Below are 113,315 nucleotides of genomic sequence, written 5' to 3'. Positions count from 1 at the left end.
ATGGGTTCGGTGGTCTCGCGGGTCAGGTCGATCTGGCCGTGCACCGGATCGGTGGCCGCCGACCCGCCGGTGGGATCGGTGAGCCCGCACAGGAGGTTGACGCGGCGCCAGGTCCGCTCCATCGTCGGATGGTCCTCGCGGGTGTGGCCGCCGCGCGACTCCGTGCGTTCCAGGGCGGCGCGGGCGACGCATTCGCTGACCAGGAGCATGTTGCGCAGGTCGAGCGCGAGGTGCCAGCCGGGGTTGAACTGCCGGTGGCCCTCGACTCCCGCCCGCAGCGCCCGTACCCGCAGCTCGCCGAGCTTCTCCAGGGCCTTTTCCATCTCGGCCTCGCGCCGGATGATGCCGACCAGGTCGTTCATGGCCTGTTGGAGTTCCTGGTGGAGGGTGTACGGGTTCTCGGGCGGCCGCCCGTTCTCCGCACCGGGTCGCGGACCCTCGGCCGAGAAGGGCCGCAGCGCCTCGGCCGCCGCCGTGTCGATCTGGATGTCGTCCACGGGCGGGCGGTCCCCGGCCAGGTCGGCGGCGTACTCGGCGGCGTGCCCGCCCGCCCGCCGTCCGAAGACCAGCAGGTCGGAGAGCGAGTTCCCGCCGAGCCGGTTGGAGCCGTGCATACCGCCCGCGACCTCACCGGCGGCGAACAGCCCCGGTACGCCGCGTGCGGCCGCCGAGTCCGAGTCGACCGCGATGCCGCCCATCACGTAGTGACAGGTCGGCCCGACCTCCATCGCCTCCGCCGTGATGTCGACGTCCGCGAGTTCCTTGAACTGGTGGTACATGGAGGGCAGCCGGCGCCGGATCACGTCGGCGGGCATACGGGTCGACACATCGAGGAAGACCCCGCCGTGCGGCGACCCGCGACCCGCCTTCACCTCGGAGTTGATGGCGCGGGCGACCTCGTCGCGGGGCAGCAGCTCCGGGGGACGCCGGTTGTGGTCCGGGTCCTCGTACCAGCGGTCGCCCTCCTCCTCGGACTGCGCGTACTTCTCCTTGAAGACGTCCGGGATGTAGTCGAACATGAACCGCTTGCCGTCGGAGTTTTTGAGCACCCCGCCGTCGCCGCGCACCGACTCGGTGACCAGGATCCCCTTCACCGACGGCGGCCAGACCATGCCCGTCGGATGGAACTGCACGAACTCCATGTTGAGCAGCGGCGCCCCGGCGAGCAGCGCGAGGGCGTGTCCGTCGCCCGTGTACTCCCACGAGTTCGACGTCACCTTGAAGGACTTGCCGATGCCGCCGGTGGCGATGACGACGGAGGGGGCTTCGAGCACGAAGAAACGCCCGGACTCGCGCTCGTAGCAGAACACCCCGGAGACACGGCCGCCGTCCTTCAGCACCCGGGTGACGGTGCACTCCTGGTACACCTTCAGCCGGCTCTCGTAGTCCCCGGTCTCCTTCATGTCCTCCTGCTGGAGCGACACGATCTTCTGCTGGAGGGTCCGGATGAGTTCGAGCCCGGTCCGGTCGCCGACATGGGCGAGCCGCGGGTACTCGTGCCCGCCGAAGTTGCGCTGCGAGATCCGCCCGTCCTTCGTACGGTCGAAGAGGGCGCCCCAGGTCTCCAGCTCCCACACCCGGTCCGGGGCTTCCTTCGCGTGCAGCTCGGCCATCCGCCACTGGTTGAGGAACTTCCCGCCGCGCATGGTGTCGCGGAAGTGGACCTGCCAGTTGTCGCCGGAGTTGACGTTGCCCATGGCGGCCGCGATGCCGCCCTCGGCCATCACCGTGTGTGCCTTGCCGAACAGCGACTTGCAGATCACGGCCGTACGGGCGCCACGCTCGCGCGCCTCGATGGCGGCGCGCAGTCCGGCGCCGCCGGCGCCGACCACGACAACGTCCCACTCCTGCCTGTCAACCACGGACATCAGAGGGCCCCACTCAGCTAGAAGAAGCGCGGATCGTCGAAGGCACCGGACGCGACGAGATAGACGTAGAAGTCGGCGAGCGCCACGCTCACCAGCGACGCCCAGGCGAGCTGCATGTGGCGGGCGTTCAGCTTTCCGACCCACTGCCACATCCGGTAGCGCACGGGATGCTTGGAGAAGTGCTTGAGCTTGCCGCCGACGATGTGCCGGCAGGAGTGGCAGGAGAGGGTGTACGCCCAGATCAGCGTGATGTTGAGCAGGAAGACCAGGGTGCCCAGGCCCATGTGGCCCCAGTGGTAGTGCTCGTCGCGGAAGGAGAGCACGGTGTCGTAGGTCAGGATCCCGGCGACGACGAGCGCGGCGTAGAAGAAGTACCGGTGGACGTTCTGCAGGATGAGCGGGAAGCGGGTCTCGCCGGTGTACTTCTTGTGCGGCTCGGCGACCGCGCAGGCCGGCGGCGACGCCCAGAAGCCGCGGTAGTAGGCCTTGCGGTAGTAGTAGCAGGTCAGCCGGAAACCGAGCGGGAAGATCAGGATGATGATGGCGGGGGAGATGCCCCACCAGCTCCCGAAGAGGTCCGCGTTGGGGCCCGCGTGCATCGTCCGGCACCGCTCGGCCAGACAGGGCGAGTAGAACGGCGAGACGTACGGCGCCGCGTAGTAGTCCGTGTCCGCGAAGGCCCGCCAGGTCGAGTACACGACGAAGGCCAGCAGCCCGGCGGCGGTGACGGCGGGCGCCAGCCACCAGCGGTCGGTGCGCAGATGCGGGGCGGTGATCGCGGCGCGCGTACCGGTTCGTACGCCGCCGCTGTTCGGATGAGGTTCCGTACCAGTGGCCAACTCATGACTCCGGTCGGGTTCAGGGGGCGTGGCGGTCGCGGGCGCCGAGTCCCTCGTCGTCCGTGTCCCCGAGGTCTGTCCACATGGAGCGGTCGTACGGGGTGTCGGGGATCGGGACGAGATCGGGGCGCCGGGGTGGGGCGAGGCCCGGGGCGGTCTCGCGCAGGAGCGCGACGCTTTCGCGCAGGTGGTCGGTGTCGGCCCGGACGCGACGCATCTCCAGACCACCGCCACCGATCTGCTGCTCCAGGCGGCCCACGGACCTCACGAGGTCGTCGATGCAGCGCTGGACTGACGTCAGGTCGTCGTGCACGGACATGACTTGCCCTCACTTCCACGGGCTCTGTGGCCCAAGGCGGCAACGTTCATGCGCCTGCGAGTGTTGCGCGTCACACCGAGCTCTGGGAAGAGATTTGCACGGATTGAGGGCTCACGCCCTCCGGAACGCGCCCCCCGTGGATGGGCGGCGGGGGTGGGGGCGGAGCCCCCGGGGACGGGTTTTGTTGCGCCGTGCGGGTGGGGTTCCGGGTGTCCTTCGTCGTGTCGCCGTGCCCACACGGTCCGCCTCCCCTTCAGTGGGTGCATAGATCTGATCAGCCGCAAATACCGCCAAACGTGATCAGATCCGGCCTCGTTCCCCCCACCGGAGGTTGCAGTGATGTCCCACGACGGCGTCGGACTGCGCGCGGTGATGCGCTCGGTCGCGTTTCTCACCGCGGGCGCGCTCGCGGTACCCGCCCTCGCCGCGTGCAGCGCGCGGGACGACGCGGACAAGCCCGTCGCCACGCAGGACATCGCGCCCGCGACCCGCGACCTGATCGCGGACGGCGGCACCCTGCGCTGGGCCGTGGACGCCGTACCGGAAACCCTCAACACCTTCCAGGCCGACGCCGACGCCGCGACCTCCCGGGTGGCCGGCGCCGTACTGCCCTCCCTGTACCGCCTCGACCGCAACGGCCACCCCCAGCTCAACCCCGACTATCTCGAATCGGCCAAGATCATCGAGAGTGAGCCCAAGCAGGTCGTGCTCTACAAGCTCAACCAGCAGGCGGTCTGGAGCGACGGCCGCGAGATCGGCGCCACCGACTTCGCCGCCCAGTGGCGCGCCCTGTCCGGCAAGGACAGCGCGTACTGGACGGCCCGCAACGCCGGCTACGACCGCATCGAGAAGATCGAGCGCGGCAGGAGCAACCTTGAGGTCCGCGTCACCTTCAGCCGCCCGTACGCCGACTGGAAGTCGCTGTTCTCACCGCTGTACCCGAAGGACGTGATGGGAACCGCGGACGCCTTCAACGACGGCGCGCGGCGCAAGCTGCAGGTCACGGCGGGGCCCTTCGCCCTGCAGAAGGTCGACGTGCAGACCGGCGAGGTCCGCCTCGCCCGCAACCCGCGCTGGTGGGGCCGCCCCGCCAAGCTGGCCGAGATCTCACTGGTCGCCGTCGCCCGCGACCAGCGCGCCACCGCACTGGCCACCGACAAGATCGACATGGCCGAGGTCGACCCCGAGGAGGCCAACCGGATCACGCTCGCCGCCCGCGACAAGGGCGGCGTGCCGCTCCAGGGGCCGGGCGTCGCGCTCACCCCCGCGAAGGCGCTGCGCTCCTGGGCCCTCGCGCACGGCTCCGACGAGGACGCCGCGCACGACGAGATCCAGGCGCGCGACAAGCAGCGCAAGGCGATCGCGCAGTACACCCGCCAGCAGCAGGCCCTGCGCGACTTCGTGATCCGCAAGTCCCTCGAACCCGCCTACACCCAGCTCGCCCTGAACGGCTCCGAGGGCCCGCTCGCCGACGAGCGCGTCCGCCGCGCCGTCGCCCGCGCCCTCAACCGCGACGAACTCGCCCAGGCCGTCCTGGGACCGCTGGGCCTGCCCGCCGTGCCGGTCGGCAGCCACCTCGCGCTCTCCGGCCAGCCGGCCTACGCCGACAACAGCGGCGCGCTCGGCGGCCAGGACACCAAGGAGGCGCAGGCACTGCTGGCGGACGCCGGGTGGGTGCTCGGAGGGCCGGTGAAGGAACAGAAGGAGAAGAACAAGGAGAAGGACAAGGACAAGGACAAGGACAAGGACAAGGACAAGGACAAGGACAAGGACAAGGACAAGGACAAGGACAAGGACAAGGTGGCGGGGCCCGAGGGCAAGAAGGCCGACTCGGACGCCGATACCGGCAGCGATTCCGATTCCGATCCTGATTCCGATTCCGACGACGGGACGTACATCGTCGGTGAGGACAACAAGCCCGCCGACACCGACCGGGAGAAGCGCGAGAAGAAGGACCCGAAGGACCACTCCGAGAAGCGCACGGGGCACCAGGACCGGAACGCGGACGATCGGGCGGGCAAGCACCTCGACGACAGGCAGTACGCCCACAAGGACGCCCACAAGGACGCCCCCAAGGACGCCCCCAAGGACGCCCCCAAGGACACCCGCCGGGGCGGGGCGCCGGGTGCGTACGCGCCCAAGGGCACGGCCGCCCCGGCGGGCGCCGCGGCCGGTGCGCTCGCCAAGGACGGCAACCCGCTGACGCTGCGCTTCGTACTGCCCTCGGGCCCCGGCTCGGACTCCCTGCGCGCCGTCGCCGACCGCATCTCGCGGATGCTGGAGCGCATCGGCATCCGTACGGAGACCTCCAAGGTCTCGGACGACAGCTACTTCAAGGATCACATCGCCTCGGGCCAGTACGACCTGGCGCTGTACTCCTGGCCCGCCTCCGCCTTCCCGGCCACCGACGCCCGCCCGATCTACGCCAAGCCGGTCCCGGCCGCCGACGGCTCCCTCAGCGTCGAGCAGAACTACACCCGGGTCGGCACCGACCAGGTCGACCAGCTCTTCGACCAGGCCATCGCCACGCTGGACGAGGACGAGTCGCGCTCCCTGGTCCGCAAGGCCGACGCCCGTATCTGGGCCACCGCCGGATCGATTCCCCTCTACCAGCGCCCCCAGCTCACGGCCGTCCGTTCGGATCTCGCCAACGCCGGCGCCTTCGGCTTCCAGACCCCGTTGTACGAAGACATGGGCTTCTTGAAGAAGGGCGCGAAGCCCTCGGCGAGCCCGTCGGGGAAGTAGGGCCGAGGGACCTGCGGAGGTCGCCTCTCTCAGGGACACGTACCATGGGGTAAGGCCGTGGCGTGTCCCGCCCGGCAGGGTCCGCGTAGCACTGACGTACGCGCAGGCCGTCCACTCACTCCGGGAGAAGCGCCTCAATATGGCCACGCGCCACGACATCCGCAACGTCGCCATCGTCGCCCACGTCGACCATGGCAAGACCACCCTGGTCGACGCCATGCTCAAGCAGGCCGGTGCCTTCGCCGCGCACGCCGCCGAGTCGCTTGACGACCGCATGATGGACTCGAACGACCTGGAGCGTGAGAAGGGCATCACGATCCTGGCCAAGAACACGGCCGTCAAGTACCACCCGAAGGATGGCGGCGACGTCATCACCATCAACATCATCGACACCCCGGGCCACGCCGACTTCGGTGGCGAGGTCGAGCGCGGTCTGTCGATGGTGGACGCGGTGGTGCTGCTCGTCGACGCCTCCGAGGGCCCGCTGCCGCAGACCCGCTTCGTGCTCCGCAAGGCGCTTCAGCAGCGCCTGCCGGTCATCCTGTGCATCAACAAGACGGACCGCCCGGACTCCCGGATCGACGAGGTCGTCAACGAGACCTACGACCTCTTCCTGGACCTGGACGCGGACGAGGAGCAGATCGAGTTCCCGATCGTCTACGCGTGTGCGCGCGACGGTGTGGCCTCGCTGACCAAGCCCGAGAACGGCACCGTCCCGCAGGACAGCGACAACCTGGAGCCCTTCTTCTCCACGATCCTGTCGCACGTCCCGGCCCCCCAGTTCGACGAGGCCGCCCCGCTCCAGGCGCACGTCACCAACCTGGACGCGGACAACTTCCTCGGCCGTATCGCGCTGCTCCGCGTCGAGCAGGGCGAGCTGCGCAAGGGCCAGACCGTCACGTGGATCAAGCGCGACGGCACGATGTCCAACGTGCGCATCACCGAGCTGCTGATGACCGAGGCGCTCACCCGCAAGCCGGCCGAGATGGCGGGCCCCGGTGACATCTGTGCCGTGGCCGGTATCCCGGACATCATGATCGGCGAGACCCTCGCCGACCCCGAGAACCCGATCGCGCTGCCGCTGATCACGGTCGACGAGCCGGCGATCTCCATGACCATCGGTACGAACACCTCGCCGCTGGTCGGCCGTGGCGGCACCGGCAAGGGCGCCACCGCGAAGGCCGCCGTCAAGGACCGCAAGGTCACCGCCCGCCAGGTCAAGGACCGCCTCGACCGCGAGCTGGTCGGTAACGTCTCGCTCCGTGTGCTCGACACCGAGCGCCCGGACGCCTGGGAGGTCCAGGGCCGTGGTGAGCTGGCGCTCGCCATCCTGGTCGAGCAGATGCGCCGCGAGGGCTTCGAGCTGACCATCGGCAAGCCGCAGGTCGTCACCCAGCAGGTCGAGGGCAAGACGTACGAGCCGGTCGAGCGCATGACGATCGACGTGCCCGAGGAGCACATGGGCGCGGTCACGCAGCTCATGGGCGTCCGCAAGGGCCGCATGGACAACATGTCGAACCACGGCTCGGGCTGGGTCCGTCTGGAGTTCGTCGTGCCGTCCCGCGGTCTCATCGGCTTCCGGACCGAGTTCCTGACCGGCACGCGTGGCACGGGCATCGCCCACTCCATCCACGAGGGCCACGAGCCGTGGTTCGGCACCCTGACGACCCGCAACAACGGTTCGCTGGTCGCCGACCGCGCCGGTGCCGTCACCGCGTTCGCGATGACGAACCTCCAGGAGCGCGGCGTGCTGTTCACCGACCCCGGCACCGAGGTGTACGAGGGCATGATCGTCGGCGAGAACTCCCGCGCCGACGACATGGACGTGAACATCACCAAGGAGAAGAAGCTCACCAACATGCGCTCCGCCGCCGCCGACTCGTTCGAGGCGATCGTCCCGCCGCGCAAGCTCTCCCTGGAGCAGTCCCTGGAGTTCTGCCGCGACGACGAGTGCGTCGAGGTGACCCCGGAGGCCGTTCGCATCCGCAAGGTCGTCCTCGACCAGAAGGAGCGCGGTCGCTCCGCCAGCCGCGCCAAGCACGGCTGATCCGCTCGTCCGGTACGGCTGATCCGTTCGTTCCGTACGGCTGACCGCTCGTTCCGTACGGCTGATCCACCGGCCGACTGAGCCCGGGCGCCCCCATCTTGGGGGCGCCCGGGCTTTTTGCAACTCATTTTCCAGCTGCCGTGTCCGAAATGCGGAACCCTTCGCCCGATAGGCATGTAACACGTCCGTTTCATGGGCTTCTCCCTAGGATCCCTTTGTCCAGATTTTGGAAGATGTAGACGTCAGCTGTGATTGAACCGAGACCTAAAGGCAGTGGTCGGTATCTGGCTCATGTCAGATAGTTAGCCGCGTAACGCTCGGGTCAATGGGTCATGCGCTGCGGAGCAGCGCCGACTCACGAGCACAGTGGGGTGTTTGACCCTCCGTCAGGGGTGTCGGAGGCCAGTCGAAGGCCCCTTCTGTCCGTGCACCGGTTGAGTCATGAGGAGGCACCAGATGCCAACTACGCGTGTTCATCTGCGAGTTGTCGCACGCCGCGCACCCGCGCGCCGCGACCGATAGGCATACGTCTCTCCTGATCCGCATGGTCCGAACCGTGGTCGCCCACGCCCTGTGGCGGCCGCGGGCTCGGCGTATCCATGAAATGGACGAATCATGACGAGTCCGATCGAGATCGAGGGTGCGGAAGCCTCCCCCGAGGTGGGCGAAAAGGTCGAAGAGAAGAACTCCGGGCAGCCGGAGAAGCTGACGGGCAGATCGCCCGGACAGCTGATGTGGCGCCGGTTCAAGCGTGATCGCAGCGGTGTGATCTCGGCGTACGTCGTGCTGTTCTTCTTCCTGGTCGCCGCCCTCGCCCCGTTGATCGCGAAGCTGTACGGCAAGAATCCGTACACGCTCTACGGGCAGGACGATCCCACGCTCCTGAACGACTTCAACATGCCCGCCGGCCCCAACGGCGGCATCACGTCGGAGTTCTGGTTCGGGATCGAACCCACCCTCGGGCGCGATGTGTTCACCCAGTTGCTGTACGGCATGCGCACCTCGCTGTACACAGCACTCGTGGCGACGCTCGCGATGGTGTTCATGGGCATTGTGATCGGCCTGGTCGGCGGGTACTTCGGCGGCAAGGTCGACTACTGGCTCGGCCGGCTCACGGACTTCCTGCTCGCCTTTCCGCAGCAGTTGTTCATGATCGCGTCGATGCCCGTGATCACCGCGGTGTTCGTCGCCCCGGACGAGGAGACCCCCACCTACATCCACGCACTCGCGATCATCGGCGTGCTCTGGTTCCTCGGCTGGATGGGCCTGGCCCGGCTGATCAGGGCGGTCACCCTCTCGCTGCGCGAGCGGGAGTTCGTCGAGGCGGCGAGGGTCGCGGGTGCCTCGCCGTGGCGGATCATCCGCAAGGAACTGCTGCCCAACCTCGTCACACCGATCCTGGTGCAGGGCACGTACATGCTGCCCAACACCATTCTCTCGGTCGCGTTCCTCTCCTTCGTCGGCGTCGGCTACACCGAACCGACCCCCGACTGGGGCCGGATGTTCGCCATCGGGGCGGACATCTACGAGCAGGACCCCGTCTACATGTTCTTCCCGGGCATCGCGATGGTCGTCTTCGTCGTGGCCTTCAACCTCCTGGGCGACTCGGTCCGGGACGCCTTCGACCCCAAGACGGGCCGCTGATCCGACCTCGCACGGTCCGGTTGCACATGGCCCGGTCGCGCATGGACCGGTTCCACATGGCCCGGCCCGCATGGACGAACTCCACACGGCCCGATCCACACGGCCCGATCCACACGGCCCGATCCGTACGGTCCGCTCCACCCACAGTCCGGCTCGACACGGTTCGGCTCCACACGGTCCCCTTCCGGACCGCCCTCTTCCGCACGGTTGCACGGTTGCACGGTTCCACTGCGTACCACCACGTCCCACCCGGCACAGCCAGTCCCACTACTCACAGGCAGGTGGACTCGACTCGATGAGCATCCTCAGTTCCCGCAGAGCGCGGACCGCCGTCGTCGCGGTCGCGGCAGGCGCCCTGGCGCTGGCCGGCTGCAGCAGCAGTGACAGCGGCAGCACCAAGGGCAAGAGCAAGGGCAAGGACGCGGCCGCCGCGCAGGCCGCCGCGGTGAAGATGGGCACCGCCCAGGACTCCACGGGGCCCGCCGAGGAGGTCACGGGCGCCAAGCCCGGCGGGACGATCAAGGTCTACGAGGAGGACGACTTCTCGCACCTCGACCCCGCACAGATCTACGTCAGCGACGCCGGCCTGCTCTCCAAGCTCATCTTCCGCGGCCTGACCACCTACAAGGAGGACGCCAAGGGCAACCTGACCGTGGTCGGCGACCTCGCCACCGACCCCGGGAAGCTGTCGGACGGCGGCAGGACCTGGACGTACACGCTGAAGGACGGGATCAAGGACGAGACCGGTCATGTGATCGACTCGGCCGACATCCGCCACACCTTCGAGCGGCTCTACGACCCGTTCATCACGGACGGCCCGTCCTACATCCAGCAGTGGCTCTCCGGCACCGGCACCGCCTACCGCGACGCGTACGGGGGCCCGTTCAAGGGCCAGCACCTGCCGGACACGGTGCTGGCGACCCCCGACCCCAAGACGGTCGTCTTCCACTTCACCGATCCGCAGCCCGACCTGCCGCAGGCCCTCGCCATGGCCGGCTACTCCGTCGTCCCCGAGAAGACGGACACCAAGGCCAAGTACGACACCAAGCCGGTTGCCATCGGCCCGTACAAGATCTCGGAGTTCAAGGCCGGCAAGAGCGTGAAGCTGGTCAAGAACACGAACTGGGACCCGGCCTCGGACGCCATGCGCCACCAGTACGTCGACGGCTTCGACATCGAGATCAACCACGACGACGAGGACCAGACCAAGACGATCCTCGCCGACCGCGGTGACGCCAAGAACACCATCATGATGACCGGCCAGGTCGCCACCACCCAGGTGCAGAAGGTCGTCTCCGACGCCGCCGCGATGAAGCGTTCGATCCAGGGCTACGCGCCGTACGTGTGGCAGATGAACTTCAACATGGACCGCATCAAGGACAAGAAGCTCCGCGACGCGATCACCTACGCCATACCGTCCACCGCGGTCTTCAAGGCCGACGGCGGCGCGTACGGCGGTGAGGTCGCCAACAGCCTGATGTCACCGACCACTCCGGGCTACCAGAAGGAGTACGACCCCTTCGACCGGGCCAAGCACGCCAACGGTGACATCGAGAAGGCCAAGAAGCTGGTCGAGGAGGCGGGCGCCAAGGGCAAGAAGATCGTCTACGCCTACTCCAACATCCCGGTCCGCCAGCAGCAGGCCGTGCTGATCGAGAACGCCCTCACGAAGATCGGCCTCGACGTCCAGAAGAAGGAGGTCGACGCCGCCACCTGGTACGAGCAGGTCGGCAAGGTCGACAACGGCTTCGACATCTACATGACCGGCTGGGGCCAGGACTGGTCGTCCGCCTCCACCGTCTTCCCGCCGCTGTACGACGGCACCCAGATCCAGGACGGCGCGTCCAACTACGCGCACATCAACGACGACCACGTGAACTCCGAGATCAAGCGGATCCTGAAGATCACGGACACCGCCGAGGCCACCAAGGCGTGGGCCACCCTCAACCAGTACATCAGCGAGAAGGTCAACCCGGCGTCGCCGATCTACTACACCAAGACGTTCCAGATCGCCGGCTCCAACGTGGGTGGCCTGCGCTACTCCACGGTGACCAGCTACACCGACCCGACCCGGGTCTTCCTGAAGAGCTGAACACGGCCCGGGGGCGCACTCGGCCCCACGCACCTCGCGGTGTGCCGAGTGCGCCCCGGGCGCCGTCCCTGTCCCCGGTCGCCGTCCTGAGAGCAGCGTTCCGCCATGCTTCGATTTCTCCTTCGCCGGACGTTCGGCGCGATGCTCATCCTCCTGCTGATCAGCGCCTTCACCTTCTTCATGTACTACGCGATCCCCCAGGACCCGGCGACGCTCGCGTGCGGCAAGAACTGCACCCCGGACGCGCTCGCGATCATCCACAAGAACCTGGGGCTGGACGATCCGGTGCCGGTGCAGTACTGGAAGTTCCTCGTCGGTATCTTCGCCGGCCGGGACTTCGCGGTGGGCCACTGCCCGGCCCCCTGCTTCGGGGTCTCCTTCCGCGACCAGCAGATGGTCTGGTCGACGATCATGGACCGCTTCCCGCTGACGCTGTCCCTCACCGTCGGCGGACTGCTCGTCTTCCTCGTCGTCGGCCTCGGCACCGGCATGATCGCCGCCCGCTTCCGCGGGACCTGGCTCGACAAGGTGTTCAGCAGCGTCTCGCTGGTGCTCAGCTCGATGCAGATCTACTTCCTGGGTCCGGTCGTTCTCGGCATCTTCGTGTACAGCACCGGCTGGCTGGACAAACCCAGCTACGTGCCCCTCACGGAGAATCCGGCGCGGTGGTTCATGGGCCTGCTGATCCCCTGGCTCGTCATGTCCGTGATCTTCACCGCCAACTACACCCGTATGGCGCGCTCGACGATGATCGAGCAGCTCCAGGAGGAACATGTCCGCGCGGCCCGCGCGAAGGGCATGACCGGCAGATACGTCTTCTTCCGGTACGCCTGGCGCGGTTCGCTCATCCCCGTCCTCACCATCCTCGGCATGGACCTGTCCGCGCTGCTCGGCGGCGCCGTCGTCACCGAGTTCACCTTCGGACTCGCGGGCATCGGGCGGCTCGCCGTGGATTCCGTCGTCGGCAAGGACCTGCCGAAGCTCATGGGCGTGATGATCTTCAGCGCCGCGTTCATTCTTCTGCTCAATGTCATCGTGGACGCCTTGTACGCGGTGATCGACCCGCGTGTGCGGCTGTCCTGATGGCGGTCCTAGTGCTTGAGGAGACCTCCCAGTGACCACACTCGCCAAGCCCGAGGACGCCCCGGCGCCCACCGGATCCGGCGCGTTCCTCTCGGTCCGCGACCTGCATGTGCGGTTCTCCACGGAGGACGGCACCGTCAAGGCGGTCGACGGGCTCTCCTTCGACCTGGAGCGGGGGACGACCCTCGGCATCGTCGGCGAGTCCGGATCCGGCAAGTCCGTCACCAACCTGACCGTCCTCGGTCTGCACAACCCGGCGACGACCACCGTCGAGGGCGAGATCGTCCTCGACGGCAAGGAGTTGCTCACCGCCACGGAGGCCGAGTTCGAGCGGCTCCGCGGCAACAAGATGGCGATGATCTTCCAGGACGCGCTGACCGCGCTGTCGCCGTACCACACGGTGGGGCGGCAGATCGGCGAGCCGTTCCGCAAGCACACCGGTGCGTCCAAGAAGGAGGCGCGCCGGCGGGCGATCGAGATGCTGGAGAAGGTCGGCATCCCGCACGCCAAGCAGCGCGTGGACGACTATCCGCACCAGTTCTCCGGCGGTATGCGCCAGCGCGCGATGATCGCGATGGCGCTGGTCTGCGACCCGGAGCTGCTGATCGCCGACGAGCCGACGACGGCCCTCGACGTGACGGTCCAGGCGCAGATCCTGGACCTGCTGAAGGACCTCCAGCAGGAGTTCGGCTCCGCGATCATCTTCATCACCCACGATCTCGGGGTGGTCGCCAACATGGCGGACCATCTGCTCGTGATGTACGCGGGGCGGGCGGTCGAGCGCGGCACGGTCCGCGAGGTGCTCAAGTCCCCCCAACACCCGTACACCTGGGGTCTGTTGGCATCCATGCCGCGGCTGTCGGCGGATGTGGACGAACCGCTCACACCGATTCCGGGCGCGCCTCCGTCCCTGCTGAACCCACCCTCGGGGTGCCCGTTCCACCCGCGGTGCGCCTTCCGGGACGAGGTCGAGGGATCCGACCGCTGTGTAGATGTCCGGCCGGAGCTGCCGGAGCTGTCGGAGCGGGGGCGGGGGTCCGCATGTCACTTGACGATGGATCAGAAGACCACGATCTTCACCGAGACGATCCGGCCCCGGCTGGGCTGAGGGGATTGACTGTGAGCGACGAGAAGACGGCGGTCGCGGGTGACGGGGACACCGCGGCGGTCGGTGACGCGGTCCCCGCGCAACGGGACGGGGGCCCCGGCGAACCGCTGATGCGGGTGCGCGACCTGAAGAAGTACTTCCCGGTGAAGGGCGGCTTCCCGATCCGGCGCACGATCGGTGCCGTCCAGGCCGTGGACGGCGTCTCCTTCGACGTCCTGGCCGGCGAGAGTCTGGGCCTGGTGGGTGAGTCGGGCTGCGGGAAGTCCACGACGGGACGGCTGCTGACCCGTCTCCTGGAGCCGACGGACGGCACGATCTCGTACCAGGGGAAGGACATCAGCCGCTCCACCCGCCGCCAGCTGGCCCCGATCCGCTCCGAGATCCAGATGATCTTCCAGGATCCGTACGCCTCCCTCAACCCCCGCCAGACGGTCGGCACGATCATCTCCTCGCCGATGGAGATCAACGACATCCGTCCGCCCGGCGGCCGCGAGAAGCGCGTGCGCGAGCTGCTGGAGACCGTGGGCCTCAACCCCGAGCACTACAACCGCTTCCCGCACGAGTTCTCCGGCGGTCAGCGTCAACGCATCGGCGTGGCACGGGCGTTGGCGCTGTCACCCAAGCTGATCGTGGCGGACGAACCGGTCTCGGCCCTGGACGTCTCCATCCAGGCGCAGGTGGTGAACCTGCTCCAGGAGGTCCAGCGCGAGATGGGTATCGCGTTCGTCTTCATCGCCCACGACCTGGCGATCGTGCGCCACTTCTCGCAGCGGGTGGCGGTGATGTACCTCGGCAAGATCGTGGAGATCGCGGACCGTACGTCGCTGTACACCGGCCCCCGCCACCCCTACACCCACGCCCTGATGTCGGCCGTCCCGGACGCGGACATCGACGCGGAGAAGAAGGAGCGGATCCGGCTGGAGGGCGATGTCCCTTCCCCCATCTCACCGCCCTCCGGCTGCCGCTTCCGGACCCGCTGCTGGAAGGCGCAGGCGAAGTGCGCGAGCGAGGAGCCGCCGCTGGTGCGGTTGTCGGGCAACGCGGAGGGCCATCTGACGGCCTGCCACTTCCCCGAGGACCCCACGATCGAGGCCCGCGCCGAGGACATCGTCCTGGACCCGGCACTGGCGGCGCTGGAGGAGGAGAAGCCCCCTGGTTCCGCTTAGGGCAACGGCTGGTTCCGCTTCGGGTGGGCGACGGTGATGATCTCGGGGGCGGCGGGGGTGCACGGCCCCCGCTCCCAGTCGCCGTACCGCTCGGCCACGGCGAACCCGGCCTCCGCGAGGAACCCGTCGAGGGCATCCGCCCCCAGGAACCGCAGCGTGCTGCGACTGACCCGCGGTTCCTGCCACGCCGGGTGCTCGAACGTCTCGGTGAACGTCACCCGTTCCCCGGCGACCGGATTCTCCACCTCCTGCCACACGCGTACGACATCGCCGTGGGCGTCGGTCACCTTCCGCGGGTGCGCGGGGGTCCACCGCTGCCAGGCGCGGGCGGCGGGGTTGCGGGTCTCGAAGACGAACCGCCCGCCGCCCGTGAGGGCCTCCCGCACGGCAGCCAGGGCGATACGCAACTCCCCGTCGCCCAGCAGCACTTGAAAGGCGTGCCCGGTCATGACGACGAGGTCGAACTCCCGCTGCCACCGTGCGCAGGACAGATCCCCGAGCATCCACGCGCAGTCGGCCCGCCGTCGCGCCTGCACCAGCATGGCCGCGGCGGGATCGAGCCCGCACAGCCGCCCCCGGTGTCCGGCCTCCCGGGCCCGCGCGAGCAGCCGCCCGGTCCCGCACCCGACGTCGAGCACGGACCGCGCGGACATCACCAGGTCCAGGTAGAAGTCGTCACTCGGTCCCCACGGATTGAGGTGGTCGTACACGGCCGCGAGGGAGACATCACTGAACGAACGATCAGCCATCGCAGCAGTCTCCCAGCCCTCGACCCCGCTCGAAGCCCCGATCGGCACACTCCTGGCCCGGCGGGCGAACTGTCCGGCCGGTCAGCGCACGACACGTCCTCGTTCTTATTCGCTCGACAGCGAGCGGGCGGGCGGGGATGCTTCACCCCCATGACTTCGACGAACCCGGTGACTCGTACCGACACGCCACCCGCCTGGGACGAACGCACCCAGCTGGCCACCTTCCTCGACTACGTCCGCGCCACCGCGCGCGCCAAGTGCGAGGGCGTCTCCGCGGAGGACGCCCGCAAGGCCCCGCTGCCCGGCTCCCCACTGATGACGCTGTGCGGACTGATCAGCCATCTGCGCTGGGCGGAGTACGCCTGGTTCCAGGTGGTGTTCCTCGGCGAGGAGGACGAAGGCCCCTGGACGGACGAGGACCCCGACCGGGAGATGCGGATCGCCGTCGACGTACCGCTGGCCGACCTTCTGGCGGAGTACGAACAACAAGCGGACCGTTACCGGAAGTTGGTGGCCGAGCACTCCCTCGACGACAGGGCGGAGCGCCCCATCCGCGACGGCCGCCATGTCGACCTGCGCTGGATCCTCCTCCATCTGATCGAGGAGACCGCCCGCCACAACGGCCACCTCGACATCCTGCGCGAACTGGCCGACGGCCGGACGGGAGCCTGAACTCATGACAGAGTCCACGGGGTTGAACTCCCTGAACCCCACCATCCGCACGATCGCCTTCGACTGCACCGGCGACCCGTACGACCTCGGGCTGTTCTGGAGCGAGTTGCTCGGCCGCCCGCTGGCCGACGACGACAAGCCGGGGGACCCGGAGGCGTTGCTGCGGGATCCGTCCGGCGGCCCGACCCTCCTCTTCGTGCAGGTCCCCGAGGGCAAGTCGGCCAAGAACCGCATCCACCTCGACCTCCAGCCGCACGGCCGCACCCGCGCGGAGGAGGTCGCCCGGGCGATCGCGCTCGGCGCCCGGCAGCTCGCGGACCACACCCGCCCCGACGGCGGCGGCTGGGTCCTCCTGGCGGACCCCGAGGGCAACGAATTCTGCGTGGAGCGCGGGGAGCTGGGCTGAGAACCTAGTCGTTGCCCAGCTTTCCGTAACGCCGGAAGCGGTCGGTCTCCACCGTCCACGGGCCGAACGGCACGGCGTCACCGAAGATGTAGGGGTCCTTCTGCCTGTAGCGGTCCCCGCAGGGGTCCGAGTGCACCTGGATGGTGCCGGTGCGCGGGTCGACGATCAGGTAATGGGGGATGCCCATGGCCGGGTATTCGGCAAGCTTTGCGCCGTAGACGTTGCACGGGTGGGAGGGGGAGGCGACCTCGACGGCCGCCAGTACCCGCGTCGCGTCGACGGCGAGGCCCTCTTCGTCGAGCACTTCCTCGGGGATGACGACCGCGTCCGGACGCCTCATACGGCCGATCGACGGGTGCTCGATCTCGGGGCCGTTGGCGCAGACGTATCCGGGATGGGTGGTGGGAAGCTGCTCGCTGAGCTGGTTCCGGATGCGGCGGACGGTTCCCTCGTGGCGCTTCGAGGGGCTCGTCATGGCGAGGAAGGGTCCGGAGGGGCCGATCTCGACGATCCAGGACCCCTCAAGGTGCTCGGCGTACTCCGTGAGCTCCTCGGCGATCGCGCGCATCTTCGCGTACTCCATGCCCTCAGGGTAGTGAGATCGCTGCCCTGTGCTGTGCTGTGCTGTGCTGTGCCGTGCCGTGCCGTGCGAAGAGAAGGCGCCGACGCACCCCGTACGAAAGTCATCTGTAACGTCCCTCGCCTCCCAGGCGTGTTCAAGTCAGCGGGAACGACGGGGACGGTGATCGCACCCGCCGTGACGCGATGACGCGGATGACGCGGATGACGAGGATGACGAGGATGACGACGAACGGGGAGAGATGGCGACGCAGTCGGAGGACTTCGACGCGTTCTACACCGCCACGGCCAAGCGCTTGGTCGCCACGGTCTACGCGATGACCGGCGACGTGGCGGAGGCCGAGGACGCGGTGCAGGAGGCGTACATACGCGCCTGGCAGAGATGGGACCGGCTGACGAGGGAGGGCGAGGACCCGCTGCCGTGGGTGCGCACCGTCGCGATGCGGCTGGCGATCGGCACCTGGCGCCGGACGAGGGGCCGGCTCCGCGCGCACTTCCGGCACGGCCCGCAGGCCGATGTGCCCGAACTGTCGGCGGACCGGGTGGCCCTGCTGGACGCCCTGCGTGAGCTGAGGCCGGAGCAGCGCCAAGTGGTGGTCCTCCACCATCTCCTCGACCTTCCCGTGGAGCAGGTCGCACGCGAGGCCGGTGTGTCCAACGGCGCGGTCCGCACCCGGCTGAGCCGGGCCCGCAAGACCCTCGGCGAGCGGCTGGTCGAGCCCACCGTTTTCCTGCCCGAGGGGGTGGCCCAGCATGGCTGAGGTCGAGGAACTGCTGGACGACGTCGTACTGGCACTGCCCGCGGCCGAAGAGGTGCGGGCCCGGGGGAACCAGCGGCGCAGGCGGCGCCGGGCGGGTGCGGTCGGGGTTCTCGTCGCGGCGGTCGTGGCGGGGGTGTCCTGGGCGGTGCTGCCGGGGGACGGGGCACGGCCGGCCCGACCGGTGGGCGTGCCGACGGCGCTGCCCTCGCCCTCGACCGGGTCCCCCATGGGTGGGCAGGGACTCACCCCGTACAAGAGGCTGGACAAGGACGGCGACTATGTCGTCGTGTTGCCGAGCGGCAAAGAGCTGCCGGAGTACGGGAAGTGGCACTGGCAGACGGCCTCCGTGCCCTCCAGCACCAACGTCAGGCTGCCGAAACTGGTGACCTGTGCGGGGTGGTACACGGGCGAGAAGCAGTACGGGATTCTTCAGTACACCACCCTGAACAAGGGCCTCCAGGGTGCGCAGGCCTGGCAGCGGTACGCGGATTTCGACGATCCCGCCGACGCCGGTGTCATGGCCGGAGTCCTGCGCGAAACGTTGGCGGACTGCGGATTCAAGGTCTCGGGAAAGAACCCGGACACGCCCTACACGCGTACCGATCGGGACGGCCGGAAAATTCGTGTCACGGTCGAGCACGGCAAGTGGTGGATCTACGTGTCGGAGATACGGGAAGGCGGGTCCGTCGGGGGCGCCGCGGTCACCGGCGATTGACAGGTGGGGGATATGTTCCGAGAGATGTCGGGGAACCGATTCGGAGGGTCGCTGGGGAATGCGGTACGCACTCGCCAGTCTGGCCATGGGAATGACACAGACGCAGTTGGCGACGACACCACGTTCTCCGAGACCTTCACGAGGAAGGGCCACTACTTCTTCTTCCACGGCACGGTCAAGGCCACCGGCACCTGGCAGGGCTTCCGCTGCGACCGCGGCACCAAGTGGGTCGAGCAGGCCTACGGGAAGGCGAAGACCTTCAGCGCCGAGGTGCAGGGAACCGTGCGCTGCGGCGATACGGTCAACAAGAACAGCCTCGGCCGGCTGGTGCAGCAGAAGTACTGCTGAACGGGCGCCGGGACAGGCCGCCGGGGACACCCTCCTCGGAAACCGTGAACACTTATACGTGTAAGTGTTCACGGTTTCCGGCAGGCATGGGGTGGGACCGACATCACTGAACGGATTCGCCAACAGCGTCTCAAGAGAGTGCGGGCCTTCGTCTCCCCGGGTAACCGGAAGGACTCAGTGGCGCGAAGTCGCGGAAGACGTACGGGCCTCAACGATTCAGGTCCACTACGCGGGCAAAACGCTTCTCATAGAGACCGGGGTGGACGGTCGCGATAAACGGTTGCTCGTACTCCTTGCCCACGCGGAGTGCCGCCTCGACAGCTGCGGCAGATTCGAACGGCAGTCCGACCTGGTGCAGGTGGCAACAGGTCAGAGTCGCGGGGTAGTCGAGGTCGACCGTCGCGATGCCGAGCCGGCCGATGTGGACGGCGATACCGGGCCGTTCGCGCTCGGCCTCGATGACGGAGAGCACGGGCGCATGCAGGAAGACGTCCGGCTCAAGCCGGGCAGCATGGACAAGGCCGGAAACCTGGCGATTGCCTCCCAGCGCCAGCAGCGTGTCGGCGTCGGACGAGATCCCGCGGGCGGGACCGGGCTTGAACCTGTGGGCGACTCACGCTTCTCCCTTCGGAGCGATGCTGAACCAGACCGCCTTGCCGTGCGGGTAGTCCCGTACGCCCCATTCATCGGCGCACGCTTCGACGATGCCGAGCCCTCGCCCGCCCTCGTCACTGTCGGCGGGGGTCCGCGACTTCGGGGTGCCGGGGCCGTGATCCCAGACCGTCACCCGGAAGTCTTCCGGGGTGCGCTGCATGCTGACGTAGGTCTCCGTGGGGGAGTGGCGGTAGGCGTTGGTGACGACCTCGGAGACCAGCAACTCCACCGTGTCGACCATGCAGTTGAGTCTCGCGGCGGCGAGGATGCTGCGGATCGTGGCACGAACCACGCTGACGGCGCGGGGGTCGTGGGGAATGGACAGGCCGTAGGTCCAGAGGGGGGTGGGGGGTTCGGGCGTGCGCATGTGACAGCCTCCAGTTGTGTACCTGTTGTCACTGGTTCCCTACGTAAGGTAGCGACTCATGTTGTGTGTTTACAACCTCCTTGTCGAGATGGATGGTTGAGGAATACTGCTGAGTCGGAGAGCAAGGAGGAGCGTGTGGGGCTGAGGGCGAATCCGACGTACCGGCAGCGCCGGTTCGGTGCGGAGGTGCGGGCCATCCGCGAGAGCGCCGGGCTGACCGCTGGTGAGGCGGCCGCGGTCATGAAGATGCGGGCATCACACATCAGTAACGTGGAGTCGGGGCGCACGCCCCTGTCTCTGGAGCGGTTGCACTCACTCGTCGAAGCTTCAAGTCGAAAAGACACAACCCATATTGCCGGGCTCATGGAGCTTACTCAGGCTTCGGGCAAGGGCTGGTGGACCGAATACCGGGATCGCCTGCGTCCGTCCTTGCTGGACCTGGCGGAACTGGAGGACGGTGCATGCGACATCGTCTGCTACGAGCCCATGTTTGTTCCAGGGCTGCTGCAGACCGAGGAGTACGCGACCGCCGGCTATCGCGGCGGCTACACCGGGGCGTCGCGTCCGGATCAGGACCGGGAAGTCGAGTTCCGGATGCGCCGTCAGGCCGTGCTCACCAGAGAGGGGGCACCGCGCCTGCACGCCGTGATCCATGAGGCGGCCCTCCGCGTGTCGTTCGGGGACCCGGCGATCAGACGCGGCCAGCTCATGCGGCTGCTGGAGGCTTCTGAACTCCCCAACGTCACGCTCCAGATCCTTCCCTTCGACGGAGCGGTTGCGTTCGGTACGTCCTTCACGGTACTGAGGCCCCCTGTAAGGAAGTTGAGCACGGTGATCGTTGCTCACATTGAGCGGTCCCTGTACTTGGGGGATGAGGACTCCCTCGGCAGGTACGACGGCTGGTTCGCTAAGCTGTGCGAAGTGGCGCTGCCGCCGACGGGCGAGGACCGCCGGAACGGCTCGTACACAGTCAAGGACTCACGCGGGCTCATCCAGCGCCTTCTGTACCCCTTGCTCTAGAGAAGGCGAGCATGTCGCAACTCGTGTGGCAGAAGTCGACGTTCAGCGAGCCCGGCTCCGACACCTGTGTCGAGGTGGCCCTCGACCGCACCGGCACCCCCCACCTCCGCGAGAGCGACACGCCCGGCGCCGTCATCACCGCGAGCCCATACGCCCTGGCCGCACTGCTCGGCAGGGTCAAGTCCGGGCTGCTGTCGGGCAACTGACCCAGGCCCGCCAAACCCCATCGCGGACGTGCTTACCTCCGAGGCTGAGTTCCCACCTTCCCACAGGTGCGGTGTTGTCCCTGAAGCCGTCCACGCTCAACTCAGGCTCGCGCGGCACAACATGCCCGCCCAGCTGCAATACGTCGAACTGAGCGCCCGAAGATGTAGGCCGCTGCATAGCCAGGCGTTCGCCCGTCAGGTTGCCCGACGGCATCGCAGTCCCGCACTCGAACAGTCCGGAAGCGCGCTCGGCCCCAATGGTCAGGTCGGCGCCACCAGCGTGTCGGGCGAATGTCCGGGCGAGCGGCCCCAGTTCGAGTCGCCCTTCGACCCGGCAGATGCAACAACCAAGCTCACGCCACCTACAAGGAGCTGCTGTGATCGTTCAGATAGCTCGCGCGCCCGTCGTCGTCGAGTTCGAACGGCCCCGGAGGGATGATGCAGAACTCGTTCCCTTCAGGGTCGGCCATGACCAGGAACCCTCCCGCCGCGTACTGCTGGAGCAGCCGACCGCCCAATGCCTCGACCCGCTGCTGCTCGGCGGCGGGGTCCGGTGAAGCGACGTCGAAGTGGATACGGTTCTTGCCGGCCCTGGGCTCGGCGACCTTCTGGAAACCCACTCCCGGGCCCTTGCCACGCGTGAGCCAGACGTACGGGCCCGTCCTCGCCGCGATCGGTCTTCCGAGAAGTCGGGCCCAGAACGAGGCCAGCAGTTCCGGGTCGGCGCAGTCGATGATGAGGTCTTTGATCTCCAGATGGGTGTCCGTCATTCCCTGATGCTCTCAGATCGCGATCACCCGGTCCGGCCAGACCAGATGCCCTGGACGGGAGTGGACTGGCGGACGCCGCGATCAACGCCGCCATCGGCACCGCCGCGGCGCGCGCAGTGGCCGCGCTGCGCGCGGAAGGCGCCTGAGAGTCCTCCCGCCGGCGCGTCGGCCGGTGGGGACGGCTGCGACCGACGCGGTTCGTTCGATCGGCCAGGTATACCGACGATCGGCCAGGTATACCGACGATCGGGCAGGTGTACCGACGATCGGGCAGGTGCACCGACGATCGTCCAGGCGTACCGAGCACTCAGCATGAAGGCCCGTACTCATCATCATGAGCACGGGCCTTCGTCCCGCGGAGCGGACGTTCATGGGCTCGGGTCAATGGGCCGGCGAAAGTCCGTTCCGAAAAGGGGGCGGCTGACGAAAAGGGGTGTGTCAGGCCGCCGCCTCGGGATCCTTGGCGAGGCGCGGAGCCGGGACGGTCTCCTTGACCTCGGGGTAGTGGCACGCCGTCAGATGGCCCTCGGAGTTGCCCTCGACGTGCACCAGCGGCGGGGCCTCCGCCGCGCACTTGTCGGTCGCCTTCCAGCAGCGGGTGCGGAAGCGGCAGCCGGACGGCGGGTTGATCGGCGAGGGCACGTCGCCCACCAGGCGGATGCGCTCGCGGGCCGGGGTGTCGTCGGCCGTGGCCTCCGGGACGGCGGAGAGCAGCGCGCGCGTGTAGGGGTGGCGCGGGTTCTCGTACAGGTCCACGCGGTCCGCGATCTCGACGATCTTGCCGAGGTACATGACCGCGACGCGCTGCGAGAAGTGCCGGACGATGGCGAGGTCGTGGGCGATGAAGACGAACGCGATGCCCAGATCCTTCTGGAGCTCCTGGAGCAGGTTGACGACCTGCGCCTGGATCGACACGTCGAGGGCCGAGACCGGCTCGTCCGCGACGATCAGCTTCGGCTCCAGGGCCAGCGCGCGGGCCACGCCGATGCGCTGGCGCTGACCGCCGGAGAACTCGTGCGGGAAGCGGTTGAAGTGCTCCGGGCTGAGGCCCACCGTCTCCAGCAGCTCGCGCACGCGCTTCTCGCGGCCACCCGCCGGGTTGATGTTGTTGATCTCCATCGGACCCGAGATGATCTTGCCGACCGTCTGCCGCGGGTTGAGCGACGCGTACGGGTCCTGGAAGATCATCTGGATCTCGGAACGGACCGGAGCGAGCTGTTTGCGGCCCGCGTGCGTGATGTCCTGGCCGCGGTAGCTGATCGTGCCGCCGGTGGGCTCCAGAAGGCGCGTGATCAGCCGCCCCGTCGTCGACTTGCCACAGCCGGACTCACCGACCAGACCCAGACTCTCGCCTTCGGCGACCTGGAAGTCGAGTCCGTCCACGGCCTGGACCGCGCCGATCTTCCGCTTGAAGGGGAAGCCTCCCATCACCGGGAAGTGCTTGGTCAGACCGGTGACGTCCAGGAGGGGGTTCGTGTTGCTCATGATCGTGAAATCCCGTCTCAGTTACGTCAGTTGGCGCGAGTCGCGGCGTAGTCGGTGAAGTACTCCCGGCGTTGCTCGGGGGTGAGGTGGCAGGCGGCACCGCGCCCGTCCGTGACCTGCAGGGGCGGCTGCTCGGTGGAGCAGAGGTTGTCCGCGACCTTCTCCTTGAAGGTGCACCGCGGGTGGAAGCGGCAGCCGGTCGGAGGGTTCAGCAGCGAGGGCGGAGAGCCGGGGATCGGGGACAGCGGCACATCGACCGGTCCTTCGAGGCTCGGCATGGAACTCAGCAGACCCCAGGTGTACGGGTGCTGCGGCGCCCGCAGCACCTCCTTCTTGGTGCCGCGCTCCACGCACCGCCCGCCGTACATCACCAGCACGTCGTCCGCGATGTCGGCGATGACACCCAGGTCGTGGGTGATGAAGATGATCGCCGTGCCGAACTCCTGCTGGAGGTCCTTCAGCAGGTCCATGATCTGCGCCTGGACCGTCACGTCGAGGGCCGTCGTCGGCTCGTCGGCGATCAGCAGCTCCGGGTCGCAGACCAGCGCCATCGCGATCATCGCGCGCTGGCGCATACCGCCGGAGAACTTGTGCGGGTACTCGTCCACCCGGATTTCCGGCTGCGGGATCCCGACCCGCTTCAGCATCTCGATCGCCCGTTCCCGGGCCTCCTTCTTGGAGGCGCCGGTGTGCTTCCGGTACGTCTCGGCGATCTGCTTGCCCACCGTGTGGTACGGCGACAGCGAGGCCAGCGCGTCCTGGAAGATCATGGACATCTTGTTGCCGCGCAGCTGCTCCAGCTCCCGCTCGGAGGCGGTCAGCAGCTCCTTGTCGTCGAGCAGGATCTCGCCGTCGATGGCGGTGCGGTCGCGGTCGTGCAGACCGAGGATCGTCAGGTTCGTGACGGACTTGCCCGAACCCGACTCGCCCACGATGCCGAGCGTCTTGCCCTTGGCCAGGTCGAAGGAGAGACCGTCGACGGCCTTGACGACGCCGTCTTCGGTGGAGAAGTGAACCTTCAGATCCCTGACGGACAGGAAGGGCTGCTGATCGGTGCTCGTCACGGGGACGCTCCTGAGGGGGTGATGCCGGGGGGTAGCTGTCGGGGGCGGGGTGCCCGGGGTCAGGCGAGCCGGATCCGCGGGTCGATGAGGGCGTAGACGGCGTCCACGATGATGTTGAAGAACACGATCGCGCCGGCCGACAGGACGGTGACGCCGAGCAGCATGGGCAGGTCGCTCTTGTTCACGGAGTCCACCGCGAGGCGCCCGATGCCCTGGATGCTGAAGGTCGACTCGGTGATGATCGCGCCGCCGATCAGTGTGCCCAGGTCGATGCCGAAGACCGTGACGATCGGACCCATCGCACCGCGCCAGGCGAACCGGAAGAAGACGTTCGCACGGGACAGGCCCTTGGCGCGGGCGGTGCGGACGTAGTCCTCGCTGAGCTGCTCGACCAGCTGGGAGCGGGTCATACGGGTGTAGTTGGCGGTGAAGATGATCGCCAGGGTGAGCCAGGGCAGCAGCAGCCCGGAGAACCAGGCGCCCGGGTCGTCGGTGAGGGGCGTGTACGACGGCTGCGCGAACAGGCCCAGCTTCGTGACCAGGAAGAACATCGCGACGTAGCCGACGAAGTAGATCTGCAGCGAGGAGCCGAACAGCGAGGCCGAGCTGGCGAACTTGTCCAGGAACTTGCCCTGCTTGAGGGCGGCCAGCATGCCCGCGCCGACACCGAAGACCAGGAAGACGACGGCCGCGCCGAAGGCGAGCGAGAGGGTCGTCGGCAGACGGTCCATGATCGTGCCGAGGACGGGCTCGCGGTTGGCGAAGGAGTAGCCGAGGCAGGGGGCGTTGCAGTTCCCGAAGCCGGCGTAGTCGCGCCCGACGAAGACGCCCTTGAGCCAATCCCAGTACTGCACCGGGATCGGGTGGTCGATGCCCAGGTTGTGCCGGATCTGCGCGAGCAAGTCGGGCGTGCAGTTCTTGCCGCAGGACATCATCGCCGGGTCACGCGGGATGGCGTAGAAGAGGCCGAAGGTGATGGCGCTGATGATCAGCAGGATGACCAGCGCGCCGAGGAATCGGCGGATGAGGAAGCGGGACATGGGGGCGTGACTTTCCGGACGGGGCGCCGTCGCCGGGGGCGTGAAGGGAGGGGGGCCGGAGGGGGCGGCCGGGCGAACGGCCGCCCCCTGGGGTCGTACGGCTTAGCTCATCGCGTACAGCTTGCAGAGCGCGACGCAGGTGTTGCCGCTGTCGTAGATGACGTTTCCGACCTTGGAACCGTGCATCCAGTTGCGGATCTTGTGGTAGTCGGGGACGACCGCCGCCAGTTCCATGATCTGGCGGTCGACGGCGCCCCAGGCCTTGTTCGCAGCCTCGGTGTCCGTGATCTTGGCCGCCGCGTCGATGGCCTTGTTGACGCTCGGGTCGTTGAGCTGCGCGTAGTTGCTGCGGCCGTCGCCGATGTTCTTGCCGCTCCAGCACGGGAAGAAGACCGAGTAGCCGTTCGGCCAGTCCGGGCTCCAGCCGGCGGCGAACAGGTCGAAGTCGTTGTCGATCTTGCCGATCTGGGTGTAGAAGGTCGACTTGTCGACCTGCTTGTTGACGACCGTGAAGCCGGCCGCCTCCAGCGCGTTCTTGATCGCGACGGCCGACTTCACCGCGGTGTCCGAGGCCTGGTAGGCGATGACCAGCTTCTGGCCCTCCTTGCCGGCTTCCTTCAGCAGGGCCTTGGCCTTGGCCGGGTCGCCACCGGGCTTCGCCTTGACGCCGTAGAGGTCGAACTGCTCGTAACCCGGGGTCACCGGAGCGAGGATCGTGGTGGCGATCTCGCTGGTGGAGGCGCCACCGCCGATGGTCTGCAGCTGCTGGTGCGGCCACGCGTAGTTGATGGCCTGACGGACCTTGAGGTCCTTGATACGGGTCATGTTGATCGGCCAGTAGTAGGTGACCGTGTCGACCTCGGTGAGGACGCGCTGCTTGAGCTTGGCGTTGGTGAGGACCTGGGCGATGCGCTCCGGGGCGACCTCGTTGAAGATCGACATCGCGTACTGGTCGTTGCCCGAGTCCGCGATGTAGCGGTCGGTCGAGGCCACCAGCTCGAAGCCGAACTGGAAGACGTACTTGTCCGGGTAGTTGTTGCGGATCGAGTCCGTCGCCGGGTCCCAGTGCTCGTTGCGCACGTAGGTCAGCGACTTGCCGACGCTGCGGCTGCCGATCTTGTACGGGCCGCAGGAGAACGGCTGCTTGTCGTACTTCTCCTTGGTGTCGTGCTTCTTGTTCACCAGGGAGTAGGCGCGCATGGCCAGCGTGAAGTTGAAGTCGGTGCGCGCCTCGGTGAGGCTGAACGTGATGGTCTTGCCGTCGACCTCGATGGAGTCGAGCTTCTTGCCCTCGTACGGGCCCTTGTACTTGTCGCCACCGACCAGCCACTGCTGGACGTAGCGGGGGCCCTCGGTGATGAAGGAGGCGAAGGTGCGCTCGAAGGTGTGGCGCAGGTCGTCCGCGGAGATGTCCGAGCCGTCCTCCCACTTCAGACCGTCCTTCAGCGTGAAGGTCCAGGTCTTGCCGCCGTCCTTCATGGTGCCCGCGTCCGTGGCCGCGTCGCCGACCAGCGTGGCGCCGCCCTTGTCGTCGATCTTGTAGCCGGTGAGGCCACGCAGGATCGGGACGGTGATGGCGCCCTCGGTGGAGACGTAGATCTGCGCCGGGTCCAGGTGGTCCATGTCGAACTGGTCGAGCGAATAGATCGTCCCGCCCTTGACCGCTCCCTTGACCTCCGGCGCCGGGCCGGTCGAGTCGGCCTTGGTGCCGACCGGGATCTCCTGGGTCTTGGAACCGCTGACCGAGGGGGCCTTGCTCTTCGACTTGCTGTCGCTGCCGCTGCCACCGCAGGCGGTCAGAACGGACGACGAGGCCGCGACCACGCCGGTGGCGATCAGGAAGTTTCTACGGGAGAAAGACATGGATGAGCCTGCCTTATAGGGACGATCGGGACGGATGAAGGCCGGCCGCACGACACTGAACGGGCCGGGTGGAACGGGTGGCTACCGCTTGGACTTCGGGTCGAGAGCGTCGCGCACCGAGTCGCCGAGCAGGTTGAAGGCGAGGACGAAGATCACCATCGACAGGCCCGGGAAGAGCATGAAGGTGAGGTCCTCGGTGTAGAACTGGGCGCCGCGCTGGATCATGACGCCCCAGTCCGGGGTCGGGTCGATGATGCCGACGCCGAGGAAGGCCAGGCCGGCCTCCGCGGTCACGAAGGCCGGGAGCATCAGCGTGGACTGGATGATGATCGGCGTCCACAGGTTGGGCAGAAGTTCCTTGAACACGATGCGCCGCGGCGAAGCGCCGGTGACCTTGGCCGCCTCGATGTACTCCCGCTCGCGCAGACCGAGTACCTGGCCGCGCAGCAGTCGGGCGATGGAGGCCCAGCCGAAGCCGGAGAGGACCAGGATCAGGGAGACGGCCCGCAGAGAGGTGGGGATGTTCTCGTCGGGAGCGACGAACAGCCCGTACACCACCGGCATGAAGGCGATGAAGAACAGAGTGGACGGGAACGACAGCAGGATGTCGATGACCCGGCCGACGAAGTAGTCGGTCTTGCCGCCCAGGTAGCCCGCCGTCACACCGACGACCACGCCGACCACTGTGGTCAGCAGGGTGGCGGCCACAGCGATGCCCAGCGAGGTGCGGATGCCGTACAGCAGGAAGGTGAAGACGTCGCGGCCCAGCTGAGGTTCGATGCCGAACCAGAATTCCGAGCTCATACCGCCGTTCGGCCCCGACGGGTAGGCGAAGGCGTCGAGGAGCTCCGGGCGCTGGCTGGCGTAGGTCGTGTACGGGTTCTTGCCGTACAGCTTCGCTATCAGCGGGGCGCAGATCGCGATCACGAAGAAGAAGATCACGATATAGGCCGAAATGACGCCCGTACGGTCGCGTTTGAATCGCTTCCAGGCGAGCCGGCCCGGGGAGCGACTCTCGGAGCCCTTGGTGGCGGGAGAGGAGGTCGATGTCTCGACGCTCTCGTCGGTCACCTCAAGCGGGGCGGCCGCGGAAGGAGTAGGGGGGGTCATGTTGCTCCAGGCCCGAGGGGGTCAACGACTCCGCAGGGCGCTCCCTACGCAGCTACGCCGGACTTTTTCAACGCAATTCATGCAAGGTCAATAAAATCTCGACCGCCTTGGTCTTCTCTTTACTTTCTTTACCTTTACTTGGCTTGACCGTAACTACGCGTGTAGCGCTCTGTGGCCGTTCTGTGTCCGGAATCGGGCCAACTACTCTTTTCGGGCAAGGGGTTCGATATACGGACGCGTGAGTATCGGAATGCGTACATCCGGTGCACTCAATCCAACGGTTGCGCATCGAACGGTAAAGATCCATTGCGTCGGGCTTCCGGAGTGCCCGCTTCCGGATGCCCCCGCCACCCAGAAGGGTGGAGTGAATGTGCGATACGCCCCATGTGGCCTGATATTGGGCCCTAAAGGCATAGTGCACCGGAGTCGTCGTCCACCGCCCCGGAGCCCTCGCCACAGCGCACTCTTGAGGAGGCACTCCATGCGTGGAGCGACGCACGCCAGATGGGCCGCGGCTGCGGCGGCGGCAGCCCTTGTGGCGACCGGCTGCGGGGGCGGAGGCGGAGGTGGGGGCGGAGGTGGTGCCGGCGGTGGCTCCGGGGTCCTGAGTTCCTCCTGGGGAGACCCGCAGAACCCGCTGGAGCCGGCCAACACCAACGAGGTGCAGGGCGGCAAGGTGCTCGACATGATCTTCCGGGGCCTGAAGCGGTACGACGCGAAGACCGGCGCGGCCCAGGACATGCTGGCGCAGAAGATCGACACCTCGGACTCGCGGAACTTCACGATCACCGTCAAGGACGGCTGGACGTTCAGCAACGGGGAGGCCGTCACCGCCCAGTCCTTCGTGGACGCCTGGAACTACGGGGCCAGCCTCAAGAACAACCAGAAGAACGCGTACTTCTTCGGGTACATCGAGGGCTACGACAAGGTCCACCCCGACACCGGGAAGCAGAGCGCGAGCAAACTGTCCGGTCTGAAGGTCACCGACGCCCACACCTTCACCGTCAAGCTCAACCAGAAGTTCTCGACGTTCCCCGACACCCTCGGCTACGTGGCCTTCGCGCCGCTGCCCAAGGCGTTCTTCGACGACCACGCCGGCTGGCTGCAGAAGCCGGTCGGCAACGGGCCCTACACCATCGACTCCTACACCAAGGGCTCGACGATGTCCCTGCGGAAGTGGGACGCGTACCCCGGGACGGACAAGGCGCGCAACGACGGGGTGGACCTGAAGGTCTACACCGACAACAACACCGCTTACACCGACGTGCTGGCCGGCAACCTCGATCTCGTCGACGACGTGCCCGCCTCTCAGCTCAAGAACGTGAAAAGCGACCTGGGGGGCCGGTACATCAATACACCGGCCGGCATCATCCAGACGCTCGCTTTCCCTTTCTATGACAAGAACTGGGACAGGAGCGGGATGGAGAAGGTCCGCAAGGGCCTGTCCATGGCGATCAACCGGGACCAGATCACCAGCACGATCTTCCAGAAGACCCGCACCCCCGCCACCGACTGGACCTCACCGGTGCTCGGCGCCAAAGGCGGCTTCCAGGACGGACTGTGCGGCGACTCCTGTACATACGACCCGTCCGCGGCCAAGAAGCTGATCCAGGAGGGCGGCGGTCTGCCCGGCGGGCAGCTCAAGATCTCGTACAACGCGGACACCGGCTCCCACAAGGAGTGGGTGGACGCCGTCTGCAACTCCGTCAACAAAGCGATGGGCGACGACAAGGCCTGCGTCGGCAACCCCGTCGGCACCTTCGCCGACTTCCGCAACCAGATCGGGCAGCACAAGATGCAGGGTCCGTTCCGGGCCGGCTGGCAGATGGACTACCCGCTGATCCAGAACTTCCTGCAGCCCCTCTACTACACGAACGCCTCCTCCAACGACGGCAAGTGGTCCAACAAGGACTTCGACAAGCTCGTCGACCGGGCGAACGCCGAGACCGACCGGGCCAAGGCCATCAAACTCTTCCAGCAGGCCGAAGAGGTCGTACGCGACAACATGGCCGCCATCCCGCTCTGGTACCAGAACGGCAGCGCCGGCTACTCGGACAAGATCTCCAACGTGGCGCTCAACCAGTTCAGCGTGCCCGTCTACAACGAGATCACCGTCAGCTGAGCCGTCCACGGGGCGGGCCGCCGGGGTCGGTGAACGGAACCCGGGGGCTCGCCCCGTCCTACCTCCGGAGCCCTCATGGGACGGTATGTGATCCGGCGTCTGCTGCAGATGATCCCGGTCTTCATCGGCGCGACGCTCCTGATCTTCCTGATGGTGAACGTGATGGGCGACCCCATCGCGGGCCTGTGCGGCGAGCGGCAGTGCGACCCCGCCACCGCCGCCCAACTGCGCAAGGAGTTCGGCCTCGACAAGCCCCTGTGGCAGCAATACCTGACGTACATGGGCAATGTCTTCACCGGCGACTTCGGCACCGCCTTCAACGGGCAGCCGGTCACCGAGCTGATGGGCGCCGCCTTCCCGGTCACCATCCGGCTGACGATCGTCGCGATCCTCTTCGAGATCGTCATCGGCATCCTGCTGGGCGTCGTCACCGGGCTGCGCCGCGGCCGGCCCGTCGACACCGGCGTCCTGCTGCTGACCCTCGTCGTCATCTCGGTGCCGACCTTCGTCACCGGTCTGCTGCTGCAACTGCTGTTCGGCGTCGAGTGGGGCTGGATCAAACCGTCCGTCTCCACGGACGCCACGTTCGGCGAGCTGATCGTGCCCGGACTGGTCCTCGCCTCCGTCTCGCTCGCCTATGTGACCCGGCTGACCCGGACCTCCATCGCGGAGAACAAACGGTCCGACTACGTCCGTACGGCCGTCGCCAAGGGGCTCCCCAGAAGACGCGTCATCGTCCGGCACCTGCTGCGCAACTCGCTGATCCCCGTCGTCACCTTCATCGGCACGGACATCGGCGCGCTCATGGGCGGCGCGATCGTCACCGAGCGGATCTTCAACATCCACGGCGTCGGCTACCAGCTCTACCAGGGGATCGTGCGGCAGAACACCCAGACCGTGGTCGGGTTCGTGACGGTCCTCGTCCTTGTCTTCCTGGTCGCCAACCTGCTCGTCGACCTCCTCTACGCCGTACTCGACCCGAGGATCCGCTATGCCTGAGCAGCCGCCGCCGTACGAGCCGCCGCCGCCGTACCAGCCGTCGCCGTACCAACCGGAGGGCGCCATCGCCGCGACCGGCGCGGGCGGCGCCATGGACCTCGCCACCAGCGAGGCGGCGACACTGGAGAAGACTCCCGGCGGACCGGAAGGCACGGGTCCGCAGGAGAGACCCAGGAGTCTGTGGTCCGACGCCTGGCGCGATCTGCGGCGCAACCCCGTCTTCCTCATCTCCGGGCTCGTCATCCTCTTCCTGGTCGTCATCTCCCTGTGGCCCTCGCTGATCGCCTCCCGCAACCCCCTCGACTGCGACCTCGCCAAGGCCCAGCAGGGCTCGCGGCCGGGTCACCCCTTCGGTTTCGACGGCCAGGGCTGCGACGTCTACACGCGAGTGGTGTACGGGACGCGCGTCTCGATCACCGTCGGCGTCTGCGCCACGCTGGGCGTCTCGATCCTCGGGTCGGTGCTGGGCGGGCTCGCCGGGTTCTTCGGCGGGGTGGGGGACTCGTTCCTCTCCCGGATCACGGACATCTTCTTCGCCATCCCCGTCGTGCTCGGCGGTCTGGTCCTCCTCTCCGTGGTGACCAGTAATACGGTCTGGCCGGTCATCGGGTTCATGGTGCTGCTGGGCTGGCCACAGATCTCCCGGATCGCCCGCGGCTCCGTCATCACCACCAAACAGAACGACTACGTCCAGGCCGCCCGCGCCCTCGGCGCCTCGAACACGCGGCTGCTGCTGCGGCACATCACCCCCAACGCCGTGGCACCGGTGATCGTCGTCGCCACCATCGCGCTCGGCACCTACATCTCGCTGGAGGCGACACTCTCCTACCTCGGCGTCGGCCTGAAGCCCCCCACGGTCAGCTGGGGCATCGACATCTCCTCGGCGTCCGCGTACATCCGTAACGCCCCGCACATGCTGCTGTGGCCCGCCGGCGCCCTCGCGATCACCGTGCTCGCCTTCATCATGCTCGGCGACGCGGTGCGCGACGCCCTCGACCCGAAGCTGAGGTGACGGCCGTGCTGCTCGAAGTGCGCGATCTGCACGTGGAGTTCAGGACCCGGGACGGGGTCGCCAAGGCCGTCAACGGGGTGAACTACGGCGTGGACGAAGGAGAGACGCTCGCCGTCCTCGGCGAGTCCGGCTCCGGCAAGTCGGTGACCGCCCAGGCCGTGATGGGCATCCTCGACATGCCGCCCGGGAGGATCACCGGCGGCGAGATCTTCTTCCAGGGCAGGGACCTGCTCAAACTCAAGGAGGACGAGCGGCGCAAGGTACGCGGCGCCGAGATGGCGATGATCTTCCAGGACGCGCTGTCCTCCCTCAACCCCGTCCTGTCGGTCGGTGAACAACTCGGCGAGATGTTCACCGTGCACCGCGGGATGTCCCGCAAGAACGCCCGGGCCAAGGCGATCGAGCTGATGGAACGGGTACGGATCCCGGCCGCCGCGGAGCGGGTGCGCGACTATCCGCACCAGTTCTCCGGCGGTATGCGCCAGCGCATCATGATCGCCATGGCGCTGGCCCTCGAACCCGCGCTGATCATCGCCGACGAACCCACCACCGCCCTCGACGTCACCGTCCAGGCCCAGGTCATGGACCTGCTCGCCGAACTGCAGCGCGAGCTCGACATGGGGCTCGTCCTCATCACCCACGACCTGGGCGTGGTCGCGGACGTCGCCGACCGCATCGCCGTCATGTACGCGGGCCGGATCGTCGAGTCGGCCCCCGTCCACGACATCTACAAGGCGCCCGCGCACCCGTACACCAAGGGCCTGCTCGCCTCGATCCCGCGGCTCGACCAGAAGGGCCAGGAGCTGTACGCCATCAAGGGCCTGCCGCCCAACCTCATGCACATCCCGCCCGGCTGCGCCTTCCACCCGCGCTGCCCGATGGCCCAGGACATCTGCCGTACCGATGTGCCGCCGCTCGCCGAGGTGGACGGGACGGGCGGGGAGCGCGCCAGCGCCTGCTTCTTCTGGAGGGAGTGCCTCGATGGCAGAGACAGCGACTGAGCGAGCAGCGACCGAGCCGCTCCTGGAGGTCCGCGGGCTGGTCAAGCACTACCCGCTCACCCGGGGCATCCTCTTCAAGAAGCAGATCGGCGCCGTCAGGGCCGTCGACGGAGTCGACCTCCACCTCGGCCGCGGCGAGACCCTCGGCATCGTCGGCGAGTCCGGCTGCGGCAAGTCGACGGTCGCGAGAATGCTGGTCAACCTGGAGAAGCCGACCGCCGGGACGATCCTGTACAAGGGCGAGGACATCACCCGGCTGACCGGCAAGGCGCTCAAGGCCGTACGCCGCAACATCCAGATGGTCTTCCAGGACCCGTACACCTCGCTCAACCCGCGCATGACCGTGGGCGACATCATCGGGGAACCGTACGAGATCCACCCCGAGGTCGCGCCCAGGGGCGACCGCAGGAAGCGGGTCCAGGACCTGCTGGACGTGGTCGGACTCAACCCCGAGTACATCAACCGCTACCCGCACCAGTTCTCCGGCGGCCAGCGCCAACGCATCGGCATCGCCCGAGGGTTGGCGCTGCGCCCCGAGATCATCGTCGCCGACGAACCGGTCTCCGCGCTCGACGTCTCGGTGCAGGCCCAGGTGATCAACCTGATGGAGAGGCTCCAGGACGAGTTCGACCTGAGTTACGTCTTCATCGCGCACGACCTGTCCATCGTGCGGCACATCTCCGACCGGGTCGGCGTGATGTACCTCGGGCGGATCGTGGAGACCGGCCGGGACGCCGAGATCTACGACCACCCGACCCACCCGTACACCCAGGCACTGCTCTCCGCCGTGCCCGTCCCCGACCCGGGGGCCCGGGAGCGCCGGGAGCGGATCATCCTCGCCGGGGACGTGCCCTCCCCGGCGAACATCCCCTCCGGCTGCCGCTTCCGCACCCGCTGCTGGAAGGCCCAGGAGCGCTGCGCGCTTGAGGTGCCGCTGCTCGCGGTGCCCGCGGAGTTCCGCTTCGCCGAGAGCCCCGCCGCCCATGACTCGGCCTGTCACTTCGCGGAGGAGAAGCAGGTCGTCCCCCCGGAGGAGCCGTCCGACGAGGTGCCATAAGCACCCAAATGCGAACGAACTTCGTTAACATGCAGGCAACTTGACGGAAGCGGTACCGATATACGGACGCGCCAAGGTAATCAGCGTACGGCCGTGCGGGTGCCGTAGATGGGCCGGGGCGCGCCATGTCGCCCCGGCCCGTCGCACGTGGTCAGCCGGTGAGCCCCAGCGAGCGCTTCAGGAAGTCCACCTGGAGCAGCAGCAGGTTCTCGGCGACCTGCTCCTGCGGGGTCATGTGGGTGACGCCGGACAGGGGCAGCACCTCGTGCGGCCGGCCCGCGGCCAGCAGCGCCGAGGACAGCTTCAGCGCATGGGCGACCACCACGTTGTCGTCCGCGAGACCGTGCACGATCATCAGCGGCCGGTGCGGCTCGGCGGGCGCGGACAGCCCCTCGTCGGTGATCAGCGAGCTCTTCGCGTACGCCTCCGCAGCCGTGGCGGGGGCGCCGAGGTACCGCTCCGTGTAGTGGGTGTCGTACAGCCGCCAGTCGGTGACCGGGGCGCCCGCGATGCCCGCGTGGAAGACGTCGGGGCGGCGCAGTACGGCGAGCCCCGCGAGCCAGCCGCCGAACGACCAGCCGCGGATCGCGACCCGGGTCAGGTCCAGCGGGAACCGCTCCGCGAGCCCGTGCAGCGCTTCGATCTGGTCGTCGAGGGTGAGCGTGAAGTCGTCGCGGACGGCTTTCTCCCAGGCGGGGGAGCGGCCGGGGGTGCCGCGGCCGTCGGCCACGACCACCGCGAAGCCCTGGTCGGCGAACCACTGCGAGGTGAGGTGCGCGTTGTGCGCGGCCAGCACCCGGGGGCCGTGCGGACCGCCGTAGGGGTCCATCAGGACCGGTAGGGGATTGTCGCCGTCGTAGTCAGTAGGCATAAGCAGGGCGCATGGGATTTTCTGTGCGCCCCCCTCGGTGAGCGTCACGCGCGGGGACAGACCGGGATGTTCGGCGTACGAGGTGACAGTCGCCGCCCGCTTCCCGTCCCGCAGCACCTGTACCTGGGCGCCCGGCTGGTCCGGCACCGCGGAGACGAGCACGGTCACGCCTCCGGCGCGGACCGCCGAGTGCACCCCGGGTTCCTGGGACAGACGCTCGACACCGAGCTCGTTGACGCGGTAGACATGCACCTCGCCGGTCTCCGGGGCGGCCGCCGCCTCGCCCGCCGACGCCGAGATCAGCACATCGCTGTCCGAGACATCCAGCACCGCACGCACATGCAACTGCGGCCCCGTCAGGGGGCGTTCACCGAAGGCCAGTACCCGTGCCCCGCCCTCGTCGGCGATTCGTACGAGTTGTCCGGAGGGGCTCCAGCATGGCACACCAGGGAAAAGATCCAGCCATTGTCGATCTTCATCCGCGTGCACCATCCGAGTCACCCCGCTGTCCGGGTCGACAGCGAGGAACAGCTGGCTGCGCTGGTCCCGCGCCTGCACCAGAATCAGCGGCGCACCCGCCGCTGACCAGTGCACATGCGCCAGATACGGGTAGTGCGCCCGGTTCCAGACGACCTCCGTGCGCACCCCGTCGAGGCTGATCACGAAGAGCCGTACGTCCGCATTGTCCGTTCCCGCGGCCGGGTACGCGATCTGTTGAGGAGCCTGTTCCGGTTGTGCGGGATCGGAAATCCACCAGCGTCGCACGGGTGCGTCGTCCACCCGGGCGACAAGCAGCCGGTCCCCCTCCGGCGACCACCAGAAGCCGCGCGAACGCCCCATTTCCTCGGCCGCGATGAACTCGGCCAATCCATAGGAAACCGTCCCCGACTCCGCCGCGGACTCCGGCTCCGCGAGCGCCCGGTCGTCCTCCCCCTCGGCGCCGACGACCCGCAGGGCGCCCCCGGCGACGTACGCGACGAGCCGTCCGTCGGGTGACGGACGCGGGTCGATCACCGGCCCCGGGACCCGCAGTTCACGTGCCGTGCCGGCCCGCAGCTCCGCTGTGAAAAGCCGCCCTGACAAGGCGAAAGAGGCCAACTCGACCGCCGTGTCGGTGGCATAGCCGACCACCCCGGCGCCGCCCTCACGGCTGCGCTCACGGCGCGCCCGCTCCGCCGCCGACAGACGTTCGGTGGCGCCGCCGAGCAGCGTCCGGGGATCCGCCGCGACGCGCTCCTCGCCCTCCGCGACATCGAGGACCCACAACCGGTTCGCCCGGTCCGTACCGGAACCGGACCGCAGGAACACGACACGGGAACCGTCGGGGGACACGGTGAAAGCGCGGGGCGCGCCGAGGGTGAACCGCTGCGTCCGGGCGTACCGGCGCGGGAAGGAGAGAGGCTCGGTCGTCATGCCTTGACCATATTGGCCATGCGCCCCCTTGTGCGGCCGTGCGCCGATCAATGCGCGCGTGCACATAGTTATGATCACTAGCGGCGTGTGGGTATGAACCTGCTGGCCGCTGTATGGAATGACCGACCCCCATGTCCGACCCCCCGTGTCCCTGGGATCTTTGGAGGTGAGCCGCCGTGGCACTCTCGATTTCGGCGGTGGTGCTGCTGGCGATCATCGTCGTCATCCTGGTCAGGAAGTCCGGGTTGAAGGGCGGGCACGCCGTCGTGTGTGTTCTCCTGGGCTTCTATCTCGCCTCTTCGACGATGGCCCCGACCATCAGCGATCTCACTACGAACGTGGCGGACATGATCGGCAGCTTCAAGTTCTGAGGCGTACCGGGTTCGGTACGCGGCTCCGGTACTCGGCTCCGGGTACGGAACCCGGCCCGCTGCCTGTCCTGCGCCCGTCCTGAGCCTGTCCGGTGTCGCTGCTTCGCGCTGCCCGGCTCCGAGAACTTGGCGGATCAAGCGCGGCACGGAGACGTACGGTCTGCACAGGGCTCACGTCGGCGCCGTCACGGGCCTGGAGGGGCTCCCTGGCGGCCGACCGCCGCGCTCGATGGGTTCACGGTCACCGCCCGCTCCCTGGGCGGCGAGGTCGAGTAACCGGCTGGTCAGCCCTTGGACGCGTGCTGTACGAAGTCGGCCCACGCCCCCGGCGTAAGCGTGAGCTGGGGGCCGGCGGTGTTCTTGGAATCGCGGACGTGCACCGTGCGGGGGGTGGTGGCGATCTCGACGCAGGAGTCGCCTTCGTTGCCATCGCTGTAGCTGCTTTTGAACCATGCCAGTTCGGAGGCGTCCCCGGCGGAGGCCTTGCAGTTCATGTTTCTCCCAGCAGTTGCTCGATGAAGGCCAGCGACTCCCGTGGCGGGAGGGCCTGCGCCCGGATGGTGCCATACCGCAGCTCAAGGATGCGGAGGTGCCTCGGATCGGAAGTCGGTCGACTGTTGAATGCACCGTCGGAGCGCCCCACCGCCGTGCCGTCCTCAAACTTCAGCAACTCGATCTTGCCGTCCAGACCTGGATGGACCTCACAGCGCGTCGGCATGACCTGAAGCGTGACATTGCGCAACCGGCCCACCTCCAGCAGACGTTCGAGCTGCTGTCGCCACACCATTGTGCCTCCGAGTGGACGCCGCAGCGGCGCCTCCTCAAGTACGAAGCTGAGCGAAGGCGCAGGTTTCCTCGCGAAGATGGACTGCCGGGCCACACGAGCGGCCACCATCCGCTCCACCTCATCCTCCGAGTAGGGAGGCTGCCGTGACTCGAACGCGACCCTGGCATGCCCCGCCGTTTGCAACAGCCCGCTGATGCTGTGGCAGACGTATACCCCGAGTTCGACTGCCCGCCCCTCCATCTTCGCCAGATCCCGCACCTTCTTCGGGTAACTGACCTTCTTCACGTCTTCCTTCATCGCCGAGAGCAACCCACCCGCCCCCAACACCTCGTCCGCCTTGTCCAGATACTCGGGCTGGGGAATCCTCTTCCCACCTTCGATTTTGTAGACCATGTCCTCGCCGTACCCGACGGCCCTCCCGAACTCGGCGGCCCGCATCCCCACGGCCTCCCGCCGCAGCTTCAGCTGTCGCCCGACGGTCGCGACGACCGCCACACCCCAGTCGTCGTCCGGGTCCACCTCCCAACCCGGCTCGTCCGCCTCGCCCTTGAGCCGTACCGCGTCACCGTCCACCTGCTGCATCCCGCACCCCTCCGTCGTACGACCGTGCTGCGACGCCCCTACCCGTACGACCGTTCCGGACCGGCCGGACACCACCGGACAACACCCGGACAGTCACCGTACGCATCGGCGTCGTCACTGGTCACGGTATGCGCGCGCAGCCACGCTGAGTGACGTGAATCAAGAAACCGTCACTCCCGAGGCCCAGACCGGCACCCCCATCCGCAACTTCTGCGTGCTCCTGTCGCCGACGCCACGTGGTGCCCGCCTCGGCCGCCTCCTGGCCACTGAGCAACTCCGCGCCTGGGGACTCCCCATGGACCCGGCAGCGCACATCGTCGCCGAACTGGCGGCCAACGCGGCGACGCACGGGCGCGTCCCGGGCCGCGACTTCCGGCTCACGCTCTACGTCGCCGCAGACACGCTCCGGATCGAGGTCACCGACACCCGCGGTGACCGTCTTCCGTACGTCAGGCGCTCCGCCCCCGATGCCGAGTCCGGCCATGGTCTCGTCCTCGTCGACGCCTTCGCCGACCGCTGGGGCTGGGCACCGGGGCCGCCCCCGCGCAAGACGGTATGGGCCGAGCTGGACCTCGCACCGGAACCCGTCCGCCCGTGTTCCGGTGCGACGGGCGACCTTTTCCAAGAAACACCAGGGTGAAAGAACCCGACCAAGCCCCACCTCCCGCTGAGTGTCCCCGCTGGACCTCCGATCCGACCTGCATGGCCGAAACCCGTACGCACCGTTGAACGCGCATGTGAAGCCTCGGAAGATGGTCATGAGCGGATGACGCGATGCCGGTCTTTCGAGGCCGGTGGAACGGGGGTTGAGCGGTGCTGGTGGGTGGCGGCGCGGTCGTGAGTGGTGTCCGATGAGGAACCGTGTGCAGGTCGCCATCCAGATCATGCTGGCGCTGGTCGCCTGCTTACTCGGGATCGCCACCAACTACGCGACCAGCACCGACAAGGTTCCCTGGGCACTGGAGGCTATTCAGCGGTTCTCCGTTCCGGCCATCGGCGTGTTGATCGTGGCGCTTGTGGCTGGGCAAGTCGTCGTCTACCGGCTGGAGCATCCCGCGCCGCCCCGGAGCGAGTGGCCGAGGGAGCGGGTTCCGTACCCGGGTCTCGACGCGTTCGACGAGGACGAGGCAGCTGTCTACTTCGGCCGGGAGGCACAGGCCGCCGAAATGACGCGCAGGCTGCACACCACCGCGACCCGTCCCGCGGAACGGTTCCTGGTGCTGGTCGGGGCGTCCGGCAGCGGAAAGTCCTCGCTGGTCAGAGCCGGGGTGATGCCCAGGCTTCGGGAACGCCGCTGGACTGTCGTGCCGGCCTTCGTCCCCGGCTCCAATCCGCTGGGTGCCCTTGCAGCAGCGCTGGCGGCCGCCGCCGACGGGCAGGAACCGGCGAGCACCGTACTGCGCAGGCTGCGCCAGGGGCCGGACGCCCTGCGAGCCGAGCTGTCGCGGCTGCGTGGCGGCCGGTTCCGGCGGATACTCCTCGTGGTCGACCAGTTCGAGGAGGTCGTCACCCTGGCGGGGGAGCGTGAACGCGCCCAGTTCCTCGAAGCACTGCGTACCTGCGTGGAACACGACTCGGCGGTCCGGGTACTGGTCACCCTCCGGGTGGACCTGCTCGGCAGGCTTCTCGGCACGGGGCAGGCGGATCTCCTCCAACATCCCATCGCCATCGGCACCTTGAGCAGAGCGCAGCTCGTCGAAGTCGTGGAGCGTCCCGGGGCCCTCGTCAGCCTCGGCTTCGAGCCCGGAGTCGTCGACTCCATCGTGAGTGAGACCGGTACGGACGACGCGTTACCGCTGCTTGCCTATCTCCTCCAGGAGCTGTACTTCGCCTCCGGCCCTGGTGGGACGGTGACCGAGGAGCTGTACCGGCGGCTCGGCGGAGTACCCGGCGCGCTCGCGCGCCAGGCGGACAACACCGTGACCGAGCTCGGTGCGGGCGTGGGCATCGACGCCGTCCTCCGCGTCCTGCTCAGGTTTGTCACCGTCGAGGGGCAGGAGGTGGCCCGCCGTCATGTGCCGCTGTCCGAACTCGGCGAACGGGACCGCCATGTCGTCGATGCCTTCGTCGAGGCACGGCTGCTGCGCACTGACGTCACGGGCGACGGCTCCGTAGCCGGCGGTGAGCCGTTTGCGCAGGTGACGCACGAGGCGCTGTTCCGCCAGTGGGCCCCACTGCGGCAGGAGGTCGAGGCGCGGGCCGAACGACTCCGCGAGCGCGCCGAACTGGAGCGATGGGCGGCCGACTGGGAGCGGGCCGGACGCAGCGACGACTATCTCCTTACCGGCGAACGCCTCACGGCGGCCCGGCGCTGGTTGGAAGCCCTGGAAGAATCCGGGCAGGCGTCCACACCTGCCCGCGCGCTCGTCGAGTCCTCGCAGCGCCACGACCTGACCTTCCTGAGCCAGGTCTCCGACAGTATCGGCCGTCAGGTTCTGCTGAGCGCGGAGAGCGAACCGGAGCGTTCCCTGCTGCTCTCGCTCGCCGCGCTGGGCGAGTGCGCGCCCACGCCCTCGGCCCGGCGCGGACTGATGGCGGCGCTGGCGGCGAGTCACCTCCGCTCCCGGCTCGACGGACACACGGACACTGTCCGGCACATCGCCTGGTCCCCGGACGGGCGCATGCTGGCCACGGCGTCCAGGGACGGCACGGGCCGCGTCTACGACGCGCCGTCCGGACGTCCCTTGCTGGTGCTGCCGTGCGACGGCGTCATGGTGGAGTCCGTTGCCTGGTCACCGGACTCGGCGAGGCTCGCGACCGTCGGCCGTGACCGTGTCGTACGGATCTGGGATGCCGTCTCGGGAGAGCCGGTCCATCTGCTGGCTGGGGCCGGAGATCTCAACAGACAGGTGGCCTGGTCGCCGGACGGCCGACATGTCGCCGCAAGCTCCAAGGACCGGATCGTACGGGTCTGGGAGGCCGACACCGGGCGGCTTGTACACGAACTGCACGGACACGGCGAAGATGTGTGGGGCGTGGCGTGGTCGCCGGACAGCAGCCGCCTCGCCTCCGCGTCCCACGATCAGACCGCGATCGTCTGGGACCTGACGACAGGGACGGCGGCCACCACGCTCACCGGGCACTCGGACTTCGTGGAGGGCATCGCCTGGTCGCCGGACGGACGACACATCGCCACCGGCTCCGGGGACCATACCGCCCGCATCTGGGACGCCGGGACCGGTGATCTGCGCCTGTTGCTGCGAGGGCACACCGACTACGTGTGGAACCTGGCCTGGTCGCCGGACGGACGGATGCTGGCCAGCGCCTCCTCCGACCGCACAGTGCGCATCGTCGACACCGAGAACGCCAAGGTCCTGGCCGTGTTGCGCGGCCATGCGGACACCGTGTGGGGTGTTTGCTGGTCACCCTGCGGGACGATGCTTGCCACCAGTTCCACCGACGGCGCCGGCATGGTGTGGGACCTGCGTCCGCGTGGCGCCGAGGTCGTCATGGCCGAGGGACACCGAGGCCCGGTGAACCAGGCCACGTGGTCCGGCGACGGCAGCCGTTTCGCCACGGCCTCGGACGACGGCACCGTAGGGGTTTGGGACGCGGTAACCGGCGTTCCTGCCGGACCGGTGACCGAGGTGGAGGACCGGGTCTGGGCCGTCGCCTGGGCTCCCCAAGGGGAACGGCTCGCGTTCGGCGCCAACGACGGCCTGTTCCGGATCGTCGACGGGCACGGAGGCACGCTGTTCGAACGACAGGGTGAGGTCGTCGAGGGGTGCGCGTGGTCTTCGAACGGCGGCCGGATCGCCACTGGTGGCCATGACGGTGCGGTGCGTGTCCTGTCCGCGTCGGACGGGACCGAGGTGTTGAAACTGACGGAGCATCAGGACTGGGTGGGGCGTGTGGCCTGGTCGCCGAGCGGACGGCGGCTCGCCAGTTGTTCCGACGACCGTACGTGCCGACTGTGGGACATCGGGGAGGGGCGGCAGTTCACAGTGCTACGCGGCCACGACAACTACGTGGAGGACGTGGCCTGGTCCCCGGATGAGGCGAGGATCGCCACCGCTTCCGGCGACTGGACGGCTGGCGTGTGGGACATCCTCACCGGACGGCGCATCGAGGTGCTGAGGGGGCACGAAGGACGGCTTCGCGCGGTGGCCTGGTCACCGGACGGACGGCACATCGCCACGGGCGCCGACGACCGCACCGTACGGGTCTGGTCCGCCACCACCTTTGAGGAGATCGCCGTTGTCGGTGTGCACCAGGACAAGGTGACATCCGTTGCCTGGTCCCCCGACGGCACACGGCTGCTCACGGGATCGGCCGACGGGACGGCGCGGGTATGGAGGGCGGAGCCCGACCACGACCGGCTGGAGGCGACCGCCCGCGGAAGGGTCTTCCGTACCCTCACTCACGAGGAACGGCGGCAGCATCTGCTGCCGCTCGACCCCGTGTGACCGTGTGATCAGTAGGCCGGTTCGACCGTGAGCTCTTCGGTGCGGATCAGGTAGTCGTCCGGGTTCAGGCTCATGGCCTCGCGTTCGGGCGACGACCAGTACAGCGCGTTGCGCTCGGCGAAGCTCTCCGGGCCGTCGTACGAGATCAGCCAGACGAACTGGTTGCTCTCGCGGTCCACCCAAGCTCCTCCGATCCTGAACCCCAACTCCAGCCGCAGCGGAACGATTTCGTCCCGCCACCGCTTCACCCACTCGTCGAGCAGGCCGTCCCGGACGGTGTACGTACGCAGTTGTGTGGTCTTCGGCATGGCAGACATCCTCTCCGAGCGGCGCTGCCCGTGCACCACCGGAACCCGTCCGCCTGTGTTCCGGCGCGACGGGCGGTCTTTCCCAAGAAACACGAGGGTGAAAGAACCCGACCAAGCCCCACCCCTCCCGCCCGCCGCGCAAACTCACCCGCGCGGGTGAACATCACCAACTCGGCTGGATTCGGGACCGGTTGCCTGCCTTACGCTCGGCGCAACACAACCGCAGACATGCGACGGCCCCCGCCGGGACGGCAATCCCAGTGCGAGGGCCTGACCACCGAGGAAGTAGGAGCTTCCCGATGGATACGCAGAACCCTAGCGCGCCCCCGCATGCCCAGTCCCGGATTGCGGGAGACAAACACCCGGTGCGGCACCCCGGTTCCGGCGGCGGCCTCACCCACGACAACACCCGCCACACCACCCGTTTCACGGTGATCGGCAACCACCTCGCCCAGCACCCCGAGCTCTCGCTCCTCGCGATCGGGCTGGCCGTGCACCTCCAGTCGCTGCCGAACGGCGCCCGTGTCGACATCAAGACCCTCACCGCCCGCTTCCCCGAGGGCGCGACCCGTATCGCCGCCGCCCTGCGCGAGCTCGAAGCCCACGGCTACCTGCGCCGCGCCCGCGAGCGCATCCCCGGCGGCCGTATCGTCACCCGCACGGTCTCCTGCAACCAGCCCGGACGCCGTACGGACCACGGGGCCGCCCCCGAACCCGCACGGCCGACCCCGGGGCATCCCAGGACGCGTGCACCCCGCAAACCCCTTCCCGCGGTGCCGCACCCCGTCTGCCCCGCCCCCGCCCTCCTCCAGGCCGCCGCCGACCTCCTCGCGGACCTGCGCCGTGACGACCCCCGGCTGCTCCTCTCCGCCTGCGACAGCGCCCACCTCGCCCCCGGCGTCGCCACCTGGCTGGAACGCGACGTCAGCCCCACCGCCGTACGCCACGCACTCACCACCGACCTGCCGCCCGAAGGGCCGCGACGCCCGGCCGCCCTTCTGGCCCACCGCCTCACCGCGCAGCTGCCACCACCGCCCCCGTTCCGCGCGCCCACCCCGCCATCGGCCGCCCGGCACCCGCTCCAGACCTGCGACGGCTGTGACCGTGCCTTCCGGGCGCCCGAGCCCGGCCGCTGCCGAGACTGTCGGGTCGCCGTCCCCGCGGCTACCTGACACCCGCTTGTTCAGGTATTCGGACGTTCAGAGCATTGGCTTTGCGACACGAAAGGCTCCGGGCCCATCATGGCCGGCTCTCTCCCTGTGGACAGACTCTCCGCCGACGGGCTTCTAACCTCCTCGCGTGGGCGGCTCGGCCACCGGCCCGGCTCGCTACCCTGGCGGGGGCATCCCCAGGAGGACACGATGAGCACCCAGTCTGATCACGGACACGAGCTGATCCCCCGTCCCGAGCGCACCCCTGACGCCCTGCGTGCGGCCCTTGCCGTCGTCGACCCGGGCCGTCTGGAGGAGATGCAGGCCAAGAAGGACGAGGCGTTCGCCAAGGCGGTCGAGTGGCAGTCACTCAGCCCCGTGCGGAGTTGGGTACTGACCTGGGCCAGGGACATCGAAATCGCGCGCCGCCCCGATCTGTCCGCCCGGTACTCGCACGCGAAGAGTCATCTGGAACACGAAGATCCGGCGACCGCTCAGGAAGCCCTGCGAGAACTGGCCTCTGTCCTCGACGAGGCCATGAAGGCAGTCCGCGCGTGAGCTGGAAGTGGGAGTACGCCTTCGGGGCGGAGGAAGCCGCTCGTACCGCGCCGGCCGACTTTCTCGCCAAGGTGGAAGCAAAGGCGGACGAACTGGTCAGGGCGGCCGAAGCCTTCCACGTCCACGGCAGGGCCCACGAAGGAGGTGACCCAAAAGGCGGCGACATCATCGTCCCCGGTGGGATGTTCACCTATCAGGTCGTCGTGCGGAGTGAGCGTGTTTACATCGTCCAGATCACGTATCTGGGCTTCTAAGCGTCGACTTATCGGCCCCCGGAGACGGCGCTGCGACTGCCGATCGGCCGGGTAGGGGCCTAGAGAGGCGAGGTCATGGCCTGTCCGGAGGAGTGCGATCCGGAAACACACGGGCCGGAATCGGCCACCTTTGTCCGAGGCTCGCATTCCGGCTTGACTGCCTCCCGTCCGGCTCGGGAATCGTGATCGTAGCGATAGCTACGAAGAGTTAATACGGGGGTCTACGCATGGCCATTCACAGACCGCAGACGCACCAGTTCGAGGCGTTCATGACGAACCTCTCGTACGCCCGGCGCATGGTCGAAGCGGGCCGGATGCTCACCCCGTTCCGGTCGCCCACGATCGACATTGACGACTTCTACCGGGCGGCCTGGGTGCAGGCGGTCGGGGCGATCGATCACTGGCTGCACGAGGAAGTACTGCGCCGTGTCGCGGAGCTGGCGGGCAAGGACAGCCCCGACATGCCGTACCAGCTGCGTACCTACGAACTTCCGCTGTACCGGGTCGAGGCTGTGCGCCGGGGCGACGTGACGCTGGCCGAAGCTGTCGTCGAGCACCTGCGCGACAAGCTCGCAGGCCAGGCGCTTCAGCACCCCGGAAAGATCTCCGAGGTACTCAAGCTCGTGACGGAGAAGAAGGTCTGGTACGAGGCGGCGGGACGGATCAACGACTGGTTCCAGGGCCGCACCACCCTGAACGAGAAGAAGCTTCGCAGTCGCTATTTGGAGATCACTCAGCGGCGCAACAGGATCGCCCACGACGCCGACCTGATCGACGGCGATCTCAAGCAGCGTCGTCCGATCGACGAGGCCGAGGTCACCGACGCGATCGACTGGATCGAGCGGATCGCGCTGGCCATCGCCCACGTACTCGACGACGAGGGGCGGCAGACGAGGACGGACGAGGGGTGAGAGGCGGCCGGGGGAGGGCGGGACGGAGGGTGGGCGCCTCGTAGGGTGGGTTCCATGACGGAACTGCCCGACCGGCGTCTGCTCCTGGTGCACGCGCACCCGGACGACGAATCGATCAACAATGGCGCGACCATGGCCAGGTATACGGCCGAGGGCGCCCATGTGACGCTGGTGACCTGCACTCTCGGCGAGGAGGGCGAGGTCATTCCACCCGGGCTCGCCCATCTCGCGCCCGACCGCGAGGGCGGACTCGGCCCGCACCGGATCGGCGAGCTGGCCGCCGCCATGAAGGAACTCGGGGTCACCGACCACCGCTTCCTCGGCGGCCCCGGCCGCTTTCGCGACTCCGGGATGATGGGCGTCGAGCAGAACCACCGCGCGGGCGCCTTCTGGTCCGCCGACACCGACGAGGCCGCCGTCCACCTCGTCGAGGTGATCCGCGAGGTACGCCCCCAGGTGCTCGTCACCTACGACCCAGACGGGGGCTACGGACACCCGGACCACATCCAGGCCCACCGCGTCGCCGTGCGCGCCGCCGAGCTGGCCGCGGACCCCGCCTTCCGCCCGGACCTCGGCGCGCCCTGGGAGATCGCCAAGGTCTACTGGAACCGCGTACCGCGCACGGTCGCCGAGGAGGGCTTCCGGCGGCTGCGCGAGGCCCTTCCCGGGCTGCCGTTCGAGGAGTCCGCCGCCGTGGACGACGTGCCCGGCGTGGTCGACGACCCGGTGGTCACCACCGCGATCGACGGCGCCGCGTACGCCACCGCGAAGGCCGCCGCCCTGCGGGCGCACGTCACCCAGATCGAGGTCGCCGAGCCCTGGTTCGCGCTCTCGAACCGACTGGCGCAGCCGCTGTTCAGCACGGAGTACTACGAGTTGGTGCGCGGGGAGCGCACGGGACCCGATCGTGAGACGGACCTCTTCGCGGGGATCGAACAGGGATCCACGGGGACCGGGCAGGGATCCACGGGGACCGGGCAGGGATCCACGGGGACCGGGCAGGGAAAGGCGGACGTGTGATGAGTATGTCGGGACAGCGGGGGAGCGCGCTCGCCCAGCCGCTGCCGCGCCCCTCCGTCGGACGGATCGTGGCCCATCTGGGCCTGTTCGTGCTCGGAGCCGTGGTCGGGGCCGCCGGAGCGCTGCTGCAAGCCGCCTGGTTCCCGGGCGGATTGCTGCTCGCCCTGGCCGGCGCGGCCGGGCTCTTCCTGGGCGGATCGCGGGCGAGCGGCTCCCGGGCCGGGGCCGTCGCGCCCGCGGTGGGCTGGATGATCGCCGTCGTCCTGCTCACCTCCACCCGCCCGGAAGGCGATTTCCTCTTCGGCGCGGGGATCGGCTCCTACCTCTTCCTGCTCGGCGGGATGGCTGTGGCTGTGATGTGCGCCACCCTTGGCCAGGGGCGGCAACCGGACGGCTCCGTCGTCCGACTTGGGAAGTGACGTACCACTTCGCGCTATCGGACAGGTGCGGGTCCCGTGTGATTTTCCTGGGCGGGCGAGGTTTGCGCGCCGAATACGGCCAGTATGGTGGTGCGCGCCGCCGAGCTGCCCGAGATGAGGTCGAGTAAACGGGCGGCGGAGCCAACCGGGAGAACCTGCCTTGAGTCGTGAAACTGACAGTTCGTCCTCCGGGCCCAACGGGCGCGGTGGAGCCGCGTACCCGTCGGGGACGCCCCCGTACGGGACCCCCATGGTTTCCGAAAACGGTGCCGACGCGGGGCGTTCGGCCGCCGGCACCCCGCCGGAGGAGCGCAAGACCGAGACCACACTGACGACACGGATCCGGATCAACATCCCCGGATCGCGGCCCATTCCGCCGGTCGTCATGCGCACACCGGTCGGGGACGCCGACGCGTCCGCCGAGTCGGTGAGTTCCGCGGGAGCGCCCGCGGAGGCGCAGCGTGCCATGAGTCCGCCGAGTGCGCCCGTGGCCACGGCCATGGACGCGTCGGCCGAGGCCGCCGCTCCGGGCGGCGCTCCGGCCCAGGAGAAGACCAGCGACTGGTTCGCACCCCGTAAGTCCGGTGCGCCGGGCGGCGGCTCGGGCGGCGGGGCCAGCAATGGCGCGGGCCTGCCCGGCGGTTCGGGTCCCGCGGCGCCGCAGGGCGCGGGCGCGCCGGGCGGTCCCGGTGCCGGCGGTGTGCGTCCCGGCGCTCCGGGTGCTCCGGCCGCTTCGGGCGGGGGCCCCGGTGCTCCCGGTGGCGCGAACGGCACGGGTCCGCTGGGTGCCGCGGGCGGTGCCCGGCCCGGCGGGGCGAACGCGCCCCGGCCCGGGAGCGGCGGCACCAACGGTGCCGGGCTGCCCGGCGCCACCGGCGCCGGACCCGTGGCGCCCGGCCACGGCGGCGGCACCGGTTCCTTCGACGTCTCCGCGGCGCTGGGCAACACGGCCGCCTTCCCGGCCATAGGAAACGACGGTCCGGGTGGCCCGGGCGGTCCCGGTGGCCAGAGTGGCCCTGGTGGTCAGGGTGGCCCTGGTGGTCAGGGTGGCCCTGGTGGTCCCGGTGGCGAACCGCGCCGCGACGACCTCCCGTACTTCGTGGAGAACTTCTCGGAGAACCCTTCGGGCAACGGCCTGGGCGGTCCCTCGGGCCCGACCGGCGGTCCGGTCACCGGGGACGGCCCGCTGGCGCCGCCGACCGGTCCGGGCGCGGCGCCGGGCAGTCTGGCCGCGGGCCCCGGTGGTCATGGCGGCCCCGGTGGTCATGGTGTTCCCGGCGGTCATGGTGTTCCCGGCGGTCACGGCGCCGTGGGCCAGGGACCGGGGTACCCCGGTGGCGGCCTCAGCGACGACACCGCGATCCTCACCCCGCAGAAGCACGCGCCCGAGCCGGGCGGCCAGGGCTACGGCGGCCCCGGGGACAATGTCTCCGGGCACACTCTGACCAGCGGCATCCCCGTTGTGCCGCCTGCCCAGAACTCGCCGTTCGGGCCGGGCGCGCACACCGACGGACCCCTGCCGCACACCCCGCCGAAGGCGCCCGAGCCGGCCCCGAAGCCCGCCGCCTCCTCCAAGAAGCCGGCCAAGAAGAAGGGCCGCAGCAAGCTGACGCTGCTGGTCGTCGCCGTGGTGTTCATCGGCGGTGGCGTCTACGGCGCGGGGCTGCTCATGAACCGCTCGGACGTGCCCAAGGGCACCACCGTGCTCGGCGTCGACATCGGCGGCGGCACCCGGGACGAGGCCGTCAAGAAGCTCGACGACGCCTTCGGAGCCCGTACGAACCAGGCGCTGAAGCTGTCCGTGGACGGCACCACGGTCTCGCTCAAGCCGGACCAGGCCGGGCTCCAGCTCGACACCCAGGCCACGGTCCGTGCCGCGGCGGGCAGTGACTACAACCCGGTCTCCGTGATCGGCTCGCTGTTCGGCCAGGAGCGCGTCGTCGAGCCGACGATGCCCGTCGACGAGGAGAAGCTGCAGGCCGCGCTGCAGGACACCGCGGGCGGCTCCGGTTCGGCGAGCGACGGCACCATCAAGTTCGAGGCGGGCAAGGCCGTCGCCGCGTACGGCAAGGCGGGCAAGGGCATCGACGTCGCGGCCTCGACCCAGGCCGTCGAGGACGCGTACCGCGCCCAGGTCGAGACCGGCACCAGCACCCCGGTGAAGGTCGCCACCACGACCCGTCAGCCGACGGTCTCGAACGCCGAGGTCGACCGGATGATGAAGAGCTTCGCGGAGCCCGCGATGTCGGCCCAGGTGACCGTGCAGACGGACGCGGCGCACTCGATCCCGATGAGTCCGCAGAAGTCGCTGTGGAAGTTCCTCGGGGTGACGGCCGCCAACGGCAAGCTGGTCGACAAGCCCGACCTGGCCGCCCTGAAGGAGCTCTACGGCCAGACGTTCGACGGTGTGCTCATCACCCGGGCCGACGGCAAGAAGACGTCCGTGACACCCGAGGACGTCTACCTCGCTCTGCGCAAGGCACTGATGAGCAAGACCGACCGGGTCGCGGTCATCGACACGAACCCGAGCTAGTCGCGCACGACCGAGAGAGGGCACCCGGTACCCGCCGGGTGCCCTCCGTCGTCGTATGACATCTGTCATCCGGCACTCGGGACTGCCGACACTGCCGGGCCCCCGGCCCCCGCCGCCAGCATGGATGCCATGACAACGACAGCGGCACGGCCCACCACCACCCCGGTGGTCGGGTTCGCATCGGTGACCAAGAGCTATGGCGGCGTGCGGGCCGTGGACGGGCTGACACTCGACCTGCACCCGGGCGAGACCGTCGCCCTCCTGGGGCCGAACGGCGCGGGCAAGTCGACCACACTGGACCTGCTCCTCGGCCTCAAGCACGCCGACAGCGGCGCGGTCCGGGTGTTCGGCACCAGCCCCCGCGAGGCGATCGTCGGCGGCCGGGTGGGCGCCATGCTGCAGAGCGGCGGACTGATGGACGAGGTGACGGTCGGCGAACTGGTGAAGCTCGCCTGCGATCTGCACCCCAAGCCGTTCCGCGTCACCGAGGTGCTGGCCCGCGCGGGCATCTCGCAGCTGGCCGACCGCAAGGTCAACAAGCTCTCCGGCGGCCAGGAACAGCGCGTCCGCTTCGCGCTCGCCACCGCCGGGGCCAACGACCTGATCGTCCTCGACGAACCCACCACCGGCATGGACGTCTCCGCCCGCCAGGCCTTCTGGGCCACCATGCGCGAGCAGGCCGACCAGGGCCGTACCGTCCTGTTCGCCACGCACTACCTGGAGGAGGCCGACGCCATCGCGGACCGCGTCCTGGTGCTGCACCGCGGGCGCCTGCTGGCCGACGGCACCGCCGCCGAGATCAAGGCGAAGGCCGGCGCCCGCCGGGTCGCCTTCGACCTGGAAGGCCCCATCGACGAGGCTCCACTGCGTGCCCTGCCCTTCCTGACCTCGATCGACGTGTCCGGACACACCGTCCGCATCCAGTCCTCCGACGCCGACGCGACCGTCCACGCGCTGTACGGTCTCGGCCACTACCCCCGTAATCTCGAAGTCGCCGGGCTCGGCCTCGAACAGGCTTTCGTCGCCATCACGGCCGCCGAGGAGGCGAAGGAGCGATGATGAACGCATTCGTTTCCCGGAGCCTCATCAGGCTGGAGATCGTCCGCGCCCTGCGCAACAAGAAGTTCCTGTTCTTCTCGGTGATCTACCCCTCGGCCCTGTTCCTGCTGATCGCGGGCAGCGCCGACAGCACCACCGAGGTGGACGGCACCGGACTCACCCTGCCGACCTTCTTCATGGTCTCCATGGCCTCCTTCGGCGCTCTGACCGCCGTCCTGATGGGCAACAGCGAGCGCATCGCGAAGGAGCGCGAGAGCGGCTGGGTACGGCAGCTGAGGCTCACCACGCTCCCGGGCCACGGCTATGTGCTGGCGAAGACCGCCAGCGCCGCCGTGATCAGCCTGCCGTCGATCGTGGTCGTCTTCGTGGTCGCCGCCGCGGTGAAGCACGTACGGCTGGACGCCTGGCAGTGGCTCGCGCTCACCGGCGCGATCTGGGCGGGCAGCCTCGTCTTCGCCGCGCTCGGCGTGGCCATCGGCTATCTCGCGAGCGGCGACGCGGTCCGCCCGATCACCATGATCCTCTACTTCGGGCTCTCGGTGCTCGGCGGCCTGTGGATGCCCACGACCACCTTCCCCGACTGGCTGCAGAAGATCGCGGCCTGGCTGCCCACGCACGCGTACGCTGCCCTCGGGCGCTCCATCGAGCTGGGCGACGCCCCGCACGCGAAGGACCTCGCCATCCTCGCCGTCTCCTTCCTCCTCTTCGCGGGTGGCGCGGCATGGCTGTACCGGAAGGACACGCTGAAGGCGTGAGCAGCGTCCGCATCGGGCAGCGCCCGCAGAACCGCAGGCAGAGGGCGATCAAGGCCATCTGGACCGGTATCTGGCTCGTCTATCTGAGTGCGCCCGTCAGCGATCTGGTGCACGGCGGGCACAGCACGGGTGTCGTCGTCCTCGGCTGGTTCGGCCTCGTGGCCTTCGTCGGGTGGTACGGGGCACTGGTCTTCCGCACCGGCCGCGGCGAGACCACCCCCTTCGTGCTGGGCTCGCTGGTGGTCCTCGCGGCCGAGGCCGGCCTGCTGTCCTTCACCCTGGGCCGGGAGTGGCTCGTCCTGTTCGTGTACGTCTCGGTCGCGTCCGGCGCAGTGCTCCCGCTGCGGCTGGCCCGCTGGGCCATCCCGGCCGTGGCCGTCCTGCTGACGGGGATCGCGCTGGTGATCCCGGGCGGCAAGGAGTTCCTGGCGGGGCTCCTCATCCCGGCGTTCCTCGGCGGGTTCGCCATGACCGGCGTACGCGAACTGGTCCGCACGACGATCGCGCTGCGCGAGGCCCGTGCGACGGTCGCCCAACTGGCCGCGAACGAGGAGCGGTTGCGCCTCGCCCGGGATCTGCACGACCTGCTGGGCCACTCGCTCTCCCTGATCACGCTCAAGAGCGAGCTGGCCGGACGGATGCTCCCCGACCACCCCGAGAAGGCGGCCCAGCAGGTCGCCGACATCGAACAGGTCAGCCGCCAGGCCCTCGTCGACGTGCGCGAGGCGGTCACCGGCTACCGGCGGCCCCGGCTGTCCGGCGAACTCGCCGGCGCACAGGTCGCGTTGACCGCGGCGGGCGTCACCGCGGAGCTGCCCGCCGAGCCGGACCTCACCGACGTCGCCGAGGAGAGCGAGTCCGCGCTCGCCTGGTCCCTGCGCGAGGCGGTCACCAATGTCGTACGGCACAGCGGGGCCCGGCGCTGCACCGTGGAGCTCGTCCGCCGCCAGACCCTGGACGGCCCGGTGCTCGAACTGAGCGTGGAGGACGACGGCTCGGGCGGCTCGGGCAAGGGCCCCGGCAACGGTCTGACGGGCCTGACCGAGCGTCTGGAGAAGGCGGGCGGGATCCTGGAGGCGGGCCGTGCGAAGCGCGGCTTCCGGCTGGTCGCGCGGGTGCCGGTACGCGCCCCGTTCGAGGAGGCCGACGACCCCGTAGGATCCGGTGCATGAGCCGCACGATCAAGGTCCTGCTCGCCGAGGACCAGTCGATGGTCCGCGAGGCGCTGGCCGCGCTGCTGGGTCTGGAACCGGACATCGAGGTGGTCGCCCAGGTGGCGCGCGGCGACGAGGTACTGGCCGCGGCCCGCGCGCACGACATCGACGTGGCGCTCCTGGACATCGAGATGCCGGGCAAGACGGGCATCGAGGCGGCGGCCGAGGTCCACAAGGAACTGCCCGGCATCAAACTGCTCATCCTCACGACCTTCGGCCGCCCCGGCTATCTGCGCAGCGCCATGGAGTCCGGCGCCGACGCCTTCCTGGTCAAGGACGCCCCCGCGGCCCAACTCGCCGCCGCGGTACGGAAGGTGCTGGCCGGGGAGCGGGTCATCGACCCCACTCTCGCGGCCGCCGCCCTCGCCGAGGGAGCCAACCCCCTCACCGACCGCGAGCGCGAGGTCCTCCGCGCGGCCGCCGACGGCTCCACCAACGCCGAACTCGCCACCGCCCTCCACCTCTCCCAGGGCACGGTCCGCAACTACCTGTCGACAGCGATCCAGAAGTTGGCGGCCCGCAACAGGGCAGAGGCAGTCCGGATAGCACGGGAAAAGGGCTGGCTGTAAAAACCCGGGGCAGGGGAGCGCCCCAAAGGGGCGCGGGGCTGTGACATGCTGCGGCTCCGCCGCGTGGGCGCGACCAGCCACACCACACCCGCAGCCGCGAAAATTCAGTCCCTCTCACGGCGCATGGGCGAACCGCGGTCTCAGTTCAACATCGCCCGCGCGGCCCGAGCCTGCCCCCGAACCCGTTCCGCCGTCGGCGGATCCACCGCGGCGACCACATCGGCGTAGGCGTCCAGCTCCGAGGCCCCGCCCAGGAAATCCCCACGCTGCACAAGAAGCTGAGCCCGTTCATATCGCAACCGCGCGGGATGCGAGGGCATCAGCAACGACAACTCCACGCCCCACAGGGCGACGTCCGACCGCTCCGGCCGCGCGGCCGCCCACGCCCGGACGTTGTTGAGGATCCGCACGACCACGTCGAGCGGAGGGGCGGGGACGAGCATCGAGGGCTGGAGGGGCGCACCTGTGGCCCCCTGTACGAGCAGCTCGGTATCGGAGCCGCTCAGCACCCGCCCCCCGTCGAAGGGATCGGCGAGCACCTGTTGCTCGGTCGGCCCGAAGCCCACCACGAAATGCCCGGGCAGAGCGACCCCGTACACCGGCGCGCCGGCCCGTCTGGCCACCTCCATCCACACCACGGAGAGCAGGATGGGCAGCCCGCGCCGCCGCCGCAGCACCGTGTGCAGCAGTGACGACTCCAGCCGTTGATAGTCCCCGGGCGATCCGCGGAACCCACAGCGGCCGCCGAGCAGCTCGGCGAGCGCGGTCGCCCAGGCGAGCGGGCTGCCGGGCCGGAACGGCAGCTGCCCGGCCAGCCGGTCCAGTTCGATCTGCGCCGCGTCCGTCCCCGCCTCGTCCAGGGTCCCGTCCGCCGCCGCTCCCACCAGCAGACACAGCACCGCCAGATCGGGCCGCTCGGACCGCGCCTCCTCGGCGAACCGCCGCCGTACCTCGGCGGCCCGCTCCGGCTCCGGGGGATGAGGGGAACGCATGGTGGCCTCGTACCCCTTCACGCCGGTCGGCGGCGGCTGCCGCCGACCGGGTGAGATTCCTGTGACGGCTGGGACGGGCGGTAGTAGTGGTACGCGTGATGCGCCGCGAAGCCCATCCCGGCGTACAGCGCCCGCGCTCCCGCGTTGTCCGTGGCCACCTGGAGCCAGGCCGCCGAGGCACCTTCGTCCAGGGCGCGCCGGGCCAGTGCGGCCACGACGGCGGTGGCGAGGCCCCGGCGGCGCCGGGCCGGGTCGACCTCGACGGCCGCGAAACCGGCCCACCGCCCGTCGACCACACACCGCCCGATCGCGGCCGGGGGCTCCCCCGCCGCGCCCGGCACCGTCGCGAACCACAGCGAGGGCCCGCTGCCCAGTACGCGCAGCGCGACCTCGCTCGCTCCCTTGCGCTGGTAGCGGCCGAGCCACCCCTCGTCCGCCGCGCGGGAGAGGACCACCTCGGCCGCCTCGGGAGCCTCCGGATCCTTGGGGTCCCCGGGGCCCTCGGGGACCTCGCGGTCGGCGAGGGGCGCGAGGGCGCCGATCCACAGCTCCGCGCTCACCTCACGCACCCAGCCGCGCGCCTCCAGCTCCGCGCACAGCGGCTCCTGCGTGCCCTCGGCCCCGGTCGCGGCCTGGACGTAGGCGGGCAGGTCACGGGCCGCGTACCAGCCGCGTACGTAGGTCAGTGCCTCGTCCGGCGGCACGCCCGGGTCGCCGAGCGGCAGCACGGAGTTCGCGCGCCGGGTGAACCCGGACGCCGCCCGCAGCTCCCAGCCGCCGAGCCGCTCGCTCTCCACCGGCTGCCAGGCCCGCGCCGCGACCCGGGCCAGCTCCTCGTACGAGGCCGCGGGGCCCCGTCGGCGTGCCGGGGCGGCCGGTACGACCTTGCCCGCCACCAGCGAGGATTCCGGAATCCGGACACTCTCTCCGTTGCGCCGTGTGATCAGCAGCACACCCTCGTCCCATGATGTGAGAACACCGACCGCGTCGGTGAATCTCCCACCCCCGGCGGCATCTTCGATATCGTCGATCATCCGCCGAACAGAGACACGTTTGCCCACGTCAGCAGCGGTGATTCGGACCTCAAGACGTCCGGCCGCAGAGATTTCCACAGGTCAGTTCACCCCTCCTGTATGGATCACGCCCCGGAACGGAGATACTAGGTGCGGGCATCGACGACGCCGCGCTCCCGCGCGCCAGGCGGCGGAGCCTACGGAGGCCCGCCAGCGCCCTATCGAGGAGGAACGACAGCGTGACCTACGTCATCGCGCAGCCTTGTGTCGACGTCAAGGACAAGGCGTGCATCGAGGAGTGCCCGGTCGACTGCATCTACGAGGGCTCCCGGTCCTTGTACATCCATCCGGACGAATGCGTCGACTGCGGAGCCTGTGAGCCGGTGTGCCCGGTCGAGGCGATCTTCTACGAGGACGACACTCCCGAAGAGTGGAAGGACTACTACAAGGCGAACGTCGAGTTCTTCGACGAGCTCGGCTCGCCCGGCGGCGCCAGCAAGCTCGGCCTGATCGAGCGCGACCACCCCTTCGTCGCAGCGCTTCCGCCGCAGAACCAGTAAGCGGCCGCACCCACGCATCGCCTCGGTCCCGTACAGCCTGATCGCGTCGATCGCCGTACGGGACCGAGGCGTTTGCCGTATCAGCCCGTTCCGGCCGGGGTCGCACCGGCCGCGCGTACGGGTCGTACGAACGAGTACGAACGAGAAAGTGAGCCCGATCCCGTGTCCGCAGTCTCCGACCGGCTTCCCGTCTTCCCCTGGGACAAGCTGGAGCCCTACAAGGCGACGGCCGCCGCTCATCCGGGCGGCATGGTCGATCTGTCCGTCGGCACCCCGGTCGACCCGGTGCCCGAGCTGATCCAGAAAGCTCTGGTCGCGGCCGCGGACTCGCCGGGCTACCCCACGGTGTGGGGCACGCCCGAACTGCGGGACGCGCTCACGGGCTGGGTCGAGCGGCGGCTCGGCGCGCGGGACGTCACGCATCACCACGTGCTCCCGATCATCGGCTCCAAGGAACTCGTCGCCTGGCTCCCCACCCAGCTGGGCCTCGGCCCCGGCGACAAGGTGGCCCACCCGCGCCTCGCGTACCCGACGTACGAGGTGGGCGCGCGGCTGGCCCGCGCGGAACACGTGGCCTACGACGACCCCACGGAGCTGGACCCGACGGATCTGAAGCTCCTGTGGCTGAACTCCCCGTCGAACCCGACGGGCCGGGTCCTGTCCGCCGCGGAACTCACCCGGATCGTCGCCTGGGCCCGCGAGCACGACGTGCTGGTCTTCTCCGACGAGTGCTACCTCGAACTGGGCTGGGAGGCCGACCCGGTCTCGGTCCTGCACCCGGACGTGTGCGGCGGCTCCTACGAGGGGATCGTCTCGGTCCACTCGCTCTCGAAGCGCTCGAACCTGGCCGGCTACCGCGCCGCGTTCCTCGCCGGTGACCCGGCCGTCCTCGGCGAGCTCCTCCAGATCCGCAAGCACGGCGGGATGATGACGTCCGCGCCGACCCAGGCCGCGGTGGTCGCCGCCCTGTCGGACGACACCCACGTCCGGGAACAGCGCGAGCGCTACGCGGCCCGCCGCACCGCCCTGCGCGAGGCCCTGCTGCGGCGCGGCTTCCGCATCGAACACAGCGAGGCGAGCCTGTACCTGTGGGCCACCCGCGACGAGTCCTGCTGGGAGACGGTCGCCCGGCTGGCGGAACTGGGCATCCTCGTCGCTCCGGGCGACTTCTACGGCCCGGCGGGCGAGAAGTTCGTCCGCGTGGCCCTGACGGCGACGGACGAGCGGGTGGCGGCGGCGGTGGAGCGCCTGGCGCCCCTTTAAGGGTGCGGGGCGGTGACATCGTGCGGCTCCGCCGCGTGGGCGCGACCAGCCGTCGACGGCCCGCACGTCACGACCGACCTGCGCGTCACGACCGACATGCGCGAGGGGTCCAGGGAAGCTCCCTGGACCCCTCGTCCGTGCAGTCCCGGCGGCTAGCCGAGCGGCAGCCCCTTCAGCGGCAGCTGGCCGGTCGGCAGACCACCCTTGGTGGCCGCGTCCGTCGGCAGACCACCCTTGGTGGCCGTCTTCGCGGTCTCGCCGAGCAGACCCCCGGCCTGGCCCGCCGCGTCCCCGGCCACCTTCTGTGCGGCCGGCGTCGCCGTCCTGGCGACACTGCCACCGGTCTTGCCCGCGGCCGGCACGGCCTTCTTGAGGGCGTTGCCGCCGGTCGTGCCCGCGAGCCCGGTGACGTTCTGCGTCGCACCGTCGACCGTGTTGCCGACGTGCGCCCCGTCCAGGGCGGTCAGCCCGCCGAGGTTGGGGGTGGCCGGGAGTTCGGCCGCCGCGCTGGCGGAGCCGGCCGCACCGACCACGGGCGCCGCTCCCGCCGCGATCAGCAGCGCGGCACGGGCGATCCGGCGGGTCAGGGGGAGGGACATGATGCTCCTTAGACGGAAGAGAACAGTGAAGTGTCCATCCGTGCCCGGGAGTTGACCGACCGGCCGCCGACCGACCGTCGGCCGGATGGTGATCGTTCCGGGCTCGGACGCAGTGACTACCGCTCGAAGCCCGCGAAGGTTGCGGTGATCCAATGTAAAGAATTGGCAATGCGTCGCATTATCGATTGTGGATAAAAACGGGCAAAAGGCGCCCGGTCGGAAAGTCTGCCGAATCCGTACGGCCCTTTGTTTTCAAGGGATTCGACGGATTTTGAAGCGAGCACGCGAAAAGCTCGGCACGGCGTCGACACGAGGGCACCGCGCGTCCCCCGCAGGGGTGAGGGCCCGTACTACTGAGCGGTGACGATGCGGACCTCGGCCGTGGAGCCCTTCGCCGCCGAGTCCTTCTTGGCCTCGGGCGTGAGCCACTCGCCCTCCCTGCGCCCGGCCGTCCACTCCCGCCCCGCGTAGGAGACCCGCTCGATGTGCAGCGCGGAGGAGTTGGCCACGGCCCAGTGCGCCAGCTCCCAGCCACGCTGCCGCACATCGGCCCCGCCGCCCGCCTCCTTGCGCACGGGCACGGTCACCGTCCGTCCGGAGACGGTCGGCGAGGGGGAGAGCGTCGGTGCGGCCGTCGGGGAGGCCGACGCCGAAGCGGAGCTGCCGGCGGCGCCCACGACGGCCCCCGCCTCCTGCACCACCTCGCGCCCGAAGTCCCGTACGAGCGCGGCGCGCACCGAGTCCGGGCCGCCCGCCGGGGTCGTCCCGGGGCTGCCCTCACAGGTCAGCGTGGCCGCCGCGTGGCCGGTCAGGGCCGCGGCCAGCAGCGTGGCGTCCGGCTCGTGCTTCGCGTACGCCTGCGGAAAGCCACTGCGCTGCACGCGCTGCGCGGCGACCGTGAGGGGCAGCCGCTCATAGCCCGACACCTTGACCAGATGTTCGTAGAACACACCGGCCGCGTACGTCGGGTCCATGATCTGCTTCGTCGTCCCCCAGCCCTGCGAGGGCCGCTGCTGGAACAGGCCGAGCGAGTCCCGGTCGCCGTGCTGGATGTTGCGCAGCCCCGACTCCTGCAGCGCGGTCGCGAGGGCGATCGCCACCGCGCGCTCGGGCAGGCCGCGGGTGGTGCCGACCGCCGAGATCGTCGCCGCGTTCACCGCCTGCTCCGGCGTGAACTCGTACGACGCGCTGTCGCCCGCACCGGAGACGACCGTGCAGCGTGGGGCACCCGTCCCTCCCGTGAGGTACTGCACCGCGAGATACCCCGCGAGCGCGAGCAGGACTACGACGGCCGCCCCGAAACGAAAGAGGCGGCCGCGCCGGACGGGAGTGGGGGACGGCTCTGGCACGCGTACAAGGTACTGGAGGTGACTGTCGGTGGTGTGTGAGCTTGTGGACAACCGGCGGGCGACCCGGGACAACCGGTGTGCGACTCGGGACATCCCGTCACGGACCGGACCGGCCGCCCCGGGGCGCTAGGGTCGAGGGCATGGCCGACACCCCTCTTGACCTCACGCTGGACGCCGCCGAGCTCACCGCCCGGCTCGTCGACTTTCCCTCGGAGAGCGGCAACGAGAAGCCGCTCGCGGACGCCGTCGAGGCCGCGCTGCGCGCCCTGCCGCATCTGACGGTCGACCGGTACGGCAACAACGTCGTGGCGCGGACGAACCTGGGGCGGGCCGAGCGTGTGGTCCTCGCCGGCCACATCGACACGGTCCCCATCGCCGGCAACGTGCCCTCCCGCCTCGACGAGGACGGGGTGCTGTGGGGCTGCGGCACCTGCGACATGAAGTCGGGCGTGGCCGTGCAGCTGCGCGTCGCGGCCACGGTCCCCGCCCCCAACCGCGACCTCACCTTCGTCTTCTACGACAACGAAGAGGTCGCGGCCCACCTGAACGGCCTGAAGCACGTGGCCGAGGCCCACCCCGACTGGCTGGAGGGCGACTTCGCGATCCTCCTGGAGCCGACCGACGGCCAGGTGGAGGGCGGCTGCCAGGGCACGCTCAGGGTGCACCTCAGGATGAAGGGGGAGCGCGCCCACTCCGCGCGCGCGTGGATGGGCTCCAACGCGATCCACGCGGCGGCCCCCATCCTGGCCAAGCTGGCCGCCTACGAGCCCCGCACACCGGTCGTGGACGGCCTCCGGTTCCACGAGGGCCTCAACGCCGTCCGCATCGAGGGCGGCGTGGCCACCAACGTCATCCCCGACGCCTGCACCGTCGTCGTCAACTTCCGCTACGCGCCCGACCGCAGCGAGGAGGAGGCGGAGGCCTTCGTACGCGACTTCTTCGCGGACTGCGACGTGGACGAGTTCATCGTCGACGACCACTCCGGCGGGGCCCGGCCCGGTCTGACCCACCCGGCCGCGGCGGCCTTCATGGCGGCCGTCGGCGGTGAGGCCCGCCCCAAGTTCGGCTGGACGGACGTCGCCCGCTTCAGCGCGCTCGGGGTGCCCGCGGTGAACTACGGGCCCGGCGCCCAGCTCCTCGCGCACAAGGCCGACGAGCGGGTACGGGCCTCGGCGGTCCCGGAGGCGGAGGAGCGTCTGCGCGCCTGGCTGACGTCCTGAGCCACGCCCGAACTTTTGCGGTGTACGGCGGACATGCGCATGTCCCCCCTCCGTAACCAGCCTGGATCTACGCTGGGCCTGAACCACTGCAAGCGGAGGGAGCGCACATGGCTACTGGCAACCCCGAGGGCAAGAAGCAGCCACCGGAGGAGCAGCGGTTGGGGCCGGTGCTGCGCAGGAGGGGCCAGGTGCAGGCGAGCACCACGGACCAGCGCCTGCTGGACGCGGGCGGTCCCTCCGACTGGGTGCACACCGACCCCTGGCGGGTCCTGCGCATCCAGTCGGAGTTCATCGAAGGCTTCGGCACCCTCGCCGAACTCCCGCCCGCGATCAGCGTCTTCGGCTCCGCCCGGACGCCGGTGGACTCGCCCGAGTACGACGCGGGAGTCGCCCTCGGCCGCGGCCTGGTCGAAGCCGGTTTCGCCGTCATCACAGGGGGCGGCCCCGGGGCCATGGAGGCCGCCAACAAGGGAGCCTGCGAGGCCAAGGGCATCTCCGTCGGCCTGGGCATCGAGCTCCCCTTCGAACAGGGCCTCAACCCCTACGTCGACATCGGCCTCAACTTCCGGTACTTCTTCGTCCGCAAGATGATGTTCGTCAAGTACGCCCAGGGCTTCGTGGTGCTGCCCGGCGGCCTGGGCACCCTCGACGAATTCTTCGAGGCCCTCACCCTCGTCCAGACGCAGAAGGTGACCCGCTTCCCGATCGTCCTCTTCGGCACGGCGTACTGGGGCGGTCTCGTCGACTGGCTCAAGAACACCCTCATCGCCCAGGGCAAGGCCTCCGAGAAGGACCTCCTCCTGTTCCACCTCACCGACGAGGTGGACGAAGCGGTCGCCCTGGTCTCAAAGGAGGCAGGCCGCTAATCCGGCCCCTAGGCCCTCGGCCGAAGAACGGGCGGCCGGGGGATGCGGGGCGGAGCCCCGCCCTGAGGGGCGCGGGGAACTGCGCGCCCAGCTCCCACCGCCCGCAGTCGAAGAACCCCCGGGGGTCCGGTGGCGGAGCCCTCAGGGTCGGGATGGGACCGGTGGGGGCGGCGGGGGCGGGGGCGAAGAAAACTACGCCAGCCCCCGCCGGGCCACCGCCGGAGGCCGACGTCCCGCGATCGACGCCACCATGTCCACAACCTGCCGCGTCTCCGCGACCTCATGCACGCGATACACCTGCGCCCCCAACCACGCCGAAACAGCCGTCGTCGCCAGCGTCCCCACCACCCGCTCCTTCACCGGCTTGTCCAGCGTCTCCCCGACGAAGTCCTTGTTGGAGAGGGAGACAAGCACGGGCCACCCCGTCTCGACCATCTCGCCCAGCCGCCGCGTCGCCTCCAGGCTGTGCCGCGTGTTCTTCCCGAAGTCGTGCCCGGGATCGATCAGCACGGACTCCCGCGGCACCCCCAGGGACACCGCCCGCTCGGCCAGCCCCACGGTCACCCGCAAAATATCGGCCATGACATCGTCGTACGCGATCCGATGCGGACGCGTACGCGGCTCGGCGCCCCCGGCATGGGTGCACACCAGCCCCACCCCGTACCGCGCCGCCACCTCCGCGAGCCGCGGATCGACCCCGCCCCACGCGTCGTTGAGCAGATCCGCCCCGGCCTCGCACACCGCTTCCGCGACCTCGTGCCGCCAGGTGTCGACGCTGATGATCACGTCCGGGAACCGGCGCCGCACCTCGGCGACGAAACCGACCGTACGGCGCGCCTCCTCCTCGGCGGTCACCTCTTCCCCAGGCCCGGCCTTGACCCCGCCGATGTCGACGATGGCGGCGCCCTCCGCCACCGCGTGTTCCACACGGGCGAGCGCGGGCTCGTCGCGGAAGGTGGCCCCCTGGTCGTAGAAGGAGTCCGGGGTCCGGTTCACGATGGCCATGATCACCGGCTCGTAGGGGTCGAATTCGTGCCTGCCCAGCCTGAGCATCCCCTGTGACCTCTCCTAGTAAGTCCCGCTGCTTAGCCGCCTGCGACCTTAACTGTCAGACTCGCATGGCACGATCGGACCCTGACACTTTCGGCGTCGGACACCTTCCGGTCGTACTTGGTCGGACAGCTTCAGTGGTTATCGATAACTTTTCAGTAACTTCAGTACTCGCGCCGACGCGACCGCGTCGGCACCAGAGCGTGGGGACCTCAGCGATGTTCATGTTCTTGTTCCTGGTCGTCGCGCTCGCCGTCGTGGTCGCCGCGGTGACACTGTCCGTGGTGGGCGGCGGCGAGAGCGCCCCCCTTCCCGAGGCCGAGCCCGAGCGGCTCGTCGACCCGCTGCCCCTGGACCGGCCGGTGAACCGCACGGACGTCGAGTCCCTGCGCTTCCCGCTCGCCGCCCGCGGCTACCGCATGGCGGACGTGGACGACGCGCTCGGCCGCCTCGGCGCCGAGCTCGCCGAACGGGACGCCCGGATCGCCGACCTGGAGGACGCACTGGCCGGCGCCAGGGCCACCGCCACCACCTCCCTGCGGAAGCCGGTCGAGGGTGAGCGGGACCAGTGAGCGAGGCGAGCGGAACGAGTGAGATGAGCGAGGTGAGCGAGGTGAGCGACGCGCTCGCCGGGCCCGACGGGGCGCTGCGCTGCCCCTGGGCGCTGTCCACCGAGGACTACGTCTCGTACCACGACGAGGAGTGGGGCCGCCCGGTCCACGGCGACGACGCACTGTACGAGCGGCTCTGCCTGGAGGCCTTCCAGTCGGGGCTGTCCTGGATCACCATCCTGCGCCGCCGGCCGGGTTTCCGGTCCGCCTTCGCCGACTTCAAGATCGCCTCGGTGGCCGCCTTCACGGACGCCGACAAGGAGCGCCTCCTCGGCGACCCGGGCATCATCCGCAACCGCGCCAAGATCGAGGCGACGGTCGCCAACGCGCGCGTGTTCGCCGACTGGGCGCCGGGCGAACTGGACGAGCTGATCTGGTCCTTCGCCCCCGACCCGGCCACCCGCCCGGCGCCGAAGCGACTGGCCGACGTCCCGGCCGTCACCGACGAGTCGACCGCCCTCTCCAAGACCCTCAAGAAGCGAGGAATCCGCTTCGTGGGCCCGACCACGGCGTACGCCCTGATGCAGGCCTGCGGCCTGGTCGACGACCACTTGGCAGACTGCACGGCGCGCCGTTCTTAGGGGTCTTCAGGGGCGCGGGTGCGGGAACTGCGTGGCCGACCCCGGGCGGGCCGGCCCGCCCGGGGTGCCCCACACCTGTCGGTGCACCCCCGTCGGCGCATCCCGTCAACCCACCCCGTCAGCGCCCCAAGTACTTCGGCTTCTCCTTGTTGACGAACGCCTGCACCGCGATCATGTGGTCCTCCGACGCGCCCGCCCGAGCCTGCAGCTCGTCCTCCTTCTCCAGCGTCTCGTCCAGAGAGTGGGAGAGCCCGTACGTGAGCGACTCCTTCAGCGCGGCGTACGCGACGGTCGGGCCCGTGGCGAGCGCCCGGGCCACCTTCACGGCCTCGGCGGCCAGCTCCGCGGAGGGCACCAGCCGGTTCGCGATCCCCAGCTCGTACGCCTCCTGTGCGGTGATGCTGCGGGGAAAGAGCAGCAGGTCGGCGGCGCGGCCGGGGCCGACCAGCCGCGGCAGGGTCCACGAGATGCCCGAGTCGGCGGTCAGCGCGACCCTGGCGAAGGAGGTGTTGAAGGCGGCGGTGTCGGCGACGATCCGGTAGTCAGCGCAGAGCGCGAAGCCGAAGCCGGCCCCGGCGGCGACGCCGTTCACCGCGGCCACCACCGGCTTCGCGGCGCCGGTCAGGGCGCGCACGATCGGGTTGTAGTGCTCGCGCACGGTGCTCATCGTGTGCCCCGACCCCGACTCCTTGTCGGCGGCCAGCAGCCCGATGTGTTCCTTGAGGTCCTGTCCGACGCAGAAAGCCCGCTCACCGGCGGCGGTGAGCAGGATCGCCCGTACGCCCTCGTCCGCGGCGGCGGACCGCGCCGCGTCCCGGAAGGCGACCTTGGTCTCGGTGTTCATCGCGTTCATCGCCTCGGGGCGGTTCAGCGTGATCGTCGCGAGTCCGTCGCTCACCTCGTAGAGCACGGTGTCGGCCATGGTGGGTCCCCTCCGGTGTCGCGGCTCCGTCGTACCCGTCGGTACGTCCTGCGTCCGAGGACAGCATGTCAGGACAGCATGGCGGAGATCACGGTCCGGGGCGTGGGCGGGACATGTGACCTGCGTCAAAGAATTCCGAGCGGTGGAAGTCCATGCGGCGGCGCAGTATCGCAGTCACATCGCCGAATTGAGTGGTTTTGCTCAAGCGCGTTGCGCAAGCGATGCCGACTGATGTTGGTCATCGGGTCCTGAGATGCGGGATAATGGCCTGGAAGCAATGTGTTCGATGCCGGTGACGTATGTCCTATGAGGGGACGTGCGTGCCCTTCAAGGGGCCGTCGGCGACGATGAGCTGGTTTCAGGAAGGGGAACGAGCATGGCGGCCATGAAGCCGCGGACGGGCGATGGCCCGCTCGAGGTGACCAAGGAGGGGCGGGGCATCGTCATGCGCGTTCCGCTCGAAGGCGGCGGTCGGCTCGTCGTCGAGCTGACCCCTGACGAGGCCGACGCGCTGGGCGACGCCCTCAAGAAGGTCGTCGGCTGAAGCGGAAGCGACCATACCTTTTCAGCTGCCCCGGCATCGTAATCGGTGCCGGGGCGCTGGTATTCCAGGGGTGCGTCATCGACGTACCCCTGGGGTATCGGTGCAGCTCAGGCTAAGGAAAGAGGGGTGCGAGCCGAGCGCCGGTCAGCGCTTGACCGCGCACAGCAGGCCGTCGCCCACCGGCAGCAGCGACGGCACCAGCTCCTGGCTCTCGCGCACCGCGCGCAGTAGCTCACGCAGCCGGCCGACCTCCGCGGGCTGCGGGCCCGAGTCCACCGTGCGGCCGTCCGCGAAGACGCCCTCGAAAACGACCAGCCCGCCCGGCCGCAGCAGGCGCAACGATTCAGCGAGATAGTCCAGGCACTCCAGGCGGTCGCCGTCGCAGAACACGAGGTCGTAGCCGGCGTCCGCGAGCCGGGGCAGCACGTCCAGCGCGTGGCCCGGGATGAAGCGGGCGCGGTTGCTGGCGAAGCCGGCCGCGCGGAAGGCCTGACGGGCGAACTGCTGGTGGTCCGGCTCCCGGTCCACGGTGGTCAGTACTCCGTCCGGCCGCATGCCGTGCAGCAGATGAATTCCGGAGATGCCGGTCCCGGTGCCGATCTCCGCGACCGCTTTCGCGTCCACGGTGGCGGCGAGCAGTCGCAGCGCGGCGCCCGTGCCGGGCGACACCGAGCGCAGCCCTGCCTCGTGGGCCCGGTCACGGGCCCAGCGCAGTGCTTCGTCCTCGGCGACAAAGGCGTCGGCGAACGCCCAGCTCGTCTGCCGGTTGCCGGTAATGACCCTCTCCCGTCCCCGTGGTTGCCTGGGCGTGACTGTATCCGTTGGCGCCGGGAACCCGCAGATGGGACCGGGCGTTTAGAGGGGTGGGGAAACAGAGCGGGGGGGAAGCGGATGGAGCAGGATGCTGAGCAGGGCGGCGAGCAAGTGCTGACGCAGCCATATGAGCGCGTATCAAATTCTCGTAAAACCGCTTATCCGGAGCTAACGGGCGAGGTGGCTATGGTAGGGGCTCCGCTGGACACCACCAGAGCCGACAGGGGAGGTGCGGCTGCGCCTGTGGATCGAGGAGGGGTGCTGAGGCGCCTGCTCAGATCGGCGGGTGAGCCGAAATCCGTGACCGACATCGCTGACACGTTCCATGCTGCTGCCCCGGCGCAGACCGCGACGTTCACCACCGACGCGGAGTCGCAGGCGTGGACTCCGCCCACCTGGGAGGAGATCGTCAGCACGCACAGCGGCCGGGTCTACCGGCTCGCCTACCGTCTGACGGGCAACCAGCACGATGCCGAGGACCTCACGCAGGAGGTCTTCGTCCGCGTCTTCCGCTCCCTGTCGACCTACACGCCCGGCACCTTCGAGGGCTGGCTGCACCGCATCACCACGAACCTCTTCCTGGACATGGTGCGCCGCAAGCAGCGCATCCGCTTCGACGCCCTCGGTGACGACGCGGCCGAGCGCCTGCCCAGCCGCGAGCCGTCCCCGCAGCAGGTCTTCAACGATGCGCACTTCGACGCGGACGTCCAGCAGGCGCTGGACACCCTCGCGCCCGAGTTCCGCGCCGCGGTCGTCCTCTGCGACATCGAGGGACTCTCGTACGAGGAGATCGCCGCGACCCTCGGCGTCAAGCTCGGTACGGTCCGCAGCCGGATCCACCGTGGCCGCTCGCAGCTGCGCAAGGCCCTTGCGCACCGGTCTCCCGAGGCCCGTGCCGAGCGCCGTGGCTTCGCGATGCCGCGAGTCCCCGCGCTGGGAGGAGGGGGCGCGACCGCGTGAGTGGATCCCGGCCCGACTCTACGGAGCGGCGTGTTGCCGACCAGCATCTTGGGGATCGACTCTCCGCCCTCGTGGACGGAGAGCTCGGTCATGAGTCGCGTGAGCGCGTCCTGGCCCACCTCGCCACCTGTGCGAAGTGCAAGGCCGAGGCGGACGCCCAGCGCCGACTGAAGAACGTATTCGCGGAAGTTGCCCCTCCACCTCCCTCCGAGAGCTTCCTGGCCCGTCTCCAGGGACTACCGGGAGGAGGTGACTTCGACGGCGGTGGTGGCTCACCGTTCGGCGGGGGAGGATTCGGCGGCAGAGTTCCCACCCGCTCCGGAGGACTGCCCTCCGGCGGACTGCCCTCCGGCTCCGGTGTGACCGGAGTCTTCGGAGTGCGCGGCGAGCCCTTCGGGTACGTGCCCGCCGGGCCGCACGCCGATGTGCTGCCGCCCTCCCCCGGACGCGGATTCCGCATCCATGACGTCAGCCGTCACGAGGCCGACAGATCGGCCTCGCGCGGGCTGCGCTTCGCCTTCGTCGCCGCCGGCGCGGTGTCGCTGGCCGCGGTCGCGCTCGGCGGGATGTCGACCGGGGTGCCGGGCGACACCGCGGACGCGCGCGGCGGCTCCGGCGGAAGCAATGTGACACCGATGCGCACCCCGGGCTCGGGGGCCGCGACGGCTCCCGAGACACAGCGCCGCCGTACCGACGGGCCGCTGCTCGCCCAGGGCGAGCGTTCGCTCGGCGTGGCGCCCATGGCGCCGACCTCGGTGTCCGCACCTCTGCTGCCCGGAGTCCCCGCTCCGGCGTCCCAGAGCGAGGACGTCATGCACACACTGACGACACCCGTGGTGGCCGGCGCCGCCGCGATGTCCCCGCTCATACATCCGCTCACCGAGGCCCATCCGGTCGCGCTGACCTCCTGGTCGACGCCGCCCGGGATCGTGGCTCCGGGCCTGCTCGTCGCACCCGCCCCCACCTCGTCCCCCTCTTCCTCCCCGCCCCCCTCCTCCCGCACCGCTCACTGACCCGCCCTCTGACCCGCCCTCTGCGCCCCGGCTCCGGAACCTGGTTGAATCCAGGGTGGGTCGCGTCCGCCGGAGGGACTGTCGGACGCGGAGTCGACAAACTGCGGTGACCGTCGGCGAGTTGTGCCGCGGGCCAGGTGTGGGGAGAGCATGAACGAGGGGAAGCCCACGAAGGCGAAGTGGTGGAGCCGGCCCCGACCGGTCCGCCCGGAGACCGGCGAGGTGGGTCCGGTCGAGGGCATCTCCGAATCCGCGGGGGACCGTGCGTCCGAGGGGCACTACGCCTCCGAGGGACACCAGACGTCCGAGGGCGGCTACGCGTCCGATCGTGACTACGCGTCCGAGAGCGGCTACACGCCCGACCGTGGCTATGCGCCCGACGGTGACTATGAGTTGGACCGGCCGTCGGTGGGCGACGCCTCCCCGGGCGACGCCCCCTCCGGGTTCGGCATCGGTGCCGACAGGGGTGTCGACAGGGGTGCCGACACCGACGGCGACTTCGAGCTGGCTCGTCCCGCGGCGGCTCGGCGGGGCGATCCGCCGGACACCGGGGCGTTCGGAGAGCCGACGTCCGACGCCGTGCCCGCGGGCGAGGCCCAGGACGGTGCCGTGCCCGCCGAGGGACAGGTTCCCTCCGACCGTCCTCAGCCCCTGCACGACCCCGACCCCTACAGCACCCCGCCGTACGGCGAGCCGGGCCCCTGGGCGCCCGCCCCGCCGGTCCAGCACCCGGCCGCCACCACCGCCACGTCCGCGAACGGCACGCCCGCGCACGCCACGCCCGCTCCTGGGCCCGCTTTCCCGCCCGGGGCGCCCCTCCCGGCCGGAACCCCGGCGCACGGCACCTCCATGCCCCCAGGCCCGCTCCCGGCCCCGTACACGAGCACCCCGCGCCCCACACCCACCCCCTGGCAGCACTACGACCCCTGGGCCGCACCCGGACCCCTCCAGCAGAACGGCGCGGCGGCCGTCGAGACGAAGGCACAGCGGCGCAGGAGGGCGAGGAAGACGCTCGTCCTCGGGGCCGTGCTGCTCGCGGTCGTCTCCGGGGGCGTCGGCGGCGCCGTGGGGGCCTATCTGGAGCGCAACGGCGGCGTGGACGACGTGACGCTGCCGCAGGCCGCGAAGGAGGCACCGGGGCGGGCTCCGGACAGCGTGGCCGGGATAGCGGCCCGTGCGCTGCCCGGCGTCGTCACCCTGCATGTGCGCGGCTCCGACGAGGAGGACACCGGCACCGGGTTCGTACTCGACACCCAGGGTCACATCCTCACCAACAACCACGTGGTCGCGCCGGCCGGCACCGGCGGCGGGATAACCGTGACGTTCAGCGGTGGCGAGAGCGCCGAGGCCACGGTCGTCGGGCACGACAGCGGGTACGACCTCGCGGTGGTCAAGGTGTCCGGGGTCGGCGGGCTCCGGCCCGTGCCGCTGGGCAACTCCGACAACGTCCAGGTGGGCGACCCCGTCGTCGCCATCGGCGCGCCCTTCGATCTCGCCAACACCGTCACCTCCGGGATCATCAGCGCCAAGGAGCGGCCCATCACGGCGGGCGGCGAGAAGGGCGACGGGAGCGATGTGTCGTACGTCGACGCCCTGCAGACCGACGCACCCATCAACCCCGGCAACTCCGGCGGCCCTCTCCTGGACTCCCAGGCCCGCGTGATCGGCATCAACAGCGCCATCCGCTCCGCCGACAGCGGCACCGATCTGCAGGGCGCCCAGGCCGGTTCCATCGGCCTCGGTTTCGCCATCCCGGTCAACCAGGCCAAGCGCGTCGCCGAGGAACTGATCAACACGGGCAGGGCCACCCATCCGGTGATCGGTGTGATGCTCGACATGAACTACACGGGTGACGGCGCCCGGGTCGGGACGAAGAGCGGCGGTGGCGCGCCGGTCACCGCGGGCGGCCCCGGCGCCAGGGCGGGCATCAAGGCCGGGGACGTCATCACCGAGGTCGACGGCACGCGCGTCCACTCCGGCGAGGAGCTGATAGTGAAGACCCGCGCCCACCGCCCCGGCGACCGGCTCCGGCTGACCCTCCGGCGGGACGGCGCGGAGAAGCGGGTGACCCTGGTGCTCGGCGCGGCCGACAGCAACTGACACGAACTTCACAGAAGAGGCCACCAGCACCTCCCTGAGCGGCAAACATCCGGGAAAACTCATCGTGTACACGAACCCGGAAGCCCCGGGACAGTTCCGGACGGACGGGATCGGCGGGTACCGTGGACCCGGCCCGGACCACGGAAGACCTGCCGAGGGCCGAGGACCGAGGACATCGCAAGGAGTTTCAGGTGTTCAATGACGTAGGACCCCTTGAGCTGGTGACGCTCATAGTCCTTGCCGTGCTCGTCTTCGGTCCGGAGAAGCTCCCGAAGATGATCCAGGACGTCACGCGCACCATTCGCAAGATCCGTGAGTTCTCGGAGAGCGCCAAGGCGGACATCCGTGAGGAGCTCGGACCGGAGTTCAAGGACTTCGAGTTCGAGGACCTCAACCCCAAGACGTTCATCCGCAAACAGCTGGACAACGACGAGCTGGGGCTCAAGGAGATCCGTAACGGCTTCGACCTGAAGAAGGAGATGGCCGAGGTCACGGACGCGGTCCACAGCCGCGACGCCGACGCGTCGTCCTCCTCCTCGACCCCGGCGACGCCCTCCTCATCCTCTTCGCCTTCTTCTTCCGGTTCTTCCGGCGGTGTGGTCGACATGACCAAGAAGCCCGAGAAGAGCGACCCGGACGACCGCCCGCCCTTCGACGCGGACGCCACCTGAGCCGTACCCGTAGTCGCGTGACACGGCCTGGGAACGGCGCGTGCGCGACCCACGCGCCGGGTGCATTCCCTGCTGCTCGGAGCGGTGTGGCTATGCTGCCCAGTTGTTGTGCGGACTGTTGAGGACGCCCGAGGGGGGCGGGCCCGCCCGGTCCGACGAGAACAAGGAGGCGTCCGGGCAGATGGAGACGACAAGTCGGGTAGGCGCGCAGGCGCCGGCTGCGGAGGGCGGACAACAGGTCCCCTTCGCCCGGCGCACGGTCGACGGCTACCTGCTGGCGCCCTTCCCGTGGTACGGCCTCGACGAGGCCTTCACGGGGCCGCGCTGGCTGATGCAGGTCGGTACGTCGGCGGACGGTGCCGTCGAGCACGGTTCGATCGGGCACGGGGAGGAACCCTCGGTGCGCGGTGAGTCGACGGAGGACAAGGAACGCTTCGCGGTCGTGGTGACCGTCGCGGCCAGCCCCTCGCGCCGCAGCGCGGACGGTACGGGCCTCCTGGAGGCCACCTCGGTGTCCTCCGCGGCCTGGCTGGCCGGTGTGGGGCTGTTGTCCTTCACCTGGCCCGGCCAGATGGACCACACCCTGCGGGACGACTGGCTGGACCAGCAGACCGAGACGGCGTGGGTCCTCGCGGACGACCTCGACGGGTCCCACTGGTCCTCGCTGTCCCTGCCGGTGGACGGCGTTCCGACGCCCTTCCACTACCGCGAGTCCGAGTTCGGCTGGGTCCTCGCGGGTTCCACCCAGGAGGGCGTCCATGTGGGCGCGTACGGGCGGGGCATGAGTGCGTACGGGCTGGGCTTCGCCGTGATCAAGGACATCTCGGCGTACGCGTGACGGTGCCCTCTGGGAGGGGGACGGGAACGCGGGCCGATGTGGGACTGTCGGGTCGTTCGGCGGCTGCGCGTCGTTCGTGGCTGGTCGCGCAGTTCCCCGCGCCCCTTTGGGGCGCGGGGGCAACTGTCTAGAACTTGTTCCTCGGGGTGATGCCCAGGGACATGCCCGAGAGGCCTCGCTGGCGGCCTCCCAGCTTGCCGGCGATCGCGAGCAGGGCGGAGCCCGCGGGGGACTCGGGGTCGGTCAGGACGACCGGCTTGCCCTCGTCGCCGCCCTCGCGGAGGCGGACGTCGATCGGGATGGAGCCGAGGACCGGGACCGTGGCGCCGGTGGTGCGGGTCAGGCCGTCGGCGACGGACTGACCGCCGCCCGTGCCGAAGACGTCGACCATCTCGCCGCAGTGCGGGCAGGGCAGGCCCGACATGTTCTCGACCACGCCGACGATCTTCTGGTGGGTCTGGACGGCGATGGAGCCCGCGCGCTCGGCGACCTCGGCGGCCGCCTGCTGCGGGGTGGTGACGACGAGGATCTCGGCGTTCGGGACCAGCTGGGCGACGGAGATCGCGATGTCGCCCGTGCCCGGCGGGAGGTCGAGCAGCAGGACGTCCAGGTCGCCCCAGTACACGTCCGCCAGGAACTGCTGGAGGGCGCGGTGGAGCATCGGACCGCGCCAGACGACCGGCGCGTTGCCCGGGGTGAACATGCCGATGGAGATGACCTTCACGCCGTGCGCGGACGGCGGCATGATCATGTTCTCGACCTGGGTCGGACGGCCGTCCGCACCGAGCATGCGGGGCACCGAGTGCCCGTAGATGTCGGCGTCCACGACACCGACCTTGAGGCCGTCGGCCGCCATCGCCGCCGCCAGGTTCACCGTCACCGAGGACTTGCCGACGCCGCCCTTGCCGGAGGCGACCGCGTACACGCGGGTGAGCGAGCCCGGCCTCGCGAAGGGGACCTCGCGCTCGGCCTGGCCGCCGCGCAGCGCGGACGTCAGGTCCTTGCGCTGCTCGTCGCTCATCACGTCCAGGGTCACGTCGACGTGGGTGACGCCCTCGACCGCCGAGACCGCCTCCGTCACGTTCTTCGTGATGGTCTCGCGCATCGGGCAGCCGGAGACGGTGAGATACACGGTGACCGCGACCGTGCCATCCGCACCGATATCCACCGACTTGACCATCCCCAGCTCGGTGATGGGTCGCTGGATCTCGGGGTCGTTCACTGTCGCCAGTGCTTCACGCACCGCGTCTTCCGTAGCCATAGGGTCGATGGTACGGCGCCCGGCCCAGGGCCCGGAAAGCCCCGTCAGCGGTCGTCTACGTCACGTCGCGGTGACCTTTCCGCCGGGAATACGACCCGGCCGTCGGTACGGTGTTCCTCCAGCTCGCTGACCAGGTCGTGGAGCTCGGAGCGGATCCAGTCGCGGGTGGCGACCTCGCCCAGGCCCATGCGCAGGGCGGCGATCTCGCGGGTGAGGTACTCGGTGTCCGCGATCGACCGTTCGTTCTGCTTGCGGTCCTGTTCGAGGTTGACCCGGTCGCGGTCGTCCTGCCGGTTCTGGGCGAGCAGGATCAGCGGGGCGGCGTAGGAGGCCTGCAGCGACAGCATCAGGGTCAGGAAGATGAACGGGTAGTTGTCGAAGCGCAGGTCGCGGGGCGCGCTGACGTTCCACACCACCCACAGGATGATGACGACCGTCATCCAGACGATGAACCGCCCGGTGCCGAGGAAGCGGGCGATCCGCTCCGACAGCCGTCCGAAGGCCTCCGGATCCCATTCCGGCAGCAGCCTGCGGCGCGGCGGCATCGGCTGGTCCAGGCGGGTGCGGGGCCGGGTGGTGGCGGTCGCCCCGGTGGCGGCCCGCTCGCGCGTCTCGCGCTCAGGTGGCATGGGGCTCCTCCTCCGCGAGGTGGAACTCCGTCTCGCGCCAGTCCTCCGGCAGCATGTGGTCCAGTACGTCGTCCACGGTCACCGCGCCGAGCAGCGAGCCGCTCTCGTCGACGACGGGCACCGCGACCATGTCGTACGTGGCGAAGAAGCCCGCGACGACGGGCAGCGCCGCGTCCGGCGCGAGCGCCTGCAGATCGCCCTCGAGGATCGAGCTGACCAGCGTGTACGGCGGGTCGCGCAGCAACCGCTGGAAGTGAACCGTGCCCAGGTACTTACCGGTCGGTGTCTCGTCCGGCGGGCGGCACACGTACACCTGCGCGGCGAGCGCGGGGGACAGGTCGGGGTTGCGGACCCGGGCCAGCGCATCGGCGACCGTGGCGTCGGGCCGCAGCACGATGGGTTCGGTCGTCATCAGACCGCCGGCGGTCCGTTCCTCGTACGCCATCAGCCGCCGTACGTCGGCCGCCTCGTCGGGCCGCATCAGCATCAGCAGCCGCTCCACGTCCGCCTCGGGCAGCTCGGCGAGCAGGTCGGCGGCGTCGTCCGGGTCCATCGCCTCCAGGACGTCGGCCGCGCGCTCCTCCTTGAGCTTGCCGAGGATCTCGATCTGGTCGTCCTCGGGGAGTTCCTCCAGGACGTCGGCGAGCCGGTCGTCGTCGAGTGCGGCGGCCACCTCGCCGCGCCGCTTGGGGGAGAGATGGTGCAGCACGTTGGCGAGGTCGGCGGCGCGCAGCTGCTCGAAGGTGGCCAGCAGGCTCTCGGCGCCCTGTCCGTGCTCCTCCAGCGAGAACCCGGTGACGGCGGACCACTCGACGGTCATCGTCTCGCCCTTGGTGCGCCGGAAGGTCCCGCTGCGGCCCTTGCGCACGAAGACCCGGTGGATCTCCCAGTCCCGCCGGGCCTGACGCTGCTGGACGGACACGTCGAGCACGGTCACTTCCTCGTCCGTGTCGACGAGCCGTACCCGCCGGTCGAGCAGTTCGCCGAAGACGAGGCGCTCGGTGGGCCGCTGCTCGAAGCGCCGTACGTTCAGGACTCCGGTGGTGATGACCTGGCCGGACTCGATGCTGATCACCCGGGTCATGGGCAGGAAGATGCGCCGCCGGGTGGACAGTTCGACGACCAGCCCGAGCAGCCGGGGCGGGCGCCGTCCGACGCGGAGCATGGCGACCAGGTCGCGCACCCGGCCCACCAGGTCGCCGCTCGGGTCGAAGACGGCGACACCGGCGAGGTGCGAGACGAAGATCCGGGGGGCGCCTGCGGCCATGCCCGGGCCTCCTTCTTTCCGTGCTGCCCCCGTACCTGCTCCGCTGACTTTCTCCGTACGCGTGTTTGATCCCGCTCTGTCCGCTCGGGTGGGCTTCAGGCTAGCCCGTCCCGGTCGGATACGCCCTGGTGAGCGGTCCGGACGGACTGGCTCCGCCGGACCGGGGAGGCACCGGTACGCTGCCGTACGGCGTGGAGGACCCCCGTATGAAAGGCAGCCCCACCTGTGACTGCGATTCCCCAGGGCCGTACCCGCAGGGCCGCACTGGTGAGCGCGATGTGCGCACTGGTCGTGACGGGGACGGCACTGACGGGGTGCGGAGGCGCGGACCCGGACGCGGGCACGAACGGGGTGGGCAAGCTGTCCGCCACCGAGATTCAGACGAAGTCGCGCACGGCGGCCACGTCCGCCCGGACGGTACGGCTCTCCGGAAGCGTGGTGTCGAACGGGCGCACGTACAAGCTCGACATGCGCCTGAAGTCCGACGGCGGCACCGGCTCGGTGACCGCGGAGGGGGCGAGCTTCCACCTCCTGCGGGTCGGCGAGCACCTCTTCCTGAAGGCCGGCGCGGAGTTCTGGAGCCACCAGGACGGCACGAGCGACGCGAGCTCGGCGGACACCGCGGCCGCCGACAAGCTCGACGGCAAGTATGTGAAGGTCCCGAGCGGTGACCCGGCGTACAAGCGTTTCATCAGTTTCACCGACAAGGACGTCCTCCTCGACGGTCTGCTCACCCTGCACGGCACGCTCGCCACGGACGGGCATCACGAGCAGTCCGGCGTCCGCACGATCCGTATCACCGGGGACAAGGGGGCGGGCGGCGCCCTCGACGTCTCCCTGAAGGGCACCCCCTACCCGCTCCTGCTGGTCCGCGCGGGCGACACGGGCACCCTGCGTCTCACCGACTGGGGCCAGGACTTCACCCTCGCGGAACCGGCCAAGGACGAGACCGTGGACTACGGCAAGCAGCTGCCCGCGTCGTAGCCCACGGCGAAGTCCGTGTCGTGGCCTGCCGGTGCCACCGCCCTACGGGCGGCGTGCCCGCTTCTTGAAGAGGAGGCGGGGGACGGCCGCCGGGACCGGCTGCCGGGTGGTCGCCGGGGTCGGCAGCGGCGCGGCGGCCAGGGAGCCGTCCGGCAGCGGGTGCGTGCCCGCCTGGGGCTCCAGGCGCAGCACCCGGCACTCGCGGGCCCAGCGGGCCGGCACCGCCTCGCCGTCGGGCGCGTTCAGGCGCTTGCCCTTGAGCTCGCCGACCGCCGCCTCCCACGCGGGGGAGCCGGGCGGGAGCTCGACGACCTTCGCCGTCCAGGTGACCAGCCGGCCCCCCTTGTCCTTGCTGCGTACGGTGACGACCGCGCCGCCCCCGTCGACGAGCCCCGGCAGCGGCTGCTCGCCGGGCCCGTCGCCGACCAGGCACGCGGCGCCGTCGTGCCAGATGTGCCACAGGGCCCGGGTGGGCCTGTCGGGCTCCGGGGCGTCGGATGTCGGCGCGGCGGCGCTCCGCACCCAGATCAGCCCGGACTTCTTCGTGGCTTCCTCGACGAGGGCCCGGTCGAGCAGCTGTTCCGTCATGGCACAAGCGTAGCCAGGGCCGCTCGGGAGCCCGCCGAGAGTCGCTAGACGGCCCCGCGGGAGTCGCTGGACAGTCCGGCGGAAGTCGCCGGGCGCGCTCAGAGCCAGCCGTTGCGCTTCAGGATCCGGTGGATCGACAGACACATCCCGACCGTGGCGCCCAGCACCAGCGGGTAGCCGAACTTCCAGTGCAGCTCCGGCATGTAGTCGAAGTTCATGCCGTACACGCCACAGACCATCGTCGGTACGGCGATGATCGCGGCCCAGGAGGTGATCTTGCGCATGTCCTCGTTCTGGGTGACGGACGCCTGCGCGAGGTTGGCCTGGAGGATCGAGTTGAGCAGCTCGTCGAAGCCGAGGACCTGCTCCTGCACGCGGGCGAGGTGGTCGGCGACGTCGCGGAAGTACTTCTGGATGTCCGGGTCGATCAGCCGCATCGGGCGCTCGCTCAGCAGCTGCATGGGGCGCAGCAGCGGGGAGACCGCCCGCTTGAACTCCAGCACCTCGCGCTTGAGCTGGTAGATACGGCCGGCGTCGGTGCCTCGGGGCGTGCCTTTGCGCCCCGGTGAGAACACCTCGGTCTCCACCTCGTCGATGTCGTCCTGCACGGCGTCCGCGACCGCGATGTACCCGTCGACGACGTGGTCGGCGATCGCGTGCAGCACGGCGGAGGGGCCCTTGGAGAGCAGCTCGGGGTCGTCCTGGAGCCGGTGCCGCAGTGCCCGCAGCGAGCCCTGCCCGCCGTGCCGGACGGTGATGAAGAAGTCCCGCCCGATGAAGCACATGACCTCGCCGGTCTCCACGACCTCGCTGGTGGCGGTGAGTTCGTCGTGCTCGACGTAGTGAATGGTCTTGAAGACGGTGAACAGGGAGTCGTCGTACCGCTCCAGCTTGGGCCGCTGGTGGGCCTGCACGGCGTCCTCGACGGCCAGCGGGTGCAGTCCGAACTCGCCCGCGATACCGGCGAATTCGGCCTCGGTCGGCTCGTGCAGACCGATCCACACGAAACCGCCGTCGCGGTGCACGAGGCGCATCGCCTCCTGCGGCGTCAGCGGCTCACGGGTCCGGATGCGGGCGCCGTCGCGGTAGACCGCGCAGTCGACCACGGCGGAGTTGGTCCCGGGGTCGCGGGTGGTGTCGTACGAGCCACTGTCCTTGCGGAGCGAGGGACGCGGGCGGACCGCGGCGCGGAGGTCACGGATCATCGACATGGGGCAGGCTCCTTTTCGCAACGGAGGCCGCCTGCGACGGTTGAAACTACCCGGAATGGGGACGTCCTGACTGCGGATGTTTGGCACGTCCACAAAGCGGGGAGCACCGCACCGTCGCGGTGGCAGCTTCGCTACTGATTCAGATCAGGCAGATCGGCCGGATCGGATGGATCAGACGGATCAGTCGGAAACGAAGCGCTCTTCCGTGGTGCACCGGGACAACGCTGACACGTATGCACACATTTGCGGGAGGCAGCAGCCAGTAAGGCTAAAAAGCCAGCGGAACCAGCTACGGAACTCAGCGACCGGAAGAGCGGGTGGTACTGCACGGTCGACTTCGGTCCATTGCAGCCCCACCTCCTCCGGTCGGTCCCCCGTGAGGGACGAGCCATCCCCCGAGGGGGAGTCTGTCTCCCTCCATAGGGGAGCCAGATCAGTGTCAGTGCGTCGGAGCTTGAGAGCGACGCTTCTGCGTGCTGCCCCGACCAGCGGCCAAGACTATCAGCGCACTGAAGCGTCAAGCCGCCCCTTTGCCCGTTACTGACGAGTTCTATGCTCAGCTCATGGCTGATGTTCTTCCTCTTGTCGAGGCCCGGTTGCGCTCCGCGCTGGGCGAACCCGACGCGCGCGCCGCGGTCACCTTCCTCGGCACCGACCGTGTCGAGGTGCTGCGCTTCACGGAGGGCGACATCGTCCGCTACGCCACGCTCGGCATGTCCGCCCAGCCGATGGCGGACCCCACGGCGGTCCTCGCCGATCCGGTGAAGGGCCCGCGCGCGGAGCTGGTCCTGTCGGTGCGCGCGGGCGGCGCCGACACCGACAAGGTACTCCGCCCACTCGCCGTGCTTGCCGCGTCCCCGCAGGTCGAGGGGCTGATCGTGGCCCCGGGTGCCTCGCTCGACGTGGGGGAGCCGCTGTGGCCCGGCGCACCGTTCACCTCCGTCCTGGTCGCGGAGTCCGGCGGGCTGATCGAGGACCTGGAGCTGGCGGAGCCCGCCGATCCCGTACGTTTCCTGCCGCTGCTCCCGATGACGCCGAACGAGGCCGCGTGGAAGCGTGTGCACGGCGCGGGGGCTCTCCAGGAACGCTGGCTGAGCGGCGGAACGGACCTGCGCGATCCCCTGCGCAGGTCCGTTCCGTTGGACTGAGACGGCCTTTCCGTCGGCCTGGGGCCGGGTCATCTCCTGGCCGAAAAGAGTCAGTTGACAAAGTCGGTGGCACTGTCTCCGAGCGGTTCGGTCGACGCTTCGGACAGTCCGTTGACGCTTCGAACTACGGTCAGTTGGCGAAGTTCGAACTGCGGTCAGTTGGCGAAGTTCGACCGGTGGTCAGTTGGCGAAGACGGTGACGCTGTCCTCGGTGGCGTGCCGGGGCTCCAGCTCCTGGGCCTCGTGAGTGAGCGCGTCACGCCGTACGAAGACCACCACCGCGCCGAGCACCGCGGTGAGGGCGGCGACCACGAACGGGATGTGGATGTCGCTCCACTCCTCGATCTTCGGCGCGAAGTAGGGGGCGGCCGCGGCGGCGAACCACCGGACGAAGTTGTAGCCGGCGCTCGCCACCGGTCGCGGCGCGTCCGACACGCCGAGCGCGAGCTCGGTGTAGACGGTGTTGTTCACGCCGATGAAGGCACCGGACAGGATCGTGCAGACGACGGCCGCGGTGTGGCTGCCGTACCCGAGCACGAGCACGTCGGCGGCGAGCAGCACCAGGGAGCCGCCCAGCACCTTCAGCGAGCCGAACCGCGCCTGCATCCGCGGTGCCACGATCACCGAGAACACGGCGAGCAGCAGACCCCAGCAGAAGAACACGGCGCCCGACTTGTAGGGGGTCATGTTCAGCACGAACGGGGTGAAGGCCAGCACGGTGAAGAACGTGTAGTTGTAGAAGAACGCCGACACGGCCGCCGAGGCGAGACCGCCGTGGCCGAGCGCCTTGATCGGGTCGAGCAGTGAGGTCTTGCGCGCGGGCTTCGGCTGCTCCTTCAGGAACACCGTGACGCACAGGAAGCCGATCGCCATCAGGAACGCGGTGCCGAAGAACGGGTAGCGCCAGCTGGCGTTGCCGAGCAGTGCGCCCAGCAGCGGTCCGCACGCCATGCCGAGGCCGAGCGCGGACTCGTAGAGCAGGATCGCCGCGGCGCTGCCTCCCGCCGCCGCGCCGACGATGACGGCGAGAGCGGTGGACACGAAGAGCGCGTTGCCCAGGCCCCAGCCGGCCCGGAAGCCGACGAGTTCCCCGACCGAGCCGGAGGTGCCCGCGAGTCCGGCGAAGACCACCACGAGCGCGAGGCCGAGCAGCAGGGTCCTCTTGCCGCCGATGCGGCTGGAGACGAACCCGGTCACCAGCATCGCGACCGCGGTGATCAGGAAGTACGAGGTGAAGAGCAGCGAGACCTGGCTCGGGGTGGCGTCCAGGCCCTTGGCGATGGAGGGCAGGATCGGGTCGACGAGCCCGATGCCCATGAAGGCGACGACGGATGCTCCGGCGGTCGCCCAGACGGCCTTCGGCTGATGCAGGATGCCGCCCGCGCCGGCGTCGAATGTGTCCCCTTCGGCGGGGCCTCCCGTGGTGCTGGTCATGCTCGCTCCTCTACTTGCGTGTGGAGAGTTCCTCGGCCGCTGACCCTCGGCCGTCGCGCGTCGCCCGTCGGCCGAGATCGTTGGCGTATACACATAATAAGTTAGGTGGGCTAATTAGTGCAAGTAGCATCTAGTTTCATCAGGTGACGGCACGCGCCGGACGGGTGATCGTCCTTGACGCGGCGAAAGACGGGGAGGACCGTGGGGCTCTATGAGGGGCGAACCCAGTTGCCCGAAGTGTGGTGGCCGGGTCAGGGCTCCCGGCCTTTTTGCCGACTCGTGGCAGTGCGATGTGCACGGGACCGTGCATCCGCTGCAGCCCGTGATCCCGCCCAGCGTCGAGGCCCTCGGTGTGGTGGTGCACCGCGCCCAGGTGCCGGTGTGGATGCCGTGGCCGCTGCCGGTCGGCTGGCTGTTCACCGGCGCGGCCTTCGCCGGTGACGACCGGAGCGGGGGGCGCGCGACCGCCGTGGCCTGCTCGGGTCCCGGACCGCTCGGCGGCATAGGGGAGCTGATCCTCGTCGCCGAGGAACTCGGCGTCGGCCTCGGCGCGCGGTACGCGGGCATGGACGGGCCCGACCCGGGGCCGTACATGAACGTCGAGAAACCGCCCCAGGCGAAGGTCCTCGCGGCCGGCCGGCCGACGCCGCTGTGGCATGTGGCCGAGTCCCCGGACGACCGTGCCGTCTTCGCGGGCGAGGCGCGCGGGCTGTGGCTGTGGGCGGTCGTGTGGCCCGAGCAGTCGGGGCTGCTGATGTACGACGAGCTGGTGCTGACGGATCTGCGGGACGCGGGGGCGGAGATGGATCTGCTGCCGTGCGGGGCGTTGTCGCCGCGGATTCTGGAGCCGTAGCGTTTCACTGGGATTGGCCGGTGGGGCGGCGGGTTGGTGCGTTGGTGCGTTGGTGGGTCGGTGGGTCGGTGGGTCGGTGTACCGGGGTGGGGGCGGGGTCCCGGGGTTCGTGGGTTGGTCGGGTCGTGGGTTGGTGGGTTGGTGGGTTGGTCGGGTCGCGGGTTCGTGGGGCCGTGCGGGTTGTCGTGGGCTGAGCGCGCAGTTCCCCGCGCCCTGACGGGCGCTCGTAGGGGGTGCTCGGTGGTTGCAGGTGTGACAGAGGTGGTTCGGATTCCCGTTACCCTTGAGCGGTCCCGTCCGTTCCGTTACCGCCTGGAGTCCGCGTAGTGCGCATAGACCTGCACGCCCACTCCACCGCTTCCGACGGTACGGACACCCCGGCCGAGCTGGTGCGCAACGCCGCCGCGGCCGGACTCGACGTCGTCGCGCTGACCGACCACGACACCACCCGCGGACACGCGGAGGCGAAGGCCGCGCTGCCGGAGGGGCTCACCCTCGTCACCGGCGCCGAGCTCTCCTGCCGCCTCGACGGCATCGGCATGCACATGCTGGCCTACCTCTTCGACCCCGAGGAGCCCGACCTGCTCGCCGAGCGCGAGCTCGTGCGGGACGACCGGGTGCCCCGGGCCCAGGGCATGGTCGCCAAGCTCCAGGAGCTGGGCGTGCCGGTCACCTGGGAGCAGGTCGCGCGCATCGCGGGCGACGGATCCGTGGGGCGGCCGCACGTCGCCTCCGCGCTGGTCGAGCTGGGGGTTGTGGACAGCGTCTCCGACGCCTTCACCGAGGACTGGCTGGCCGACGGCGGCCGGGCCTACGTCCCCAAGCACGAGACCGACCCCTTCGAAGCGATCCGCCTCGTCAAGGCCGCCGGTGGCGTGACCGTCTTCGCACACCCGGCCGCCGCCAAGCGCGGCCTGACCGTGCCGGAGTCAGCGATCGCCGAGCTCGCCGCCGCCGGGCTGGACGGCATCGAGGTCGACCACATGGACCACGAGCCCGCGACCCGGGCGCGGCTGCGGGGACTCGCGGCCGACCTGGGGCTGCTCGCCACGGGGTCCAGCGACTACCACGGCAGCCGCAAGACATGTGTGCTCGGGGAGTTCACGACCGACCCCGAGGTGTACGGGGAGATCATCCGGCGGGCGACCGGGGCGTTCCCGGTGCCGGGTACCGGCGGAGCCTGAGGCCCGCCTTCACTCCCGCGGATCCCGGCGGGTCGCTGTAGGTCTCCCCTAGGTCTCCTAGGTCTCTCTCTAGGTCCCGGCTAAGTCCCCCAGATCCCGGCGGGTCCCCGTGGGTCCCGACAGGTGCCCGGCAGGTCCCGGCGAGTCCCCTGGTGTGGGTCCGTTCTCGGACACCCGGCGCTGTCGGCCGGGCGCCCCGTTCCGCCCGGCGGAACGCCCTTTCCCGGCGGTGGCGGCTGATCCCGCCGTGCCGCTTCCCCTACCTTCGCAAGGCCTCACTCACCCATGTTCGACGTCGCCGTCTTCGGTTCCCTCTTCCTCACCCTCTTCGTGATCATGGATCCCCCAGGGATCACCCCGATCTTCCTCGCGCTCACCGCGGGACGCCCCGCCAAGGTGCAGAAGCGCATGGCCTTCCAGGCCGTCTGCGTGGCCGGCGGAGTGATCACCGTCTTCGGTCTGCTCGGGCACCAGATCCTCGACTACCTGCATGTCTCCGTGCCCGCGCTGATGATCGCGGGAGGTCTGCTGCTCCTGCTGATCGCACTCGACCTGCTGACCGGCAAGACCGACGAGCCCAAGCAGACCAAGGACGTCAACGTCGCCCTCGTACCGCTCGGCATGCCGCTGCTCGCGGGCCCCGGCGCGATCGTGTCGGTGATCCTCGCGGTACAGAAGGCCGACACCGTCGCCACGCAGGTGTCCGTGTGGACCGCGATCCTCGCCATCCATGTCGTGCTGTGGCTGGTCATGCGGTACTCGTTGCTGATCATCCGTGTCATCAAGGACGGCGGCGTGGTGCTGGTGACCCGGCTCGCGGGCATGATGCTCTCGGCGATCGCGGTCCAGCAGATCATCAACGGGGTCACCCAGGCGATCCGGGCGAGCTGACCGTCTTCACGCATACGCAAAGCCCCGTACGGCGTCGGTGCCGTACGGGGCTTTGAAATCTTTAGGCGTCCGCCCAGTGTTGAAGTGCCCGGAACTGTTACGAAACGGGCGATTCGGTGGGGCGGATCCACAGCCGCTGCCCTATGGCCGCAGCTTGCTGAACAATCCGGTTGACGGAGGCGGCGTCCACGACAGTGCTGTCCACGGGCGTGCCGTCGACATCGTCGAGTCGCATGATTTCGAAGCGCATGGGCTTCTCCCTTCGTCTGGTCATCCTCCTGAGGAGAACTACTCGTACGTGGCCTGCGAGGCATCGGTGTCCCCGCTTCCGTTCGTATTCAACGGTGTGCTTGTTACAAACATTCCCTACGCTAAGGAAATTTTTCGAGAACCTAATTACCAGTGGGTAAGAAGTCGGAAGGAGACTGAACGGGACCGGTTGTGTTCGCAGCGTGACCGCCGGGACAATGGAGGTGATGAACGACGACCACGCGGCGCTCGGCGCCCGCATCGACCGCACGAACGAGCTGCTCCAGCGCATGCTCGCCGAGGTGGCGAAGACGCCCTCGACCCATGCGATCTTCGTCGACGCCGGATACCTGTACGCGGCCGCGGGGCGGCTCGTCGCCGGGACCGAGGACCGGCGTGCCTTCGACCTCGACGCCGAAGGCCTCATCGAGGCGCTCATCGACAGGGCCCGCACCATCTTCGCCGACAGCAGGCTGCTGCGCGTCTACTGGTACGACGGCGCGCGCCGCCGCATCCACACGGCGGAACAGCAGTCGATCGCCGAACTCCCGGACGTGAAGGTCCGGTTGGGCAACCTCAACGCCAACAACCAGCAAAAGGGCGTCGATTCCCTCATCCGCTCCGACCTGGAGTCCCTCGCCCGGCATCGCGCCATCAGCGACGCCGCGCTGCTCGGCGGCGACGAGGACCTGGTGTCGGCGGTCGAGGCGGCACAGGGGTACGGGGCTCGGGTCCACCTCTGGGGCATCGAGGCGCCCGAGGGCCGCAACCAGGCCGAGCCGCTGCTGTGGGAGGTCGACAGCCAGCGCACCTTCGACCTCGACTTCTTCAAGCCGTACGTGTCCCGGCGGACGTCCGCCACGTACGACGCGACGGCGGCGAGCCGGCCCACCCGTGAGGACGTACGGTTCGTGGGCGCCCAGATCGCCGCGAAGTGGCTGGCCGCGCGGGGGCGGGAGGCGCTGGTGGAGTTGCTGCCCGGGCATCCGTATCTGCCCGGTTCGGTCGACCAGGATCTGCTGGTCGAGGCCGAGGGGTTGCTGCAGTACTCCCTGCGGGGGCAGGCGGATCTGCGCCGCGCGCTCCGGGACGGCTTCTGGGAGCACTTGCAGGCGCAGTACTAGCCGCAACTAGCACAACTGGCCGCAATAGCCGCAATTAGCCGCAGTTAGTCACGACTGGTCACAGGGGCAGTGGGCCAGTGGGCCAGTGGGTCAGTGGTCTGTGTGATCCGTGTGATCTGCGTGGTCCGTGTGGTCCGTGTGGTCCCAGAACTTGGCGAGGGCGAGGGCCGTCTGCTCGGGTTGGTCCGTGTTCGGGGAGTGCTCGGCTCCGCTTACGACCGTGCGCCGGGCCTTGAGGCGTACGGCCATGTCGTCCAGGAGCGGCACCGGCCAGGTGTCGTCGTGTGCGCCGGAGAGCACGTGCTTCGGCAGCCGCAGGGAGGCCAGTTCGGCTACGCGGTCGGGCTCGACGCACAGTTGGCGGCCCGTCGCGATCAGCTGGGCGGGACGGGTGCCCAGCCAGCGGCGCCGCAGGTCGGCGCGGTCGTCCAGCCCCGCGTCGAGACCGCCGGTTTCGGTCTCCTCCGGCGGTTCCATCGCCTGGATCGCGTCCCACACCTGGGCCATGTCCATCACGGCGAGCGCGTCCCTGAGCAGTTTCACGCGCTGCTGCTGGGAGACGGAGATCTGGGCGGGGCCCGAGGAGATGAGGGTGAGCGAGACGAAGGGGGCCGGGTCGAGGAGGACGGCGGCGCGGGCGATCTGGCCGCCGAGGGAGTGCCCGACGAGGTGCACGGGGGTGCCGACGGCGGCCGCCTGCGTGAGTACGTCCCGCGCCAACTCGTCCTGTGCGTAAGCCGTTTCGTCGTGCTCGGGCCCGTCGCTCTGGTACTGGCCGCGGCCGTCGACGGCGACGGTACGGTAGCCGCGCGCCGCCAACGGCTCGTGCAGCGCGATGAAGTCTTCCTTGCTCCCGGTGAAGCCCGGCAGCAGCAGTGCGGTTCCCTTCGGCCGACCTTGCGGCGCGGCGTCGAGGACGGCGAACTGGCCGCGGGCGGTGGGGAGACGGTGGGCACGGACGCCGGGGGGCGGGGTGAAGGAGGGGGGCCTGCTCATGAGCCGAGGCTATCGGGCCGGGGTGGGGGGTGCGCTGCGGGTGGGGGTAACCGGGAGTGGGTGGGTGCGGGTCGGTGGGGGTTGCTCGCGCCGTTCCCCGCGCCCCCAAGGTCGGGGCTGCGCCCCGAAACCCCCGCCGACCCGGGATTGTTTGACCGCGGGTCGGCGGGGGTTGCTCGCGCCGTTCCTCGCGCCCCTGAGGTCGGGGCTGCGCCCCGAAACCCCCGCCCGCCGCAGTCTCTTTGACCGCGGACCGGTGGGGGCTGGTCGCGCAGTTCCCCGCGCCCCCAGAGCGGGGCTGCGCCTCGAATCCCCGTTCGTCCGGCGTTCGGGGTGCGCACCCCACCCACCCCCGGCCTGCGGTCCTTGAGCCCGTCCGGCGTTTGAGGACAAGGCCGTTCAGGCCGATCTCGGGGGTCCGGGGGCGGAGCCCCCAGGTTGAGGATGGGACGGGTAGGGGCGGCGGGGGCGAGAATGCCGATGGCCCGGCCCCCACGCGATGTGGGGCCGGGCCATCGGGATGAGGATCAGCTCTCCGCGGGCTCCGCGGCAACCGCGGTCTTGCGGGTCCGGCGGCGAGGCTTGGCCTCCGCGGGCTCCTCGACGGCGACCGCCTGGGCGGGGATGGCCGCCTCGACGCTCACGGTCTCGACGGCGGCCTTGCGCGTGCGGCGGCGCGGCTTGGCCTCCGCGGCTTCGGCGGTGTCCACGGCGGCCTCGGCCGTGGCCGAAGCCGCGACCTTGGCCCGCGTACGACGCGGCTTCGACTCCGTGACCTCGGCGGCAGCCTCGGTCGTGGCCACCGCGGCCTTGCGCGCACGGCGCGGCTTGGCGACCGGAGCCTCCGCGACGCCCTCGGCCGTGTCGACCGCGACCTCCGCGGACTCCGCGACCTTGCGGGTCCGGCGGCGCGGCTTGGTCTCCGGGGCCTCGACGTTCGCGACGGCGGTCTGCGCCGGAATCTCGGCGTCGACGGTCGCCGCGGCGGCCTTGCGCGTGCGCCGTACGGGCTTGGTGGCCACCGCCTCGGCGGTGTCCACGGCGGCCTCGGCGGCGGCCTCGGTCGTGGCCACCGCGGCCTTACGGGTACGGCGCGGCCTGGTCGGGGCGGCCTCCGGCGCGGCCTCGACCGTGCCCTCAGGTGTGCCTTCGGCCGTGTCGACCGCGACCTCCGCGGACTCCGCGGCCTTGCGGGTGCGGCGGCGCGGCTTGGCCGGAGCCTCCGTGACGGCCTCGGCAACGGCCTCCGGGACGACGGTCTCGGCCTGGGGCTCGACCGGGGCGACCTCCGCCGTCTTGCGGGTCCGGCGGCGGCGCGGCTTCGCGTCCGTCTCCGTCGCGTCCGGCGCCGCCGTCGCCTCGGTGCCCTCGGCCGTCGCGACCGCGGCCTCCGCGGCCTCGGTCACCGGCGCAACCGGCGTCACCGACGGCTCGACGACCTCGGTGGCCGTGGCAGCCGCCACCGACTCCGACGAGTCCCCAGCACGCGTACGGCGCCTGCGGCGCGGGGTGCGCGGCTCGGTGTCCTCCACGGCGGCCGGCTCGGCCGGAGTCTGCGGAGCGGGAGTCGTCGCCGTCGTGGACGTCTCTTCCATGGGCGTGCCGTTGCGCGTCCGACGGCGGCGGCGCGGCGTGCGCGCCGGGCGCTCACGCTCGCGCTCGGCGACGGGCGCCGGCGCCGACGTACGGCCGCCGCGGCCGCGCGGGCCACCACGTCCGCCGGTCTCGCCGAGGTCTTCGACCGCCTCGGCCGAGAGCCCGGCGCGGGTGCGCTCGGAACGCGGCAGCACACCCTTGGTGCCGGCCGGGATGTTCAGCTCCTCGAAGAGGTGCGGGGAGGTGGAGTACGTCTCCGGCGGGTCGCTGAAGCCGAGGTCCAGCGCCTTGTTGATGAGCTGCCAGCGCGGGATGTCGTCCCAGTCGACGAGGGTGATCGCGATGCCCTTGGCGCCCGCGCGGCCCGTACGGCCGATGCGGTGCAGGTACGTCTTCTCGTCCTCGGGGGACTGGTAGTTGATGACGTGGGTGACGCCTTCGACGTCGATGCCGCGGGCGGCGACGTCGGTGCAGACGAGGACGTCGACCTTGCCGTTGCGGAAGGCGCGCAGCGCCTGCTCGCGGGCGCCCTGGCCGAGGTCGCCGTGGACCGCGCCGGAGGCGAAGCCACGCTGCTGGAGCTGGTCGGCGAGGTCCGCCGCCGTGCGCTTCGTGCGGCAGAAGACCATGGCCAGGCCACGGCCCTCGGCCTGCAGTATGCGCGCGACCAGTTCCGGCTTGTCCATGTTGTGCGCGCGGTAGATGAACTGCGCGGTGTTCGCGACCGTCGCGCCCTCGTCGTCCGGCGAGGTGGCGCGGATGTGCGTGGGCTGCGACATGTAGCGGCGGGCCAGACCGATGACGGCGCCGGGCATCGTCGCCGAGAACAGCATGGTCTGACGGCGTGCCGGCAGCATGTTCATGATCTTCTCGACGTCGGGCAGGAAGCCCAGGTCGAGCATCTCGTCGGCCTCGTCGAGGACGAGCGCCTTGATGTGCTTGAGGTTGAGCTTCTTCTGCCCCGCGAGGTCCAACAGCCGGCCCGGGGTGCCGACGATGACGTCGACGCCCTTCTTGAGGGCCTCGACCTGCGGCTCGTACGCCCGGCCGCCGTAGATGGCGAGAACGCGTACGTTGCGGACCTTGCCCGCGGTCAGCAGGTCGTTGGTCACCTGGGTGCACAGCTCGCGGGTCGGGACGACGACGAGGGCCTGCGGGGCGTCGGTGAGCTGCTCGGGCTTGGCCCGGCCGGCCTCGACGTCCGCGGGGACGGTGACGCGCTCAAGGAGCGGGAGGCCGAAGCCCAGCGTCTTGCCGGTGCCGGTCTTGGCCTGACCGATGACGTCGGTGCCGGAGAGGGCAACGGGGAGCGTCATCTCCTGGATGGGGAAGGGGGTCAGGATGCCGACGGCTTCGAGTGCTTCGGCCGTCTCGGGAAGGATTCCGAGGTCTCGGAAAGTCGTAGTCAGGGTGCTGCCTCTTCTGTGTACGCGGTGCGAGGCGAGCGCGGGGGTCGTGTCTGGGGACCGTGCCGGGGACGTCGGCCGCTCTTGACGGGCGGGCCGAGTGGCATGGGACCACTGCCGACGCTCGAGCTCTCGTACCGCTGAGGGTCCCTCCGGACGTCGTACGCAATGTGCCGTACGGACGAGGAGGGCTGTCGGGTCGGAGCCGATCGGGCCACCGACCGGGCATCCTCATTCGTGCGGCCCGTCGAATACTCGCCGGGCGCATTACCACCATACCCCGGAATCGCGCATATGCGATGGCCGATTTGGTCACGTAGTCGTCGTCACACGTATTGACCAGGGACTTCCCTGTTGCGGTGAGCGGGCTATTGTGCGCTTCATGACGACGCCTGACAACGCCGCTGACACGTCCGCCGAGGCCACCGACGACACTACCCCCGCGGCCACCGGGATCGCCGCGCAGAACTGGGACACGGCCGCCGCCGACCCCCAGTACCGCGCCGCGGTCGTGGACCTGCTCGGAGCGCTCGCGTACGGCGAGTTGGCGGCCTTCGAGCGGCTCGCCGAGGACGCCAAGCTGGCGCCCACCCTCAGCGACAAGGCGGAGCTGGCGAAGATGGCGTCGGCCGAGTTCCACCACTTCGAGCGGCTGCGCGACCGGCTCGCGGCGGTCGGTGCGGAGCCGACCCAGGCGATGGAGCCGTTCGTCGCCGCGCTCGACGGCTTCCACCGCCAGACGGCTCCCTCGGACTGGCTGGAGGGCCTGGTCAAGGCGTTCGTCGGCGACTCGATCGCCAGTGACTTCTACCGGGAGGTCGCGGCGCGCCTCGACTCCGACACGCGCGGGCTCGTACTCGGGGTCCTGGACGACACCGGGCACGCCAGCTTCGCCGTCGAGAAGGTGCGAGCCGCCATCGACGCCGACCCGCGGGTGGGCGGTCGGCTCGCGCTCTGGGCGCGGCGGCTGATGGGTGAGGCGCTGTCCCAGTCGCAGCGGGTGGTCGCGGATCGTGACGCGCTGTCGACGATGCTCGTGGGCGGTGTCGCGGACGGCTTCGACCTCGCGGAGGTCGGCCGGATGTTCTCGCGGATCACCGAGGCGCACACGAAGCGGATGGCGGCGCTGGGCCTGGCGGCGTAGACCCGGTCTTCTGGGTCCCGGCCCCTGGGGTCTCGGCCTCGGCCTCGGCCTCGGCCTAGACCCGGTTCCTGGGGGCCCGGTGGCCCTCAGGAGCCTTGCGGCCCCGGTGGGCCCGGGTCAGGAGCCTTGCGGCCCCGGTGGGCCCGGGTCCTGTGGGTTTCGCCGTCGCCCGGTTCGGTCACGCCGTCGCCGAGCGGCGGCGAAATCTTTCCGCGGGGCGCAGCAGGAGCGACAGCAGTGCCGCGGAGACGATCACGGAGCCGGCGAGGATGACCACGTAGTGCCCGGAGCCCAGCGCCGTGTGGGTCAGGAAGGCCCCGAACAGGGCTCCGGCGACGCCGGTCGACACCACCAGGTTGCGGGACGGCAGACGGTGCGGCAGGCGGTAGGCCGCCCCCCACGCCAGGGCGAAACCGAGCATCGCCGCGCCGAGCACTTCCAAGAACATGGTGGGGGTCCCTCCCGCACGGCCGGTGCAAATCGGTCGTAGCCGGTCCTACCCCTGACGTGCGGAACGCAACCCTCCTCTGTGGATGTTCTGTGCTCCATCCGTGGTCGCGGCCACACGTATGCGAAGGGGCCCGGTGACACTGTCACCGGGCCCCTTCGCTGTCGCTCGCCCGAACCGGGGCGCGACCACGGCGCAACTGCGGCGCGTGAACTACAGCGCGCTGAATCCCACCTTGCGCTGCGTGGGCTCGCCGAGCTCCACGTACGCGAGGCGGTCGGCCGGAACCAGGACCTTGCGGCCGTGGTCGTCCACGAGGCTCAGCAGCTGCGACTTGCCGGCCAGCGCCTCGGACACCGCGCGCTCGACCTCTTCCGGGGTCTGACCGCTCTCCAGAACGATCTCGCGGGGCGCGTGCTGCACGCCGATCTTGACCTCCACGGCTATGTCCCTCCGACGGTCAGTGATGTGCGCGTGTTTCCGCGCCGTACGCTGCACACATTAGCCCGGTGAGGGGACGTGCACGCTCCGCCCGAGAACGCCAAGAGCGAACAGTGGGTGGGAACAAAGCGGCGGTCGGCGGCGGTCAGTGGTGATCGGTGCCGTGCAGCGGGAAGCCCGCGATGCCCCGCCAGGCCAGCGAGGTCAGCAGCTGGACCGCCTGGTCGCGCGGCACGCTGCGGTCGCTGTGCAGCCAGGAGCGGGCCACCACCTGGGCCAGACCGCCCAGCCCCGAGGCGAGGAGCATCGACTCGGCGCGCGAGAGACCGGTGTCCTCCGCGATGACGTCGCAGATCGCCTCGGCGCACTCGTGCGTGACCTTGTCGACGCGCTCACGGACCGCCGGCTCGTTCGTCAGGTCCGACTCGAAGACCAGCCGGAAGGCGCCGCCGTCGTCCTCGACGTACGCGAAGTAGGCGTCCATCGTGGCGCGGACGCGCAGTGAGTTGTCCGTGGTGGAGGCGAGTGCCGTCCGTACGGCCTGCAGCAGTGACTCGCAGTGCTGGTCCAGGAGGGCGAGATACAGATCGAGCTTGCCCGGGAAGTGCTGGTAGAGAACCGGCTTGCTGACGCCCGCGCGCTCGGCGATGTCGTCCATGGCGGCCGAGTGATACCCCTGCGCAACGAATACTTCCTGGGCGGCGCCGAGGAGCTGGTTGCGTCGGGCACGGCGCGGCAGGCGAGTGCCCCGCGGGCGTGCCGCCTCTGTCTGCTCGATGGCTGTCACGCCGCCTCCCAAAATTGTCCACGTGCGGTGTGCGCCGCGCCGTCATCGTACTTTTCGGTAACCCTGCTGTGCGCGGTGCGAGCGCAGAATTTCACGGACCGGACGCGGGCGATAGTGGCGCAGAGGGTGCGGAACGGGGTGAGGGGGACGCCATGCCGCCTCGGCCGGCCGGATCGCGACCGCCTCGGTCAGTGGCGTTCCGGTGATCGCGTCGCCCGGGGCGTCACCTGTAGTCGTCCTCGTTGAGCCGGACGACCCTGGCCTGCTCGGCGAGATCCGCCTCGTCGGCGTTGAGGGGGTCGCCGGGGGGTTCCGGGTCGATGTCGTCCACCGGGTCCAGTTCGCTGAGCTGCTCGGCGAGGTCCGCCTCCGGGGCCTCAGGGTCAAGGATCTCCCGGAACCGGTCGTCGAAGGTCTCGGGGTCTGTCGGGTCGACTGTCATGATTCCTCTTCCCGAGCGGTGCGAGTGCGCTCCTGATGTACGGCTCCTGATGTACGTACGAGTGCCCTCGTCTGAAGCCTAGGAGACACTCGATCGGGGCGCTATGTAATCCAGGTGCCATCTGTGATGGCGAACACATGAGCCACTGCGTGATGGTCTCGTAACATTGCCGCATGTCTTCGACCGAGCTGCCCGCCGCGCTGGCCACCACCGTCACGCCGAGGGTCGGGACCGTCCGGGTCGCCGCGGGGGAGCGGCTGCGATCGGTCGGTCTGCCCGGGATCACGCTGACCGTGCGTTCGAGACCGCCGGTGACCGAAGGACTGCCGCCCGCCTTGTACGTCCATGGCCTGGGCGGTTCTTCACAGGACTGGTCGGCGCTGATGCCGCTGCTCGACCAGATCGTGGACAGCGAGGCCCTCGATCTGCCGGGCTTCGGAGACTCGCCGCCGCCGGACGACGGGAACTACTCCGTCACCGGGCATGCGCGCGCGGTCATCCGCTATCTCGACGCGGCCGAGCGCGGGCCCGTACATCTCTTCGGGAACTCGCTCGGCGGGGCCGTCTCGACACGCGTCGCGGCCGTACGCCCCGATCTGGTCCGTACGCTCACGCTGATCTCGCCCGCGCTGCCGGAGATCCGGGCGCAGCGCACCGCGTGGCCGACCGCGCTGCTCTCGGTGCCCGGCGTGGCACGGCTGTTCACCAGGCTCACCAAGGACTGGAGCGCCGAGCAGCGCGTCCGCGGAGTCACGGCGCTCTGTTACGGCGATCCCGGCATGGTGACGCCCGAGGGGTTTCGCGCGGCGGTCGAGGAGATGGAGCGGCGGCTCGCCCTGCCCTACTTCTGGGACGCCATGTCGCGCTCGTCGCGCGGCCTGGTGAACGCGTACACGCTCGGTGGCCAGCACGGGCTGTGGCGCCAGGCCGAGCGGGTGCTCGCGCCGACGCTCCTGGTCTACGGCGGCCGCGACCAGCTCGTCGCCTACCGGATGGCCCAGCGCGCGGCGCGTGCCTTCCGTGACTCCCGGCTGCTGTCCCTGCCGGAGGCGGGGCACGTCGCGATGATGGAGTACCCGGAGACGGTGGCCGCGGCGTTCCGTGAACTCCTGGCGGACACGGCCGGATCGACCTCCCCGGCCACCACCGGCGCGAGGGGCTGAGGCGGGGCGTGGGACGTCACAGTCGCCGGGGACGGGCCGGCAAGGGCGACACGGGGGAGCTGCCGAAGGTTCCGGCACCCGGCGCGGAGCCGCGTCCGGCTTCGGGTCCGGCTTCGGCTTCGGGCGCCGCTTCGGTGCCGGGTACGGGCCCGGGCACCGCTCCCGAGCCAGGTCCGGGTTTGCCGCAGGGAGCCGTCCGGGGTGCTCTGGGCCCACTGCCTCCGCGGCTCCGCCGGCCCGCCACCGGCGGGACCCCGTCCCTCGGGGTGCCGAGGGCGCCGGACGGGACTCCGGCGCACGGTTTCCCGCGTTTCCAGGACGGCACTCCGGCGCAGGGTGTCCCTCGCTATCCGGACGGCACTCCGGCGCGGGGTGTCCCCCGTTATCCGGACGGGACCCCGGCCCATGGCGTGCCCCGGCTGCCCGACGGCACCCCGGCGCACGGCATCCCGCGCATGGCCGACGGCACGCCCGTCCGAGGTGTGCCCCGGCTGCCCGACGGCATCCCGGCCCGCGGTGTCCCCCGAGTGCGTGGCGAGCACCCCGAGCAGCGTGAATCAGGCGGTGGCTGGGGCGAGTTCGAGGGCGGCCCGCGGCCGATGGGGGACGCGTACAACGGGCCCCGAGCGATGCCGCGTGGCGGCCCCCAGGGCGCGCCCGCCGGGGCTCCGGGCCCCCGCATCCCCAGGCAGCGTCAGGAGCCCGGAGCCGGGTTCGGTACCGGGCCCCGGCAGGCCTACGTCGACGCCTTCGACGAGGGCGAGGACGGCAACCCGGAGGACGCGGACGGGAACCTGTTCGTGCGCCGGCCCCGCGCGGCCCACCGTAACGACCCCTACGCCCCCGTCACCGACCGGTCCCCGGCGGACGTCGACGGCCCGCTGTCGCAGGCGGAGGACGCGGAGGACGCGGGCAAGGAGAAGAGCGGCAAGGGGCGGGCGTTCACCGGGATCGCCGCGGCCGCCGTCACCACCGTGCTCGCCGTCGTGGTGGCCGGGCAGGTGGCCACCGGCCGCCACGACGCCACCGCGCAGACGCAGTCCCGGTCCACCGCGGGTGGCGGACTGGACGCACTCGGCTCCGCCGCGCCCGGCGGCTCCGGGGCGACCCCGTCCGTGACACCGAGCGCGAAGACCCTCACGTACGACCAGAAGATGGGCGAGAAGTACGCGCTCGGCCCGAAACTGAAGGGCTCGGGGAAGTTCGACGCCGTCACCGGGTTCGCCAAGGCGCCGGGCAAGGGGCAGAAGTACACCTACCGGGTGGACGTGGAGCAGGGACTCGGTCTCGATGCCGGGCTCTTCGCGCAGGCCGTGCAGAAGACGCTGAACGACAAGCGGAGCTGGGCGCACAACGGCGCCCGCACCTTCGAGCGGATCTACTCCGGCAAGCCCGACTTCGTGATCACGCTGGCCAGCCCCGGCACCACCGCCGAATGGTGTGCCAAGTCCGGGCTGGACACGACCGAGGACAATGTGTCGTGCGACTCGGCCGCCACCGAGCGCGTCATGATCAACGCGTACCGCTGGGCCCAGGGCTCCCGGACCTATGGTGACGCGATTCACCCCTACCGGCAGATGCTCATCAACCACGAGGTCGGCCACCGCCTCGGATACGGCCATGTGACCTGCGACAAGGACGGCGAGCTCGCCCCCGTCATGCAGCAGCAGACCAAGTTCCTCGACCACGACGGGATCCACTGTCTGGCCAACCCGTGGCCCTATCCGGCCAGTTGACGGAGGGTTGACCGGAGTCACTTGGGTCACGTTGACATGCACCGAAAGTTCGTTCATATTTTTGGGCATGTCGTCCAGCCATGCCCTCCGTCGCGCCGCCATCGAGCTGGCGCTGATCGGTGTGACCGCACTCTGCGTGGCCGACATCGACTGTTGCTGACGCCCGCCTCCGGCGTGTGCGTCGCGATCCCACTTTCCCCGTCTTTCTCCGTGACCTGACTTCGACTCTGTCGGTCCGGGGTTTTTCGACGACCTGACGACCCGGCGCCGGGGCAGACGTCTGTTCACTTTCGTCTCACACCTCGTCAATCTGTCTCATCATTCGAGAGGTCGTCTTCCGATGCGTCAACCGTCCGTGAACAGAGCCCGTGTGGCGACCGTTTCGCTTGCCCTGGTCGTGGCAGCGGGCGCCGCCGCCTGCGGGCCCAAGGACAACGATGCCAAGGGCGCCGGTGGCGACTCCAAGCCGCGGAAGGGAGGCACGCTGACGGTCCTCAACGCCAACCCGCAGGAGGACTTCGACCCGGCGCGCCTCTACACCTCCGGCGGCGGCAACGTCCCCTCCCTCGTCTTCCGTACGCTGACCACGCGCAACCGCGAGAGCGGCGCCGCCGGCGCCAAGGTCGTCCCCGACCTCGCCACCGACACCGGCCGCCCGAACGCGAACGCGACCGTATGGACGTACACCCTGAAGAAGGGCCTCAAGTACGAGGACGGCACGCCGATCACCTCCGCCGACATCAAGTACGGCATCGAGCGTTCCTTCGCGGCCGAACTCTCCGGCGGCGCGCCCTACCTGCGCGACTGGCTGATCGGCGGGGCCGACTACCAGGGGCCGTACAAGGACAAGAAGGGCCTCGCCTCGATCGAGACCCCCGACGACCTGACCATCGTCTTCCACCTGAACAAGCCCGAGGGCGAGTTCCCCTACCTCGCCACGCAGACCCAGTTCACGCCGGTCCCGCAGGCCAAGGACAACGGCACGAAGTACGAGGAGCACCCGATCTCCTCCGGCCCCTACAAGGTCGTCAAGAACGAGAACGACGGCGAACGGCTCACCCTGGAGCGCAACACGTACTGGTCCGCGGCGACCGACGCCGAGCGCAAGGCCTACCCGGACAAGATCGACGTACGGTCGGGTCTGGACTCCTCCGTGATCAACCAGCGGCTGTCCGCGTCCCAGGGCGCGGACGCCGCCACCGTCACCACGGACACCAACCTCGGCCCGGCCGAACTCGCCAAGGTGACGAGTGACAAGGCGCTGGCCGCGCGCGTCGGCACCGGCCACTTCGGCTACACCAACTACATCGCCTTCAACCCGAAGGTGAAGCCGTTCGACGACCCGAAGGTGCGCCAGGCGATCTCCTACGCCGTCGACCGCACGTCGGTGATCAACGCGGCCGGTGGTTCGTCGCTCGCCGAGGCCGCGACCACCTATCTGCCGAACCAGAAGTCCTTCGGCTACACGCCCTACGACCACTTCCCGGCGGGCGCGTCCGGCAACCCGGCCAAGGCCAAGGAGCTGCTGAAGGAGGCCGGTCACCCGAACGGGATCACGCTCACGCTCACGCACTCCAACGACAAGGACTTCGAGACCAGCCCGGAGATCGCGACCGCCCTCCAGGACGCCCTGAAGAAGGCCGGAATCACGGTCAAGCTCCAGGGCCTGGAGATCAACGACTACAAGGACAAGATCCACAGCGTCAAGACCGAGCCGGGCTTCTTCCTCGCCCACTGGGGCGCCGACTGGCCCTCCGGCGGTCCCTTCCTGGCCCCGATCTTCGACGGCCGCCAGATCGTCAAGGACGGCGCCAACTTCAACACCGGCTTCCTCGACGACAAGTCCGTCAACGACGAGATCGACGCGATCAACAAGTTGACGAACCTTGACGAGGCCGCCAAGCGCTGGGGCGCACTGGACGCGAAGATCGGCGAGCAGGCCCTGACCGTGCCGCTGTTCCACCCCGTCTACAAGCGCCTGTACGGCAGCGCCGTCAAGAACATCGTGATCAGCGACTGGACCGGCGTGCTGGACATCTCCCAGGTCGCGGTGAAGTAGCGCCGTGAGCGAGGCAATCATCGCCTCTCAGGCCCCCGGGACGGACCCCGCGTCCGTCCCGGGGGCCTCGGGGGCCCGTCAGTTCTGGCGGCGGCTGCGCACGCAGCGCGCCGCCCTGGTCGCGGCGGCCGTCGTCGCGCTGCTCGTCCTGCTCGCGCTCGCCGCGCCGCTGCTCACGGCGATCGAGGGCCAGGACCCGACCACCTACCACCCGGCCCTGATCGACTCGGCGCGCGGCGGCGTGCCCGTCGGCTCGTTCGGCGGCGTCAGCGGCGACCACTGGCTCGGCGTCGAACCGCAGACCGGCCGCGATCTCTTCGCCCGGCTCGTGTACGGCGCCCGCGTCTCCCTCGGCGTCGCCTTCGCGGCCACCCTGGTGCAGGTCTTCATAGGCGTCGTGGTCGGCGTCGCGGCAGGCCTGGGCAATCAATGGGTTGATCAACTGTTGAGCCGGATCACCGACATCATCATCGCGATGCCGCTCATGATCATGTCCCTCGCGCTGCTCGCGATCGTGCCCAGCAGCTTCCCGCGGCCCGTCCTGGTCGCCCTCATCATCGGCCTGGTGGCCTGGGGCTCGACCGCGAAGATCGTGCGCGCACACACGCTGACGCTCAAGGAACTCGACCACGTGGCCGCCGCCCGGCTCAGCGGCTGGGGCTCCTGGCAGGTCGCCCGCCGCGAACTGCTGCCCGCGCTGGCCGCGCCCGTCATCACCTACGCGGCCCTGCTCGTCCCCATGAACATCACCGTCGAGGCGGCGCTCAGCTTCCTCGGGGTCGGCGTGAAGCCGCCGACCCCGTCCTGGGGGCAGATGCTCACCGCGGCCGACGTCTGGTACCAGGCGGCGCCCCAGTACCTGCTGCTGCCGGCGGGGTCGCTCTTCATCACCGTGCTGGCGCTGACCGTCCTCGGCGACGGCGTACGGACCGCTCTCGACCCGCGCGCGGCCTCACGACTGCGTATCGGCACGGGACGCAAGCGGGAGGCCAAGGCATGAGCGGCTCGGAGAAGTTGAGCGCAGCCGAGGGGTTGAGCGTCGATGAGGGGTTGAGTGTTGCCGAGGGGGCGGGTGCCTCGGAGGGGGCGAGCGTTGCCGAGGGGGCGAGTGGCTCGGAGGCGGCGAGCGTTGCCGAGGGGGCGAGTGGCTCGGAGGACTTGAGCGCCGCCGGCGGCTTGAGCGGCCTCAAGGGTGTGAGTGGCTTCAAGGGTGTGAGTGGCTTCAAGGGTGTGAGTGGCTTCAAGGGGGTGAACCGGCTCAAGGGAGTGAGCGGTTTCCTGGTGGGCAGCGGTTTCCCGGGTTTCGTCGCACGGCGTCTGATCGGAGCCGTCGTCACCCTGCTCGCGATCTCCGTGATCATCTACCTCGTCTTCTACGTCGCTCCCGGCGACGTCGCGCAGATCACCTGCGGCCCGCGCTGCTCGCCCGCCCAGGTGCACCAGGTCTCCGAGCAGCTGAAGCTCGGCGACCCGCTGTACCTGCGCTACTGGCACTTCCTGCAGGGCATCTTCCTCGGCCACGACTACTCGACGGGCACGTCCGTGGAGCACTGCGGAGCGCCGTGCCTCGGGCTGTCGTACCAGAGCGACCAGCAGGTCACCCAGCTGATCTGGGCGAAGCTGCCGGTCACCCTCTCGCTCGTGCTCGGCGCGATGGTGCTGTGGCTGATCCTCGGCGTCGGCACCGGAGTGCTGTCCGCGTGGCGGCGCGGCCGGATCACCGAGCGGGTGCTCACCGGCGTCACCCTCGCCGGCACCGCCACGCCCGTCTTCGTCATCGGGCTCGTCCTGATGATCGTCGTCTGCGGGCAGCTGCAGTGGCTGCCCTTCCCGCAGTACGTGCCCTTCACCGAGGACCCCGAGCAGTGGGCGTGGAACCTGCTGCTGCCCTGGCTCTCCCTCGCGCTGATCGAGGCCGCCAAGTACGCCCGGCTGACCCGGGCCTCGATGCTGGAGACGCTCGCCGAGGACCATGTGCGCACCTTCCGCGCGTACGGCGTGGGGGAGCGCTCGATCATCGGACGGCACGCCCTGCGGGGCGCCGTCGCGCCGATCATCGCGCTGAACGCCAACGACGTCGGATCGGCGATCGGCGGCGCCGTCCTCACCGAGTCGATGTTCGGACTGCCGGGCCTCGGGCGCGAACTCGTGCACGCGGTGCAGGTCGTCGACCTGCCGGTGGTCGTCGGCATGGTCCTGGTCACCGGTTTCTTCGTGGTCCTGGCCAACGCCGTCGCGGACGTGCTGTACGCGGTGGCCGACCGAAGGGTGGTGCTGTCATGAGTCGCGCGGAAACCGGCGACGCTCCGGTGGCGGTCGGGGACAAGCTGGTGGAAGTCAGCGACCTCTCGGTCGAGTTCGGCGACCTGCGTGCCGTCGACGGGCTCTCCTTCACCCTGGAGAAGGGCGCCGCGCTCGGCCTGGTCGGCGAGTCCGGCTCCGGCAAGTCCACCGTCGCGTCCGCGCTGCTCGCGCTGCACCGGGGCACGGGCGCGCGCGTCGGTGGTGCGGTGCGCGTGGCGGGCGTGGACGTACAGGCGGCCTCCGACGACGAACTGCGCCGACTGCGGGGCGGGAAGGCCGCGATGGTCTTCCAGGACCCCCTGTCGTCCCTCGACCCGTACTACGCCGTCGGCGACCAGATCGCCGAGGTGTACCGGGTCCATGCGAAGGCTTCCCGACGCGCCGCACGCGCGCGTGCCGTCGAGGTGCTCGACCGGGTCGGCATCCCGGACGCCGCGCGCCGGGCGCGCTCCCGTCCGCACGAGTTCAGCGGTGGCATGCGCCAGCGCGCCCTCATCGCCATGGCGCTCGCCTGCGCGCCGGACCTGCTGATCGCCGACGAGCCGACCACCGCTCTCGACGTGACCGTCCAGGCCCAGATCCTCGACCTCCTGCACACCTTGCGCGAGGAGACCGGGATGGGGCTGCTGCTGGTCACCCATGACGTGGGCGTCGCCGCCGAGAGCGTCGACGAGGTACTGGTCATGCGGCACGGGCGGGCGGTCGAGCACGGCCCGGTCGGCGCCGTCCTGGGGGCGCCCGCGCAGGCGTACACCCGCGAACTCCTCGGCGCGGTGCCCCGCGTGGACGCGCCGCGCACCGCCTCCGGGGCGACCGAGGAGGTGGTCCTGCGGGCGACCGGCCTGCGGCGCGAATTCGGGCGCGGGAAGCGGGCGTTCAGGGCCGTCGACGACGTGTCGCTGACGGTCCACCGGGGCGAGACCCTCGGGATCGTGGGCGAGAGCGGCAGCGGCAAGACCACCCTGGGGCGCATGCTCGTGGGGCTGCTGGAGCCGACGGCCGGGGAGGTCGAGCCCGGCGGAGGCGTGCGCCCGGACGTCCAGATGGTCTTCCAGGACCCCGTCTCCTCCCTCAACCCCCGGCGCAGCGTGGGCGAGTCGATCGCCGATCCACTGCGGGCGCGCGGGGAACCGGACGAGGGGCGCATCAGGGGGCGCGTACGGGAACTGCTGGAGCGCGTGGGGCTCGAAGCGGCGCACTACGACCGCTATCCGCACGAGTTCAGCGGCGGACAGCGCCAGCGCGTCGGCATCGCACGGGCGCTCGCCGCCGATCCGCGTGTCATCGTCTGCGACGAGCCGGTCTCCGCGCTCGACGTCACCACGCAGGCCCAGGTGGTGGCGCTCCTCGCCGAACTGCAGCGGGAACTCGGGCTCGCGTTGGTGTTCGTGGCACACGACCTCGCGGTCGTACGCCAGGTCAGCGACCGGGTCGCGGTGATGCGGCGCGGCCGGATCGTCGAGTACGGGCCCGCCGACGAGGTGTACGAGTCGCCGCGGGACCCCTACACCAAACAGCTGCTGGCCGCCGTACCGGCGCTGGATCCGGAGGTCGCGGCAGCACGGCGTACCGCCCGCAGGCGGCTGACGGCCGGCGTCGGAGCCGTGTGACGAAACGTGACTTCTTGATCCTGTAGCGCGACGAAACGCGACCTGCACGGGAAAGTTACGACCGTTCACCCCTTTTGGTGGCGTGATGGACAACCGTCCGTCGCGCCACCGCCATGTCCGCATACCTTCGTCCCGCTGCGAGCCGCCGGGTCAACGGCGGCTCCCCATAGGGAGATCGGGGGTGCACTCGTGCGCATCGGACTGCTTACGGAGGGTGGCTATCCGTATGTGAGCGGTGACGCCAGGCTCTGGTGCGACCGGCTCGTGCGCGGGCTTGGGCAGCACGAGTTCGACATCTACGCGCTCAGCCGCAGCGAGCGGCAGGAGGACGAAGGCTGGATCCCGCTGCCGCCGCAGGTCAGCCGGGTGCGGACGGCTCCGCTCTGGACGGCCGAGGACGACGGTGTGTCCCACGGGCGACGAGCGCGCCGACGCTTCGCCGAGTGCTTCGGGGAGTTGGCGGCGGCGGTGTGCGGGGGGCCGGGGGTCTTCGACGGCGTGGGGCCCGTGGGCGATGCGGCGGCTCGCTCCGGGAGAAGTTCAGGGGCTCGTTCCAGGGGCGGTCCGGGGGTGGGATCGGCGGCTGGTTTCGCGGGCGGTCCGGGGGCGGGTTTGGTGGCTGGGTTCGGGGGCGGTCCGGGCGTGGGTTCGGAGGTCCGTCTCGGGGGCGGTGCGGAGGTGGGTTCCGGGGCCGGTTTCGCGGGCGGATCAGGGGTGGGTTCCGGGGGCGGTCTCACGGGCGGATCAGCGGTGGGTTCCGGGGGTGGTTCAGAGGGTGTCGGCGGCTCGGAGGCCCTTCGCGGCCTTGAGGCGGACCGTTTCGGCAGCGCGCTGTACGGCCTCGCGGAACTCGCCCGCGACGAGGGCGGACTGGTCGGGGCACTGCGCTCCGAGGGCGCCGTGCGCGCGTTGGAGCGCGCCTGTCGCGCGCCCGGCGCGCTGCGCGCCGCACGCACCGCCCGCGTACCCGATCTGCTCGCCGTCGCCGCCCACATCGAGCGCGCCCTGCGCCCCCTCTCGCTCGACTGGTACGAGGACGACGGGCTCGGCTCGGTCGATCTGTGCCACGCGGCGGCCGGCGGCTCGGCCGCCCTGCCCGGCCTGCTCGCCCGGCACTTCGCCGGAGTGCCGCTGCTGGTCACGGAGTACGGCGTGCAACTGCGGGCGCACTACCTGGCCTCCGCCGCCGTCGAGGAGTCCCCCGCCGTACGGGCGCTGCTCGCCGCCTTCCACGGCAGGCTGACCGCCGAGGTCTACCGCCGGGCCGCGCTCATCACACCCGGCAACACCCACGCCCGCCGCTGGCAGGAGCGCTGCGGCGCCGACCGCGCCAAACTGCGCACCGTCTACCCCGGCATGGAGGCCTCCCGTTTCGCGGAGGTGGGCGAGCGCCCGGAGAGCGTCGCCGGACGCACCGACCCGGACACCCTGGTCTGGGTCGGCCGCATCGAGCCGGCCAAGGACCTGATCTCGCTGCTGCACTCCTTCGCCGAGATCCGCAAGGAGGAGCCCAGGACCCGGCTGCGGATCGTCGGGGCGCCCGCCGAAGGGCCCGAAGGCGCCCAGTACCTGACCCACTGCAAGGCGCTGGCCGCCCAGCTCTTCCCCGACGAGGCGGAGGGCGTCCACGCGGTCGGCGACAACCCCGTGTCCTTCGAGGAGATCGGCGGCCCGGAGGCCCCGGACCTCGCCGAGGCCTACGCGTCCGGCGCCGTGGTCGTCCTCTCCAGCGTCGTCGAAGGCTTCCCGATCAGCCTGGTCGAAGCCATGTTCTGCGGTCGCGCCACGGTCTCCACGGACGTGGGCGCGGTCGTCGAAGTCATCGGCGGTACGGGGCTGGTGGTGCCGCCGCGCAACCCGAGGGCGCTCGCCGAGGCGTGCGTGGCGCTGCTGCGCGACCCCGAGCGGCGCGCACGCCTCGGCGCGGCGGCCCGCGCGCGGGCCCTCGAACTCTTCACCGTCGAGCAGAACGTCGCGGCATTTCACGGCATTTACCTGGAGATCGTCTCGCACTCCCCGGTCCGCCGGCTCGTCGTGGACGACGAGGGAGCCCCGCTGCCCTTCGGCGTACCGGCCGAGGCACATGTGCCGGGCCGTTGGACGGAGGCCCGCCTCACCGCCGCCGGACGGCCGCGCTGGGCAGCGGGGGCCCCGGTACGCGCCACGGTTCCGCTGTCCGCGGGGGAGGGAGCGTGATGAGCGATCTCGGCCATGCGCGGTCCGAGGCCCCGCCTCAGGAAGAAGACGGTGACGCGGGCACGGGACGGGACGGTTCGGGCGGCGGTTCGGGCGGCATCCTGGAGGGTGCGCTCGGCGTCTCGGGCGGCATTCGGGAAGGTGTGCCCGGTGGTTCGGACGGCGGCTTGCGTGGCGTCTCCGGGGACGCGCTCAAGGTCGGCGGCGCCGGTCGCCGTGGTGCCGTGGACCCCGTCAAGGCGCTGATGCACCGGCACCGCGAACTCTGCGAACGCGCCGTCGACCCGTTGGAGATCGCGGCGGGCCTGGAGGCACACGGCGTGACCGACCGGACCGCCGCCCGGTTCCGCCACCGGGACGTGTTCTCGCTCGCCGAGGAGATGTACGCGCGTGTGGCCCGCGACGGAGAACCGGCCCCACGGCCGGTGACCCCGGAACGCCCCGGCGCGCGCGCCGCCTGGGCCGCGCTCGCCCTGCTGCCGGGCGCCCTGTGTACGGCGGCCGTGATCGGGCTGCGGCTCACCGAAGGCAGGCCGCGCCTCGCGGTCGCCGCGGCCGGCACCCTCGCCGTGACGCTCGGTCTGCGCGTCGCCCTGCGCCACGGCCCCCTCGCCACCACGCACCGCACGACGAACGGCACCCGTGCGTGGACCTGCTGGCTGCTCGCGTACACCCTGCTCGGCGACGGACTGCTGAGCGCCGCCGTCGGCGGCGGCCCCGACCCCGACGGCCCCTGGCCACCGGCCACCGCGCCGGTGCTGGCCCTCGCCCTGGCATGCGCCCCCGCGGCCTGGTGCGCCCACCTCTTCGCCGTACGCGCCCGTCGCAGACTGACCGCCAGCCGCGGACTGGAGGAGTTCGCCGTCTCCGTACGGCCGCTGCTCCTGGGCGTGTTCGCCCTGTTCCTTTGCGCCCTCGGCACACTGCTGGCGCTGTGCGGTGCAGTGCTGGGCGAGCCCGCCGCGTACGCCGGAGCGGGTGCCCTCGGCGCGCTGCTCCTGCTCGCGCGGCTGCTCACGGCGCGCGGTTTCACGCACGCCCCGGCCGTCGTCCTCGGCGCCGCCGGAGCCGTCGAGGCGACCGCCCTGACCACGGTCTTCGCGGGCCGCCTGCCCGGCTGCTCGGTCCTGTCCATGCCCGTCGAGACCATGGTCGGCGCCTGGGGGCCGGGTGCACTCCCGGCCCTGGTGTGCGGCGCCGCCGCCCTCGTCCTCCTGATCCACGCGACCCGCACCCTGACCAGGGCCTCGGCCCATGCCCTACCGGGCGGGACACCATGAGCCCCGCCCCAGCCACCGACCGACCCCGCCCGCACGACACGGGCGGTGACCCGCGACGCCCGCCTGCCACGGGGCGTGATCCGCGGCACCCGTACGGCAAGGGTTGTGACTCGCGACACCCACGTGGCACGGGTCGTGATCCGCAATGTCCACACGGCACGGTCCGAGACCGCGGACGCCTGCGATGCCCGTCGGGCGCCACGAGCCGAGGCCCGCGAGCCGAAGCGAGCGGCCGCGAGGGGCTGCGAGCCGCGATCCGGACTCCGCCCCGCAAACCGGCCCACGACATCCCCGCCGGGGCCCGTGAGCCCCGACCCGTCCCCGCCGGGGCCCGTGAGCCCCGACCCGAGACCCGGCCCACGGCGCCGCCCCCCACCGCCGCGAGCCGCGACCTGCGCCCGAGGGCCCAGCCCTCGCACCGGGTGCACCCCTCCCGCGGGGCCGACACCGCGGGCCCTCCCTCCGACCCACGGCACCACCCCGAAGGAGAACGCCAGATGATCACCTCCCGAACCGGAGAATCCGCCCCGGGAGCCGCCCGATGAGGGTCCTGCTGATCGGAGCCAACGGATATCTCGGCCGTTTCGTCGCCGACAGACTGCTCGCCGACCCGGCCGTGCAGCTCACCGCGCTCGGCCGGGGCGACGACGCCGACGTACGGTTCGACCTCGCCTCGGGCAGCCCCGGCGCTCTCACCCGCTTCCTGGACGCGGTGCACCCCGGAGTCGTCATCAACTGCGCGGGCGCCACCCGCGGCGGCGCCCGCGAACTGACCCGGCACAACACCGTCGCCGTCGCCACCGTCTGCGAGGCCCTGCGCCGCAGCGGCTGCGGGGCGCGCCTGGTGCAGATCGGCTGCGGCGCCGAGTACGGGCCCAGCCAGCCCGGCTCCTCCACCGCCGAGGACGCGGTACCGCGCCCGGGCGGCCCGTACGGCGTCAGCAAGCTCGCCGCCACCGAACTGGTCCTCGGCTCCGGCCTCGACGCCGTCGTGCTGCGCGTCTTCTCGCCCGCGGGGCCCGGCACCCCCGCCGGGTCCCCGCTCGGCCGCCTCGCCGAGGCCATGCGGCGCGCCATGCAGTCGGGCGACGGCGAACTGAAGCTCGGCGGGCTCGGAGTCCAGCGCGACTTCATCGACGTCCGCGACGTTGCCCGCGCCGTGCACGCCGCCTCGCTCTCCGCCGCACAGGGCGCCATCAACATCGGCTCCGGCCGCGCCGTCCGGCTGCGCGACGCCGCCGCCGTCCTCGCGCGCGTGGCCGGTTACGGCGGCACGCTGCACGAACTCGACGGCCCGCACGGACCGATGAGGTCGTCCATCGGCCACCCCAGGACCGAGCCGGACCCGGCGGCCCCGGTCGCCTACCCCTACCCGGACGGCTGCGGCAGCTGGCAGCAGGCCGATGTGCGCACCGCACGCGACCGGCTCGGCTGGCGGCCCCGGATCAACCTCGAAGAGTCCCTCGCCGACATCTGGATGGAGGCGGCATGCCGCATCTGACCAGCACCGCGGCCGACACCGCGAGCACGGACTTAAAGGTCGGCCTCGGCATCCCCGGCTATGCGCACCCCCTTGTCGCTCCCGTGGAGTGGAGCGCACTCACCCGCCCCGGAACCCCTGTGCACTGGGTCGTCCTGAATGTCGCGGGCGGCCCCGGCACACGGCCCGACCCGCACTGCCTGGAGGCCGTCGGCCGCCTTCGCGACGCCGGCGTGCGCGTCCTCGGGCACCTGGACGCGACCTACGGCGCACGCGCCGTGGGAGAGGTGATCTCCGACGCCCACCGGTATGCCGACTGGTACCGCGTCGGCGGGTTCCTCCTGCACCGCTGCCCCAGCGAGCGTGCCGCGCTTCCCGAGGTCCGCCGCACGGTCGGCACACTCCGCGCGCTCCTCGACGATCCGTACATCGTCCTCGGCCCCGGCACCCACCCGCACCCCGGCTATGCCGAGAACGCCGACCAACTGGTGACCTTCTCCGGCGCCTGGAGCGACTACCGCTGGTCGCAGGTGGCCGAGTGGACCGCCGACTATCCGCCCGAGCGCTTCTGCCACTTCGTGCACGGGGTACCGCGCGGTCATCTCGACGAGGCGCTGCGCATCGCACACTGGCAGGGCGCGGCCACGATCTACTTCACCGACCGCACGGATCACGGCGGACGGACCGATGCCTGGGAGACGCTGCCCGGCCACTGGGACGCAGTCGTCTCGCGGATCGGAACGGGTGTCTCGGAATGAAGAAGGGCGTGGCAGTGTTACGGGGAGAACAACTGTAGTGATTGACCGACCAACGGAGTCCCCGTGTCGCTGCCACCCCTGGTCGAGCCGGCTGCCGAGCTCACCGTAGACGAGGTCCGCAGGTACTCCCGCCACCTGATCATCCCCGACGTGGGCATGGACGGGCAGAAGCGGCTGAAGAACGCCAAGGTGCTGTGTGTGGGCGCCGGCGGCCTCGGATCGCCGGCGTTGATGTACCTGGCCGCCGCGGGCGTGGGCACGCTCGGCATCGTGGAGTTCGACGAGGTCGACGAGTCGAACCTGCAGCGCCAGATCATCCACAGCCAGGCGGACATCGGCCGTTCCAAGGCCGAGTCGGCGCGCGATTCGGTGCTGGGCATCAACCCGTACGTGAATGTGGTCCTTCACGAAACGCGGCTCGAGGCCGAGAACGTGATGGAGATCTTCAGCCAGTACGACCTGATCGTCGACGGCACGGACAACTTCGCGACCCGCTACCTGGTCAACGACGCGTGCGTCCTCCTCAACAAGCCGTACGTGTGGGGCTCGATCTACCGCTTCGACGGCCAGGCCTCCGTCTTCTGGTCCGAGCACGGTCCCTGCTACCGCTGCCTCTACCCGGAGCCCCCGCCGCCGGGCATGGTCCCCTCCTGCGCCGAGGGCGGCGTCCTGGGCGTGCTGTGCGCGTCCATCGGCTCCATCCAGGTCAACGAGGCGATCAAGCTCCTCGCGGGTATCGGTGAGCCGCTCGTCGGCCGACTGATGATCTATGACGCCCTTGAGATGCAGTACCGCCAGGTCAAGGTCCGCAAGGACCCGAACTGCGCGGTCTGCGGCGAGAACCCCACTGTCACCGAGCTCATCGACTACGAGGCCTTCTGCGGCGTCGTGTCCGAGGAGGCCCAGGCGGCGGCGGCCGGCTCGACGATCACTCCCAAGCAGCTCAAGGAGTGGATCGACGACGGCGAGAACATCGAGATCATCGACGTCCGCGAGATCAACGAGTACGAGATCGTCTCGATCCCGGGCGCCAAGCTGATCCCGAAGAACGAGTTCCTCATGGGCACCGCCCTGGAGACCCTCCCGCAGGACAAGAAGATCGTCCTGCACTGCAAGACGGGTGTCCGCAGCGCGGAGGTCCTCGCCGTCCTGAAGTCCGCGGGCTTCTCGGACGCGGTGCACGTCGGCGGCGGCGTCATCGGCTGGGTCAACCAGATCGAGCCGGAGAAGCCGGTGTACTAGGCGCCGGTGTACCAGGCGTACGGCTTTTCGGGAGGGGCCCGGCACCGCGTGTGCCGGGCCCCTTTCCGTCGGCCGGGCGAACTCAGTCGGCCGGGCGGGCTCGATGGGGTAGGCGGGCCCGGGCTGTGGTCCCGGTCCGCCCGTCGCAACGGCTACGAGGCGCAGACCTTGCCGTCCTTGGGCACCGTCCCGTCCAGCAGATAGCTGTTCACCGTGGAGTCGACGCACGAGCTCCCGCTCCCGTACGCCCCATGGCCCTCGCCCTTCCAGGTGAGCTCCACTCCGACGCCCTTGCCCAACTCGTCGGCCATCCTGCGGGCACCCTCGTAGGGAGTCGCGGGGTCCCCGGTGTTGCCGACGACCAGGATGGGCGGGGCTCCCGGCGCGCTGACCTCCGGGGTGTCGTACTGGCCGGCCACCGGCCAGTCGTGGCACCAACCGGCCGTGTCCCAGCCCATGAAGTCCCCGAAGACGGGCGAGATCTTCTCGAACTCGGGCAGCAGCTTCTTCGTCTCCGCGGGAGTCGGCCGCTGCTTGTCGTCCAAGCACGATATGACCCGTTGGGAATGCGTCGTCGTGCCGTAGTGCCCCGAGGAGTCGCGGTCGTTGTACCCGTCGGCGAGTGCCAGCAGCTCCGAGCCGTCCCCGTCCTCGGCGTCCTTGAGCGCGCTGGTCAGACGCGGCCAGCCCTCCTTGCTGTACAGCGGCAGGACGATGCCGGTGAGTGCCAGTGTCTGGGTGAGCGTGCGGCCGCCGGCTGTCGGCAGGGGTTTCGCGTCGATCCGGTTCAGCAGGTCCACGATCTTCTGGGAGCCCTGCTTCGGGTCCTGGCCGGTGGACTTGAGGTAGTCGTCCAGGGCCCGCTGGAAGCCCAGGGTCTGGTTCTTGGCGTGGCCCACGGTGTCGGCGCTCGGGTCCACGACGGCGTCCAGCGTCAGACGTCCCACGTTCTTCGGGAACAGATGGGCGTACACGCCGCCGAGTTCGGTCCCGTAGGAGAAGCCGAGGTAGTGCATCTTCGTGTCGCCGAGGACCTGGCGCATGAGGTCCATGTCGCGGGCGGTGTCGGTCGTCGAGACGTGCGCCAGCAGCTTTCCGGCGGCTTTCGCGCAGCCCTTGCCGAAGTCGTCGGCGTCCTTGAAATATGCCGTCTCCTCGGACGCGTCGTCCGGTGTGGCGTCCACCGACTCGGCGGCCTGGATGGACTTGTCGCTGCGGCAGCGCACGCCCTCGCTGGCGGCGACGCCGCGCGGGTCCCAGCTCACCAGGTCGTAGCGCTCGTGGAGCGGGCCGACGATGCTCTCGTACGACGGCAGTGTGGTGACGCCCGAGCCGCCGGGGCCGCCGAAGTTGAACAGGAGCGAGCCTATGCGCCGGCTCTGGCCGCCGGTCGCCTTCGAGCGGATCAGCGCGAGGCCGATGGTCTCGCCGTCCGGCTTCGTGTAGTCCAGCGGCACCTTGAGTGTCGCGCACTGCCAGCCGCTGCCCGGCTCGGGGGAGTCCGACGTGCCCTTGCACCGGCCCCAGTCGAGCTTCTGCGAGGTGAGCGAGGCGGGCAGCCCCGAGGCGGTACCGGAGGAGGGCGCGGCGGCCGACGGCGTATCGCTGTTCTTCCCCTCGTCCTTGCCGTCACCGGACGAGCCGCTGCTGCAGCCGGCCACCAGCAACGCGGCGGCGGCCGCGGCCGTCCACCGTGCGAAACGCGTCATGTGCTTCCCCCCTCGCCCGTGATCCGCCGGATGTCGCGGATCACACGCAAGCCATATTAGGCGTCACCGCGCAGCCGCCGCGGAGGCCTGTGGATAACGCTCTGACCTGCATGTTTCTAGGTGCAGATGGTTCCGGCGGGCGGCACGGTCCCGTTCAGCAGATAGCCGTTCACCGCGTTGTGCACGCACTTGTTCCCGCTGTCGTATGCGCCGTGGCCCTGGCCCTTGTACGTCAGCTCGACGCCGACGCCCTTGCCGAGTGCGTCGACCATTCTTTTCGCGCCCTCGTACGGCGTGGCCGGGTCGCCGGTGTTGCCGACCACGAGGATCGGCGCCGAGCCGGGGGCGCTGACGTCGGGGTGGTCGGCGGCGCCCGCGACGGGCCAGTCGGTGCAGTTGAGCATGCTCCAGGCCAGATAGTCGCCGAACAGGGGTGAGGCGGCCCGGAATTCCGGCAGCCTCGCCTTCACGGCGGCGGTGGTGTAACGCGGTTTGTCGTCGGCGCAGTTGATGGCGATGTTCGCCGCGGTGATGTTGCTGTACTGGCCGTTCTCGCTGCGTCCGTTCATCGAGTCCGCCAGCAGCATCAGGACCCTGCCGTCACCGTCGTACGCCTGGTCCAGGCCCTCCGTCAGGTACTCCCAGAAGTCCTTGGAGTACAGCGCCTGCGCGATGCCGGTGGTCGCGGCGGTCTGGGTGAGCTGCCGCGGGAAGACGCCGGGGATCGGTTTGTTCTCAAGGTCCTTGAGGAGTTCGGCGATGCGTTTCTCGACGTCCTGCGGGGTGTCGCCGATCGGGCAGGGCTCGGCCTTGGAGGTGCAGTCGTCGGCGAAGTTGTTCAGCGCGAGCTGGAAACCCCTGGCCTGGCCGAGGGAGCTCTGCTCGGGGTTCTGCGTCGGGTCGACGACCCCGTCGAAGACGGCACGTCCCACGTTCTTGGGGAACAAGTGCGCGTAGACCCCACCGAGTTCGGTGCCGTACGAGATGCCGAAGTAGTGCAGCTTCTTGTCGCCCAGGACGTGGCGCATGAGGTCCATGTCGCGCGCCGCGTCGGTGGTGCGCACATGCGGGATCGTCCGGCCGGAGTTCTTCTCGCAGGCCGCGTTGAACGTCTTGGTGTTGTCGAGGAATCCCCTCTGTTCGGTGGTGTTGTCGGGGGTGGCGTCCTGCTGGAAGAACACGTCGAGTTGGCTGTCGTTCTCGCACTTCACGCCCGCGCTGCGGCCGACCCCGCGCGGGTCGAAGCTCACCAGGTCGTAGCGGGTGCGCAGCTTCGCGTAGTCCTCGCCGAAGGCGGGCAGCGTGGTGACGCCCGAGCCGCCGGGGCCGCCGAAGTTGAAGAGGAGGGAGCCGATGCGCTTGCTCGGGTCGCCGCTGGTTCTCGCCCGGATCAGCGCGATGCCGATGGTGTCGCCCTTGGGGTCGGCCCAGTCGAGGGGCGCTTTCAGGGTGGCGCACTGCCAGCGCGTACCGCCCGGCAGGGGCGAGGGGGCGCTGCCGCCGCCCTCGGACTCGGACGGGGCCGGGCAGTCCTTCCAGCTCAGCTTCTGAGCCGTCAGATCCTCGCCCTTGGAGTTGCCGGTGCAGCCCGTCAGCGCGCAGGACAGCACAACGGCGGTGACGGTGAGGGCAGCGGCGCCCAGCTGGGACGGGTTCGGCATGCTTCCCATCCTGCGGTCGCGCAGGGCGGGCCGCTCGGGGCGCGAGCCGTGCGGGTGAGGGGCGCGCGCGGGCTCGTGCGGGCTCGTGTGCCGCTCCACAGGCCCGTGTGCGGCTCTAGAGCGCGCCCTTGCGTGTCAGGTGGTTGAAGAACAGCCAGCCCGGCAGCACCGGCAGCCACAGGGTCAGCAGCCGGTACAGCAGCACCGCGGGGGCGGCGACCTCCTTGGGGAGTCCGACGGCGATCAGACCGACCGTCAGGGTGGCCTCGACCGCGCCGACGCCGCCGGGGGTCGGCGCCGCGGAGCCGAGCGCGTTGCCGGCGAGGAAGACGACGGCGACGCTGGCGAGGCTGAGCGTGGTGGTCTGGTCGTTGCCGAAGGCGCGGATCGACGCGTCCAGGCACATCACGAAGCAGGCGGTCAGCAGCAGCATGCCGCCGATGCCCGTGATCAGCTTCTGCGGCCGCTGCAGCACGTCGAGCATGCGCGGCACGACGCCCGCGAACAGTGACCTCACGCGCGTGACGACGAATTTGCGCAGGAACGGCACCGACGTCACGACCAGGACCAGTACCGCGACCGTCAGCAGACCGGCGATGACCGTGCGGGACGGCGACAGGGAGGGCGTCTTCTCCGTGCCGGTCAGATAACCGAAGGACAGCAGCATCAGGATGTGGCAGCCGAGTCCGAACAGCTGCGACGCGCCGACGCTCGCCACCGCGAGCCCCGGACGCACCCCGGCGCGCTGCAGGAAGCGCGTGTTGAGGGCGACACCGCCGACCGCGGCGGGCGCCACGATCTTCACGAACGAGCCGGCGACCTGCGCGGCCACGGCCCGCATGAACGGCACCCGCTCCGGGACGAAGCCGAGCAGGGCCATCGCCGCCGCGAAGTAGCTCAGCGCCGAGAACAGCACGGCTGCCGCGACCCAGCCCCACTGGGCGTCGTCGAAGAGGGTTGCGAACTCGATGTGGGTGAGCTGCGTCAGCAGGAAGTACCCGCCGATGGCGCCGGCGATGAAACTGATCAGCGTGCGTGGCCTGACCCGCTCCAGACGGGCCGGTTCGACCGGCGCCTGCGGGCGGATCCGCAGCACCTGGTGGCGGATCTGGGTGAGCAGATCCTCCTCGCGCGCCTCGTCCAGAGCCTCGTCGATCGCCCGCTTCTCGGCCCGCTGCTCGGCGCGTACGGCCTTCTTGCCGGGCTTCTCCGTCCCGGTTTCGGCGTGCTGGGCCTGTTCGGCGCGGGCCAGCTTGTCCTGCCGGGAGGCCTCCAGGACCGCGTCGCGCTCGCGTTGTGCGCGCTCCCGGGCCAGTTTTCGCAGCGTCGCGCGCGTGGAGCGGGTCAGCGCGATCGGCTGCAGCAGCGGCAGACAGTCGGCGATCGCGTCCGGGCCGAGCACACCGACGGCCGAGGCCACCGTGCGCTCGGCGCCGACGCGCAGCCCGAGCGTGGTCAGCAGCTGGGCGATGTCCATCCGCAGCAGCAGATCGCCGGCCGCGATCTCACCGCCCCGCAGGTCGGTGAGGATCACCGTGCCGGAACGATCCACCAAGATCGCGTCACCCGCGAGCCTGCGGTGCGCGATGCGCCGCGACTGCAGGGCCTGCACCTGATGCCAGGTGTCGCGCAGGAGAGCGTCGGTGATGAGTTCGTCGGGCAGCGAGTCCAGGGTGCGCCCGCCGGTGTGCTCATAGACCAGCATCACGGCGTCCGGGCCGAGCTCGGACGTCGCGATCAGCTTCGGCGCGTTGGCCCCGGCCGCGATGGCCGCGTACGCGAGGAGCGCCTCCTGCTCCAGGGCCTGGCGCAGCGACTGCAGACTGCGGCGGGTGGCCAGGCCGCGCAGCGTCAGGTTGCGCCACACGCGGTAGAAGAAGCCCTGCGCCTGCTGCTCGCGGTCGACCACCGTGACGTCCAGCGGACGACCGTCCTCCAGGGTGACGAAGTAGCGCCGGCCGCGGTCGCCGTTGTCCG

The 113,315-nt window shown here is 70.0% G+C and carries 104 protein-coding genes (2 of these 104 only partly in view); 64 read left to right on the top strand and 40 right to left on the bottom strand.

Annotated features, from left to right (window positions below):
- The 3 genes in view from RV986_RS18560 to RV986_RS18550 are tightly spaced (at most 19 nt apart) and all read right to left on the bottom strand, a layout consistent with a single transcriptional unit that may run on beyond the window.
- Nucleotides 1-1,868: the 5' portion of a fumarate reductase/succinate dehydrogenase flavoprotein subunit gene (locus tag RV986_RS18560; RefSeq protein ID WP_475918480.1), read on the bottom strand. 76 nt of this gene lie to the left of the window's left edge; 1,868 of the gene's 1,944 nt are visible here — the first part of the coding sequence; its start codon is at nucleotides 1,866-1,868; the stop codon falls past the left edge of the window.
- Between the two features lie 17 nt (nucleotides 1,869-1,885).
- Nucleotides 1,886-2,707 carry a hypothetical protein gene (locus tag RV986_RS18555; RefSeq protein ID WP_475918479.1) on the bottom strand — a complete coding sequence of 274 codons (822 nt, stop codon included), beginning with the start codon at nucleotides 2,705-2,707 and terminating at the stop codon, nucleotides 1,886-1,888.
- 19 nt (nucleotides 2,708-2,726) lie between these two features.
- On the bottom strand, nucleotides 2,727-3,026 hold the full coding sequence (locus tag RV986_RS18550) for a hypothetical protein (RefSeq protein ID WP_475918478.1): 300 nt from the start codon (nucleotides 3,024-3,026) through the stop codon (nucleotides 2,727-2,729).
- 339 nt (nucleotides 3,027-3,365) lie between these two features.
- Here RV986_RS18550 and RV986_RS18545 point away from each other — a divergent pair, with 339 nt between their 5' ends.
- From RV986_RS18545 to RV986_RS18515, 7 genes are all read left to right on the top strand, one after another.
- Nucleotides 3,366-5,771 carry an ABC transporter family substrate-binding protein gene (locus RV986_RS18545; protein ID WP_475918477.1) on the top strand — a complete coding sequence of 802 codons (2,406 nt, stop codon included), beginning with the start codon at nucleotides 3,366-3,368 and terminating at the stop codon, nucleotides 5,769-5,771.
- 139 nt (nucleotides 5,772-5,910) lie between these two features.
- Nucleotides 5,911-7,818 (top strand): translational GTPase TypA, encoded by a 1,908-nt coding sequence (typA, locus tag RV986_RS18540; RefSeq protein ID WP_475918476.1) that lies wholly within the window; start codon nucleotides 5,911-5,913, stop codon nucleotides 7,816-7,818.
- A gap of 615 nt (nucleotides 7,819-8,433) precedes the next feature.
- Nucleotides 8,434-9,462 carry an ABC transporter permease gene (locus RV986_RS18535; protein ID WP_475918475.1) on the top strand — a complete coding sequence of 343 codons (1,029 nt, stop codon included), beginning with the start codon at nucleotides 8,434-8,436 and terminating at the stop codon, nucleotides 9,460-9,462.
- Between the two features lie 295 nt (nucleotides 9,463-9,757).
- Nucleotides 9,758-11,554, top strand: a complete 1,797-nt coding sequence (locus RV986_RS18530) for an ABC transporter substrate-binding protein (RefSeq protein ID WP_475918474.1) — start codon at nucleotides 9,758-9,760, stop codon at nucleotides 11,552-11,554.
- A gap of 105 nt (nucleotides 11,555-11,659) precedes the next feature.
- Nucleotides 11,660-12,637, top strand: a complete 978-nt coding sequence (locus RV986_RS18525; protein ID WP_475918473.1) for an ABC transporter permease — start codon at nucleotides 11,660-11,662, stop codon at nucleotides 12,635-12,637.
- A 31-nt stretch (nucleotides 12,638-12,668) separates the two neighbouring features.
- Nucleotides 12,669-13,745, top strand: a complete 1,077-nt coding sequence (locus tag RV986_RS18520) for an ABC transporter ATP-binding protein (protein ID WP_475918472.1) — start codon at nucleotides 12,669-12,671, stop codon at nucleotides 13,743-13,745.
- A 110-nt stretch (nucleotides 13,746-13,855) separates the two neighbouring features.
- Nucleotides 13,856-14,911, top strand: a complete 1,056-nt coding sequence (locus tag RV986_RS18515; RefSeq protein WP_475924323.1) for an ABC transporter ATP-binding protein — start codon at nucleotides 13,856-13,858, stop codon at nucleotides 14,909-14,911.
- On the opposite strand, the gene RV986_RS18510 is transcribed toward RV986_RS18515, so the two are convergent.
- Nucleotides 14,908-15,660: a class I SAM-dependent DNA methyltransferase gene (locus tag RV986_RS18510; RefSeq protein ID WP_475918471.1), complete on the bottom strand. Its 753-nt coding sequence runs from the start codon at nucleotides 15,658-15,660 to the stop codon at nucleotides 14,908-14,910. The genes RV986_RS18515 and RV986_RS18510 overlap by 4 nt on opposite strands.
- Nucleotides 15,661-15,828: 168 nt before the next feature.
- Between RV986_RS18510 and RV986_RS18505 the strand changes: the two genes are divergently transcribed.
- The gene (locus RV986_RS18505; RefSeq protein ID WP_475924322.1) at nucleotides 15,829-16,332 is read left to right on the top strand and encodes a DinB family protein; all 504 of its coding nucleotides are present in this window, start codon (nucleotides 15,829-15,831) and stop codon (nucleotides 16,330-16,332) included.
- 4 nt (nucleotides 16,333-16,336) lie between these two features.
- Entirely contained in the window at nucleotides 16,337-16,738 is a 402-nt protein-coding gene (locus RV986_RS18500; RefSeq protein ID WP_475918470.1) for a VOC family protein, read from the top strand.
- A gap of 4 nt (nucleotides 16,739-16,742) precedes the next feature.
- Here the strand turns inward: RV986_RS18500 and RV986_RS18495 are convergent, their stop codons facing one another.
- Nucleotides 16,743-17,321: a Uma2 family endonuclease gene (locus tag RV986_RS18495; protein WP_475918469.1), complete on the bottom strand. Its 579-nt coding sequence runs from the start codon at nucleotides 17,319-17,321 to the stop codon at nucleotides 16,743-16,745.
- 238 nt (nucleotides 17,322-17,559) lie between these two features.
- On the opposite strand from RV986_RS18495, the gene RV986_RS18490 reads away from it, so the two are divergent.
- Genes RV986_RS18490 through RV986_RS18480 form a run of 3 tightly spaced genes read left to right on the top strand, consistent with a single transcriptional unit; the run spans nucleotide 17,560 to nucleotide 19,141 of the window.
- Nucleotides 17,560-18,078: a SigE family RNA polymerase sigma factor gene (locus RV986_RS18490; protein WP_475918468.1), complete on the top strand. Its 519-nt coding sequence runs from the start codon at nucleotides 17,560-17,562 to the stop codon at nucleotides 18,076-18,078.
- Nucleotides 18,071-18,793, top strand: a complete 723-nt coding sequence (locus tag RV986_RS18485) for a hypothetical protein (RefSeq protein ID WP_475918467.1) — start codon at nucleotides 18,071-18,073, stop codon at nucleotides 18,791-18,793. Before RV986_RS18490 ends, RV986_RS18485 begins: the two co-directional genes overlap by 8 nt.
- Nucleotides 18,794-18,817: 24 nt before the next feature.
- Nucleotides 18,818-19,141 carry a hypothetical protein gene (locus RV986_RS18480; protein ID WP_475918466.1) on the top strand — a complete coding sequence of 108 codons (324 nt, stop codon included), beginning with the start codon at nucleotides 18,818-18,820 and terminating at the stop codon, nucleotides 19,139-19,141.
- A gap of 208 nt (nucleotides 19,142-19,349) precedes the next feature.
- Here the strand turns inward: RV986_RS18480 and RV986_RS18475 are convergent, their stop codons facing one another.
- Both RV986_RS18475 and RV986_RS18470 read right to left on the bottom strand, forming a co-directional pair.
- Nucleotides 19,350-19,613 carry a hypothetical protein gene (locus tag RV986_RS18475; RefSeq protein WP_475918465.1) on the bottom strand — a complete coding sequence of 88 codons (264 nt, stop codon included), beginning with the start codon at nucleotides 19,611-19,613 and terminating at the stop codon, nucleotides 19,350-19,352.
- A gap of 141 nt (nucleotides 19,614-19,754) precedes the next feature.
- The gene (locus RV986_RS18470; protein WP_475918464.1) at nucleotides 19,755-20,162 is read right to left on the bottom strand and encodes an ATP-binding protein; all 408 of its coding nucleotides are present in this window, start codon (nucleotides 20,160-20,162) and stop codon (nucleotides 19,755-19,757) included.
- Between the two features lie 135 nt (nucleotides 20,163-20,297).
- Here RV986_RS18470 and RV986_RS18465 point away from each other — a divergent pair, with 135 nt between their 5' ends.
- Both RV986_RS18465 and RV986_RS18460 read left to right on the top strand, forming a co-directional pair.
- The gene (locus RV986_RS18465) at nucleotides 20,298-21,182 is read left to right on the top strand and encodes a helix-turn-helix domain-containing protein (protein WP_475918463.1); all 885 of its coding nucleotides are present in this window, start codon (nucleotides 20,298-20,300) and stop codon (nucleotides 21,180-21,182) included.
- 11 nt (nucleotides 21,183-21,193) lie between these two features.
- Nucleotides 21,194-21,388, top strand: coding sequence for a DUF397 domain-containing protein (locus tag RV986_RS18460; RefSeq protein WP_475918462.1), 195 nt, complete (start codon nucleotides 21,194-21,196; stop codon nucleotides 21,386-21,388).
- A 362-nt stretch (nucleotides 21,389-21,750) separates the two neighbouring features.
- On the opposite strand, the gene RV986_RS18455 is transcribed toward RV986_RS18460, so the two are convergent.
- From RV986_RS18455 to RV986_RS18430, 6 genes are all read right to left on the bottom strand, one after another.
- The gene (locus RV986_RS18455; RefSeq protein WP_475918461.1) at nucleotides 21,751-22,158 is read right to left on the bottom strand and encodes a VOC family protein; all 408 of its coding nucleotides are present in this window, start codon (nucleotides 22,156-22,158) and stop codon (nucleotides 21,751-21,753) included.
- A 438-nt stretch (nucleotides 22,159-22,596) separates the two neighbouring features.
- Nucleotides 22,597-23,643: an ABC transporter ATP-binding protein gene (locus RV986_RS18450; RefSeq protein WP_475918460.1), complete on the bottom strand. Its 1,047-nt coding sequence runs from the start codon at nucleotides 23,641-23,643 to the stop codon at nucleotides 22,597-22,599.
- Between the two features lie 26 nt (nucleotides 23,644-23,669).
- Complete coding sequence (locus RV986_RS18445; protein ID WP_475918459.1) at nucleotides 23,670-24,707, bottom strand: ABC transporter ATP-binding protein; 1,038 nt, start codon at nucleotides 24,705-24,707, stop codon at nucleotides 23,670-23,672.
- Between the two features lie 59 nt (nucleotides 24,708-24,766).
- Nucleotides 24,767-25,747 (bottom strand): ABC transporter permease, encoded by a 981-nt coding sequence (locus RV986_RS18440; protein WP_475918458.1) that lies wholly within the window; start codon nucleotides 25,745-25,747, stop codon nucleotides 24,767-24,769.
- 102 nt (nucleotides 25,748-25,849) lie between these two features.
- Entirely contained in the window at nucleotides 25,850-27,610 is a 1,761-nt protein-coding gene (locus tag RV986_RS18435) for an ABC transporter substrate-binding protein (RefSeq protein ID WP_475918457.1), read from the bottom strand.
- Nucleotides 27,611-27,691: 81 nt separating this feature from the next.
- Nucleotides 27,692-28,720, bottom strand: a complete 1,029-nt coding sequence (locus RV986_RS18430) for an ABC transporter permease (protein WP_475918456.1) — start codon at nucleotides 28,718-28,720, stop codon at nucleotides 27,692-27,694.
- Nucleotides 28,721-29,201: 481 nt separating this feature from the next.
- Between RV986_RS18430 and RV986_RS18425 the strand changes: the two genes are divergently transcribed.
- From RV986_RS18425 to RV986_RS18405, 5 genes are all read left to right on the top strand, one after another.
- On the top strand, nucleotides 29,202-30,842 hold the full coding sequence (locus RV986_RS18425) for a peptide ABC transporter substrate-binding protein (protein ID WP_475918455.1): 1,641 nt from the start codon (nucleotides 29,202-29,204) through the stop codon (nucleotides 30,840-30,842).
- A 75-nt stretch (nucleotides 30,843-30,917) separates the two neighbouring features.
- Nucleotides 30,918-31,841: an ABC transporter permease gene (locus tag RV986_RS18420; protein WP_475918454.1), complete on the top strand. Its 924-nt coding sequence runs from the start codon at nucleotides 30,918-30,920 to the stop codon at nucleotides 31,839-31,841.
- Nucleotides 31,834-32,853, top strand: a complete 1,020-nt coding sequence (locus RV986_RS18415; protein WP_475918453.1) for an ABC transporter permease — start codon at nucleotides 31,834-31,836, stop codon at nucleotides 32,851-32,853. Before RV986_RS18420 ends, RV986_RS18415 begins: the two co-directional genes overlap by 8 nt.
- A gap of 5 nt (nucleotides 32,854-32,858) precedes the next feature.
- Nucleotides 32,859-33,854, top strand: coding sequence for an ABC transporter ATP-binding protein (locus RV986_RS18410; RefSeq protein WP_475918452.1), 996 nt, complete (start codon nucleotides 32,859-32,861; stop codon nucleotides 33,852-33,854).
- Nucleotides 33,835-34,911, top strand: a complete 1,077-nt coding sequence (locus RV986_RS18405) for an ABC transporter ATP-binding protein (protein ID WP_475918451.1) — start codon at nucleotides 33,835-33,837, stop codon at nucleotides 34,909-34,911. The genes RV986_RS18410 and RV986_RS18405 overlap by 20 nt, the downstream gene beginning before the upstream one ends.
- Before the next feature lie 151 nt (nucleotides 34,912-35,062).
- Here RV986_RS18405 and RV986_RS18400 read toward each other — a convergent pair whose 3' ends face one another.
- Nucleotides 35,063-37,195 carry a prolyl oligopeptidase family serine peptidase gene (locus RV986_RS18400; RefSeq protein ID WP_475918450.1) on the bottom strand — a complete coding sequence of 711 codons (2,133 nt, stop codon included), beginning with the start codon at nucleotides 37,193-37,195 and terminating at the stop codon, nucleotides 35,063-35,065.
- Between the two features lie 176 nt (nucleotides 37,196-37,371).
- On the opposite strand from RV986_RS18400, the gene RV986_RS18395 reads away from it, so the two are divergent.
- On the top strand, nucleotides 37,372-37,566 hold the full coding sequence (locus tag RV986_RS18395; protein WP_475918449.1) for a hypothetical protein: 195 nt from the start codon (nucleotides 37,372-37,374) through the stop codon (nucleotides 37,564-37,566).
- A 284-nt stretch (nucleotides 37,567-37,850) separates the two neighbouring features.
- Here RV986_RS18395 and RV986_RS18390 read toward each other — a convergent pair whose 3' ends face one another.
- Together RV986_RS18390 and RV986_RS18385 are read right to left on the bottom strand one after the other, a co-directional pair.
- Nucleotides 37,851-38,060, bottom strand: a complete 210-nt coding sequence (locus RV986_RS18390; RefSeq protein ID WP_475918448.1) for a DUF397 domain-containing protein — start codon at nucleotides 38,058-38,060, stop codon at nucleotides 37,851-37,853.
- The gene (locus tag RV986_RS18385; protein ID WP_475918447.1) at nucleotides 38,057-38,935 is read right to left on the bottom strand and encodes a helix-turn-helix domain-containing protein; all 879 of its coding nucleotides are present in this window, start codon (nucleotides 38,933-38,935) and stop codon (nucleotides 38,057-38,059) included. Before RV986_RS18385 ends, RV986_RS18390 begins: the two co-directional genes overlap by 4 nt.
- Before the next feature lie 154 nt (nucleotides 38,936-39,089).
- Between RV986_RS18385 and RV986_RS18380 the strand changes: the two genes are divergently transcribed.
- Both RV986_RS18380 and RV986_RS18375 read left to right on the top strand, forming a co-directional pair.
- The gene (locus RV986_RS18380; RefSeq protein WP_475918446.1) at nucleotides 39,090-39,575 is read left to right on the top strand and encodes an ATP-binding protein; all 486 of its coding nucleotides are present in this window, start codon (nucleotides 39,090-39,092) and stop codon (nucleotides 39,573-39,575) included.
- Nucleotides 39,576-39,786: 211 nt separating this feature from the next.
- Entirely contained in the window at nucleotides 39,787-43,341 is a 3,555-nt protein-coding gene (locus RV986_RS18375; RefSeq protein ID WP_475918445.1) for an nSTAND1 domain-containing NTPase, read from the top strand.
- Nucleotides 43,342-43,349: 8 nt separating this feature from the next.
- On the opposite strand, the gene RV986_RS18370 is transcribed toward RV986_RS18375, so the two are convergent.
- A complete protein-coding gene (locus RV986_RS18370; protein WP_475918444.1) occupies nucleotides 43,350-43,649 on the bottom strand; it encodes an NIPSNAP family protein in 300 nt (99 codons plus the stop codon).
- Nucleotides 43,650-43,948: 299 nt separating this feature from the next.
- On the opposite strand from RV986_RS18370, the gene RV986_RS18365 reads away from it, so the two are divergent.
- The 11 genes from RV986_RS18365 to RV986_RS18315 all read left to right on the top strand — a co-directional run bounded on the left by RV986_RS18365 (nucleotide 43,949) and on the right by RV986_RS18315 (nucleotide 54,092).
- The gene (locus RV986_RS18365; protein WP_475918443.1) at nucleotides 43,949-44,821 is read left to right on the top strand and encodes a helix-turn-helix domain-containing protein; all 873 of its coding nucleotides are present in this window, start codon (nucleotides 43,949-43,951) and stop codon (nucleotides 44,819-44,821) included.
- Between the two features lie 189 nt (nucleotides 44,822-45,010).
- Nucleotides 45,011-45,358 carry a hypothetical protein gene (locus tag RV986_RS18360; protein ID WP_475918442.1) on the top strand — a complete coding sequence of 116 codons (348 nt, stop codon included), beginning with the start codon at nucleotides 45,011-45,013 and terminating at the stop codon, nucleotides 45,356-45,358.
- Entirely contained in the window at nucleotides 45,355-45,612 is a 258-nt protein-coding gene (locus RV986_RS18355; protein ID WP_475918441.1) for a hypothetical protein, read from the top strand. The genes RV986_RS18360 and RV986_RS18355 overlap by 4 nt, the downstream gene beginning before the upstream one ends.
- Nucleotides 45,613-45,839: 227 nt before the next feature.
- The gene (locus RV986_RS18350) at nucleotides 45,840-46,523 is read left to right on the top strand and encodes a hypothetical protein (RefSeq protein ID WP_475918440.1); all 684 of its coding nucleotides are present in this window, start codon (nucleotides 45,840-45,842) and stop codon (nucleotides 46,521-46,523) included.
- A 54-nt stretch (nucleotides 46,524-46,577) separates the two neighbouring features.
- Nucleotides 46,578-47,543, top strand: a complete 966-nt coding sequence (mshB, locus tag RV986_RS18345; RefSeq protein WP_475918439.1) for an N-acetyl-1-D-myo-inositol-2-amino-2-deoxy-alpha-D-glucopyranoside deacetylase — start codon at nucleotides 46,578-46,580, stop codon at nucleotides 47,541-47,543.
- Entirely contained in the window at nucleotides 47,543-47,962 is a 420-nt protein-coding gene (locus RV986_RS18340) for a DUF6113 family protein (RefSeq protein ID WP_475918438.1), read from the top strand. Before mshB ends, RV986_RS18340 begins: the two co-directional genes overlap by 1 nt.
- 160 nt (nucleotides 47,963-48,122) lie before the next feature.
- Nucleotides 48,123-50,495, top strand: a complete 2,373-nt coding sequence (locus RV986_RS18335) for a peptidoglycan binding domain-containing protein (RefSeq protein WP_475918437.1) — start codon at nucleotides 48,123-48,125, stop codon at nucleotides 50,493-50,495.
- A 129-nt stretch (nucleotides 50,496-50,624) separates the two neighbouring features.
- The gene (locus RV986_RS18330; RefSeq protein ID WP_475918436.1) at nucleotides 50,625-51,554 is read left to right on the top strand and encodes an ABC transporter ATP-binding protein; all 930 of its coding nucleotides are present in this window, start codon (nucleotides 50,625-50,627) and stop codon (nucleotides 51,552-51,554) included.
- Nucleotides 51,551-52,309: an ABC transporter permease gene (locus tag RV986_RS18325; RefSeq protein WP_475918435.1), complete on the top strand. Its 759-nt coding sequence runs from the start codon at nucleotides 51,551-51,553 to the stop codon at nucleotides 52,307-52,309. Before RV986_RS18330 ends, RV986_RS18325 begins: the two co-directional genes overlap by 4 nt.
- A complete protein-coding gene (locus tag RV986_RS18320) occupies nucleotides 52,306-53,481 on the top strand; it encodes a sensor histidine kinase (RefSeq protein WP_475918434.1) in 1,176 nt (391 codons plus the stop codon). The genes RV986_RS18325 and RV986_RS18320 overlap by 4 nt, the downstream gene beginning before the upstream one ends.
- Nucleotides 53,478-54,092, top strand: a complete 615-nt coding sequence (locus RV986_RS18315) for a response regulator transcription factor (protein ID WP_475918433.1) — start codon at nucleotides 53,478-53,480, stop codon at nucleotides 54,090-54,092. The genes RV986_RS18320 and RV986_RS18315 overlap by 4 nt, the downstream gene beginning before the upstream one ends.
- Before the next feature lie 140 nt (nucleotides 54,093-54,232).
- Here RV986_RS18315 and RV986_RS18310 read toward each other — a convergent pair whose 3' ends face one another.
- Together RV986_RS18310 and RV986_RS18305 are read right to left on the bottom strand one after the other, a co-directional pair.
- On the bottom strand, nucleotides 54,233-55,084 hold the full coding sequence (locus RV986_RS18310) for a transglutaminase family protein (RefSeq protein ID WP_475918432.1): 852 nt from the start codon (nucleotides 55,082-55,084) through the stop codon (nucleotides 54,233-54,235).
- Nucleotides 55,085-55,101: 17 nt separating this feature from the next.
- Nucleotides 55,102-56,196: a GNAT family N-acetyltransferase gene (locus RV986_RS18305; RefSeq protein WP_475918431.1), complete on the bottom strand. Its 1,095-nt coding sequence runs from the start codon at nucleotides 56,194-56,196 to the stop codon at nucleotides 55,102-55,104.
- 140 nt (nucleotides 56,197-56,336) lie between these two features.
- Between RV986_RS18305 and fdxA the strand changes: the two genes are divergently transcribed.
- Entirely contained in the window at nucleotides 56,337-56,657 is a 321-nt protein-coding gene (gene fdxA / locus RV986_RS18300) for a ferredoxin (protein WP_019058397.1), read from the top strand.
- 162 nt (nucleotides 56,658-56,819) lie between these two features.
- Nucleotides 56,820-57,920, top strand: a complete 1,101-nt coding sequence (locus RV986_RS18295; RefSeq protein ID WP_475918430.1) for a bifunctional succinyldiaminopimelate transaminase/glutamate-prephenate aminotransferase — start codon at nucleotides 56,820-56,822, stop codon at nucleotides 57,918-57,920.
- Between the two features lie 152 nt (nucleotides 57,921-58,072).
- On the opposite strand, the gene RV986_RS18290 is transcribed toward RV986_RS18295, so the two are convergent.
- On the bottom strand, nucleotides 58,073-58,519 hold the full coding sequence (locus tag RV986_RS18290; protein ID WP_475918429.1) for an ATP-binding protein: 447 nt from the start codon (nucleotides 58,517-58,519) through the stop codon (nucleotides 58,073-58,075).
- Nucleotides 58,520-58,869: 350 nt separating this feature from the next.
- Nucleotides 58,870-59,868 (bottom strand): heavy metal transporter, encoded by a 999-nt coding sequence (locus RV986_RS18285; RefSeq protein WP_475918428.1) that lies wholly within the window; start codon nucleotides 59,866-59,868, stop codon nucleotides 58,870-58,872.
- Between the two features lie 140 nt (nucleotides 59,869-60,008).
- Between RV986_RS18285 and dapE the strand changes: the two genes are divergently transcribed.
- Both dapE and RV986_RS18275 read left to right on the top strand, forming a co-directional pair.
- Nucleotides 60,009-61,088: a succinyl-diaminopimelate desuccinylase gene (gene dapE / locus RV986_RS18280; protein WP_475918427.1), complete on the top strand. Its 1,080-nt coding sequence runs from the start codon at nucleotides 60,009-60,011 to the stop codon at nucleotides 61,086-61,088.
- A 107-nt stretch (nucleotides 61,089-61,195) separates the two neighbouring features.
- Nucleotides 61,196-61,954 carry an LOG family protein gene (locus RV986_RS18275; protein ID WP_475918426.1) on the top strand — a complete coding sequence of 253 codons (759 nt, stop codon included), beginning with the start codon at nucleotides 61,196-61,198 and terminating at the stop codon, nucleotides 61,952-61,954.
- Between the two features lie 192 nt (nucleotides 61,955-62,146).
- Here RV986_RS18275 and folP read toward each other — a convergent pair whose 3' ends face one another.
- Nucleotides 62,147-63,007 (bottom strand): dihydropteroate synthase, encoded by an 861-nt coding sequence (folP, locus tag RV986_RS18270; protein WP_475918425.1) that lies wholly within the window; start codon nucleotides 63,005-63,007, stop codon nucleotides 62,147-62,149.
- A 215-nt stretch (nucleotides 63,008-63,222) separates the two neighbouring features.
- On the opposite strand from folP, the gene RV986_RS18265 reads away from it, so the two are divergent.
- A complete protein-coding gene (locus RV986_RS18265; protein ID WP_475918424.1) occupies nucleotides 63,223-63,576 on the top strand; it encodes a DivIVA domain-containing protein in 354 nt (117 codons plus the stop codon).
- A gap of 23 nt (nucleotides 63,577-63,599) precedes the next feature.
- Entirely contained in the window at nucleotides 63,600-64,196 is a 597-nt protein-coding gene (locus tag RV986_RS18260) for a DNA-3-methyladenine glycosylase I (protein ID WP_475918423.1), read from the top strand.
- Nucleotides 64,197-64,314: 118 nt separating this feature from the next.
- Here the strand turns inward: RV986_RS18260 and chcB are convergent, their stop codons facing one another.
- Nucleotides 64,315-65,118 (bottom strand): 2-cyclohexenylcarbonyl CoA isomerase, encoded by an 804-nt coding sequence (chcB, locus tag RV986_RS18255; protein ID WP_475918422.1) that lies wholly within the window; start codon nucleotides 65,116-65,118, stop codon nucleotides 64,315-64,317.
- Between the two features lie 376 nt (nucleotides 65,119-65,494).
- Between chcB and RV986_RS18250 the strand changes: the two genes are divergently transcribed.
- The gene (locus tag RV986_RS18250) at nucleotides 65,495-65,662 is read left to right on the top strand and encodes a DUF3117 domain-containing protein (RefSeq protein WP_003966491.1); all 168 of its coding nucleotides are present in this window, start codon (nucleotides 65,495-65,497) and stop codon (nucleotides 65,660-65,662) included.
- 144 nt (nucleotides 65,663-65,806) lie between these two features.
- Here the strand turns inward: RV986_RS18250 and RV986_RS18245 are convergent, their stop codons facing one another.
- Nucleotides 65,807-66,505: an O-methyltransferase gene (locus RV986_RS18245; protein WP_475924321.1), complete on the bottom strand. Its 699-nt coding sequence runs from the start codon at nucleotides 66,503-66,505 to the stop codon at nucleotides 65,807-65,809.
- Nucleotides 66,506-66,733: 228 nt separating this feature from the next.
- On the opposite strand from RV986_RS18245, the gene sigE reads away from it, so the two are divergent.
- The 5 genes from sigE (at nucleotide 66,734) to RV986_RS18220 (ending at nucleotide 72,057) form a co-directional block, all read left to right on the top strand.
- On the top strand, nucleotides 66,734-67,435 hold the full coding sequence (gene sigE, locus RV986_RS18240; protein WP_475918421.1) for an RNA polymerase sigma factor SigE: 702 nt from the start codon (nucleotides 66,734-66,736) through the stop codon (nucleotides 67,433-67,435).
- The gene (locus tag RV986_RS18235; RefSeq protein WP_475918420.1) at nucleotides 67,432-68,448 is read left to right on the top strand and encodes an anti-sigma factor family protein; all 1,017 of its coding nucleotides are present in this window, start codon (nucleotides 67,432-67,434) and stop codon (nucleotides 68,446-68,448) included. Before sigE ends, RV986_RS18235 begins: the two co-directional genes overlap by 4 nt.
- 150 nt (nucleotides 68,449-68,598) lie before the next feature.
- Nucleotides 68,599-70,548, top strand: a complete 1,950-nt coding sequence (locus tag RV986_RS18230) for a S1C family serine protease (protein WP_475918419.1) — start codon at nucleotides 68,599-68,601, stop codon at nucleotides 70,546-70,548.
- Nucleotides 70,549-70,739: 191 nt separating this feature from the next.
- Nucleotides 70,740-71,219 carry a sec-independent translocase gene (locus tag RV986_RS18225; RefSeq protein WP_475918418.1) on the top strand — a complete coding sequence of 160 codons (480 nt, stop codon included), beginning with the start codon at nucleotides 70,740-70,742 and terminating at the stop codon, nucleotides 71,217-71,219.
- Nucleotides 71,220-71,400: 181 nt separating this feature from the next.
- Nucleotides 71,401-72,057, top strand: a complete 657-nt coding sequence (locus RV986_RS18220) for a hypothetical protein (protein WP_475918417.1) — start codon at nucleotides 71,401-71,403, stop codon at nucleotides 72,055-72,057.
- Between the two features lie 127 nt (nucleotides 72,058-72,184).
- Here the strand turns inward: RV986_RS18220 and RV986_RS18215 are convergent, their stop codons facing one another.
- The 3 genes from RV986_RS18215 to RV986_RS18205 are packed head-to-tail and all read right to left on the bottom strand — an operon-like array spanning nucleotide 72,185 to nucleotide 75,214.
- A complete protein-coding gene (locus RV986_RS18215; protein WP_475918416.1) occupies nucleotides 72,185-73,318 on the bottom strand; it encodes an Mrp/NBP35 family ATP-binding protein in 1,134 nt (377 codons plus the stop codon).
- Between the two features lie 44 nt (nucleotides 73,319-73,362).
- Nucleotides 73,363-73,947, bottom strand: a complete 585-nt coding sequence (locus RV986_RS18210; RefSeq protein WP_475918415.1) for a DUF1003 domain-containing protein — start codon at nucleotides 73,945-73,947, stop codon at nucleotides 73,363-73,365.
- A complete protein-coding gene (locus RV986_RS18205; RefSeq protein WP_475918414.1) occupies nucleotides 73,937-75,214 on the bottom strand; it encodes a magnesium transporter MgtE N-terminal domain-containing protein in 1,278 nt (425 codons plus the stop codon). The genes RV986_RS18210 and RV986_RS18205 overlap by 11 nt, the downstream gene beginning before the upstream one ends.
- A 225-nt stretch (nucleotides 75,215-75,439) precedes the next feature.
- Here RV986_RS18205 and RV986_RS18200 point away from each other — a divergent pair, with 225 nt between their 5' ends.
- Nucleotides 75,440-76,198, top strand: coding sequence for a hypothetical protein (locus RV986_RS18200; RefSeq protein WP_475918413.1), 759 nt, complete (start codon nucleotides 75,440-75,442; stop codon nucleotides 76,196-76,198).
- Nucleotides 76,199-76,240: 42 nt separating this feature from the next.
- Here RV986_RS18200 and RV986_RS18195 read toward each other — a convergent pair whose 3' ends face one another.
- Both RV986_RS18195 and RV986_RS18190 read right to left on the bottom strand, forming a co-directional pair.
- On the bottom strand, nucleotides 76,241-76,786 hold the full coding sequence (locus RV986_RS18195) for a hypothetical protein (RefSeq protein WP_475918412.1): 546 nt from the start codon (nucleotides 76,784-76,786) through the stop codon (nucleotides 76,241-76,243).
- Between the two features lie 98 nt (nucleotides 76,787-76,884).
- A complete protein-coding gene (locus RV986_RS18190) occupies nucleotides 76,885-77,997 on the bottom strand; it encodes a magnesium and cobalt transport protein CorA (protein ID WP_475918411.1) in 1,113 nt (370 codons plus the stop codon).
- 563 nt (nucleotides 77,998-78,560) lie between these two features.
- On the opposite strand from RV986_RS18190, the gene RV986_RS18185 reads away from it, so the two are divergent.
- Entirely contained in the window at nucleotides 78,561-79,145 is a 585-nt protein-coding gene (locus RV986_RS18185; protein WP_475918410.1) for a suppressor of fused domain protein, read from the top strand.
- Nucleotides 79,146-79,325: 180 nt separating this feature from the next.
- Here the strand turns inward: RV986_RS18185 and RV986_RS18180 are convergent, their stop codons facing one another.
- Nucleotides 79,326-80,579, bottom strand: a complete 1,254-nt coding sequence (locus RV986_RS18180; protein ID WP_475918409.1) for an MFS transporter — start codon at nucleotides 80,577-80,579, stop codon at nucleotides 79,326-79,328.
- A gap of 211 nt (nucleotides 80,580-80,790) precedes the next feature.
- On the opposite strand from RV986_RS18180, the gene RV986_RS18175 reads away from it, so the two are divergent.
- From RV986_RS18175 to RV986_RS18165, 3 genes are all read left to right on the top strand, one after another.
- Entirely contained in the window at nucleotides 80,791-81,432 is a 642-nt protein-coding gene (locus RV986_RS18175) for a DUF6758 family protein (RefSeq protein WP_475918408.1), read from the top strand.
- A 326-nt stretch (nucleotides 81,433-81,758) separates the two neighbouring features.
- A complete protein-coding gene (locus RV986_RS18170; protein WP_475918407.1) occupies nucleotides 81,759-82,616 on the top strand; it encodes a PHP domain-containing protein in 858 nt (285 codons plus the stop codon).
- Between the two features lie 285 nt (nucleotides 82,617-82,901).
- Nucleotides 82,902-83,507, top strand: coding sequence for a MarC family protein (locus RV986_RS18165; RefSeq protein ID WP_475918406.1), 606 nt, complete (start codon nucleotides 82,902-82,904; stop codon nucleotides 83,505-83,507).
- Between the two features lie 97 nt (nucleotides 83,508-83,604).
- Here RV986_RS18165 and RV986_RS18160 read toward each other — a convergent pair whose 3' ends face one another.
- Nucleotides 83,605-83,757, bottom strand: a complete 153-nt coding sequence (locus RV986_RS18160) for a hypothetical protein (RefSeq protein WP_475918405.1) — start codon at nucleotides 83,755-83,757, stop codon at nucleotides 83,605-83,607.
- Between the two features lie 226 nt (nucleotides 83,758-83,983).
- Between RV986_RS18160 and RV986_RS18155 the strand changes: the two genes are divergently transcribed.
- On the top strand, nucleotides 83,984-84,880 hold the full coding sequence (locus RV986_RS18155; RefSeq protein WP_475918404.1) for an NYN domain-containing protein: 897 nt from the start codon (nucleotides 83,984-83,986) through the stop codon (nucleotides 84,878-84,880).
- A gap of 90 nt (nucleotides 84,881-84,970) precedes the next feature.
- Here RV986_RS18155 and RV986_RS18150 read toward each other — a convergent pair whose 3' ends face one another.
- Both RV986_RS18150 and RV986_RS18145 read right to left on the bottom strand, forming a co-directional pair.
- Complete coding sequence (locus RV986_RS18150; protein WP_475918403.1) at nucleotides 84,971-85,876, bottom strand: alpha/beta fold hydrolase; 906 nt, start codon at nucleotides 85,874-85,876, stop codon at nucleotides 84,971-84,973.
- A 527-nt stretch (nucleotides 85,877-86,403) separates the two neighbouring features.
- Nucleotides 86,404-88,788, bottom strand: coding sequence for a DEAD/DEAH box helicase (locus RV986_RS18145; protein ID WP_475918402.1), 2,385 nt, complete (start codon nucleotides 88,786-88,788; stop codon nucleotides 86,404-86,406).
- Between the two features lie 472 nt (nucleotides 88,789-89,260).
- Between RV986_RS18145 and RV986_RS18140 the strand changes: the two genes are divergently transcribed.
- A complete protein-coding gene (locus RV986_RS18140; RefSeq protein WP_475918401.1) occupies nucleotides 89,261-90,022 on the top strand; it encodes a ferritin-like fold-containing protein in 762 nt (253 codons plus the stop codon).
- A gap of 178 nt (nucleotides 90,023-90,200) precedes the next feature.
- Here the strand turns inward: RV986_RS18140 and RV986_RS18135 are convergent, their stop codons facing one another.
- The 4 genes from RV986_RS18135 to RV986_RS18120 all read right to left on the bottom strand — a co-directional run bounded on the left by RV986_RS18135 (nucleotide 90,201) and on the right by RV986_RS18120 (nucleotide 92,140).
- Nucleotides 90,201-90,470, bottom strand: coding sequence for a hypothetical protein (locus RV986_RS18135; protein WP_475918400.1), 270 nt, complete (start codon nucleotides 90,468-90,470; stop codon nucleotides 90,201-90,203).
- Nucleotides 90,471-90,683: 213 nt separating this feature from the next.
- On the bottom strand, nucleotides 90,684-90,911 hold the full coding sequence (locus RV986_RS18130; RefSeq protein ID WP_028801993.1) for a DUF3107 domain-containing protein: 228 nt from the start codon (nucleotides 90,909-90,911) through the stop codon (nucleotides 90,684-90,686).
- Nucleotides 90,912-91,056: 145 nt separating this feature from the next.
- Nucleotides 91,057-91,698 carry a TetR/AcrR family transcriptional regulator gene (locus RV986_RS18125; RefSeq protein ID WP_148010337.1) on the bottom strand — a complete coding sequence of 214 codons (642 nt, stop codon included), beginning with the start codon at nucleotides 91,696-91,698 and terminating at the stop codon, nucleotides 91,057-91,059.
- Between the two features lie 223 nt (nucleotides 91,699-91,921).
- Nucleotides 91,922-92,140, bottom strand: a complete 219-nt coding sequence (locus tag RV986_RS18120; RefSeq protein ID WP_475918399.1) for a hypothetical protein — start codon at nucleotides 92,138-92,140, stop codon at nucleotides 91,922-91,924.
- 173 nt (nucleotides 92,141-92,313) lie between these two features.
- Between RV986_RS18120 and RV986_RS18115 the strand changes: the two genes are divergently transcribed.
- From RV986_RS18115 to moeZ, 12 genes are all read left to right on the top strand, one after another.
- On the top strand, nucleotides 92,314-93,303 hold the full coding sequence (locus RV986_RS18115) for an alpha/beta fold hydrolase (RefSeq protein ID WP_475918398.1): 990 nt from the start codon (nucleotides 92,314-92,316) through the stop codon (nucleotides 93,301-93,303).
- Nucleotides 93,304-93,311: 8 nt separating this feature from the next.
- Nucleotides 93,312-95,039, top strand: coding sequence for a DUF3152 domain-containing protein (locus RV986_RS18110; protein ID WP_475918397.1), 1,728 nt, complete (start codon nucleotides 93,312-93,314; stop codon nucleotides 95,037-95,039).
- Nucleotides 95,040-95,106: 67 nt separating this feature from the next.
- A complete protein-coding gene (locus RV986_RS18105) occupies nucleotides 95,107-95,199 on the top strand; it encodes an Ms4533A family Cys-rich leader peptide (protein WP_475918396.1) in 93 nt (30 codons plus the stop codon).
- A 180-nt stretch (nucleotides 95,200-95,379) separates the two neighbouring features.
- Complete coding sequence (locus RV986_RS18100) at nucleotides 95,380-97,098, top strand: ABC transporter substrate-binding protein (RefSeq protein ID WP_475918395.1); 1,719 nt, start codon at nucleotides 95,380-95,382, stop codon at nucleotides 97,096-97,098.
- A gap of 4 nt (nucleotides 97,099-97,102) precedes the next feature.
- Nucleotides 97,103-98,098 (top strand): ABC transporter permease, encoded by a 996-nt coding sequence (locus RV986_RS18095; protein ID WP_475918394.1) that lies wholly within the window; start codon nucleotides 97,103-97,105, stop codon nucleotides 98,096-98,098.
- Nucleotides 98,099-98,364: 266 nt separating this feature from the next.
- Nucleotides 98,365-99,381: an ABC transporter permease gene (locus RV986_RS18090; RefSeq protein ID WP_475924320.1), complete on the top strand. Its 1,017-nt coding sequence runs from the start codon at nucleotides 98,365-98,367 to the stop codon at nucleotides 99,379-99,381.
- A complete protein-coding gene (locus tag RV986_RS18085) occupies nucleotides 99,378-101,012 on the top strand; it encodes a dipeptide ABC transporter ATP-binding protein (RefSeq protein WP_475918393.1) in 1,635 nt (544 codons plus the stop codon). Before RV986_RS18090 ends, RV986_RS18085 begins: the two co-directional genes overlap by 4 nt.
- A 189-nt stretch (nucleotides 101,013-101,201) precedes the next feature.
- The gene (locus RV986_RS18080) at nucleotides 101,202-103,208 is read left to right on the top strand and encodes a DUF3492 domain-containing protein (protein ID WP_475918392.1); all 2,007 of its coding nucleotides are present in this window, start codon (nucleotides 101,202-101,204) and stop codon (nucleotides 103,206-103,208) included.
- Nucleotides 103,208-104,488, top strand: coding sequence for a hypothetical protein (locus RV986_RS18075; RefSeq protein ID WP_475918391.1), 1,281 nt, complete (start codon nucleotides 103,208-103,210; stop codon nucleotides 104,486-104,488). Before RV986_RS18080 ends, RV986_RS18075 begins: the two co-directional genes overlap by 1 nt.
- Before the next feature lie 541 nt (nucleotides 104,489-105,029).
- Nucleotides 105,030-105,989, top strand: a complete 960-nt coding sequence (locus RV986_RS18070) for an NAD-dependent epimerase/dehydratase family protein (protein WP_475918390.1) — start codon at nucleotides 105,030-105,032, stop codon at nucleotides 105,987-105,989.
- Nucleotides 105,977-106,726 (top strand): spherulation-specific family 4 protein, encoded by a 750-nt coding sequence (locus RV986_RS18065; RefSeq protein WP_475918389.1) that lies wholly within the window; start codon nucleotides 105,977-105,979, stop codon nucleotides 106,724-106,726. The genes RV986_RS18070 and RV986_RS18065 overlap by 13 nt, the downstream gene beginning before the upstream one ends.
- Nucleotides 106,727-106,789: 63 nt before the next feature.
- A complete protein-coding gene (moeZ, locus tag RV986_RS18060) occupies nucleotides 106,790-107,968 on the top strand; it encodes an adenylyltransferase/sulfurtransferase MoeZ (RefSeq protein WP_475918388.1) in 1,179 nt (392 codons plus the stop codon).
- Between the two features lie 152 nt (nucleotides 107,969-108,120).
- Here moeZ and RV986_RS18055 read toward each other — a convergent pair whose 3' ends face one another.
- From RV986_RS18055 to RV986_RS18045, 3 genes are all read right to left on the bottom strand, one after another.
- On the bottom strand, nucleotides 108,121-109,677 hold the full coding sequence (locus RV986_RS18055) for an alpha/beta hydrolase (RefSeq protein ID WP_475918387.1): 1,557 nt from the start codon (nucleotides 109,675-109,677) through the stop codon (nucleotides 108,121-108,123).
- 116 nt (nucleotides 109,678-109,793) lie between these two features.
- Entirely contained in the window at nucleotides 109,794-111,338 is a 1,545-nt protein-coding gene (locus RV986_RS18050; RefSeq protein ID WP_475918386.1) for an alpha/beta hydrolase, read from the bottom strand.
- 115 nt (nucleotides 111,339-111,453) lie between these two features.
- Nucleotides 111,454-113,315: the 3' portion of a lysylphosphatidylglycerol synthase domain-containing protein gene (locus RV986_RS18045; RefSeq protein ID WP_475918385.1), read on the bottom strand. Its footprint extends 937 nt past the window's final position; 1,862 of the gene's 2,799 nt are visible here — the last part of the coding sequence; the start codon falls outside the window, past its right edge; the stop codon is at nucleotides 111,454-111,456.

It is taken from the genome of Streptomyces sp. RLA012 (assembly GCF_056270325.1).
The sequence above is the reverse complement of the archived record's forward strand: the minus strand, read 5'-3'. Positions and strand labels throughout refer to the sequence as shown.

Bases quoted from the DNA above. Each gene is read 5' to 3' on its own strand.
- RV986_RS18100 (WP_475918395.1), top strand. From the start codon at position 95,380: ATGCGTCAACCGTCCGTGAACAGAGCCCGTGTGGCGACCGTTTCGCTT.
- RV986_RS18470 (WP_475918464.1), bottom strand. From the start codon at position 20,162: ATGCGCACGCCCGAACCCCCCACCCCCCTCTGGACCTACGGCCTGTCC.
- RV986_RS18325 (WP_475918435.1), top strand. From the start codon at position 51,551: ATGATGAACGCATTCGTTTCCCGGAGCCTCATCAGGCTGGAGATCGTC.
- RV986_RS18405 (WP_475918451.1), top strand. From the start codon at position 33,835: ATGGCAGAGACAGCGACTGAGCGAGCAGCGACCGAGCCGCTCCTGGAG.
- RV986_RS18105 (WP_475918396.1), top strand. From the start codon at position 95,107: ATGTCGTCCAGCCATGCCCTCCGTCGCGCCGCCATCGAGCTGGCGCTG.
- RV986_RS18530 (WP_475918474.1), top strand. From the start codon at position 9,758: ATGAGCATCCTCAGTTCCCGCAGAGCGCGGACCGCCGTCGTCGCGGTC.
- RV986_RS18215 (WP_475918416.1), bottom strand. From the start codon at position 73,318: ATGGCTACGGAAGACGCGGTGCGTGAAGCACTGGCGACAGTGAACGAC.
- RV986_RS18265 (WP_475918424.1), top strand. From the start codon at position 63,223: ATGTTCATGTTCTTGTTCCTGGTCGTCGCGCTCGCCGTCGTGGTCGCC.
- RV986_RS18390 (WP_475918448.1), bottom strand. From the start codon at position 38,060: ATGAACTGCAAGGCCTCCGCCGGGGACGCCTCCGAACTGGCATGGTTC.
- RV986_RS18430 (WP_475918456.1), bottom strand. From the start codon at position 28,720: ATGACCCCCCCTACTCCTTCCGCGGCCGCCCCGCTTGAGGTGACCGAC.
- mshB (WP_475918439.1), top strand. From the start codon at position 46,578: ATGACGGAACTGCCCGACCGGCGTCTGCTCCTGGTGCACGCGCACCCG.
- RV986_RS18400 (WP_475918450.1), bottom strand. From the start codon at position 37,195: ATGACGACCGAGCCTCTCTCCTTCCCGCGCCGGTACGCCCGGACGCAG.
- RV986_RS18415 (WP_475918453.1), top strand. From the start codon at position 31,834: ATGCCTGAGCAGCCGCCGCCGTACGAGCCGCCGCCGCCGTACCAGCCG.
- RV986_RS18495 (WP_475918469.1), bottom strand. From the start codon at position 17,321: ATGGAGTACGCGAAGATGCGCGCGATCGCCGAGGAGCTCACGGAGTAC.
- RV986_RS18160 (WP_475918405.1), bottom strand. From the start codon at position 83,757: ATGCGCTTCGAAATCATGCGACTCGACGATGTCGACGGCACGCCCGTG.
- RV986_RS18205 (WP_475918414.1), bottom strand. From the start codon at position 75,214: ATGGCCGCAGGCGCCCCCCGGATCTTCGTCTCGCACCTCGCCGGTGTC.
- RV986_RS18515 (WP_475924323.1), top strand. From the start codon at position 13,856: ATGCGGGTGCGCGACCTGAAGAAGTACTTCCCGGTGAAGGGCGGCTTC.
- RV986_RS18370 (WP_475918444.1), bottom strand. From the start codon at position 43,649: ATGCCGAAGACCACACAACTGCGTACGTACACCGTCCGGGACGGCCTG.
- RV986_RS18210 (WP_475918415.1), bottom strand. From the start codon at position 73,947: ATGCCACCTGAGCGCGAGACGCGCGAGCGGGCCGCCACCGGGGCGACC.
- RV986_RS18545 (WP_475918477.1), top strand. From the start codon at position 3,366: ATGTCCCACGACGGCGTCGGACTGCGCGCGGTGATGCGCTCGGTCGCG.
- RV986_RS18550 (WP_475918478.1), bottom strand. From the start codon at position 3,026: ATGTCCGTGCACGACGACCTGACGTCAGTCCAGCGCTGCATCGACGAC.
- folP (WP_475918425.1), bottom strand. From the start codon at position 63,007: ATGCTCAGGCTGGGCAGGCACGAATTCGACCCCTACGAGCCGGTGATC.
- RV986_RS18230 (WP_475918419.1), top strand. From the start codon at position 68,599: ATGAACGAGGGGAAGCCCACGAAGGCGAAGTGGTGGAGCCGGCCCCGA.
- RV986_RS18075 (WP_475918391.1), top strand. From the start codon at position 103,208: ATGAGCGATCTCGGCCATGCGCGGTCCGAGGCCCCGCCTCAGGAAGAA.
- RV986_RS18330 (WP_475918436.1), top strand. From the start codon at position 50,625: ATGACAACGACAGCGGCACGGCCCACCACCACCCCGGTGGTCGGGTTC.
- RV986_RS18155 (WP_475918404.1), top strand. From the start codon at position 83,984: ATGAACGACGACCACGCGGCGCTCGGCGCCCGCATCGACCGCACGAAC.
- RV986_RS18150 (WP_475918403.1), bottom strand. From the start codon at position 85,876: ATGAGCAGGCCCCCCTCCTTCACCCCGCCCCCCGGCGTCCGTGCCCAC.
- RV986_RS18365 (WP_475918443.1), top strand. From the start codon at position 43,949: ATGGATACGCAGAACCCTAGCGCGCCCCCGCATGCCCAGTCCCGGATT.
- RV986_RS18450 (WP_475918460.1), bottom strand. From the start codon at position 23,643: ATGAGCAACACGAACCCCCTCCTGGACGTCACCGGTCTGACCAAGCAC.
- RV986_RS18360 (WP_475918442.1), top strand. From the start codon at position 45,011: ATGAGCACCCAGTCTGATCACGGACACGAGCTGATCCCCCGTCCCGAG.
- RV986_RS18175 (WP_475918408.1), top strand. From the start codon at position 80,791: ATGAGGGGCGAACCCAGTTGCCCGAAGTGTGGTGGCCGGGTCAGGGCT.
- RV986_RS18085 (WP_475918393.1), top strand. From the start codon at position 99,378: ATGAGTCGCGCGGAAACCGGCGACGCTCCGGTGGCGGTCGGGGACAAG.
- RV986_RS18510 (WP_475918471.1), bottom strand. From the start codon at position 15,660: ATGGCTGATCGTTCGTTCAGTGATGTCTCCCTCGCGGCCGTGTACGAC.
- RV986_RS18070 (WP_475918390.1), top strand. From the start codon at position 105,030: ATGAGGGTCCTGCTGATCGGAGCCAACGGATATCTCGGCCGTTTCGTC.
- RV986_RS18135 (WP_475918400.1), bottom strand. From the start codon at position 90,470: ATGTTCTTGGAAGTGCTCGGCGCGGCGATGCTCGGTTTCGCCCTGGCG.
- RV986_RS18120 (WP_475918399.1), bottom strand. From the start codon at position 92,140: ATGACAGTCGACCCGACAGACCCCGAGACCTTCGACGACCGGTTCCGG.
- RV986_RS18250 (WP_003966491.1), top strand. From the start codon at position 65,495: ATGGCGGCCATGAAGCCGCGGACGGGCGATGGCCCGCTCGAGGTGACC.
- RV986_RS18535 (WP_475918475.1), top strand. From the start codon at position 8,434: ATGACGAGTCCGATCGAGATCGAGGGTGCGGAAGCCTCCCCCGAGGTG.
- typA (WP_475918476.1), top strand. From the start codon at position 5,911: ATGGCCACGCGCCACGACATCCGCAACGTCGCCATCGTCGCCCACGTC.
- RV986_RS18435 (WP_475918457.1), bottom strand. From the start codon at position 27,610: ATGTCTTTCTCCCGTAGAAACTTCCTGATCGCCACCGGCGTGGTCGCG.
- RV986_RS18385 (WP_475918447.1), bottom strand. From the start codon at position 38,935: ATGCAGCAGGTGGACGGTGACGCGGTACGGCTCAAGGGCGAGGCGGAC.
- RV986_RS18420 (WP_475918454.1), top strand. From the start codon at position 30,918: ATGGGACGGTATGTGATCCGGCGTCTGCTGCAGATGATCCCGGTCTTC.
- RV986_RS18260 (WP_475918423.1), top strand. From the start codon at position 63,600: ATGAGCGAGGTGAGCGAGGTGAGCGACGCGCTCGCCGGGCCCGACGGG.
- RV986_RS18190 (WP_475918411.1), bottom strand. From the start codon at position 77,997: ATGTCGATGATCCGTGACCTCCGCGCCGCGGTCCGCCCGCGTCCCTCG.
- RV986_RS18185 (WP_475918410.1), top strand. From the start codon at position 78,561: ATGGCTGATGTTCTTCCTCTTGTCGAGGCCCGGTTGCGCTCCGCGCTG.
- chcB (WP_475918422.1), bottom strand. From the start codon at position 65,118: ATGGCCGACACCGTGCTCTACGAGGTGAGCGACGGACTCGCGACGATC.
- RV986_RS18440 (WP_475918458.1), bottom strand. From the start codon at position 25,747: ATGTCCCGCTTCCTCATCCGCCGATTCCTCGGCGCGCTGGTCATCCTG.
- RV986_RS18275 (WP_475918426.1), top strand. From the start codon at position 61,196: ATGGCTACTGGCAACCCCGAGGGCAAGAAGCAGCCACCGGAGGAGCAG.
- RV986_RS18310 (WP_475918432.1), bottom strand. From the start codon at position 55,084: ATGCGTTCCCCTCATCCCCCGGAGCCGGAGCGGGCCGCCGAGGTACGG.
- RV986_RS18480 (WP_475918466.1), top strand. From the start codon at position 18,818: ATGTCGGGGAACCGATTCGGAGGGTCGCTGGGGAATGCGGTACGCACT.
- RV986_RS18340 (WP_475918438.1), top strand. From the start codon at position 47,543: ATGAGTATGTCGGGACAGCGGGGGAGCGCGCTCGCCCAGCCGCTGCCG.
- RV986_RS18115 (WP_475918398.1), top strand. From the start codon at position 92,314: ATGTCTTCGACCGAGCTGCCCGCCGCGCTGGCCACCACCGTCACGCCG.
- RV986_RS18460 (WP_475918462.1), top strand. From the start codon at position 21,194: ATGTCGCAACTCGTGTGGCAGAAGTCGACGTTCAGCGAGCCCGGCTCC.
- RV986_RS18490 (WP_475918468.1), top strand. From the start codon at position 17,560: ATGGCGACGCAGTCGGAGGACTTCGACGCGTTCTACACCGCCACGGCC.
- RV986_RS18425 (WP_475918455.1), top strand. From the start codon at position 29,202: ATGCGTGGAGCGACGCACGCCAGATGGGCCGCGGCTGCGGCGGCGGCA.
- RV986_RS18525 (WP_475918473.1), top strand. From the start codon at position 11,660: ATGCTTCGATTTCTCCTTCGCCGGACGTTCGGCGCGATGCTCATCCTC.
- RV986_RS18290 (WP_475918429.1), bottom strand. From the start codon at position 58,519: ATGTCCCTCCCCCTGACCCGCCGGATCGCCCGTGCCGCGCTGCTGATC.
- RV986_RS18140 (WP_475918401.1), top strand. From the start codon at position 89,261: ATGACGACGCCTGACAACGCCGCTGACACGTCCGCCGAGGCCACCGAC.
- RV986_RS18220 (WP_475918417.1), top strand. From the start codon at position 71,401: ATGGAGACGACAAGTCGGGTAGGCGCGCAGGCGCCGGCTGCGGAGGGC.
- RV986_RS18485 (WP_475918467.1), top strand. From the start codon at position 18,071: ATGGCTGAGGTCGAGGAACTGCTGGACGACGTCGTACTGGCACTGCCC.
- RV986_RS18065 (WP_475918389.1), top strand. From the start codon at position 105,977: ATGCCGCATCTGACCAGCACCGCGGCCGACACCGCGAGCACGGACTTA.
- RV986_RS18050 (WP_475918386.1), bottom strand. From the start codon at position 111,338: ATGCCGAACCCGTCCCAGCTGGGCGCCGCTGCCCTCACCGTCACCGCC.
- RV986_RS18315 (WP_475918433.1), top strand. From the start codon at position 53,478: ATGAGCCGCACGATCAAGGTCCTGCTCGCCGAGGACCAGTCGATGGTC.
- dapE (WP_475918427.1), top strand. From the start codon at position 60,009: ATGGCCGACACCCCTCTTGACCTCACGCTGGACGCCGCCGAGCTCACC.
- RV986_RS18350 (WP_475918440.1), top strand. From the start codon at position 45,840: ATGGCCATTCACAGACCGCAGACGCACCAGTTCGAGGCGTTCATGACG.
- RV986_RS18180 (WP_475918409.1), bottom strand. From the start codon at position 80,579: ATGACCAGCACCACGGGAGGCCCCGCCGAAGGGGACACATTCGACGCC.
- RV986_RS18375 (WP_475918445.1), top strand. From the start codon at position 39,787: ATGAGGAACCGTGTGCAGGTCGCCATCCAGATCATGCTGGCGCTGGTC.
- RV986_RS18455 (WP_475918461.1), bottom strand. From the start codon at position 22,158: ATGACGGACACCCATCTGGAGATCAAAGACCTCATCATCGACTGCGCC.
- RV986_RS18195 (WP_475918412.1), bottom strand. From the start codon at position 76,786: ATGACGGAACAGCTGCTCGACCGGGCCCTCGTCGAGGAAGCCACGAAG.
- RV986_RS18055 (WP_475918387.1), bottom strand. From the start codon at position 109,677: ATGACGCGTTTCGCACGGTGGACGGCCGCGGCCGCCGCCGCGTTGCTG.
- RV986_RS18145 (WP_475918402.1), bottom strand. From the start codon at position 88,788: ATGACGCTCCCCGTTGCCCTCTCCGGCACCGACGTCATCGGTCAGGCC.
- RV986_RS18165 (WP_475918406.1), top strand. From the start codon at position 82,902: ATGTTCGACGTCGCCGTCTTCGGTTCCCTCTTCCTCACCCTCTTCGTG.
- RV986_RS18500 (WP_475918470.1), top strand. From the start codon at position 16,337: ATGACAGAGTCCACGGGGTTGAACTCCCTGAACCCCACCATCCGCACG.